Origin of the sequence: Janthinobacterium sp. PSRC1-1, from assembly GCF_049897525.1 — a bacterium.
Lineage (GTDB): Bacteria > Pseudomonadota > Gammaproteobacteria > Burkholderiales > Burkholderiaceae_D > Janthinobacterium > Janthinobacterium tructae.
The window spans coordinates 57,672-170,783 of the sequence record NZ_JAFCWK010000010.1 but is presented as its reverse complement, the minus strand read 5'-3'; the positions used below and the strand labels follow the sequence as shown (position 1 = coordinate 170,783).

The following is a 113,112-nucleotide window of genomic DNA, read 5'->3' as shown; positions in this document are numbered from 1 at the left end:
GATCCATAACTTCTGCTGGAACGTCAATTTCTTCATGCTGTGTCTCCAACTCTCTATAGTGCGGCGAAGGGGCGTGGCCCGCTTCCAGCTCGGCTGGCCAGAATGCGGCGGCGACGGTGCTCTGGCGGCACCGTTCAGACGACTCCAGCATACGCTCGAACGACCGATATTTACAATGCCGGGAAGCAATGATTTTTGCCCGGTGTTGTTAATGGGCTGCGACAATTGATGAGAATTGATGCTGCATTGCGGCAAAAAAGCATGCAGATAGGCATCGGCAAGGCAGGCGGGGGTGACGTGCGTGTGTCAAAATGCACACCGGCCGATACACGACGCACTACGACGAATCACGAAAGAACAGCATGACCAAGAATGAAGCCATGAAACGCATCAACGACCGCCTGGGCAAACCCACCCTGACGGACAAGAACACGCATTTTGCCAGTGTCGCCAGCTATGGCACGGACGAAGGCTGGTGGCTGAAGATCCCCTTCCTGACCTTCAAGCAGGAATTGCACTTCATCCTCAACAATGAGAAAACAAAAAGCTTCCAGCACCTGAAAATCGGCGCCAACCAGATCCTCAGCCCCGGCATGCGGTTCCGCAGCACGGGCGGCGCCGCCGACGCCTTCATGTCGACCTCGGCGCCGAAGCGCCTGGTCGACTTGCTAGACGGCGGCAGCAAGTACAACTTTACAAAACACTTCGTCAACGACTACCGTTACTGATGCGCGGCCGTGCCGCCATCGCCTGGCGGCAGTCGCGGCGGCAGCCAGGCCCTGAGCAAATGCTGCGCGATGTCGAGCGCGTCGTCGCGGCTGGTGCCGAAATGCAGGGGATAGCCCCAGAACTGGCCGAACATGACGGCGAAGGCCTTGCCGGCCAGGCGCTTCGCGGCGCTCGCTTCGACCAGCACCATGCCCTGGATATACGCGCGCAGGGCGGCCTTGTGCCGCTTCATCCACAGTACGGCGCGCTTGCGCTCTTCCTGAGGATGCGCATGCCCCTCTTCGTCCAGGCCCTCTTCGCTGAGGATGACAAACGCCTGCTGGCGCGCCAGCAAGTCCTCGAACTGGGCGAACAAGGCATCGTCGGGGCTGCTGGAGGCGCTGTCGCGGCGCATCCAGACGAGGGGGAAATCGGTGATATCGAGTTGCATGGGAGACTCCTTCAAGGGGTTGCCGTTCCTCCTGGCCTTCATCAGAACACAAGCGGCGGCGGTTACCGTTGAAGCGGGGCTGCGGATGCCCATACGATAGCGTTGGCGGCATGGCGCGTCATTGCATAAAATGGCCACAATATTATTCAATCCAGCCAAAGTCTTCCCATGCCCCATCCCCTCTTGCCCAGCATGCTGATGGCCCACCTGGGCCTGGACGTCGGCGCCTCCATCATCGATTTCGACGTCGATGGCGTGCTGCGTCCCTTGTTGGCCGTGGGCCTGGCCAGCGTGCGCGAGGACGCGGAACAGGCACCGCACCAGCACCGCAAGGGGCAGTTGCTGTATGCCACGCGGGGCGTGATTCATTGCGAGGTGGAAAGCGGTGTGTGGATCGTGCCGCCCCAGTGCGCCGTGTGGATACCGGGCGGCCTGATGCACGCCGCGCAGGGCGTGGGCGAGGCGCAATGCTATTGCCTGTTTGTCGAGCCGGCCATGGCGCCGGCCTTGCCCGCCGTCTGCTGCACCGTGGCCGTCTCGCCCTTGCTGCGCGAACTGATCGCCAAGGCGGCCGGCTTCCCCACCCTGGCCGCGCTGCACGGCGCGCAGGAGCGCCTGGTGGCCACCCTGCTCGATGAGTTGGCCACGGCGCCGGTGGAAGACTTGCATTTGCCGATGCCGCGCGATGCGCGCCTGCGCCGCCTGGCCGCCCTGCTGCTGGCGCAGCCGGCCGACAAAAGCACCCTGGCCGAATGGGCCAGGCGCATCGGCATGAGCGAGCGCAGCATGACTCGCCAGTCACTGGCGGAAATGGGCATGAGCGTGGGCCGCTGGCGTCGGCAATTGCACGTCATCCTGGCCTTGCAACGGCTGGCGCAAGGGCGCAGCGTGAAAGCCGTGGCGCTGGAACTCGGTTATGAAAACACCAGCGGCTTTGTCACCATGTTCCGCAAGGCGGTGGGCAAGCCACCAGCGCGTTATCTGGCGCAACGGGAATCCGGAAGACTATAAAAAAAGGCGGCATCCGCCGCCTTCGTCCTGCATCGTCACCTAAATAATCAAACTTCGCGCGCCAGGGCCAAAAATTCCGTGCGCAGCGCCAGGTTCGGCTGCATCTCGCCCAGCATCGCCGAGGTGATGGTTTCTTCGCCCGGCGTGCGGATGCCGCGGCTTTCCATGCACAGGTGACGGCAGCGTACGACCACGCCCACCGATTTCGGTTCCAGCACTTCCATCAGCGCATTGGCGATCTGCATCGTCATGCGTTCCTGCACTTGCAGGCGCTTGGAGAAGCAATCGACCAGGCGCGTCAGTTTCGACAGGCCAACGATCTTGCCGTTGGGTACATAACCGATGGTGGCCTTGCCAAAGAACGGCGCCAGATGGTGTTCGCAATGGCTGTAGACGGGGATACCGCGCACGACGATCAGCTCGTTATACTGTTCCGCGCCATCTTCAAAGGCTTTCAGCAAGTCCACCGGGTCCTGGCCATAGCCGGACGTCCAGTGCTTCCACGCCTTGGCCACGCGCGCCGGCGTTTCCAGCAAGCCAGGACGCTGCGGGTCTTCGCCAAAGCTGCTGATCAGCCGGCGCCAGTCGTTTTCGGAGAATTCTTCTTGAGACATGCTACACCACCCTAAAATTTACAATTGCCGCCAGTATATAGAAAATGCGGCAAGCTGCCCGGGCAGCCCCCGCTTTACGCCACTGCCGGCGGGCGGTGCGCCCGCACCAGCAACGCCGAAATCGAGACGCTGGAACTCGCTTCCGGCCAGGCATCGCCGGGGCCGAACCAGCGCGCTTCGGCGATCTCGTTCTCGTCCAGACGGATCTCGCCGTCGAGGTAATCGGCCGTAAACGCAATCATCAGCGAATGGGGAAACGGCCAGGACTGGCTCATAAAGTACTGCAAGTTATGCACGCGCAAGCCCACCTCTTCCATCACTTCGCGGTGCACGGCTTCCTCGATCGATTCGCCCGCTTCCAGGAAACCGGCCAGCGGACTGAAGCGCTGCGATGGCGAATGCTTGTGCATGGCCAGCAGCACGGAATCGCCCTTGCGGATCAGCACCATCATGGCCGGTGAAATGCGCGGATACGCCAGCATGCCGCAGGCGGCGCAGGTAAAACAGCGTTCGCCGCGCGTGCGCTGCATGGGCGTGGCGCACACGCCGCAATGGCGATGCGTGCGCGCCCACTCGGCCAGCTGCACCGCGCGGCTGGCCAGGCCCAGAAAGCCATCATCGACGGCATGGAACAGCGAACGCATGCCGTGCCAGGCCAGGGGGCTATCGCCGGGCAGCGCCTCCGCATCGGTCCAGACGGTCTGGCAATAGCGGCCCTGCCACAGGCCCACGGGCTGGGCGCGGCTCAGGTCGATCTCGAGCGCGGCCGCCTCGGCGGCCGTGGGCAGGGTCAGCTCAGGCGACCGCAACAATAAACGCCCACGGTGAAAGACAAACGTCAGCGTCTCAGTGGCGGCCGGGGCCGGTTCGGGTGGGTCGATCAGGGGGACGAAGGCATCGGGAGTCTGCAGCATGCTCGGAAGAAATTTGTAAAGGTTGCTCATCATACTCCCGCTGCCAGACGCTTGCGCGCATAGCAGCGGCGGGGCAGCAAAGCAAGCATTCATGCCCCATGACAGTGTTTTTTTTGCTGCACAACAAATCCGTTGCGTAAATGATACTGATAACGATTCTCATTTACGAAATAGCGCCCAGTTATTACAATACCGCTTATTCCGTCTCCATCGCCAGCCACTTGCCCGCGTGCCCAAGCACAGCGGCGCAGAGCCAGCCAGGAACCACCACCCTGAACTTATCGAGAGAGCAAGATGGCAATCAAGAGCCGCAAACACGCCCCAACCCGTTTCAACCAGCACATCGGCGCCGCCCTGGCCGTGATGCTGCTGCCCGTCGCCGCCCAGGCGGCCGACCCGGCCGGCCAGAGCGCCCCGGCATCGCAGCAAACCCTGAACGAAATCAAGGTCGTGGGCTCCAAGGAAAATGACTTCAAGGCCGAAAAAGCCTCGTCGCCGAAGTACACGGAAGATCTCGTCAACACAGCGCAAACCATCGTCGTGATCAAGAAGGAATTGATCGAACAGCAAGGCGCGCTGACCCTGACGGACGCACTGCGCAACACGCCCGGCGTCGGTACCTTCTTCCTCGGTGAAAACGGCAACACGAACACGGGCGACGCGGTCTACATGCGCGGCTTCGATGCGTCGGGCAGCATCTATGTCGATGGTGTGCGCGACGTGGGCTCCATCTCGCGCGACGTCTTCAACATCGAACAGATCGACGTGCTGAAAGGCCCGGCGGGCACCGACAGCGGCCGCGGTTCGCCGACCGGTTCGATCAACCTGGTCAGCAAGACGGCCACCATGGAAAACAAGTTCAATTCGCTGCTGACGGCGGGCAGCGGCAAGCAGAAACGCGCCACGGCCGACTGGAACCGCATCATCGACGCCGATTCCGGCACGGCTTTCCGCCTGAACCTGATGACGCAGGACAGCGGCAATCCGGCGCGCGACGAAGTCACCAACAAGCGCTGGGCCTTCGCGCCTACCGTCACCTTCGGTATCGGCAAGCCGACGCGCATCACGGCCAGCTACCTGCACGTGGATCAAAATAATGTGCCCGACGGCTTCGTGCCCACCATCGGCCTGCCCGGCTACAGCACGCCGGACAGTATCACGCCGACGAACAAGGTCATCCGCACTTTCCTGAATAGCGCCGCCAAGGTCGATCCGAAGAATTTCTACGGTTCCACCGCGGACCACGACAAGGTCAAGGCCGATATGGCTACCTTGCGCATCGATCATGATTTCTTGCCCAACGTGCAGATTCAGAACACCACGCGCTACGGCAAGACCCAGCAGGATTACCTGCTGACGGCCTTCATGGGCAGCACCGCCAACCTGAAGACGCCGGTGGCTACCGATCCGTCGACCTGGACCCTGGCGCGCTCGCTGCGCACCGTGAAGGATCAGGAAAACACGATTCTGACCAACCAGACCGTGGTCAGCGCGCAATTCGATACGGGCGTGCTCAAGCACTCCGTGGTGGCCGGCGCCGAATTCACCAGCGAAAAGCAGACCAATTACAGCTATGTGCCCGCCAGCCTGGGCACCATGCCGGACGCCAATCTGTACCATCCGGACCCGCGCGCCCCCGTCACAGGCTACCAGCCCGTGCGCAGCGGCGCCTACAGCCAAGGCGAAGTCAACACGCAAAGCGCCTATGTCTTCGACACCGTCAAGTTCGGCGACAAATGGATCTTCAACGGCGGCGTGCGTTTCGATCACTTCAATACCACGTATGACGCCGTCACCCTGCAAACGGCCGTCGCCGCAGGCCAGGTGCAAAAATTGCCGGTGGGCACGCCTATTCCTGTTCACATCACCCTGAACGACACCTTCGCCAACGGCAAGATCTCGGCCCTGTACAAGCCGACGCCGGACAGCAGCGTGTATGCGCTGTGGGCCACCTCGAAGGCGCCGCCGGGTACCAACTTCACGCTGAGCACGGGCGCCAGCAGCGCGCAAAATCCGATCTATGATCCGCAGGAAACCACCACCAAGGAAATCGGCACCAAGTGGGATTTCCTGAAGCAAAAACTGTCGTTCTCGGCCGCCGTCTACCAGACGGACGTGAAAAATGAAGTAGAGCAAGATCCCGTCGACCTGATCTACTATCAGAATGGCAAGAAACGCGTGCAGGGCGTCGAAATCGGCATGGTGGGCGAGATCATGCCGAACTGGCTGGTCAGCGCCGGCTACACGCGCATGAATACCAAGGTCGAGTCGGGCAAGGTCGTCACGGCCAGCGGCATCAATAACCTCAGCTACACGCCAAAACAGGCGTTCACCAGCTGGACTTCGTACACCCTGCCCTTCGGCCTGAAGATCGGCGGCGGCGCGCGTTACGTGGGTGAAATGCTGCGCGGCACCGACGGCGCCGTCGGCACGCCGGCCCGCGTGGATGCCTACTGGGTCTTCGACGCCATGGCAACCTACACCGTCAACAAGAACCTCGACGTGCAGTTGAACGCCTACAACCTGGCCGACAAGACCTATGTGGCGGCCATCAACAAGTCCGGCTTCCGCTACACCCCGGGCCAGCCCCGTTCGTTCAGCCTGACGGCAAATATCAAGTTCTAAACACGCAGCGCGCCATATCAAGCCCCTCTACGGAGGGGCTTTTTTATTGTCCTGATAATCTTGTCTTTTTGCCGCACCACCACCCTGCCGCGACTAGCGTATGAAAAGTCATACAGCGATGGCCCGTCACGTCCAATATTTCGCGCAAGCACGCCAAATTGCGACATCTAAGCAACAAAAAAAGCTTCCTTAAATCAACAACTTAAGAAGTTAGGCCGCAAATTCCCATTTCAGGCATATCCTTTGCTATGTACAGGTTTTGCTGCAAATAATCGCTGGCACGCAAGGGCTTGTTTTTGAGAAATACTGACTCCAAGCTTGAGTTGCTCGCTATCAATAATCCGCTCACAGCGGCGTTTCACCGGAGGAGTCAAAATGAAAAAGAAACGGCCATTAACCCTGTACATCCTGATTGCCATGATCCTCGGCATTGCCGTCGGTTATGGATGCAACACCGCCTTCCCTGATGCCAAGCTCAGCGCTCAGATCGCTGGCAATATTTCCATCGTCACCGACGTCTTCTTGCGCCTGATCAAGATGATCATTGCGCTGCTGGTATTTTCCACCCTGACAGTCGGTATCGCCCACATGGGCGACGGCAAGACGGCGGGCCGCATCGGCTTGAAAGCCATGTGCTGGTTCGTGGTGGCCTCGCTGGTCTCGCTGGCGCTGGGCATGGTGCTGTCGAACCTGATGCAGCTGGGTACCAACCTGGGCCTGCCATTGCCGGACGTACACGCGTCAACCAATTTGAAAACGGCCGCCTTCACCTTGAAAGATTTCTTCACGCACCTGGTGCCGAAGTCGCCGATCGAGGCCATGGCCAACAATGAAATCCTGCAAGTGCTGGTGTTCTCGATCTTCTTCGGCGGCGCACTGGCCGGCCTGGGCGAATCGGGCAAGACCCTGACGGCCGTCGTCGACCAGCTGGCGCAAGTCATGCTGCGCATCACCGGCACCATCATGAACCTGGCCCCGCTGGCCGTGTTCGCCGCCATGGCCTCCGTCATCACCACCCACGGCCTGGGCGTGCTGGTCACGTTCGCCAAGTTCATGGGCGGCTTCTACGTGGGCCTGTTGTGCCTGTGGGCACTGCTGATCGGCGCTGGCTTCGTCGTCATCGGCCCGCGCATCTTCAAGCTCGTCGGCCTGATCCGCGAACCATTCCTGCTGGCATTCTCGACGGCCAGCTCGGAAGCGGCGTATCCAAAACTGCTGACGGCGCTCGACCAGTTCGGCGTGGACCGCAAGATTTCCAGTTTTGTGTTGCCAATGGGCTACTCCTTCAACCTCGACGGTTCGATGATGTACTGCACCTTCGCCGTGCTGTTCATTGCACAAGCCTACGGTATCGACCTGTCGATCGGCACGCAGATCACCATGCTGCTGCTGCTGATGCTGACCTCGAAAGGCATGGCCGGCGTACCGCGCGCCTCGCTGGTGGTGATTGCCGCTACCCTGAACCAGTTCAATATTCCGGAAGCGGGCTTGCTGCTGCTGATGGGCGTCGACCAATTCCTCGACATGGGCCGTTCGGCCACCAACGCGGTCGGCAATGCCGTCGCCACGGCCGTCGTCGCCAAGTGGGAAGGTGGCCTGGCCACCGAGGAAGAAGCCGCCGCGGCCAACGCCGCCAACCAGAACACGGAAAGCCATTGGGGCGAAGCGGATCACGCTAGCAAAGCCTGATAGCGCCATGGCCCGCCACAAGCGGGCCATTTATTTGTTGTCGATGTTGAGTAACAAGCAGTCAGGTAGTGCGATCAGTAGTCATTCCAACTTATTAGAGAGATTTTCATGAAAAAAGTCCTGTTTACCCTGCTGGCCCTTGGCGCAGCTTCCGGCGGTGCGTTGGCGCAATCGAGCGTGACCATGTATGGCGTGGCTGACGCCGGCCTGGTGTTCGACAAGGATGCGGCCGGCGACCGCCTGAACCGCGTCGCTTCCGGCATCGCCTCCGGCTCGCGCATCGGTTTCAAGGGCAAGGAAGACCTCGGTGCTGGCCTGGCCGCCATTTTCGTGCTGGAAAGCGGTTTCAATATCGATACCGGTACCTCGGGCCAGGGCGGTCGGCTGTTCGGCCGCCAGGCATATGTGGGCCTGACCGGCAACGCCGGCGCCGTCACCTTGGGCCGCCAATATACGCCGTACTACCTGGCCCTGCGCGACGTGGCCGATCCGTTTGTCATCGGCCTGGCCGGCACGGCGTCGAACATCATGGCGACGAATTACCGCGTCGATAATATGGTGCAATACAGCACGCCGACCTGGAGCAAGCTGTCGGCCGACCTGGCGTATGGCTTTGGCGAAGTGGCCGGCGACAATGCGAAAAACCGCAGCATGGGCGGCGCCGTGCATTACATCGACGGCCCGCTGAACGTGACCGTGACGCACCACCGCCTGGAAAATCCGCTGGCGATCCTTCATACGCGCAACACCCTGCTGGCCACGCGCTACGACTTTGGCGTGCTGCAAGGCAACTTCGGCTACGCCGACAACCGCGCCTTCGACGACAGCAAGAGCAATGACATCCTCGTCGGCTTCAGCGCCCCGTTCGGCGCCACCAAGCTGGTCGCGTCGTACATCCGCCACAACGACAAGAGCATTGCCAACCGTGACGCCCAGCAGTGGGCCATCGGCGCCTTCTATGCGCTGTCCAAGCGCAGCGACCTGTACACAGGTTACGGCCACATCAGCAACAAGAACGGCGCTCCCTACAAGGTTGGCAATGCCACCGACGATGGCACCGGCACCAGCGGTTTCAATTTAGGTATGCGCCACACGTTCTAAGGACGTCGGCCAAAATCTACTGCGCGGCGCGCTTTGCGGCCGGCGATGCTCACCGTACTAGAGTACGGTTGCGCTTCTCGGCCACAAATCACTGCCGCTCGCTACGATTTTTTCGGACGTCGTGAAGTCCGTGAAATATAGGCGTGAGCCGCCGGATGCACATCCGGCGGCTTTTTTATTTCCGCGATTACTTAAATGCGATACTGTGGGTTCTTGCAAGTTGGCAGCTGATTTTATGAATAGCAGTAACAAACCCTCCCTTTCCTGGCGCCAGCGCCTGGCGCAACGCTCGGGCCGCGAAACGCTGGCCTGGGGCGTGGTGCTGGCAGCGTGCCTGACGACCGTCTGGCTCGTGTATTTCTGGACGGAGCGCATCGCCATCGGCAAGCTGCAGGCGAGTGGCGCGCAGCGCCTCGAGGTGTATGTCAGCAGCCTGGAAAACGCGCTGGAGAAATACGATTTCCTGCCCAAGACGCTGGAACTGAACCGCGACGTGATCCGCCTGCTGCAGCACCCGGAAGACCCGGTGCTGGTCGATACGGTCAACCATTACCTCGAGCAGATGAATGCCCAGGCGAAATCGTCGACCATTTTCATCAGCAACCTCGACGGCAACACGCGGGCCGCCAGCAATTGGCAGCAGCCCGACAGCTTTATTGGCGACAATATCTCGTTCCGCCCCTACGCGCAGGATGCCCTGCGGGGCACGCCGGGGCGCTTTTATGGCGTCGGCACGACGCGGCTCGAGCCCGGCTACTTCTTTGCCCATGGCATCTACCAGAATGGCCACATGCTGGGCCTGGCAACGGTCAAGGTGAACCTGGAAACGCTGGAAAAACGCTGGGTGCAAGGCGCGGACAAGGTCATGCTGGCCGATGAGCACGGCGTGATCTTTCTCAGTTCCATGGCGGACTGGAAATACAAGACCCTGGCGCCGCTGTCGCCCGCCATCGTCGAAGAACTCAACCGCACGCGCCAGTATTACTCGAAGCAGCTCGAAGCCATCCCCTTCGTCTCGGACCGCCAGCTGGGCAATGGCGCACGCGTGATCAGCGTGCGCGAGCAGGAACACGCCGACACGCCACCAAAGATCAGCTCCAGCGTCATGACGCAGATCAAGCTCAAGTCACCGCAAGGCTGGACATTTATCTACCTGTCCGACCTGGCGCAGGCAAAAGCCAGCGCGCGCGCGGCGGCCGCCTTCTCTTGCGTGCTGCTGGGTTTTTTCATGCTGCTGTTCTTTTACCTGCGCCAGCGCCGCGCGGCCGTGGCGCAAAAATTGCGCGCCCGCGAAGACTTGCAGCATGCCTACGACAACCTGGAAGCCATGGTCGAGGAACGCACCTCGGAACTCAATGCCATGACGCAAAGCCTGAGCCAGGAAATCGAGGTGCGCAGCAAGGCTGAGCAAAAACTCCACATCACGCAAAACGAATTGTTCCAGGCCGGCAAGATGGCCGTGCTGGGGCAGATGTCGGCCAGCATCACGCATGAACTCAACCAGCCGCTGACGGCGCTGCGCACCATGTCCGACAATGCCGTCATCCTGCTCGAGCGCGGACGGCTCGACGATGCGCGGCGCAACCTGGCGAAGATCTCGCAAATTGCAGCCAGGATGGGGACCATTACGGGTCAATTGAAGATTTTTGCGCGCAAATCGACCACCAGCCTGACTTCCGTGTCGATACCCACGGCGATCAGCAACGCGCTGTTCCTGGTCGAGCGCCGGCTGCAGGTTGAAAATGTGCGTTTCACCCTGCAATTGCCGCCCGAAGACATCTTCGCCATGTGCGAAAGCAACCGCCTGGAACAGGTGCTGGTGAACCTGTACGCCAACGCGCTCGATGCCATGAATGGCAGCGACGTGCGCAGCCTGCGCGTGTCCGTCGCATGCACGCCCGAGCACGTGCTGATCCATGTGGCCGACACGGGACCGGGCCTGTCGACGGAAGTGTATGAACACCTGTTCGAACCGTTCTTCACGACCAAGCCGCAAGGACTGGGACTGGGCCTGGGCCTGGCCATTTCCGAACAGATCACGCGCCAGTTCGGCGGCGTGCTGCGCGCCGAAAACGCCCCCGGCGGCGGCGCCATCTTCACCATCGAACTACAGATTGCAACGCAGGAGGAAAAACATGTTTGACGGCTTGAAGGTCTTGCTGGTCGAAGACGACCCCACCGTACGCGAAGGCAGCGAGCAGGCACTGCAGCTGGCCGGCCTGGACGTGCTGGCCTTCCACTCGGCCGAGCTGGCCTATAAACTGCTCACGCCCGATTTTCCCGGCATCGTCGTCAGCGATGTGCGCCTGCCGGGCATGAGCGGCCTGGAATTGCTGCAAGCGGTCAAGACGCTCGATGCCAACCTGCCCGTGATCCTCGTCACCGGCCACGGCGACATCACCATGGCCGTGCACGCCATGCGCACGGGCGCCTACGATTTCATCGAGAAGCCCTACTCGTCCGAACAACTGGTCGACGTCATCCTGCGCGCGCTGGAAACGCGGCGACTCACGCTGGAAGTGCACAGCCTGCGCCGCCAGCTCGAGGACGGCGGCGGCATCGAATCACGCCTGCTGGGCAATTCCGTGGCGATGCGCGACATACGGCGCTTGATACTCGACGTTGCCGACGAGCCGGCGGATGTGCTGATCTATGGCGACACGGGCACGGGCAAGGAAATGGTGGCCCGCTGCCTGCACGACTTCAGCCACCGCCGCAAGCATAACTTTGTCGCCGTCAACTGCGGCGCGATTCCCGAAAGCATATTTGAAAGCGAAGTCTTCGGCCACGAACCGGGCGCATTCACGGGCGCGGCCAAGCGGCAGGTGGGCAAGATCGAGCACGCGGACCACGGCACTTTCTTCCTCGACGAAATCGAAAGCCTGCCCCTGTCCCTGCAAGTCAAATTGCTGCGCGTGCTGCAGGAACGCTATATCGAACGGCTCGGCTCCAACGTGCCCACGCCCGTCGACGTGCGCGTCATCGCGGCGGCCAAGCTGGACCTGGAAGACTTGTCGCAGCAGCAGAAATTCCGCAGCGACCTGTACTACCGCCTGAATCTGATCGTGCTGCATTTGCCGCCCTTGCGCGAACGGCGCGAAGACATTCCCATCCTGTTCGAGCACTTCGTGCTGGCCGCGGCCGCCCGCTACAACCGCGCCGCGCCCGTGGTCTCCAGCGCGCAGATGCGCAACCTGATGGCCCACTCCTGGCCCGGCAATGTGCGCGAACTGCGCAATATCGCCGACCGCTTCGTGCTGGGCATCGCCGGCGGCGCTTCGAGCCTGCTGGCGGGCAATCAGGCCAGCCCCCTGTCGCTGGCGGAGCAGGTCAACGGCTTCGAACGCGCGCTGATCGAACAGGAACTACGCGCATATTCCGGCAACGTCAGCGAAGTAAGCACGGTACTCGGCTTGCCGAAACAGACCCTGTATCACAAGATGCAAAAGTACAATCTGGTGGCGGAAGAGTTCAGATAAGCACGCCGACACGGCCCGTGCGCAGCGGCGTCACCCAGTCGGGCCGGCCATTGGCCAGCGCCAGCCGCGCCGCCTGCTCCCAGTCATACGCGACGGCATGGAAGTGCGCCGCCCAGGCTCCATCCGCGCCCTGTTCAACGATGGCATAGCGCGCATGCGGCGTGCCGTTTTCCATCACGTGCGGATAAGCATGATCGTCGTCGTAGGCTTGCAAGCCCACGCTGCCCGGGTTGACGATCAGCCGCCCATCGGCCAGGCGCACCTGGCGCGGCATGTGCGTGTGGCCGCACAGGATCAGGGCCGCGTCGGCCTCGCCCGCGCGTTCGGCCACCTCCTGCGACGTGGCGGCGCGGCTGCCCTGCGGCGTGACGCTGTCGAGAAAATACACGAGGTCGCTTTGCGGCGTGCCATGCACCAGCAGCACATCGTGACGCAAGCGCAAGGTGGCGGGCAGCGCATTGATCCACGCGAGTTGCTCGGGCAACAATTGCGCGCGCGCAAAGGCATCGGACTCGCCCATGCGGGCAGGGTCGCCGAACAATTGCCGCTCGTGGTTGCCGCGGATGGTGGGCAAGCCGAGCCCCATCAGGCGCGCCGCCGTGGCGCGCGGCTGCAGATGGCCCGAGACGATATCGCCCAGATTGACGGTCACGTCGACCCCACGCCGGGCGATGTCGGCCAGCACGGCTTCCAGCGCATCGAGGTTGCCGTGGATATCGGAAATGGCGGCGATTTTCATGCGGTGTCTCCTCTTCTTGCACACCATTCTGCCCGCGTCCTGCGTTGCAGGCAATGCCGGTGTGTATACCAGCTGTTACACACGGTAGGACAAATCCGACGGCCACTTGCGCCGTGCGGCTACGTCATTTAAAAGTAACAATTGCTACCATTTCCTCATTGCACTGTTGCCCAGCGTGGGCCGCCCAAAGCATCGCAACAGTTTCACTTTATTCTGAGGAGTTGTCCCATGGTTGTTACGTCCGTCCCCGCCCGCCTGTCCCCACCACGCCTGCGCCATCTCGCCTTGCGCAGCACCATGATGCTGGGCGTGCTGGGTATGGCCACGACGGCGGCCACGGTGCGCGCCGAGCCATCGCCCACGCTGGACCGTGTCAGCATTTCGGTCGGGGCGTTTTCCGCCGATCCACGCATCAATATCGGCGCCGACACGCAGTTTGGCCGCATCGACGCGCCCGAATCAAAGCCCAGCCATACCACCATCCCGCGCATCAAGGCCGATGTGCTGATCGGCGACCGCCACGGCCTGGCATTCGACTACTACCGCTACGACAAATCCTACACGCCAAGCCTGACGGGCGAGACCATCATCAATGGCCAGCCCGTCACGGGCACGGCCACGGCGAATGCGGATCTGAAGCTGGACCTGGCCAAGCTGGCCTATAAATGGTGGCTGGGCAGCGGCAACGACACCTTCGGCATCGGCCTGGGCGCCGCCTACTACCACGCCGGCCTGAACGGCACGGCCACCGGCGTCGTCAATGGCGAAACGGCCACGGCGCGCGATTCCATCAGCGAGCACGCGTTTGCGCCGCTGCTGGAAGTGGGCTGGCGCCACGCCTTCACGCCGGACTTGCGCATGTATGCGGAAGCGTCGGGCATCAAGAAAAATGGCGGGCGCATCAACGGCCACATCTACGGCGGCAATATCGGCGTGGAATGGTTTCCGTTCAAGAACATCGGTTTCGTGGCCGATTACGGCATCTCGAAAATCAAGCTGCACCGCGACAGCGAACGCGATGCCGACCTGAACATTCGCCTGACGGGACCGTCAGCGTATGTGAAAGTGCGCTTCTAAACCAACTCAGGCCGCCGGTTTCAACAGGTATAGCTGAAACTGCGGCAAGGCCGCATCGTCGTAGGCCTCGACCCTGGCAAACGGCAGGCGCGCAAACGCCTGCCGCCAGAAGGCGCAGGCAGCGGCATCGGTGCGAAACATCGCCACCAGCCACGTCTGCTCGCTGTCCAGCAGCACCCTGCGCACCACTTCCAGCGCCACGCCGCAGCGGCCATCGGCCAGCAGCGCCTCACCGCTCCAGGCGGCATTGTCATAACAGTACAGTTGAAACAGCCGCGCCAGTGCCTCCTCTTCGCCCGGGGCAATGGCGCGCAAGGCGATGATCTTGTGTATGGCATGCATGAAACGCTTTCCTCCGCGGTGGTATCGAACCAGTGCGCGATGGTATCACCGTCACTCATCCCCGCCTGGGGCATTTCATGCCCGTCTTTCCACCTCCGGTCGCAAAAAGATTACTTTTTTCCAATTGCTTATATATTATTGTCTTTAAGTAACATCCGCCATCGCGGTTGACAGAAAACAGGGGCGATCCCCTTGCACAGACCGGCAGACAGGTATCTGCCGGCTTTTTTAGACCCAAGCTCTGGAGAGTGCTGCACATGCTATCGATCAAACAGCTGAACAAAACGTATGCCAATGGCGTCAAGGCCATCAACGATGTCAGCCTGGAGATTCCCAACGGAATGTTCGGCTTGCTGGGACCGAATGGCGCAGGCAAGTCCTCGCTGATGCGTACCATTGCCACTTTGCAAGATCCCGACAGCGGCAGCATCCATTTCGATGGCCTCGATGTGCTCAAGGACAAGGCCGGCTTGCGCCGCCAGTTGGGCTACCTGCCGCAAGATTTCGGCGTCTATCCGAAGGTCAGCGCGGAAACCTTGCTCAACCACTTTGCCGTCTTGAAAGGGTTGACGGAAAAGGGCCCGCGCAAGGAAGCCGTGGAAGCCTTGCTGCAGCAAACCAATCTGTGGGAAGCGCGCAAGCGCAACCTGGGCACGTATTCGGGCGGCATGCGCCAGCGCTTCGGCATCGCCCAGGCCCTGCTGGGCGCACCGCGCCTGGTGATCGTCGATGAGCCCACTGCCGGCCTGGACCCGGACGAACGCAACCGCTTCCTGAACCTGCTGGCGAAGATCGGCGAGCAAGTGGTGGTGATTCTGTCGACGCACATCGTCGACGACGTGACGGACCTGTGCCCGCGCATGGCCATGATCGTCAAGGGACAGGTGCTGGTGCAGGGCGAGCCGCAAGCGGCCATCGACACCCTGCACAACAAGGTCTGGCGCCGCAGTGTCACGACGGACGAACTGGCGCAGTACCAGCAAACCTTGAACGTGCTGTCGACGCGCCTGGTGGGCGGCAAGCCGCAAATCAATGTGTATGCCGACAGCCAGCCCGACAGCGGCTTCGTGCAGATCGCCGCCGATCTGGAAGACGTGTATTTCCTGCACGTGCGCAACGCTGCCCGCCACGGCGCCGCCGCTCCCGCTGCCGCACCGGCCGCCTCGGCCGCCGTGGCAGCGTAAGGGGCCGCCATGTGGAAGGAATTTTTCAAGTTTGACCTCGCCTACCAGCTGAAACAGCCGCTGCTGTGGGTGTTTGCCGTCATCATGGCCCTGATGGCCTTTGGCGCCACCACCAGCGACTCGGTGCAGATCGGCGGCGCCATCGGCAACATCAACCGCAACGCCCCCACGGTGGTGGCGCAGATGCTGGGCATCTTCAGCCTGCTGGCGATGTTTCTCGTCACCGTCTTCATCGCCGGCGCCGTGCTGCGCGACAGCGAAGTGGGCATGGCCGACATGCTGTTCGCCACGCCCATGCGCAAGTGGGACTACCTGTTCGGCCGCTTCGCCGCCGGCTTTGTCGCCTGCCTGGTGATCTTCGTCGCCATTGCCCTGGCCACCATGCTCGGCCCCGTCATGCCCTGGGTCGATGCGCAGCGCGTGGGCGCGTTCTCGCTGCAGGCGTATGCCTGGAGCTTCGCCGTCATCGTCATCCCCAACCTGCTCTTCATCGGCGCCCTGCTGATGCTGCTGGCGGCCACCACGCGTTCGATGTTGCTCGTCTACGTGGGCGTGCTGGGCTTTTTCGTGCTGTGGGCCATGGCCGGGGTGTTTACGCGCGACATCAACAATGAATGGTATGCCGTGCTGCTCGACCCCTTCGGCGTGCGCGCCTTTGGCCGCATGACGCGCTACTTCACGGCCGCCGAGTCGAATGCCAGCCTGCCGCCACTGTCCGGTTTCCTGCTGGCCAACCGCTTGCTGTGGCTGGGCATCACCGTCGTGCTGTTTGCCGCCACCGTGATCCTGTTCAAGCCGCAGCGCACGGGGACGGGCAAGCGCCTGTTCGGCAAGCACAAGGCCGAAACTGTCGCGCCGGCCGTCACCGCGCCGCTGCACCTGCCGCGCAGCGTGCCCACCTTTACGGCCGCGACAGCCTGGCGCCAGTGGTGGCAGATCCTGCGCTTCGATGCCGCCGGCGTGTTCAAGAGCGTGCCCTTCCTCGTCATGCTGCTGTTCGGCGTCATCAACCTGATCGCTGGCTCCAGCGTGGGCAAGAACATGTACGGCACGGCCGTGTATCCGATGACGCATTTGATGCTGCAAAGCATCAACAACAGCTTCAGCTTCCTGTTGATCATCATCGTCACCTTTTATGCGGGTGAGCTGATCTTCAAGGAGCGCCAGGTCAAGATCGCCGACGTCAGCGATGCCATGCCCGTGCCCGGCTGGGTACCGCTGCTGGCCAAGTGCACGGCCCTGGTCGGCGTCATCGCCGGCTTCCTGCTGGTGGGCGTCGTCACGGCCATCGGCTTCCAGCTCTACAAGGGCGGCGCGCCCGTGGAACTGGGCCTGTACCTGCAAGGCACCTTGCTCGCGTCCCTGTTCTTCGTGCTGATGGGCTTGTGCGCCCTCACCTTGCAGGTGTTGTCGAATAACAAGTTCATCGGCTATCTGCTGGTGATCCTGCTGATGGTGGCGCAAGCCGTGCTGGGCATGCTGCACCTGGAACACAACCTGTACGCCTTCGGCGGCACGCCGGCCATCAAGTATTCGGACATGAATGGCTACGGCCACTTCTTGACGGGCTGGGCCTGGTTTGCCCTGTACTGGAGCCTGTTTACCGTGGCCCTCGTCATGCTGGCCCATGCGTTCTGGGTGCGCGGCCTGTCCGCCGGCTGGCGCGCGCGCGCGCGCCTGGCCCGCCAGCGCCTGCAAGGCGGTGCCGGCGCCGCCCTCGCCGTGGTCGTGCTGTGCTGGGCAGGCACGGGCGGCTGGATTTTCTACAACACGAACGTGCTGAACAAGTACGAGACGTCGAACATCGGCATGGACAAGCAGGCCCGCTACGAGAAATTGTACAAACAATACAAGGACTTGCCGCAGCTGAAGATCACCGACGTCCAGGCCAGCGTGGATATTTATCCTGAGCAACGCAAGGTCTTGATCAAGGGCCACTACCTGCTGCAGAACAAGACGCAGCAGCCGCTCGATACCCTGCGCATCCAGCTCAACCCGGACCTGGAAACGCATTGGTTGAACTTGCCTGAGCACAAGCTCGTGCTCGATGACAAGGAACTCGGCTTCAGCATCCTCAAGCTGGCCCGGCCCCTGGCGCCGGGCGCCACCCTGCCGCTGGACTTCACGGTGGCCGTCACGCATCAGGGTTTCACCAACGACGGCGCGCCGGGCCAGGTCAACCTGAACGGCAGTTTCTTCAACAACCAGGCCTTCTTCCCCCACTTCGGCTACGCGAAGGAAATGGAGTTGACGGACCGCAATGAGCGCCGCAAACGTGGCCTGGGCGAACCGCAGCGCATGGCCAAGCTGGAAGACACCTCCGCGTATGGCAATACGGTGCTGGGCGGCGATGCCGACTGGATCCATTTCGACACGACGGTGTCCACCAGCGGCGAGCAGATCGCGCTGGCGCCTGGTTACCTGCAGGCAAGCTGGGAAAAGGATGGCCGCCGCTATTACCGCTACAAGATGGACCAGCCGATGATGCCGTTCTTTGCCTACCTGTCGGCGCGCTGGGAGGTCAAGAAGGGCGACTGGCATGGCGTGCCGATCGAAATTTATTTCGACAAGAAGCATGGCTACAACACGGACCGCATGATTACCTCCGTGCAAAAGTCGCTCGACTATTACACCGCCCAGTTCACGCCCTACCAGCACAAGCAGGTGCGCATTCTGGAATTCCCCGGCTACCAGAGCTTCGCGCAGTCGTTTGCCAATACGATTCCGTATTCGGAAGGCATCGGCTTCATCGCCGACCTGCGCGACAAGGATGACATCGACTACGTGTTCTACGTCACGGCGCATGAAATGGCGCACCAGTGGTGGGGCCACCAGGTGATCGGCGCCAACGTGCAGGGCGCCAGCATGCTGATGGAATCGCTGTCGCAGTACTCGGCGCTGATGGTGATGGAAAAGGAATACGGCCGCGAAAAAATGCGCCGCTTCCTGCGCTATGAACTGGACCGCTACCTGAGCGGACGCGGCGGCGAAGCCATCGAGGAACAGCCGCTGGCGCGCGTGGAAGGACAGCAATACATCCACTACAACAAAGGCAGCCTGGTGTTCTACCGCCTGCGCGACGAGCTCGGCGAGGAAGTCCTGAACCGTGCCCTGAAACGCTATCTGCAGGACAAGGGCTACCAGCAGGCGCCGTTCACCACCACCCTGGAACTGCTGGCCACCATCCGCGCCGAAGCGCCGCAGGACAAGCAGGCGCTGATCACGGACCTGTTCGAGAAGATCGTCTTCTACGACAACCGCGTCACGCAAGCGTCGGCCGTACAGCGCAAGGATGGCCAGTGGGATGTCACCATGCAGTTGCACCTGGCCAAGCTGGAGTCCGACGGCAAGGGCAAGGAAAGCGCGCGCGCCTATGACGAGCCGGTGGAAATCGCCATCTTCGCGCGCGCCCCTGGCGCCAAGGAAAAGGATGAAAAAGTCCTGTTCACGGACAAGCGCAGGGTGTCGGGCAGCGACCCGGTGATCACCATCACCGTGAAGGACAAACCGTTCGAAGTGGGTGTTGATCCGTACAACAAGATGATCGACCGCGTGCCGCGCGATAACCGCAAGGAAGTCACGTTCAATTAAGGCTAGCTTCAGGGCGCTTGATGCTACGCAAACAGGCCACGCCGTCACCGACAGCGTGGCCTGTTTTTTATGCCGTCCGTGTTTTAACGGTACACGAGACCACCATCGATCAGCGGCGCCTGGCCCGTCATGTAGTCCGAGTCCGGCCCCGCCAGGAAGGAGACCAGCCCCGCCACGTCTTCCGGCGTCTCGGCACGTCCCAGCGCGATGCCGTCCACGTATTTCTTGTACGTCGCACCCAGTTCGGCGCCAGTCAGTTCGGCCATGCGCTTGTCGATCTCGACCCACATGTCGGTACCGACAACGCCGGGGCAATACGCGTTGACGGTGATGCCGTCGGCCGCCAGTTCCTTGGCCGCCGCCTGCGTCAGCGCGCGCACGGCAAACTTGGTGGCCGAATACACGCCCAGCAGGGCGAAGCCGTCATGCCCGGCGATGGAACAGGCATTGATGATCTTGCCCTTCTGCTGGCGTTTCTTGAACGTCTTGGCGGCCGCCTGGATGCCCCACAGCGTCCCTTGCACATTGATGCGCATGATGCGGTCGACTTCTTCCGGCGTGACGTCGAGCAAGGGCTGTACTTGCGCGATGCCGGCATTGTTGACGATGATGTCGAAGCGGCCCAATTCTTGTTCGGCAAACGCCACGGCGGCGCTCACCTGATCGAGCTGCGACACGTCGGCAATGAAGGTGACGGCGCGGCGGCCCAGCGCGCGCACTTCGGCGGCGGCCGCGTCCAGCTTGTCCTGGTGCAAATCCACCAGCGCGATATCGGCGCCATCCTTGGCCAGGCGCAAGGCGATGGCCTTGCCGATACCTTGCGCGGCACCCGTGACCAGCGCGACTTTTCCGGAAATACCCATTTGCGTTCCTTTCAGTACAGGGAAAAAGAGCAGCAAAAAACCGGTCCGGCGCAGCGGCGCCCGCGGCCGGTTCCGCAACGTAGAGACGCTTCAGCCTACCTGAAATTGGCATTTTGCCGCAGCTTGAAACGTGCGCAGCCAAAAAAAGTACCTGGATCAAGAAAGGGGGAAAAAACCATCCTCGAACTGGCCATGCGCGCGCTGCCGTACAGGCGCCTGGCAGCCGCTGGCGTAAGATGGGCGGCATTCATCCACGTTGAAAGGAGTGCCCTATGCTGCATCGTCCACTGCCCCTCCGCGCCAGCCTGCTGCTGGCGGCCCTGGTTTTCACCACGCCCGCCTGGAGCGCCGATCCGGTCCACAAGGAAACCGTCGAATTGACGGCAGGCAAGAACGCGCACAGCGTGAAAGGCAAGATCAAGGGCTACGCCACGGCCGAATACACGCTCACTGGCAAGGCTGGCCAGACCCTCAGCGTCAAGCTCAAGACCAATCAGCCATCGAATTACTTCAACATCCGCCAGCCAGGCCAGGACGAAGCCCTGTTCATCGGCTCGACCAGCGGTAACAGTTACCAAGCGAAACTGCCGGCCGATGGCGAGTACACAGTGCAGGTGTATTTGATGCGCAACGCGGCGCGCCGCAATGCGGTGGCCAGCTACAGCCTGGAGATGCGGCTGCGCGATTGAGTCTGCGGCAGCATGACCGCAAGGGGCGCAAAAGATGCGAGAGCACTGCCCCGATCTTATCTGACCGGCTTCGCTGCCTGGCGGCGAGCGGCCACAAGTGATTCAAGCACCATGCCCGCCATCACTGCCAGGACCGGCATGATGGGTTCACGGTAGCGGAATATCACGTAAAACACCATGTGAACGCCGGTGTAGCACGCAAGCGCCAGCCAGAGCAGGGCGACCTGCCGATTTCTCAGCCGTGGAATCAGCAGCGTCCCCATCGCAGCGGCAAGCAGGACCAGGAACTGTATCGCCCACAACAGACGCACCAGCTTTTCTGCCGGCGACTGATCTCCCTTGCCGTCATGGAAGGGTGGCGCCCAGAAGTAAGCCGCTTTCTTCACGGCCAACGTCAGGAACGCTGTTGGATGGGCCTTTATCCAGGAAATCGCTTCCTGTTTCAAAGTCTCGGAGGCCTGGACTTCTCCCGTTTTCCGAAGGGCAGCCCAGGTAGGGCCACGTGGTGTCTCCGAGATGGACACAAACATGCCTGTCGCAGCCGGGTTGTTACCCACATACAGATTGAAGCCGCCATTGGTGTTCAAGACAGGTGCGCCTATCACTTGCATGTTTCTGAGCAGCCATGGGCCAGACATCACCAACGCCACGGACAGCGCGAGCATGGCCATGCTTGCGCGCTGCGCCATCGAGGCGGGAGACAGCAGCAACGCCAATGCAAGGACCGCCAGCAATGACAAGGCAGCATTGCCAGTCAATGCCAACAGACCCAGGAGTGCCCCGCACCCGATTGCCACGCTATGCGAGGGCCGGCGCGCCAATCGCAGTGCGCACCACATGACACCCAGCATCAGGGGCATCATCAAGTTTTCCTTGGCCAGATACATCCCATAGATACCGTTCGGCAGGTATAGCGCCCAGGCGAGTGCGGCGATGAGACGCCCCAACCTGCCTGCGCCGGCTTCCTTGGCCACCAGATAGCACAGGATGATTGCCACCCCTCCCAGGAACATGTTCACCAGGCGAACCGCCAGGAGGTCGTCGCCAAAGAGGAAAAAGACAGGGGCGAGAATAAACAGAGGATAGCCCACGTTGTACATCGCATGGTTGCCCATGCTGTCGACAATGCCGTTCCCGCCAAGCAAGTTAAGCGCCATGCTCCTGTAGGCAAGTTCATCGCCTTCCGGTACATGCTGGAAGCCGGCCATCGCCGCCGCCCTCAGGGCAAAGCCAATGCCTGCGATGATTGCCAGCCACAGCCAATCTCGCTGTTGCTGGGTGTCATGTTTTATCATTCATCAACTCCTTCCCACCAACAACACCCCTGCACAAATCAGCACCACGCCAATCACGCGGGGCAGGCTGACCTGCTCGCCCAGCAGGTAAGCGATGGGCAGGGTGAGCACGAATCCCAGGCCGACCAGGGGATAGGCCTTGCTCACCTCCCATTGCGACAGCACGCCCAGCCAGGCCACCGCTCCCAATCCATACAGGAGGAAGCCCCCCAGGACATATTTGTCCGTGAGGATAGTGATGAGAGTCATGCAGGACTTGGGCTCAGCCATCATCGCCTTCACCGCTGCACCGGACATGCCGGTCTTCAATAAGAACTGCGCCATGACGGAGAGCGCGATGCTCAGGATGGCAATGCAGAACGTTGTCATGGATAGCTACCCAATACGAGGAAATGCGCCCCCAGCATGATGGCCACCATGGCGCAGACGGTCATGCGGCTAGCGTGGTCCTTGAGGGCGTAAATCACCGGGTCATCGTGCATTTCTCCCCGGGAGGTTTTCACCCACAGGCGCGCCAGCCAGTAAATCAATCCCAGGGCAACCAGCCACAGCATCTGCGGGGTGCCATAGCGCCCCTGCGTTTCCGGCGCACTGATGAACAGCCCGAACACCACCACGGCAGAGAGGGCCGCCCCACCCCCCAGGGGCCACAACACCGCCAGGTCGGTCACCCGGTAATCGCGTCCACGCGTGGCTGCCTTGCCATTCTCTTCCAGGGTGACCAGTTCCGCGCAGCGTTTCACCAGGGCGAGGCTGAGAAACATGAAGACCGAGAACGCCAGCAGCCAGGAACTGGTGGCGGCACCAATGGCAACGGAACCGGCCAGGATGCGCAAGGTGTACAGCAGGGACAGCATCAGCACATCGATCAGTACGTATTCCTTGAGCACCCAGCTGTACGCGCTGGTCAGCACGAGGTAAAGCAGGAGCATCAGGAGGAAGGCATGGGACACGCAGAAGCCCAGCACGAGGGCCAGCAGCAACGCCGCCGCCGCCACGACCAGGCCCTTCAGAATCGGCAGGCGGCCACTGGCAAAAGGGCGCAGCCGCTTGCGGGGGTGGGCCCTGTCGCTGTCCAGGTCCCACAGGTCGTTGACCATGTAGGTGGCGGAGGCGGCCAAGGAGAAAGCCAGGAAGGCCACGGCCATGGTGATCAACTTGCCCAGGTCGAGGAAGGAGAATGCCGTCAGCAGGGGGACGAACAGCAACAGGTTCTTTAACCACTGGTGGACCCGCAGGGCTTGCATCCACACGCCAGGCCCGCCGCGCTCACCCGGAAACTCGCGTTCGATCGGGACATGCCGTCGGACGGTGTGGCCCGTACGCCAGGCAACATCGACCAGCACCGCCGCCTTGGCGGCTTGCCAGATGGGGATATCTGCCTTGCTGTCGCCAGCATACACAAAGCATGGCCCGACCTGCTCCTGAATGGCTTGCAGCTTGGCCCTGCCCTTGAGGTTGTGACCGGCTTGCGTCGCCAGCACCTTGTCAAACAGGCCCAGGTGCCTGGCCACGCTGCAGGCAATCGAATGGTGGGCCGCCGTCGCCAGGACAATCATGCGGCCCTTGCGCTTTTCCTCGCGCAGGTAAGCCAGCAGGGACGCACGGTAAGGGAGGTGTTCGCCCGAGATGCTGGCATGCGCCGCAATGGCTTCCTTGAAGCCTGCCCGCCCTCGCATGAGCCAGAACGGCATGCGCAGCAAGTTGAGCGGGGATTGCTTCACCACCTTGACGACGGATTCAAGCAGGGTATCGGTTGGCGTCAGCGTGCCGTCAAGATCGACAACCAGGGGCGCTTTGGTCGAAATAGCCACCATGGTCTCCCTATTCTGGTGTGGCACTGCGGATGAAGTACCGAGAGCAGTCCTTAAATTATAGGGGGAGCCATGATGGCGATCACCAACATAGATCAAGGAAGAGAGCGCTTATCCGCTTGAACTGAAGGCCGGCAGCACCGAAAAGTGACCCCAACATCCAATAAAAACGCCTCGCAAATCAAGGATGTGCGAGGCGTTGTTTACCGCTGAGCAGTATTGCGTCTTAGAACGGAATATCGTCATCCATATCCGAGAAGTTCGGCGCTGGCTTCGGTGCCGGGCGTGGCGCCGGGGCTGGGGCTGGACGCGGGGCTGGCGCCTGGCGCGGGGCCGGGGCGTCGTAACCGCCGCCACCACCACCACCGTAGCTGTCATCGCCACCGCCGGCGTCGCCGCCCATGCCGGAGCGACCGCCCAGCATTTGCATCTGTTCCGCGATGATGTCGGTTGCGTACTTCTCGACGCCGTCCTTGTCCGTGTATTTACGGGTTTGCAGACGGCCTTCGACGTAGACGGACGAGCCTTTTTTCAGGTATTGGCCGACGATTTCCGCCAGGCGGCCGAAGAACGAGATACGGTGCCACTCTGTCAATTCTTTTTGTTCGCCCGTATTGCGGTCCTTCGATTTGTACGAAGTGGCCACGGCGATGTTGGCGATCGCGTCGCCGCTAGGCATGTAGCGGATTTCCGGGTCACGGCCCAGATTGCCGACGATGATGACTTTGTTGACTGATGCCATGAATAACTCCTGATGAACTGCGGCGGGAGCCAAAACTCGCGCGCGTTAGATTTTTTACTAAACGACGATTATAAGCGAGTCGCCGGCGCAATGCGACTTCCGTTTCAGGCACAGGTCTTGCCATGCATTGAACGTTGCACGGTCTAAATTTTTTCTGCTGCGAGAAAAACAGCAAGATTGAATACTGGTATTATATACAGTGTTCAGCCATCTGCACGCATCTGTATCAAACTTTGTCGGGGCACGTTCGCCCGGCGGCGCAATCCGCCCATGGACGCCTCAGGCATGCAGAGCAAAACCCGGCTATAGTTACAGGTTGACCCGTTGTGGCTCCTCATCCGCACCCAGGCACAATGCGCCGGCCGCACCACTCACTGAAAGCAAGGCAATCACATGGAACAGATCCGCATTCGCGGCGCTCGCACGCATAACCTCAAGAATATCAATCTCGATTTGCCGCGCAATAAGCTGATCGTGATTACCGGCCTGTCCGGCTCCGGCAAGTCTTCGCTGGCCTTCGACACCCTGTACGCGGAGGGCCAGCGCCGCTATGTCGAATCGCTGTCGGCGTATGCGCGCCAGTTCCTGCAATTGATGGAAAAGCCGGACGTCGACCTGATCGAGGGCTTATCGCCCGCCATCTCCATCGAACAGAAGGCAACGTCGCACAACCCGCGCTCGACGGTGGGCACCGTGACGGAAATCCACGATTATTTGCGCCTGCTGTACGCGCGTGTCGGCACGCCCTACTGCCCCGACCACCCTGAAAACGCGCTGGCCGCCCAGTCCGTGTCGCAAATGGTCGATGCCGTGCTGGCCATGCCGGAAGACACCAAGCTGATGATACTCGCGCCCGTCGTCGCGAACCGCAAGGGCGAGCATGTCGACCTGTTCGAACAGATGCAGGCGCAGGGCTTCGTGCGCTTTCGCGTACAGAGCGGCACGCATGCGGCCAAGATCTATGAAGTCGATGACCTGCCGAAATTGAAGAAGACGGAAAAACATACGATCGACGTCGTCATCGACCGGGTCAAGGTAAACCAGGAAATCAAGCAGCGCCTGGCGGAAAGTTTCGAGACAGCCCTGCGCCTGGCCGATGGCCGCGCGATTGCCTACGAAATGGATACCGCGCAAGAACATGTGTACTCCAACAAGTTCGCCTGCAATGTGTGTGGCTATTCCCTGCAGGAACTGGAACCGCGTCTGTTTTCGTTCAACAACCCCATGGGCGCCTGCCCCGAATGCGATGGCCTGGGCCACATTGAATTCTTTGACCCGAAACGCATCGTCGCGTTCCCGAACCTGTCGCTGGCGTCGGGCGCCGTCAAGGGCTGGGACCGCCGCAACCAGTTTTACTTCCAGATGCTGTCGAACCTGGCCGCGTATTACGAGTTCGACCTGGACATGCCGTTCGAGCAGCTGGCACTGAATGCCCAGCAAGCCGTACTGTACGGTTCCGGCAAGCAAGTGATTCCGTTTACCTATGTCAATGAACGGGGCCGCACCGTCATCAAGGAACACACGTTTGAAGGCGTGGTCAACAATTTGCAGCGCCGCTACCGCGAGACGGATTCGATGGCCGTCAAGGAAGAACTGGCCAAGTTCATCAATGAAAAATGCTGTCCGTCCTGCGATGGCGCGCGCCTGCGCGTGGAAGCGCGCTTCGTCAAGGTCGGCACCGGCAAGCAGCAGCGCGCCATCTATGAAGTGGCGGCAAAACCGCTGCGCGAGACGCTGGAATTCTTTGAAAAACTGAAACTGACGGGCGCCAAGAAGGAAATCGCCGACCGCGTCGTGAAAGAAATCATTTCGCGTCTGAAGTTCCTCAACAATGTGGGCCTCGACTACCTGTCGCTGGACCGCAGCGCCGACACGCTCTCCGGCGGAGAGGCACAGCGCATCCGCCTCGCGTCGCAAATTGGCTCCGGTTTGACGGGCGTCATGTATGTGCTCGACGAACCGTCGATCGGCTTGCACCAGCGCGATAATGACCGCCTGATCGAAACGCTGAAACACTTGCGCGACATCGGTAACAGCGTGCTGGTGGTTGAGCACGATGAAGACGCCATCCGCACGGCCGACTACATCGTCGACATGGGCATCGGCGCGGGCGTGCACGGCGGCGAAATCATCGCCGAAGGCACCCTGCAAGACATTCTCAAAAACAAGAAATCGCTGACGGCGCAATACCTGAACGGCAAGCTGAAAATCGCCGTACCAAACAAGCGCCATGTCAGCAATCCGGAAAAGCAATTGGTCATTACTGGCGCGACGGGCAACAACCTGAAAAAAGTGTCGCTCAGCTTGCCGGTAGGCTTGATGACGTGCGTGACGGGCGTCTCCGGCTCGGGCAAATCGTCGCTGGTCAACGATACCCTGTATCCGGCGCTGTCGCGCCATCTGTACGGTTCGCAGACGGAACCGGCACCGCACGAATCGATCAGCGGCCTGGAACACTTCGACAAAGTCATTTCCGTCGACCAGGCGCCGATCGGCCGCACGCCGCGCTCGAACCCCGCCACCTACACGGGCTTGTTTACGCCGATCCGCGATCTGTTCGCCACCGTGCCGACCGCCAAGGAACGCGGCTACAGCGCGGGCCGCTTCTCGTTCAACGTCAAGGGCGGCCGCTGTGAAGCGTGCCAGGGCGATGGCGTGATCAAGGTCGAGATGCATTTCTTGCCCGACGTCTACGTGCCGTGCGACGTGTGTCACGGCAAGCGCTACAACCGCGAAACGCTGGAAGTGCACTACAAGGGCAAGAACATCACGGAAGTGCTGGGCATGACGGTGGAAGAGGCGCATGAGTTCTTCAAGCCCGTGCCCTTGATCGCGCGCAAGCTGCAAACCCTGCTCGACGTGGGCCTCGGCTACATCAAGCTGGGCCAGAGCGCCACCACCCTGTCCGGCGGCGAGGCGCAACGCGTCAAACTGTCGCTCGAGTTGTCCAAGCGCGATACGGGCCGCACCCTGTACATCCTCGATGAACCGACGACGGGCTTGCACTTCCACGACATCGACCTGTTGTTGAAAGTCATCCACCGCCTGCGCGACCAGGGTAACACTTTGGTGATCATCGAGCACAACCTGGACGTCATCAAGACGGCCGACTGGCTGGTCGACCTGGGCCCGGAAGGCGGCGCTGGCGGCGGGCAGATCATCGCCACGGGCACGCCGGAAGACGTGGCGCTGAACCCGGCCAGTGTGACGGGTAAATACCTGGGGCCGCTGTTGAAGCAATAAGCTGCAGCACTTGAAAAAATGGCGCGGATTGTCCAGACAATGCGCGCCATTTTTTGTTGCCGCGCAAACGTCAGGGCTTGCTCACCTTGTTGGCTTTGGCAACGCGTTCCAGTTTCGTCTGCAAGTAGGCCCAGGAGCGCTCAAGCGCATCGTGCAACGCCACGCCATCTTCCAGCAGGCGCGGCCCAAGCAGGCACATGCCCCGCAGCATTTCCGGCGACTGGCCGCGTTGGCCATTCCAGGCTTGCGCCGCCATCGCCTGGACTTTGTAGCGCTCGCCAGCCTTCTGGCTCTGCGTGTCGACCGCCTTGCCCTCCGCATCCGTCCACACGGTCTGGAAGAAACGGCCGGCGTCCTCATCGGACCAGACACCGCCTTGCTGCATGTCTGCAAGCATGCCATCGAGCGTCTTGTGATAGCGCGCCTGCTGCTCGCGCATGCGCTCGACATTGCTCTTCAGCTCCGCTTCCAGCGTGACGCCGTACTGCCGGGCATACTCGATACGCTCGCAATCCTGGCCGTGCTCGGCATGGGCGCTGCTACCGAGCAGGCAGGCGGCCACGGTGCCAAGGATGATGATCGTTTTTTGCATGTTTTGAGCAGGCATGACAGCAAATAATTTTCACAGGACAATTATTATAGCGGCAATAAAAAACGGCGCGGATTGCTCATGCAATCCGCGCCGTTTCTCTTTTTGCTAGCACCCCAGTCATTGCCGGCGTGTCATTTATCGCACGCCAGTCTTTGCCGGCGTGTTTCTCCCCCACTACTAACGCTTACTCAGCCAAACGCTTTTCCAGCGCAGCCTTGTGATCTGTCAATTCTTGCGGCAGATGATACGCGAGTTTTTCAAACAGTTCCGTATGCAATTTCAATTCGTCCCGCCACGCCGCCTTGTCGATCGACGTGATGGTGTCGAACTGTTCTTGCGTGAATGGCAAGCCATCCCAGTTCAGGTCGCCATACTGCGGCGTCGTGCCGAACAGGTTTTCCACGCCGCCCGCCGTGCCTTCGATACGTTCGAGCATCCATTTGAGCACGCGCATATTGTCGCCAAAGCCAGGCCAGACGAACTTGCCTGCCTCGTCCGTGCGGAACCAGTTGACGCAGTAGATCTTCGGCAGGGCCGCCGGGTTCACTTTACCCACCTTGACGCCCATGTCTAGCCAATGCTGGAAGTAATCGCTCATGTTATAGCCGATAAATGGCAACATGGCAAATGGATCGCGGCGCACGACGCCCATCTGGCCCACGGCGGCGGCCGTCGTTTCGGAACCCATGGTGGCAGCCATGTAGACGCCTTCGACCCAGTTGCGCGCTTCGGTCACCAGCGGCACGGTGGTCGAGCGGCGGCCGCCGAAGATGAAGGCCGAGATCGGCACGCCGGCCGGATCGTCCCAGGCCGCGTCGATCACCGGATTTTGCGTGGCAGCAACAGTGAAGCGCGCGTTCGGGTGCGCCGCCTTGGTGCCGGACGCTGGCGTCCAGTCCTTGCCCTGCCAGTCGATCAGGTGGCTTGGCGCTTCTTTCGTCAAGCCTTCCCACCAGACGTCGCCGTCGTCCGTCAGCGCCACGTTGGTGAAGATCGTGTTGTCGCGCATGGACGCCATGCAGTTGTAATTGGTTTTTTCGTTGGTGCCCGGCGCCACGCCGAAGTAACCGGCTTCCGGGTTGATCGCGTACAGGCGGCCATCGGCACCGGGTTTGATCCAGGCGATATCGTCGCCGATGGTGGTCACTTTCCAGCCATTAAAACTTGCCGGCGGGATCAGCATGGCGAAGTTGGTCTTGCCGCAAGCCGATGGGAACGCTGCCGCGACGTAATGCTTCTTGCCTTCCGGCGATTCCACACCGAGGATCAGCATGTGTTCGGCCAGCCAGCCCGGGTTGTTGTCGGACGCTTGCGCTTCCTGGTAGCCCATGTTCGAGGCGATGCGCAGGGCGAAGCATTTCTTGCCCAGCAAGGCGTTGCCGCCGTAGCCGGAGCCGAAAGACCAGATTTCACGCGTTTCCGGGAAATGCACGATGTATTTGGTGCTGTTGCACGGCCATTTCACGTCTTGCTGGCCGGCAGCCAGCGGCGCGCCCACGCTGTGCACGCACGGCACGAATTCGCCATCGGTGCCCAGCACGTCGTACACGGCGCGGCCCATGCGGGTCATGACCTTCATGTTGACGGCGACATACGGCGAATCGGACAGTTCCACGCCGATGTGCGCGATGGGCGAGCCCAGCGGACCCATCGAGAAGGGCACGACGTACATGGTACGGCCGCGCATGCAGCCGTCGAACAGGCCGTTCAGGGTGTGGCGCATTTCGCCAGGCTCGGTCCAGTTATTCGTCGGTCCGGCCGCTTCTTTCGTTGCCGAGCAGATATACGTGCGGTCTTCGACGCGGGCCACGTCGCTCGGGTCCGAGCAGGCCAGATAGGAATTCGGGCGCTTTTCGGCATTCAGTTTTTTCATGGTGCCGCTGGCAACCATGTCGGCACACAGGCGCTCGTACTCTTCCTGCGAACCATCGCACCAGTAAATACGTTCCGGCTTGGTCAGCGCGGCAATGTCGGCCACCCAGTTGATCAGTTTCTGTTGTTTAATATAAGCTGGGACGTTGAGTGCGGCGACGCCACCCATGACGGGCTGATTCATATTACCTCCAATACCAATAAAAGAAATTCTGGTCATTCCGGCAAGACAGGCAGCATCGTTGAGAGGTGGCTGCGGCTCACTGCGGGCGGCGTCTTCACGCGGGCAGGGCTCTGGTGTTGTCGTTTACCTGGATCATGCACCCAGGCTGCGGGAACAGTTTGCGCTATAACTATACTCAGGAAGCTTCAAAAGTGCCGGCGATTGTACACCCGCCAATCAGCTATTCTCGCAAAAATGTAGGAGAATAGCTTGACTAATGTAGTAGGCTATTCAGCATTTCCCGTATCCTGTTATTTCCCTACCAAATCCTCACTAAAATCGGCCATCCACCATGAAAATTGCCATACTCGATGATTACCAGGATGCCGTGCGCGGCCTCGATTGCTTCCCATTGCTCGATGGCCACGAGGTCAAAGTGTTCAGCAATACGGCGCGGGGACTGGGCCAGCTGGCCATCCGCCTGGCGCCGTTCGACGCGCTGGTGCTGATCCGCGAACGCAGCAGTTTCAACCGCGCCTTGCTGTCGAAACTGCCGAACCTGAAACTGATGTCGCAAACGGGCAAAGTCAGCGGCCACATCGACGTGGCGGCCGCCACGGAGCTGGGCATCGCCATCGCGGAAGGTGTCGGCTCGCCCACGGCGCCGGCCGAACTGACGTGGGCGCTGATCATGGCGGCGCAGCGCAAGATCGTTCCGTACGCGCAACATTTACAGGAAGGGCTGTGGCAAACGTCCTCCATCGAGCCGGCGCGCAACACGCTCGGCACGGTCTTGAAAGGGCGCACCCTGGCGATCTGGGGCTACGGCAAGATCGGACAATTGATCGCCGGCTATGGCCGCGCCTTCGGCATGACCATTCTCGTGTGGGGCAGCGAAGCGAGCCGCGCGGCGGCCGTGGCGGCCGGCGATACGGCGGCCACGTCACGGGAAGCCTTCTTTGAACAAGCCGACGTATTGAGCCTGCACCTGCGCCTGTCCGAGACGACGCGCGGCCTGGTAACAAGCGACGACCTGGCGCGCATGAAGCCAAACTCGCTGTTCGTCAACACCAGCCGCGCCGAACTGGTGGCCGAGGGTGCGCTGGAAGCGGCGCTGCAGCAGGGGCGCCCGGGCGCGGCCGCGCTGGACGTGTTTACGGATGAGCCCTTGCCGCCAGGCGCGCCATTGCTGCTGCTGCCGAACGTGCTGGCCACGCCACACCTGGGCTACGTCGAGCGTGACAGCTATGAACTGTACTTCCGCTACGCCTTGCAAAACGTCGTCGATTTTACGCAGGGTCAATGCACGCGCCTGCTCAATCCCGAGGTGCTGGCGCATGCGCGGCAAGCGCCTCAGGAGCGCTGAAACCCCTTGAGGAGGTCCGGCTCGCCCGTGATGCGGATGGCGGGCGCGGGCAGCGCGTGCCGGCCGCGCCACAGGCCGGCCCAGCCGGGTGGCCAGGCGATGTCCGGCCCGGCATACGGCGCCACGCCGGCGCGCACGGCCACGACCGGCACGGGCGGCATGTCCTGCAAGGGCTCGCCCGGGGTGCGCTGCATGTCCAGGCTGTACATGTAATTGGGCAACAAGGCGTCGCAAACGCGGCCAAACCACGCGCTATGGTCATCGTCGCGCCCCAGCGCCTGCGCCAGGCCTTGCGGATCGAAACGGGCCAGGGCATCGATCAGCTCGCCGGTGGTGGCGCCAGGCGTATCGCCCCAGCCCATCACGGGGTTGACGTTGTAATCGGCGCCCGAACCGTACCAGCCTTCGCGCCAGGGCCGCTGCATCCAGTCGCGCGGCCCCGTAAACAAATGCCAGCGCCAATGCAGGCCGGACGGCTTGGGCCAGGAATACAGATACAGTTTTTGATAGCCGGCCTGGTGCAGCTCGCACACCATGGCCATCAGACGCGCATGCGGCATGCGGTCGGGCGGCGCGCGGCGAAACAGGATCGCTTCGCCATCGGCAAACTGCACGTCGTCGGTCGACAGGTTCAGGTCCAGGGTGCGCGCTTCGCTGCCGAAACGGGCGGCGATCCAGCCCGTGAGCAAATTGACGGACGTGATGACGCCATAGCCGCGGTGGCGGTGAAAAATGACGGTGCCGGGAGCGAGCGCTTTCATACGGAGTCAGGGTGGCAGGCAAACAAAGAAACCAGTGTACTCACAGATGGCCAAATTTTCCAGATGCGATCCGCAACGGCCCGCAACGGACCCGCCATTCACGCAAGGCACACAATCCACGCTATCATGCGCGTCATTCTCCACTGACATCGTGACCACATCATGACTTTGCGCATACTCGCCACCGGCGGCACTTTCGACAAACACTACAACGAATTGAACGGTACCCTGGGCTTTTCCGACAGTCATTTGCCGGCAGCGATTGCCCGCGCGCGCATGACGGCGCCGGTGGCGCTGGAGCAACTGCCACTGCTCGACTCGCTCGACATGCAGGATGCGGACCGCCAGCGCGTGCTGGCCTCGTGCCGCGCGGCGCACGAAAAAGCCATCGTCATCATCCACGGCACCGACACCATGCGCGAGACGGCGCAAGTGCTGGGCGCGGCGAACCTGCAGCAAACGGTGATTTTGACGGGCGCCATGATTCCCTACGAAATCGACAACTCCGATGCCCTGTTCAACCTGGGCTTTGCCTGCGGCGTGGCGCAAACCTTGCCAGCCGGCGTGTACGTGGCCATGAATGGCCAGATCTTCGCCTGGGACAATGTGCAAAAGAACCGCGCCGCCGGCGTGTTCCAGCCCTTGTAAGCCGATGCCAGGCAGGATACAAAAAGCAGACTGAAAAACGGTCTGACTGAGATCCTGTCACAATTTAACAAGCCCGTTTTCAACGGGCTTTTTTTACGTTTTTCACTTTTCATAAATTCAGCAATACAACAGATTTCATCGAATTATTATAGGTAAAACATCAAATTGCCAATACAATAATTTTATGTTGTAAAAAAACACCATCTATCATTTATAAAAACACCGATATTAATAAATATAAAACTGTGATTTAACAATTGGCTTAAATATTCTTCTGTATCTATAATTTATTGCCAAATCCGACACGGTTGAGGTGCATTTTTTCTTGCTGAGACGACATAATGTTCGCCTCGACAAGTCATAAGTGCATTTATAACAATATTGCGCTAAGTAGTCTTCCACCTCCCACCGACGTGGTTCCGCCTACCGTACACGAGCACCCTGGTCATCTATCCGATGGCTTGAACGGTGCTCGTGTACCGCTTGTCGTTATTAAAACTACTACGGAGTAATTGTTACAATGGCATTTAAAGAAAAAATTGGCGTGCGCAGCGTACGCCTGGCCCTGACCGTCCTGGCAGGTAGCGTCTTGTTCTCTGGCCAATCCATGGCGGACGAAGCAATTCAAAAAGTTGAAATTACCGGTTCGAGCATCAAGCGTATCGCCGTCGAAGGCGCACTGCCAGTGCAGCGCCTGACGCAAGAAGCAATCGCCAAGACGGGCGCCACCACGGTTGCCGACCTGCTCCAGGCCCTGCCCGCCATGCAAGGCTTTACCGTCGGCGCCGCCGCGGCAGGCACCAACTCCGGTGGCCGCACCAGCGCATCGATCCACGATATCGGCGAAGACTACACCCTGGTCCTGCTGAACGGCCGCCGCATCGCGCCACAAGGCTCGGGCACTTCCGTCAACCTGAACGCCATTCCGATGAGCGCCGTTGAACGCGTCGAAGTGCTGACCGACGGCGCCTCGGCCCTGTACGGCTCGGACGCCATCGCCGGCGTGATTAACTTCATTCTGAAGAAGAACCAGCAAGGCGGCTCCCTGGAAGCCACCTACGGCGGTCCGGAAGACAAGGGCGGCAACGCCTGGAACACCAACGTGACCTATGGCTTCGGCGACATCGACGAAGACCGTTTCAACGTCTTGCTGTCGTACCGCCATGACGAGCAATCGAACTTGCGCGCTACCGACCGTACATTCGCCCGTTCGTCGCGTATTCCAGTGAGCTTTAACGGCAAACAATACGTCTACGACAAGACCGCCACGGGTACGGCGCCTGCCAACGCCACCGTGTCCGTCAAAGACAAGTCCGACTACCTCTTCAATCCATATCTGGCGAAGAATAACAATTGTGGCGCCGTGACCAATGCCCCACTGGCAGCCAATCAGCAGGCTTGCGGTTTCGATGGCGGTTCGACGGTTGAAATCGTGCCGGAATCGAAGCGCGACAGCCTGTTTACCCGCGCCAGCTACAAACTCAACGATTCGCTGAACGCGTTTGCCGAAGTCGCCTACTCGCGCTACGACCTGACCGCGCGCATCTCGGCCAATCCCGTGCAAATTCCGATTGGGCTGAACAGCGATCAATACAAGAATTACGTCCAGCGCTACTTGACGAAAGAACAAAACGACAACGTTACTTCCGTCACGGCCAACTACCGCATGAGCGACTGGGGCAATCGCACCACCAACACCATTACCGAGACGAAGCACTTCGTCGTCGGCGTCGAAGGCGAAATTGGCGCGTGGAACATCGATGCGGGCCTGACCTGGTCGCAAAATGCCATCAATGAACACTATATCGGTGGCTATGCGAAAACGGCCGATATGAAGGCCCTGCTGAAGAATCCGGCATTCGACCCGTTCCTGCCGGCAGGCACACCAACGCCGCAAATGCAAGCGCTGATCAACAATTCGCAATTCAACGGCTCGATCCGCACGGCATCGACCACCATGCGCGGCATTGATGCGCACGGTTCCCGCGAACTGTTCACCTTGCCAGGCGGCAAAGCCAACATCGGTATCGGCGCCGACTACCGCGAGTACAACTACGGCCAGACGCCGGACGCAGGTGCAAACACCAGCACCATCTACGGCTTCAACACCTCGCCACGTTACGACCTGAGCCGTTCAACCTACGGCGTCTTCGCCGAATTGCTGGCGCCGATTACCAAAACGGTGGAAGTCAGCCTGGCTGGCCGCTATGACTCCGTATCGGCGATCGACAATGGCGTCATCAACAAGACCATCGGCAAAGATGCCAATGCCAATACCTACAAGGTCACGGCACGCTGGCAGCCAGTGCAGCAACTGTTGCTGCGCGGCTCCTACGGCACGGGCTTCAAGGCCCCGGACATGCTGAGCATTGGTCAGCCTCTGGTCAACAACGGCTTTACCGGTGCTAACTGGAATTGCCCATTCCCAGGCGATGCGCTGTGCCGTGCCCCGAACAGCCAATACAATAAAATGGCTGGTGGTAACGAAAACCTGAAGCCGGAAAAATCGAAACAGTTCACCGTCGGTTTCCGTATCGAACCTAGCTCGGCATTCTCGTTCGGCGCCGATCTGTGGGACGTGAAAATTACCGACGCGGTTTCGGCCGTAAGTGAAGCGCAAGCGTTCAACAACCCAGGCATGTACCGCGACCTGTTCGGCATTTACGTCGAACCGACGACAAACAAGCCGTACTTTGCGTTCAAATCGCTGTCGATGAACATCGGCCAGACGCATAACCGCGGTATCGACTGGGACATGACGGCACGTAAGAAGTTTGATATCGGTAACTTCACGGCTAACCTGAGCGGCACCCATATGCTCAAGGCCGACTACACCGTACCAGGCACCAAGGATCAGTGGACCAACAACATGAACTACTACGGCATTTCCGATGCCGTGACGTTCCGTAACCTGATGAAGCTCAACATGAGCCTGGAATCGGGCAAACTGACCAACACGGTTGTCGTGAGCTACCGTAATGGCTACACCGACGCTTCGGCCGAAGTGGTCAACCTGGCCACCAGTGCAACGGAAAAAATCCGCCTGCACGTGCCTTCGTACACGACGGTTGACTTCCAGGGCCGCTATGCTTACAGCAAAGCGGTGACCTTGCGCGCGGGTATCAAAAACCTGTTCGACCGTGAACCGCCACTGTCGCTGCGCAGCTCGCGTGGTCACCAAGTTGGTTACGATCCACGCTATGCCGATCCAATGATGCGTTCGTTCTACTTCACGGCCCAGTACAAGTTCTAAGTTGACCTCGTCAACCTAGGCTGAGCCGACCAAGGGCCTTGCTAACGCAAGGCCCTTTTTTTCGTCCAAAGATCGCCATGCCAAGCGAGAGACGAAAAAAAAAGGAGCGTCAGCTCCTTTTCCGTACCTGCACAACTGCTTTTATGCAGTTGCTTCACCGCCCAATGCTTCGACCACGTCGGCCATCAGCTTGGCGAGCTCGCCCGTCATCAGCATCAGGTCGCCGTCGAAACGCTCGTCGTCGTTCTTCGTGCTCGATTCCGTTTCCTTGATCACGTCCAGCGGCTTGACGCTCTTGATGGCCAGGGACTCCGTCAGCACGAACGAAATCTTGTCGTTCCACGTCATGGCCAGGCGCGTGCACTGCTTGCCGGCCGCGATGTGGCGGCGCACGTCGTCCGCTTCCAGCGTGTGGCGCACGTAGCGCACGGTGGCCTTGCTTTCGCCCGTGGCGCGCAATTCCGTGTCCATGTCGACCGTGAAGCCGGCAGGCGCATCGTCGGCCTGCAGCCATTCCGTCATCACCGCCACGGGCGAGCGCTGCACGCGCAAGCTTTCCAGTGGCAGTTTGTCCACGGCTTTGAGCAACAGCTTGATGACTTCATCGGCTTTTGCCGGGCTGGCGGCATCGACCACCAGCCAGCCATTGACGGGGTCGATCCACGTCCAGACATTGCTGCGGATGCTGAAGGCGCGCGGCAGCAGCTCGTCGGCCACGCGTTCCTTCAATTCTTTCATGGCCTTTTTACCGGGCGCGAAGCCTTGCGCTTCTTCCATCTCGGCAGCGCGGGCCTTGGCCACCTGGTTGATGACGGTCGCTGGCAACAGTTTCTTTTCCGTGCCCAGCAAGATCAGCATTTGCTTGTTGACCACGTGCACCAGGCCGCCGTTCGGGCGTGGCGTATCCCAGCCCTGGCGCATCAGATCCATGCTGGTCGCCGGCGTAAATTTGTTCGAGGACAAGGCCTCTTCCAGTTGTTCTGGCGTGTAAGCCCATGGTGCGGGCAGGCGGTAAATCTGAAGATTCTTGAACCACATAGTTTTTGTCTTCCGTTTGTTTCAGTAGTGCCAGGGGAACGCCATTCTACACTTTCGACGTGAAAATGCCGTCAAAAGCGCGGTCCGGCGCGGTATGTATCTTGCAGGAAACGCCGCTAGCGTCTGGGAAACAGCTCCGCCTGGGCCGGTACCTGCCGCGTCACCACGGCCGGATCGGACAAGGTCGAGATGCGCACGCCCAGCAGGCGGATTTTCTTTTCAAATGGCACGCGCCGCAAGCAATCGCGGCTGGCGCGCAGGATGGCGGCGGCGTCCGCCGTGGCGCTGGGCAAGGTGATGTCGCGCGTGACGGTGCTGAAATCCTCGAAGCGCAGCTTGATGCCCACCGTGCGCCCCGCCAGCGATTGTTTGTCCAGGTCGCCCGCCACGCGCGTGCACAGGCTTTCCAGCTTTTCCGACAGGGTGGCGCGGTCGCGCACCACCTGCAAATCGCGCTCGAACGTCGTTTCGCGGCTGACGGACTTGGTTTCCCGGCTCGTCTGCACGGGACGCTCATCGATGCCCAGCGCCGCTTGGCGCAGCCAGCCCGTGTACAGGTCGCCGAACTGCGTGCGCAGCATGGTCAGATCGGCGCGCGCCAGCTCGCCGATGGTATTGACACCCAGCGCTTCCAGCTTGGCCGTGGCCTTCGGGCCGATGCCATTGATCTTTTTTGCCGGCAAGGGCCAGACGCGCGTTTCGACATCCTCGGGCGACAAGATGGTGAGTCCGTCGGGCTTTTCCAGGTCGGAACAGATTTTTGCCAGCAATTTGTTGGGCGCCAGGCCGACCGAGCACGACAGGCCCGTCGCCTCGAACACGGCCGCCTTCAGGCGCGCCGCCATGGCCGGCGCCTGCTCGCCGTATTCGGTGAGGTCGACATAGATTTCATCGATGCCGACGTTCTGGATGATGGGGCACAGCTGGGCCACGGCTTGCTTGAAGCGGGCCGAATACTCGCGGTAAGCCTCGAAGTCGGCGGGCAGCAGGATGCTGTCGGGCGCCAGTTTGGCCGCCTTCATGATGCCCATGGCGGAAAACACGCCAAACTTGCGCGCCGCGTAGGTCGATGTGGTGACGACGCCGCGCCCCACGTAGTCGCGCATGCGCGCAAACTGCCGCGTGCCATCTTCCTGCAGCACCGGTTGCTGCAGGCGCCCGCCGCCGATGACGACGGCTTCGCCGCGCAATTCGGGATATTTCAGCAGTTCCACGGAGGCAAAGAAGGCATCCATGTCCAGATGGGCTATCCAGCGGCGGGCGGGTGGCTCGGGAAGTGGGGAGGCAGATGTGGTCAAGGACACCTCGCGGCAGGATACTGTAGTTATATACAGTATCGCTGGAAATGCCTGTGGATGCAAGTTGAAACGCACACGCACCGCAGTTGCTTTTCTCAATGGCAAGATTACAATCCTGACACAACTATTCAAAGGAGTCGCCTTGTCCATTACCCATCACGCTGCGCGCCGCCGGTCCGCCTGGTTATCCATCTTGCCGGCCCTGCTGTTGTCCACCCTGGCGCCATCCGCGCTGGCCGCCGACGCCGCCACCGCCCCCGTGGCCGCCAAGACAGCCTGGCAGGAAACGCGCCACGGCACGCTCGTCACGGACGACTACCGCTGGCTGCAAAAGAAGACCGATCCTGCCGTGATCGACTATCTGAATGCGGAAAACGCCTACACGGCGGCCGTCACGGCCCCGATCCAGCCGCTGGCCGACAAGCTGACGGCGGAAATCAAGGGCCGCATGCAGGAAGTGGACCTGTCCGTGCCTGCGCGCCAGGGTAACTTTTACTATTACACGCGCACGGAAGCGGGCAAACCAATACCCGCTGCACTGCCGCCGCCCTGTCGGCGCACATGGCGCCTACGATGCGCAGGCAGCTGAGGAAATCCTGCTGGACCAGAATCAATTGGCCGAAGGCCACAAATTCTTTGCCGTGCGCGCGTTTGCCATCAGCCCGAATGAGCAATTGCTGGCCTACACCACCGACACGACGGGTTTCCGCCAGTACGAACTGCATGTCAAGGATTTGAAAACGGGCAAGTTGCTGGGCGACACCATGCCGCGCGTCACGTCGCTGGCCTGGGCGGCGGACAACGCCACCCTGATGCTGGCCCAGGAAGACGCCACCACCAAGCGTTCGGACCGCTTGTTCCGCCTGGCCCTGGGCGGCACGCCGCAGCAGGTCTATCACGAGCCGGTGGAACAGTTCGCCATCGGCGTGAGCCGCACGCGCGACCATCGCTACTTTGTGCTCACCGCGCGCAGCACGGATACCAGCGAAGTGCTGCTGTTGCCAACGAACCAGCCGCAAGGCCATTTCCAGAGCGTGCTGAAACGCGAAAAAGGCCACCGCTACGGCATCGAGCACCGCGACGGCCAGCTGTATATCCTGACCAACAAGGACGCAAAGAATTTCCGCGTCGTCAGCGCGCCATTGTCTGCGCCGCAGCCGAAACACTGGAAACCCGTCGTGCCGCACAACAAGGATGCCGTGATCCAGTCCATCGACGTCTTTCAGGGCTACCTGGTGGTGATGGAAAAGGCGCGTGCCCTGAACCGCGCGCGCATCCTTGATTTCACGCACAAGAAGTGGAAGACGGTGCAGTTCGACGACCCCGTCTACCTGGCCACGGCGGCCGGCACGCCGGAGTTTTCCGCCACGCAATTTCGCATGTCCTACCAGTCGCCCGTCACGCCGCCCACCGTCATCGACGTCAGCATGCAAGACGGCAAGCGCACGGTGCTCAAGCAGCAGGAAATCGTCGGCGGCTTCGATGGCAGCCGCTACACCACGCAGCGATTGTGGGTGACGGCGCGCGATGGCGTGCAAGTGCCGTTGTGGATCGTCTACAAGAAAGGCGTAAAGCTCGACGGTTCCGCGCCGCTGCTGCTGTACTCGTACGGCTCGTATGGCATTTCCACGGAAGCGAGTTTTGCCATCAGCCGCATCAGCCTGCTGGAGCGGGGCGTCATCTATGCGCAGGCGCATATCCGCGGCGGCACGGACATGGGCGAAGCGTGGCATGAAGACGGCATGCTGATGAAGAAGAAAAACACCTTCAATGACTTCATCGACAGCGCCGACTATCTGGTGGGCGAAAAATGGACCAGCCCGAACCGCCTGATCATCCAGGGCGGCAGCGCCGGCGGCTTGCTGATGGGCGCCGTCGTCAACATGCGCCCCGAGCTGTTCCACGCCGTGCACGCGGCCGTGCCGTTCGTCGACGTGATGAACACCATGATGGACGCCAGCCTGCCGCTGACGACGGGCGAATACCTGGAATGGGGCGACCCGAACCAGAAGGCGGCCTACGACTACATGCTCAGCTACTCGCCTTACGACAACATTGCGCGCAAGAATTATCCTGCCATGCTGGTGACGACGGGCCTGAACGACAGCCAGGTCATGTACTGGGAACCGGCCAAGTATGTGGCCAAGCTGCGCGCGCATAAAACGGACAGCAATCCATTGCTGCTGAAAACGAATATGGGCGCCGGCCACGGCGGCGCTTCCGGCCGCTACAACGCCATCGCCGAGAATGCGTTCAATATGGCGTGGATGCTCTCCCAATGGAATATCACGGAATAATGTGAAAAAAGCGCTTGCAGAAGGATTTTAGCCATCCTATAATAGCGCCTCTTCCAGACGTGGTGACAAACGTCGGGATGGTTTTCTGAGACAAGCAACGGGTGCTTAGCTCAGTTGGTAGAGCGGCGCCCTTACAAGGCGTAGGTCGGGAGTTCGAGCCTCTCAGCACCCACCAAATCAGAAAACTGTCCAGTGCTTCATGGATCAGCAATACAGATCATACGAGCTTGGAGTGGTAGTTCAGTTGGTTAGAATACCGGCCTGTCACGTCGGGGGTCGCGGGTTCGAGTCCCGTCCGCTCCGCCAATAAAAGAAAAGCCCTTTGGTTCTCTGAACCGAAGGGCTTTTCCCATTTCAGCAGTCAAAAACACGTCATGACTCCCTCGCTTGAACATTTTTGCGCTTTTCAGCAAAAAAACTGCTTTTCGCCCTCAAGAATAGTTGCACAAGCACGAAAGCGCCCCCTATAATAGTGCCTCTTCCAGACGTGGTGACAAACGTCGGGATAGTTTTCTGGGTATGCGGGTGCTTAGCTCAGTTGGTAGAGCGGCGCCCTTACAAGGCGTAGGTCGGGAGTTCGAGCCTCTCAGCACCCACCACCAATACAGAAAATTATCCAGTGCTTCATGGATCGGCAACACAGATCATACGAGCTTGGAGTGGTAGTTCAGTTGGTTAGAATACCGGCCTGTCACGTCGGGGGTCGCGGGTTCGAGTCCCGTCCGCTCCGCCAATAAAAGAAAAGCCCTTTGGTTCTCTGAACCGAAGGGCTTTTCCCATTCTGGGGCCTGACCCCGGCTGTTAGAATCAGCGCTCCTCCTGACTCTGCCGCTCCTGCCTGATGCGCCTGCCACACAGTCTTTCCCCCTACCTCGTCCTGCGCTTGCGCCTGGCCCATCATGCGTTGCTGCAATTTGCCGCCAGCCTGGCCAGTTCCATGGAAATCCTCGTATTCCTGGCCGGTCCTGTCTTGCTGGGTTTACTCAGCGTCATCGCCCTGCCCGGCTTTCTTGCCGTGAGCCTGCCCTGGTCCGCCGCCCTGGGCGTGATCAGCGCGCAAATCCTGCTGACCTGCCTGCCCGCCTGGCTGCTGCGCAAGCGCCTGCTACCGGCGAATACCGCCGCCTGGCTGCGCCAGCTGCCCTTGCCGACGCGTTTGCGCTGGCAAGCCGACGTGGCCGTGGCCGGTGTGCTGATGCTGCCGCTGGGCCTCGCCTATGCCGTCTCGGCCAGCATCTGGCTGCTGCAGTCGCCGCCGTGGCTGCGCCCGGTTGTCGTGCCCGGCATGGCCGCCACCGTCGCGACCTGGCTGCTGGCCTGGCTGCTGACGACGCTGATCGTGGCGCAGCGCCTGCGCGCGCCACGCCCCGCACAAAGCGCGCGCCCGCCCACGATGACGGCCTATGTGCCGCAGCCTCGCCGCTGGCGCAGCGTATTCCTGTGGCGCCAGCTGTTCTGGCTGCCGTTCTGGCGCAACGACAATGTGATCGGCATCCAGCAAAGCGTGCTGCTGGCCACGGCTGGCGCCAGCATGCTGGCCTGGCTGCTGCGCGCACCGCTCGTGCCCGCCCCACTGCTGGGTTTGCTGGCCAGCGCCAGCCTGATCATTGTGACGGACCGCGGCGACAAGGCCGTGCGCGAACAGATCGCCGTGCTGCGTCCATCGCTGAACGCCTGGCCCCTGGCCAGCACGGGCTTGACGCGCCTGGCTTGCGCCGCCAGCCTGCTACCCGCCTTTGCCGTGCTGCTGGCGGGCGCCGTCTTGCTGTACGCCGTCGATCCCGCCGCCTTGCAGCAGCGCGTGACCACGGTCTACGCCCTCACGGCCAGCGCGGCTCTGCTGGCCATCGTCGGCCTGCCCCGCCTGACGGCGCGCGGGCGTGTCGTCCTCGTCGTTTTCTCCATCCTTGCCTTGAGCGCCATCGGAAGCGAATTATGGAATTGAATGCCTCTTCTCCTACCCTGCACATCGAACACCTCGATTTTCACTTCCCCACGCACAGCGTCTTCCAGGGCTGCAATCTGCAATTTGGCCCCGGCATCACCTGGCTGCGCGGCGCGAACGGGGCCGGCAAGACGACCTTGCTGAAGCTGGCGGGCGGCGCCCTGCTGCCCGCGCGCGGCGCCATCCGCCTCAATGACGTCGACAGCGGCTTCATGCCGCTGGCCTACCGCGCGCAAACCTTCTATTGCGGCGGCGACCTGCCCGCCCTGCCCTGGCTGCAAGTGCACGAATTTCTCGACCTGCACCTGGCCCTGTATCCGGGCAGCGACCAGGCCCTGCTGAACGACGAGCTGAGCGCGTTTTCCCTGACGTCCACCTTGCAGCAAAGCATCACCGCCCTGTCCCTGGGCCAGCACAAAAAACTGCAACTGGCGCTGGCCCTGGCCTTGCCCGTGCGGCTGCTGCTGATCGATGAACCGTTCAATGGCCTCGACGCATCCGCCATGGCGTACTTGCGCGCTCGCCTTGCCGATCCCGTTCGCCTCGCGCGCCAGTGCATCGTGCTGACCAGCCACCTGGCGCCGGACGTGCCGCTGGCGGCGACGGTGGAAATATAGACAGGAAATACAACTTTGCAAATCGGCCAAGAAACGCTTACGATGCCGTGCTGCAAAAACCGGCGATCCCGGTGCAGCTACGACAACAACACGGCGCGCTTATTCACCGCGCCGGGCTTATTCCTGGAGATGACTATGTTGAACACCCCCCGCAGCGCTGTGGCGATGCTGTGCGCCGCCCTTGCCGCCTTTGCCACCTCGGCCATTGCCGCCGGTCCCACGGGCACGCCCGCCGACTATGGCAGCAGCGCCCCGCACGCCGCCGCGCAGCGCAGCATCGAGCTGCAGCCCGACACGCGCCACGTCAACGTCACGCGCGGCGAAACCGTCACCATCGCGCGCGCCGGCCAGCGTTTTACCTGGCACGTGCAAACTTTTCACCATCAAACGACATTCGCCCTGAGCGAGATCGCGCCGCAGAACATGCCCGTCGATGGTATTGAAGTCTATGTGGCCGCCAACCCGCTGTACGCAGGCAGCTAAGTTTCCTCTACGCATAAAAAAACCGGAAGGGCCTCGCGGCCGTTCCGGTTTTTCTTGATATGGCGAATAGTTACGCCGTCAGCGCTTCTTTCACTGCGGACTCTTCCACCACTTCCTCGTCATCCGAGCGGATCAGATGGTCAAAGGCGGACAGGGCTGCCTTGGCGCCTTCGCCGGTGGCGATGATGATCTGCTTGTACGGCACCGTGGTGACGTCGCCGGCCGCAAAGACGCCGGGGATCGAGGTCTGGCCGCGGGCATCGACTTCGATTTCGCCGTGGCGCGACAGTGCCACCGTCCCCTTCAGCCATTCCGTGTTCGGCACCAGGCCGATCTGCACGAAGACGCCTTCCAGCTCGACCTTCTTCGACTCGCCGCTGACCCGGTCCGTGTAGCTCAGGCCATTGACGATCTTGCCGTCGCCGTGGATCTCGGTGGTTTGCGCCGAGGTGATCACGGTCACGTTAGGCAGGCTGTGCAGCTTGCGTTGCAGCACCGCATCGGCACGCAATTCCGCGCCGAACTCGATCAGGGTCACGTGCTTTACCAGGCCGGCCAGGTCGATCGCCGCTTCCACACCCGAGTTGCCGCCGCCGATCACGGCCACGCGCTTGCCCTTGAACAAGGGGCCATCGCAGTGCGGGCAGTAGGCGACACCGTGGTTGCGGTATTCCTTCTCGCCCGGCACGTTGATTTCGCGCCAGCGGGCACCGGTGGCCAGGATCACGGTCTTGGCTTTCAGGATAGCGCCATTCGCCGTTTCAATCTCGATCAGCTTGCCTGGCGTCAGCTTGCTGGCGCGCTGGGTGTTCATGATGTCGACGTCATAGGTCTTGACGTGCTGTTCCAGCGCCATGGCAAACTTCGGACCATCGGTTTCCTTGACGGAAATAAAATTCTCGATGGCCATGGTGTCGAGGGTCTGGCCGCCGAAACGCTCGGCCAGCACGCCCGTCTTGATGCCTTTGCGGGCCGCGTAGATGGCCGCTGCCGCGCCGGCAGGACCGCCGCCGACGATCAGCACGTCAAAGACATCTTTCTTGCTCAACGCTGCCGCCTGGCGGGCGCCGGCGTTGGTGTCGAGCTTGGCGAGGATTTCCTCGACATTCGTGCGTCCCTGGCCAAAATGCTGGCCATTCAAGAACATCATCGGCACGGCCATGATCTGGCGCGCTTCCACTTCTTGCGGGAACACGCCGCCATCGATGGTGGTGACCTTGATGCGCGGGTTGATCACCGCCATGGCATTCAAGGCCTGCACCACTTCCGGGCAGTTATGGCAGGAGAGCGAAATAAACGTTTCAAACTCGTAATCGCCGTCGAGGTTGCGGATCTGCTCGATCACGGCGTCGTCGAACTTGATGGTGTGGCCGCCCACTTGCAGCAGCGCCAGCACCAGCGAGGTAAATTCGTGGCCCAGCGGCACACCGGCGAAACGCACGCCGATGTCGGAGCCGGTACGGTTGATGCTGAATGACGGGACCCGTACGCCAGCGTCAAGGCGCTCGACCAGCGTGATCTTGTCGCTCAACAGGACTATCTCCTGGAGCAATTCCTTCATCTCGCGGGCTTTTGCGCTGTCATCGAGAGAAGCGACCAGCTCAAGCGGATACACCACTTTTTCCAGGTAGGATTTCAGTTGGGTTTTGAGGGTGGCATCTAACATGATTTTTTCTTCCTTTACAAATATTTAGGCGAATGCCGGGCCGGACGCCCGGTCCGGCATCGCGGTAACTACTTGTTTGCTACGTGGTGCATCGAAACTTAGATCTTGCCAACCAGGTCCAGCGATGGGGTCAGCGTTGCGGCGCCTTCCGTCCATTTGGCTGGGCACACTTCGCCTGGGTGAGCGGCAACGTATTGAGCTGCCTTCACTTTGCGCAACAGTTCCGATGCGTCACGGCCGATGCCGTTGTCATGCACTTCCAGCACTTTGATGAAGCCGTCTGGATTGATGACGAAGGTACCGCGCAGTGCCATGCCTTCTTCTTCGATCATGACTTCGAAATTGCGCGACAGGGTGCCGGTCGGGTCGCCGATCAGTGCGTATTGCACTTTCTTGATCGCGTCCGAGGTGTCGTGCCATGCTTTGTGCGCGAAATGCGAGTCGGTCGAGATGCCGTAGACATCGACGCCCAGCTTCTGGAACTCGGCGTGGTGATCGGCCAGGTCTTCCAGTTCGGTTGGGCAAACGAAGGTGAAGTCGGCTGGGTAGAACACGAATACCGACCACTTGCCTTTCAGCGACGCTTCCGTCAGGTCGACGAATTTGCCATTGTGGAATGCGGTTGCCTTGAATGGTTTAACTTGGGTATTGATGAGCGACATAATCATTTCCTCTCGTGTGGTGAATCAGTAAGACTCTAGTGTAAGGGGTTTTAACCCATATGCAAAATTGATTGTCACAATAGTTTCAATTAGTTTTAGCTATCGCGGCACCATGGGAACTCCATGATAGGCAGTTCCCACGGGATTGGATAGCGGTGACAGTGGATACCCCTGCCGCCGCCAGGTGTTTAGTTCTTGAGTTCTTCCGGTACCTTGCCGCCGTTTTCGGCCAGCTTGATCATTACCTGGCGGTGCAGCCAGATATTCATGCTGGCCGAATCGTTGGTGTCGCCCGTGAAGTGCAGCTCTTGCGCCAGTTCCTTGCGCGAAGCCAGGCTGCTGTCGAGTTGAAGCAGTTTCATCAGGTCGACGATGGACGTGCGCCAATTGAGTTTTTCCGCGTTCTTGCTGGCCAGGTCAACCAGCACCACTTCCACGTCCACCACCGGCACGGCAACCGCTGGAGCAGCGGCGGCTGCCGGTGCCGCCGCCGCTGGCGCGTCGGTAGCGGCCGCTGGCGTGGCTGCCGGAGCAGCGTCGGACGCATGGTGGAAGATTTTGTTATAGATATTGCTGAAAATGCCCATGAGGTCACCTCGAGTTGAGTGAATGGAAGAAGGATTGCCTGCGCGCCCGGTTCATGACGCGAACCGGTGACAGCTGGAGCCGGGCGCAGGCGCCAGCCTGTCGAGTATAAGCCCGTTCAGGCCGGAGGCCCTGTCCCGCAGGCTTGCGTAAAATCTGGTGGCGGGGCGCGCCGGTTTCAAGGGTGCAAGGGCCGCGCCAGGGCCGGCATGCTGGCATTGATGGGGGAAAGCGCGGGGCGTCAGGGCGCCTGGGCAGGCGCGGCAGGGACCGGGCGGGCAAGGGCGAGGCGATGGCGGCCGCAGCGCTTGCCGATGCCGCATTACGTCAATGCGGGCAATGCCGGGAAGGTGGTGGGCGCGCGATCGCGCCATGCCTTGCGTTAGAACACGACGCCGGCCACCAAAATGATGTTGGCGTACGGACTGCACTCGCCCGTGCGCACGATGGCGCGCGCGCCCTTGCTCAATTGCTTGAACTCGTCGTGCGTCACCTGGCGCGCATCGGGCACAGCCAGGGCCGCCACCTGCGCCGCCATGGCCGGATTATGCTGCGGCAACTCGCTGGCGAGCAGATGGTATTCCACCTGCATTTCGCTCAGCACCGTGTTGACGGTGTCGATGAAGCCGGGGATGCCGCGCGTCAGGGCCAGGTCGATCAGAGGCACGCCCGGCTGCGAGGGCAAGCCCGCGTCGCCGATGACGAGCATGTCGCCATGACCGAGCGATGCGATCATTTGCGACAGCGCAATATTAAGCAGCGGTGTTTTTTTCATCAGAACAGCTCGTGCAAGTGGGGGATCGAGGTTTGCGCACCGGGCTTGGTGACGCTCCAGGCGGCCGCGCGCTGGCCTTGCTGGATCGCTTCGGCCTCGTCCATGCCGGACGCCAGGCCCGCCACGAAGCCGCCGATGAAGGTGTCGCCGGCGGCCGTCGTGTCGACGGCTTGCACCACTTCGGCCGGGAAGGTGAAATCGCCGCCATACAGGGCCGCGTGCACGCCCTTGGAGCCGAGCGTGATGATGACGTTGTCGCTGCCCAGCTTTTGCAGCGCGGCCGCCAGCGCCTGGACGTCCGCGCCCTCCGGGCTGACGCCGGCCAGCATGGCCGCTTCGATTTCATTCGGAATCAGGTAGTCGACCAGTTCCAGCACGCCTGCCGGCAGGCTGGCGGCCGGGGCCGGGTTCAGCACCACGGTCTTGCCCAGCGAACGGGCCAGTTTAATGGCGTGCACGACGGTGGCCATCGGCGTTTCCAGCTGCAGCACGACGATATCGGCCTGCTCGATCAGCTCTTTTGCCGCGTCGATATGCGCGGGGCTCAATAAATCGTTGGCACCGCCGGCGATGACGATGCTGTTCTGGCCGTTGTCGTCCACGAGGATCGAGGCGATGCCGGACGCCACGCCAGGCAAGGTCGTGACGTGGCTGTCGATGATGCCGTCGCCCACCAGCGCCGCGCGCAAGGTCGCGCCGAAGGCGTCGTCGCCCACGCAGCCGACCATGGCCACTTGCTGGGCGCCCGCCACCTTGCCGCTCAGGCGCGCGCAGGCCACGGCCTGGTTGGCGCCCTTGCCGCCAGGAATGGTGCGAAACGCGCCGCCCGTCAGGGTTTCGCCGGGGAGGGGCATGCGCGGCACGCGCAAGACCAGGTCCATATTGATGCTGCCGATAACCACGATCATGATGTCATTCCCATCAGTTCAGTTGCAGGTGAAGAAGTAGGTGCGGAAGAAGGTACTGTGGCGGCGGCGCTGGAGCCGCGCACGTGCAGCTCGGGTGCGATGCTGCGCTGCTGGCGCGGCAAGGCGGGATCGGCGATGCGCGCCAGCAGACAGGCAGCCGTGATATGGCCCAGCTCGCGCGTGTTTTGCGCCACGCTGCTCAAGGCCGGATGCACAAAGCTGGCCAGGTCGATATCGTCGAAGCCGACGACGGCCAGTTCGGCCGGCACGGCAATGCCCCGTTCGGCGGCGGCGCGCAGGGCGCCAAAGGCCATCAAATCATTGCAGCAGAACAAGGCGTCCGGGCGCTGGCCTGGCGGCAGCGCCAGCAAGTCCAGCGCGGCCGCATAACCGCCCGCGCTCGTAAAATCGCCATGCACGCACAGGGCGTCGGCCAGGACCACGCCCGCATCCGCCATGGCGCTGCGCGCACCGGCGATGCGCTCGTTGGAAATGCGCACTTCGCGCGGGCCGGCGATGCAGGCGAGGCGCCGGCGTCCCAGGCCCAGCAGGTGATGCGCGGCGAGGGCACCGCCGGCGCGGTTGTCGACGGCCACGGCATCGATGGACAGGTCGCTGGGCGCGCGGTCGAGCAGTACGGCCGGCACCTTCATCTTGCGCAGCAGTTCGCCATCGCTGTCGGCCAGCGCGGACAGGATCAGGCCGTCGCAGCGTTTGGTCAGCAGCACGTTCAGGTAGTCGCGCTGCTTGACGGGGTCGTCATCGGAATTGCACAAAATCACGCTGTAGCCGGCCGCGTAGCAGCTATCCTCGATGCCGCGCGCCACTTCCGAAAAATACGGATTCGTATTATTCGGAATGATCAGGCCGATGGTGCCCGTGCTGCGGCTGCGCAGGGAGCGCGCCAGCGCGCTGGGCACGTAATGCAACTGCTCCGCCGCCGCCAGCACGGCGCGGCGCGCCGCGTCGCTGACGGGGCGGGTATTGTTGAGGACGTGCGACACGGTGGTAAACGACACCCCCGCCGCCTGCGCCACTTGTTTGATCGTTGCCATGGGCCAGTATTATGAACGCTCGCCGCGGCGGCGGTAAGTGTCGAGCACCACGGCGGCGACGATCACCAGGCCCGTGACGATGCGTTTCACGGGTTCGGACACGCCCACCTGCGCCAGGCCCGCTTCCAGCACGGAAATGATCAACACGCCGATAAACGTGCTGATGACGGAACCGCGCCCGCCCATCAGGCTCGTGCCGCCGATCACGACGGCGGCGATCACTTGCAATTCCATGCCCACGCCGCCGTTCGGGTCGGCCGCTTCCAGGCGCGAGACCTGGAACAGCGCGCCCACGCCGGCCAGAAAACCCATCAGCGCAAACACCAGCACTTTTGACGGTTTCGTATTGATGCCGGACAACCGCACGGCTTCTTCATTCGTGCCGATGCCGATCCAGTGGCGTCCCAGCACCGTGCGCGTGAGCACCAGGTGGCCGATGACGACAATGGCGATCGAGGCGATGAAGGCGGGCGACAGGCCGAAGGCGATCGGCGAGCTGATGCCGTCAACGGCGCTGCCGATGTATTCCGTGCGCGAATTGGTCACCTGATAGGCCAGGCCGCGCGCCATTTCCAGCACGCCCAGGGACACAATGAACGAGGGAATGCGCCAGCCAACGGAAATGAGGCCAGTCGTCGCACCGCACAGGGCGGCGACGAACATGCCTAGCAGGGCCGCGCTCCACACGGGCCAGCCCCAGTGCACGACGGCCAGCGACAGCACGGAAGCGGCCAGCGCCATGACGGAGCCGACGGACAAATCGATGCCGCCGATGATCAGCACGAACGTCATGCCGACGGCCATCACCACCAGGGTCGGGATGTTGTTCGACAGGGTGCTGAGGGTCGCCAAGGTAAAAAAGTTTTCGCTGGCAAACGAGAACAGCACGCACATGGCGAGCAAAGCGCCGATCAGGCCCGCATAGTTTTTCAGGTCGGCCAGGCTGCGCTGCAGATATGAAGGAGAGGAATGGGTGGTCATGGGAATCTTTCCGGCGGATCAGGCCGCAGCTGGAGTGGAAGTGGGGGTCAAATAGCCGGAGAAGGCGGCCGACAGCAGCGCGTCCTGGCTCCAGGCGCCGCGCTCGAAGGTCTCGACGATGCTGCCGGCGCTCATCACGGCGATGCGGTCGCAGATCAGCATCAGCTCGCGCAAGTCGCTCGAGACGATGACGAGGCCCTTGCCCTGGCGCGCCTGTTCAGCCAGCACCTGATAAATATCAAACTTGGCGCCGATATCGATGCCGCGCGTGGGTTCGTCGAACAGCATCACGGGGCAGTCGCGGTACAGCCAGCGGGCGATCACCACCTTTTGCTGGTTGCCGCCGGAGAGCTCGGCCACCGTTTGCGCGCTGTTGCGCGAGCGGATGCCCAGGCGCTCGATGTAATCGTCGGCCACCGTCGCTTCGGCCGCGTCGTTGAGCCAGCCGGCGCCACTGACGGTGTCGAGCGAGGCCAGGGTTGTGTTGACGGCGATGGACTGGCGCAGCAACAAGCCCTGTCCCTTGCGGTCTTCCGTGATCATGGCGATGCCCGCTTGCACGGCTGCCTGCGGCGAGTGCAAGGCGGCGGGTACCTCGCTGTCACCGAGGAAAATTTCACCGGCGTCGGCGCGGTCGGCGCCAAAGATCAGGCGCAGCAATTCCGTGCGGCCCGAGCCGATCAGGCCGGCGATGCCGAGGATTTCACCGGCGCGCAAGTCGAAGGAAGTCGGGTTGACCACCTTGCCGCGCGCCAGTCCGCGCACGCGCAGCAACGGCGCGCCTAAGGTGCGCCCGCTCAGGTCGACGGCGTCATCGGCCGAACGGCCCACCATCAGGCTGACCAGGTCGGCGGCGGAGTGGCCGGCGATGTCGTCGTCGCACACGAGCTGGCCGTCGCGCAGCACGGCGATGCGGTCGGCTACGCGCTTGAGTTCTTCCAGGCGGTGCGAAATATAGATGATGCACACGCCTTCGGCTTTCAGGCGCTCGATTTGCAGAAACAGCAATTCCACTTCGCGGTGCGTCAGCATGGCCGTCGGTTCATCGAGCACCAGCAGGCGGCAGGAACCAATCAAATTGCGCGCGATCTCGATCATTTGCTGGTGGCCGATACCGAGTTCGCCGACCAGGGTCCACGGGTCGAGTCCGCCCAGGCCCACTTGCTCCATCTGCTCGCGCGCGTCGCGTTCGAGGCGCGTACGGTCGATGAAGCCGAAGCGCTGCGGCAAATTTTTCAGGTACAGGTTTTCCGCGATCGACAGGGTGGGAATCAAGTTGAGTTCCTGCATCACCATGCGGATGCCCAGCGCCTCGGCGGCGCCGCGCGAGGCGGGCTGGTAAGGCTTGCCGTCGAGCAGCATGGTGCCCGTCGTGGCTTGCTCCAGGCCGCAGATGATCTTCGACAAGGTGCTTTTGCCGGCGCCGTTTTCGCCCGTCAGCGCCAGCACCTGGCCAGCGGCGAAGCGCAAGCCCACGCCGCCCAGCACGGGGCCGACATAGGACTTGCCGATGTTATCGAGCGTTAACAGGGGAATGGCGGCTGGCGCCGGGGGTATGTCGGTAGGCATGATAAAACTCCGCGGTAGTGGCGGCGGGGCCGGCGCCGCCTGCTCGGTGAGCAAGCGCCGCCGGCCCCGGCGGGATCAAACGATCAGGCGATCAGGACTTGGCGCCCTTGGCGACCAGTTCGACCTTGGTTTCGATGACGCCACCGAGCTCGGCCTGTTTCTTCTTCTGCGCCAGCGCTTTCAGCACGGTCTCGATGCCGAACACGGCTTGCTGCGAACCGAACTGGTCGGCGGTGGCCAGCACGCGGCCATCGGCCAGCATCGGCTTGATGGCGTTGATGTTGTCGTAGCCGACGACCAGCACTTTGCCCGTCTTGCCGGCCGCCTTGATGGCGGACACGGCGCCGATGGCCATGTTGTCGTTACCGCACAGCAAGGCCTTGATATTCGGGTTGGCGTTCAGCATGGCGGCCGCCACCGTGTTGGCGGGAGCGATTTCCCACTGGCCCGACTGCACGCTGACGACTTTCGCACCGGCCGCGTTCATGGCGTCCTGGAAACCCAGGGTACGCTGCTGCGCGTTGTAGGTGGTGGAGACGCCTTCGATGATGCCGACGGGGTCGCCCTTCTTGATCTGCTTGGCCAGATAGTCGCCGACCACCTTGGCGCCCTTGCGGTTGTCCGGACCGACGAACGGCACGGTGATGCCCTTCTCTTTCAGGGCGCCCTCATCGAGCTTGTTGTCGATATTGACGACGATGATGCCTGCGTCGATGGCCTTTTTCAGCACCGGCACCAGCGCTTTCGAATCGGCCGGAGCGATCACCAGCGCGTTGACGCGCGAGACGATCATTTGTTCGACCAGCTTGATCTGGCTCGACGTATCCGTTTCATCCTTGATGCCGTTCGACAGCAAGTCGTACTTGGCGGCATTGGCCTTCTGATGCGCCTTGGCGCCGTTTTCCATGGTCAGGAAAAATTCATTGGCGAGCGACTTCATCACCAATGCGACCTTTGGTTTGGCAGGTGTCTGCGCCATCGCCGGCACGGCGGGCAAGGCACACACCAGGACAGCGGCGGCAATCATTTTCAGGCGAATACGGGATGTCATGAGCGTCTCCAGAGTTGTTGGTCAAGCACGTGTAGAGCATGCTTTTATGGAATTTCATTACGCGCAAACGTTTGCGCGCAGCGAATAGTGCCTCAATGCGCCATATCAGTGCAAGCAAAACTGTATGTGCGGTGCAGCAAAAAGGGAGCGCCCAGAGGGGAACGGGCAGGCCGATGCGATCATCCTGCCGAGGGAAACTGCGCGGCAGTCAGGACGTTGTTGCGGGACGGGCGCTGGCCCACTGCACCGCCAGCACGCTGGCCAGCACCAGCAGCAAGCCCAGCATCGACCAGCCCGTCATGGCCTGGCCCAGCAAGGCCCAGCCCAGCACGACGGCCATCAGGGGACTGAGCAGTCCCAGCGAGGACACGGCCACGGGCGACAGCCTGGCGATGCCGCGGAACCACAGCGCATACGCCAGCAGGGCGCCGGCCAGGCACAGGTAGGCGTAGGCCAGGACTTGCTGCGCGGACAAGGCCGGCAACGGTGCATCGGCCAGCCAGGCGACGGGCGCCAGCATCAGACCGCCGAGCAGCAATTGCCAGCCCGTCAGCGCCAGCACGGGCAAGTCCGGCTTCCAGCGCCGCGTCAAATACGTGCCGGCCGCCATGCAGGCCGTGCCGCCCAGCGCGGCGGCGATGCCGACGGGTTCCCACACCGTGCGCGGCGACAACAACAAGACGCCCATGCCGGCCACGCCCAGCACGCTGGCCCCCAAGGCCAGGCGGGCTGGGCGGCGTCCTTCCACGCCCCAGGCCAGACCCATCACCAGCAGCGGCTGGATGGCCCCCACCACGGCCGCCAGGCCACCCGGCAAGCGGTAGGCGGCGACGAACAGCAGCGCCTGGAACACGCCGATATTCAGTGCGGAAAGAATCAGCACGCGGCCCCAGTCGCGCCGCGCGGGCAGGCGCCGCATCAGCAGCAGCAACAGCAAGCCAGCCGGCAACACGCGGATCATGGCCGCCGTGAAGGGCCGGTCCGGCGGCAGCAGTTCGGACGTGACGATATACGTGGAACCCCAGATCAGGGGCGCCAGCGCCGTGAGCAGAATGTCGCCCCAGGCGGGACGGGCAGAAGAAGAGGTCATGCGACTATCTCGACATTAAGATAAAAGTCCAGTGTGGACGCGGACTATCTTGATGTCAAGACAAATTGACGTGTGCGCCGCTGCCTGGCGGGCGTAAAAAAAACCCGGCATGGCCGGGCTTCGGGGACTGCGCCAGGCGGCAAGCGGCGCCACCCGGCTCGCCGCTTAATCGCGCATGCGCCGCAGGGTTGTCACCCGCATGCCGCCCATGCTGATCTGCGCCGTGCTGCCATCGTCACTGACGATAATGTCCATGGCCGCATCGCCGGCGCCTTCCGGCGTGATCGTCACGGTATTGCCTTTGGTGGTGAAGGTAGCCTTGGTCGAGGTCCCGTTATTGATCACGCTGTCACTTGTAAATTCCAGGACATTGCCCATCGCCGCCTGCCATTTCCCCACCGCCGGGTGGCCGCCAAAGCGGAACGCGCTCTTCAGCTTGTCCAGCATGCCCGCACCCTGCACCGCCGGCGCTTTGCCTATCACACCGGTCATGGCCGCCTGGCTCATCTGCGCTTCGTCGATGACTTGCCATTGCTTGTCGACCAGCGCCAGCGGCAACCGCACTTCCAGGTCGCCGTCCGGCAAGCGTTGCAGGATCAGTGCCCGGTCCGCCGACTTGGCGACCCACGCCGCCTCATCGGTCAATGCCAGGGTGGCCTTGGCCATTGCCACCTGCTGTGCGCCCAGGTCGCGCACCTGATCGTAGCCGCTGACCTTGGCCACTTTCACGCCCTTGGCCACGCACAGCTTGTCGCCGCGCAAGGCCGCCTTGCCCGGAGCGGCCAGCGCGTAGACAAATTGCGATTGCGCAACCCAGCCACCGCTGCTTTGTTCGACGGGAGCGGCGTACAGCCCGCTGCGCACGAGGATATCGAGCCATTGCCGAGTGGAACTGTCGTACGCGGCCACGCGAATTTCTTCCTTCTGGTACGGCAAGTTGGTCAAGCAGAGCAACTTGTCGCGCGCCGCCTCGTCGGCCGTCAGGTGGGCATCGATGGCGCGGCTGAAACTGCTGGCCGAGGCCGCTTCGGGCGCCAGCAGCCACGCCAGGGCGCCACCGGCCACGATGACTGCCGCCAGCACGCCGCCGGCAATCATGACGTGGCGCCGCTGTACGCCGGCGCCGACCGGACTGGCCGGCGCCGGTGCTGCCGCTGCCGCGGCAGGCAAGGTATTGCCGCATTCATCGCAAAAGCGCGCGCCCGGGGCATAGGCCGTGCCGCATTTGGTGCAGAAGTGAGCCATGGTGTGCCTTACTTGAGTTTATGCGCGCATTCGCCGCAGAACACGTCATCGGACGCGACCGGTGCCTTGCAGCTCGGGCATTGCAGGCTGTCTGCCGGCGCAGCGGCTGGCGCTGCCGGGGCGGCTGGAGCGGCTGGGGCCGTCGCCTGCTCGGCCAGGGCGCGCGCACGTTCACGCGCTTCCTCGGCCTTTTTCTTGACCACGGCCAGGCCATCGTTCAGGCTCGCTTCCGAGGCACTGAAATCGACATTGCGCGTGGCGTTCAGGTAAATGATGCACACGCCCTTGGTGAAGATCAGGCCAGGCACAACGGCCGCAGCCGCCATCAGCAAGCCGCCGCCCAGGCCGGCAGCGATGATATAGCCGGAACCGCTGCCGCCACCCAGACCCGAGGCCAGCGCGTACATATTCATCTGGCCGCCCAGACCCAGGATGCCAGCCGACATGCCCGTGGTCAGCGACACGCCCGTGCCCAGCACGCCAAAGATCAGCAGCGCGGTAAACGACGTGATCAGGAACAGCAGCACTTCCAGCAGGATCACCGACACCAGCTTGGTGCGCACGATCAGGTTCAGGCGGGCAATGATCTGGAACACGCTGGCGCCCGACCAGGCGGCAGGGCCGGCCAGCGGCAGCATCACGTAGAACAGCGCAAACACCAGCACGCCCAGCACGATGGCCGACAAGGGGAAGACCACCGCGTACAGCACGGGGCCCAGCACGGGGATCTTGCAGACGAACAAGATGATGGCGATGGCGATCATGGCCGCCAGCACGATCAACAATTCCAGGAAGACGACCGCGATCAGGCGGTGGCTGGTGACCAGCGAGACGAGCACGGCATCAACCAGGCTCATGCCAGGCTGGCCCTGCGCATCGCGCATCAGCAGGATGCCCACGGCGTTGGAACCGTAAAACATCACCAGGAAGGCCATCAAGCCGCCCAGGAAGGCCAGCACGACACTGCTCATGCTGCCGGCGAGCATCGTCAGCACGCCACCGACGAGCACGGCGCCGATGAAGGTCAGGGCCAGCAGGGCAATCGCGCGGAAATTCTTGATGGCGTCGGTCGCTTCGATCAGCGATCCCACGGCGGAGGAAAAGGGAAACGGTTTATGTGCTTCTGTGGAAATGGTCATGTCTAGCCTGGAAGGAGGAAATCGGGATGGGACGGCCTGCCTGGCCGCCCCGTGGTATTTAGTAGGCCAGCGCCAGTTGCAGCTCGCTCGCAGGCGCCTGGCGCTGGACGATCTGCAGTTTGACGTCCTGGCCGCCGACACGCTTGCTGTTCAGGTACAAGGCGGTACGCACGGGGTAAATGCCCTGCGGCACGCCTTCGGGCATGGGAATCGAGAAGCCGCCTTTGTAGGCGCCGCTGCCGTTATTGCTGCTGACCACCTTGCGCACAGTTTTGATCAGGTCGCCATTTGGCTTGTACAGGCTCAATTCTTCTTCCACCAGCGGGTTCGGATCGCGCGTGCCGGCGGCCACTTCGATATACGAATTGGTCTGCGCCTTCTGGCCCGGACGTACGGAGGATGGCGTAAAGGCCGTCTCATACTTCACCAAGGTCGACTGCTCGGGCAGCTTGCCCTTGTTGGCCACCTTGTAGTCGGCCTGCACTTGCTGCGCCGTCTTGACTTGCTGGCTTTGATAATTCAAGGCCACGCAGGCGAGTGCGCCCAGGCTGGCGCCCAGGGCCGCGCCGCGCACGGTATTCGTGCCACCGCCCAGCAAGCCGCCCACGACAGCGCCGATGCCGGCCAGCATGGCCGTATTGCATTCACCGCTGGCCGCTTCCGTGCCTGCGGTGGTGGTGCCGGTGGCGCCAGGGCCACCCGGCGCGGCGCAACCGGCCAGCATCGAGGACACAACCAGCAGCGCTACCATGGGCTTGGCAATTTGTTTCAAGTTTTTCACGTTATTCTCCGGGAGGAACAAAATAGGGGGAAGGCAAGCAGCGCGGCTTACTCGATCTGGATTTGCGACAGCGCCTTGTCTTGCGCGTCTTTCGCCTTGCGCTTGATGTCGAGCGCGTAGCGGTTGCCTTTGTCCATGCGCAACACGGCATTCGCGTTGGCAATGGCACAGTCGTATTTGCGCTGGCTCATGCAGTGGCTCGCTTCCGACAGGCTCTCCGTGATCACGCTTTCCAGCCCGGCAGCCTTGTTGACAGGCGCGGCTGGCGGTGCTGCCTTGACGGGCTTGGCCGGTTTTTCCACGATGGGGGCAGGCGCTGGCGCTGGTGCAGGCTCGGGCGCGGGTGCAGGGCTGGCAACCGGTGCGGGCGCCGGGGTGGGCGCCGCTGGCGTCACGGCAGGCTCGGCCGCCGTGGCGCCATCGAGCGCAGGGTCGCTGATGACCAGCGGCTTCTCGGCGGCAGGCGCAGGTTCCGGCGGCACAGTTGGCGCCGATTCCGGCGCCGCAACAGGCGGCTTGCCTGACAAGAAATAGTAAGCGCCCGCACCGCCGAGCACCACCACCACGGCGACCGCCGCGGCGATCAGCTTGATGCGGTTGCCGCCTGTCGGGATGTCAGCCGGCGTGTCGGGAACACTGTCCGGCACGCGTGCGGGAATGGCTCCCGGTTCCGGTTCCGGTTCCGGCGCAGGTGCGGGCACAGGATCGGCACGGCGCTTTTCCAGCACGGGCGGTGGCGGTGGCGGCGCGACCGGTTCCGGGATGAAAACGGGAACGGGTTCCGGGATAGCTTCGGCGATTACGGCCTCCACTGGTACGGCGACCGGCAGCGGCGGCGGCACCGGCGCCACGGCAAAACTGAACGCGCACTTGGGGCAGAATCTGGCATCAGCCTTGCAATCATGGCCGCACTGGCCACAGGATTTGCCTGGCAGCGGGGTGGCAGCGGTCGCGGCAACGGCAAACGTCGTACCGCAGGAAGAACAGAATTTGGCACCCGGTTTATTCTCGGCCTGGCAGGAAAGGCATTTCAATTGGCATCTCTTTTCATATCAACGCTGACGCCGTACGCCTGTAGCGCTTGCCAGAATGGCAGCTTTGTTGCCGTACGGCTAAATATGCAACGAGTATATTTTCAAACAGCAAGTTGCCACAAGAGAAAATTGTCTTTTGCTCTATTCATTTTTTAAATATTGGTAAAAATCCTGCCGCCAAGGAGGTCTCGCGCACCACCTTGGTGCGCGGAAAGCAAAAAACCCGGCAACGCAGTGTGCGTTGCCGGGTTTTCAGGCCATGCCCGAGGGCCGAAGGTCGCTTACTTGCGCCCGCCGCGTGCCGGCGCGGCATGGCCGCCCTTGGCAGGCGGCTTGCTGCCACGGCCCATCGGCACGGCGGCCGGCTTGGCCTTCGTCTTGATGGTCGACAGGATCGATGGGCGCACCTTCGACTCGACGGCGGTCGCTTTGGGCGCGGCGGCCGTGCCGCCCAGGGCGATGCGATTCTTGCCCGGCGTGACCTTGAACTTGTCCGGCGTGCCGGCGCCATGCGTCTGGCGGCTGCGTTCGCCTGCGGCCAGGCCGCCCGACTCGGACGAGGTCCAGGCAGGAATCAAGTGCTTGTCGCCATTGCCGATCAAGTCGCCACGCCCCATGTTGACCAGCGCTTCGCGCAAAATCGGCCAGTTGGCCGGGTCCTGGTAGCGCAGGAAAGCTTTATGGGTGCGGCGGATCTTGCCGCTGCGCGCCGTTTCCACCACTTCCGAGTCAGCCGTCACCTTGCGCAAAGGATTCTTGCGTGTGTGATACATGGTCGTGGCCATGGCCATCGGCGTGGGCATGAAGGTTTGCACCTGATCCAATTTAAAATTGTTCTTCTTCAGCCACAGGGCCAAATTGAGCATGTCCAGGTCCGTCGTGCCCGGATGGGCCGCGATGAAGTACGGGATCAAATACTGCTTCTTGCCCGCTTCCAGCGAGAAACGGTCGAACATTTCCTTGAACTCGTCATACGCGCCGATGCCGGGCTTCATCATCTTCGACAAAGTGCCCTCTTCCGTGTGCTCGGGCGCGATCTTCAACAAACCGCCGACGTGGTGCGTGACCAGTTCCTTCACGTATTCGGGCGAACGCACGGCCAGGTCATAGCGCAAGCCCGAGCTGATCAGCACTTTCTTGATGCCGGGAATGGCGCGCGCCTTGCGGTACAGGGAAATGAGCTTGCTGTGGTCCGTGCCCAGATTCACGCAGATGGACGGGTACACGCAGGACAGCCGGCGGCACGACACTTCGATCTCTTTGTCCTTGCAGGCGAGGCGGTACATATTCGCCGTCGGGCCACCCATATCGGAAATGGTGCCCGTAAAGCCTTTGGTTTTATCGCGGATATGTTCAATCTCGCGCAAGATCGACGGTTCCGAACGGCTCTGGATGATGCGGCCTTCATGCTCCGTGATCGAACAGAAGGTGCAGCCGCCGAAGCAGCCGCGCATGATGTTGACGGAAAAACGGATCATTTCCCAGGCGGGAATGTGCGCCTTGCCATAGCTCGGGTGCGGCGCGCGCGCGTAATTCATGTCGTACACGCCATCCATCTCGTCCATGGCCAGCGGCAGCGGCGGCGGGTTGAGCCACACGTCGCGTTCGCCGTGCGCCTGCACCATGGCGCGCGCATTGCCGGGATTCGATTCCAGGTGGAACACGCGCGAGGCGTGCGCATACATGACCGGGTCATCCTTGACGACGTCGTAGGCGGGCAGGCGCACGACGGTCTTGTCGTGCTTTTCCTTGGCCATGGCCAGGCGCTCTTCGCGGCTCATGATGCGGATCGGCTTGATGACTTCGGCCGATTTCGAGGCATTTTCCGTGGCGCAGGCGGTCTTGTCTTCCTGCACCATCTCATACGGGCTGTAGTGCGGATCGACCTTGCCGGGCACATCGACGCGGGTGGAATTGTGCACACCCCAGTCGTCGCCGGGCAGCCAGCCGGACGGCACCATGAAGGCCGTGCCGCGCAAGTCGCGGATATCCTTGATGGCTTCGCCGGCAGCCAGGCGGTGCGTCAGGTCGACCAGCGCCCGTTCGGCATTGCCGAAGATCAGCAGATCGGCCTTGGAATCGGGCAAGACGGAACGGCGGACCTTGTCCGACCAATAATCGTAATGGGCGATGCGGCGCAACGACGCTTCGATGCTGCCGATCACCACCGGCACGTCGGGATACGCTTCGCGCGCGCGCTGGGCGTACACGGTGACGGCGCGGTCCGGGCGTTTATTCGGTTCGGCATTCGCCGTGTAGGCGTCGTCGGAGCGGATCTTGCGGTCGGCCGTGTACTGGTTGACCATGGAATCCATGTTGCCGGCCGTAATGCCGTAGTACAAACGCGGCTTGCCGAGGATGCGGAAGGCGTCGGCCGACAGCCAGTCGGGCTGGCTGATGATGCCGACGCGGTAGCCTTGCGCTTCGAGCAGGCGGCCCACCAGGGCCATGCCGAAACTCGGATGGTCGATGTAGGCGTCGCCCGTGACGAGGATGACGTCGCACTGGTCCCAGCCCAGCGCGTCCATCTCGGCACGCGACATCGGCAGGAAAGGCGCCACGGCAGCGCGGGCAGACCGCTTGGGAACGGTCGCAAATAAATTGGTAGGGGAGCTCATAGGGTACGGATTGTACCGGAATTGGCCATTTCCAACCTGACGGCCTGCTTTTTACTGTTGGATTTCAGTACAAAAAACGTTTATTTTTCAACTACTTGGGACAAATGGGGCAGACCCGAGGGGGCAATGCGCCCCAGTGGGGTGCATTGCGATCGCGAAGCGACTGCCCCCGATCAGATACCCATATTCGCTAAAATCTCACCCAACTCCCGCAGCGCCGGCTCCAGTTTCGGGTGCTTGACGGCGAACTTGGCCGACAATTCCTGGCTGCGCTCGGCCAGGCCATATGTGGTCGACTCTTCGTCCTGTTCCTGCGCGGCGCGCTTTTCCAGCAGTTGCTGAATATCACCATTGAGCTTTTGCAGCAAACCATGCGTTTCTTCATCCACAGGATCGCCAGATGCGATGGTCGATTGCAGCTGTTGCAGCGATTCCTTGAGTTTGCTATCCATATCTTTTTCCTGTCAGTCAGTAAATTGCGTGTCCAGAAACAATTGTTCCACCTTGCTCCTGGCCCACGGGGTCTTGCGCAAAAACTTCAGGCTCGACTTGATGCTGGGATCGCTGATGAAGCAATTGATATCGATGTGCTTGCTCAGACCATCCCAGCCGTAATGGCATTGTAGACGCGTCAGGATGGTTTCCAGCGTGAGGCCCTGCAGTTCCTTGCTCATGGCTTTATCTTACTCGTAAAAGTTGGCAGGCACGATTCTGCCATAAATCCTCTTGCCCATCCGCTCCCGCAAGGCACTCACTTGCGCCAGATCAGCTTGCCAATTTCCCAGCCCGTTACATTGAAACTTTTGTTTCTGCAGGAGAAGCAAATGATGCGCGCAGTCATCTGCAAGGGCGATCCCACCAGCCACGGCGGTAAAGTACTGGAAGGCAATCCCAACGTGACTACCAACGGGCGCCAGGTGGCGCAGCGGGGTCACATGACCTTCTGCCCTCAATGCAAGGGCAACTTTCCTATCGCCGAAGGCCTGGATTTTCATACGTATGCCGGCATCGGCACCGCCGTGGATGGCATGCGCACGGCATGCGGCGCCCAGCTGATGGCGACCCAGCATACGATGCAGATCGACGATGCGCCGGCGGCAGCGCCGGCAACAGTAGCGGCCACCATGGCGCCCGCTGCCGCCGCTGGCAACTACAGCGCGGCCTTCCGCGCGCTCGATGAAGAGTCGGGCGCACCGGTGGCGGGCCTGCCGTACCGCATGCTGTTGCCCGATGGACGCACGGTACGCGGCGTGACCGACAGCGACGGCCGCACCGGGACGGTCAGCGGCCACGACCCGGCCAGCGTCCAGTTATTCTGGGAAACCAGCGCACAGACACCGGCGACGGAGCCTGGCGGCGAGCATGACTGAAGCAGCGCCTGCCGCGACAGGCACGCTGACGGCAAGCACTTCGCTGACGACGGTCAATGTCAGCGCCCGGCGCAAGGTGCGCTACGTCTTCGATACGAGCGCGACAAAACGCGACCTTGCGCTGCCGTACCGCGTATCGATCGATGGCAAGGTGCAGGAAGCCGCCCCCAATATGCGCAAGCTGAGCGGCAGCAAGCGCAGCATCGAGTTGCTGGTGGCACCGGGCGCGCGTGTCGCCTTGTTTCTCAACAGCGATGTGCACCCCGATTTCCGGCGTGAACCCGTGTATGCGCTGCAAGTGGGCGAGCATGACGTCGAGGTCGTCATCACGGAACAGCCAGGCCGCATCGGCCATGCGCGCGCCGTGGTGGGCACCTCGGTCACGCGCCAGGCGGGCCAGCCCGGCGAGCGCGCCGTCGATTGCTACAAGGCCCTGCTGACGGGTGACATCTGGATGCAGATTTCGCATCTGTATACGGCGGCGCAAGCCGACGCCATCCTGCCGCCAGAAACCCCGCCCCCCGTGCGCGTCGCCGTGCGCGCCATCTACAGCGGCCTGCCCGCCGCGCAACTGCTGGTCCAGTTCCCCGCCAGCGACGGGGCGCCGGCGCATGCCTTGCGCGTAGCCTTCGCCGATTCCGAGAATGCACGCGCCAACATCACCTACTGCTCCCTGCTCAAGGACGTGCTGCCGCGCACCCACCCGGCCGCCTTCGCCGCGCTACTGAGCGAAGCGCACAAGGCCGGCGTCACCGAAGTGCATGTGACCTCGTGCTGGCGTCCCATGCTCGGTTCAATCGCCCACGGCGCCGGCCTGGGACTCGATATCGTCTACATCGCCAACGCCAGTCAAACAGTGCACATCAACCGCGTCGGACTGACTGGCGCGGGGGGCAGGAATCCGAATATTCGCGCACGGGAAAAGCAGTTATATGACGAGCTCATATTGGCAGAGCAGCAGGCGCGTGCAATTTCTGGCGAACGCATCGCAACGCAAACTGAATCAACACAAAAAGAGAAAATAGAAAAAATTAACAAAGAAAGGCTAGCAAGGGCTAGGTGGAACGACGAACGCAATCTAAATGAACCTAAATTAATGCAGGAACTGCGGCAACAATTACAAAAAAATCCATCAGTTAAACAAGTTTTTGACCCTTGGTACATGGAAGCAGACACCCGTGATCAATCTCCTCAGACCGCCAATGAACAACGTAGCAAAAACGAAACAATTCATGCCGATCATCTTCATCTCACTCTGAATGACCCTCAAATTTTATGAACTATCTATTTCCGCTGATCTTATGCGCCTTGGCCTGCGTAGCCAGCAGCGCAAAAGCCAATACTGTGGAGACAAAACAGCGTCCTTCACGCCAATGGTTCGATAAATCCTGGAGCATACGTTATGTCCTTTTCCTCAATTCCAAAAAACATATGGCGACTGGTATTGCCATCGCCAAAAGCATGAATGCATTAGACGGGAAGCATGAGGAGCCCATGGTATATCTCGAGGCTCAGGAACTCTTCGCCAAAATTATTGCACTTAGGGGATCAGGCTCAGCACCTGTCGCTGCCGTGCTTATCTCGTTTGATCGAAATGGCCGCGTCATGAACAAGGATCCCGTTCTATCGCCATTCATGGGCAAGCTCTCATATATAAACAGTCTGGTTCTGATCCGCACCAGCGATCCGACCAGCAAACCATACGCATTTGCCGATTGGGACCAAGGCATTCCTGGTGATGTCAGCTTTTCGCCGGCCGTGTGCACCACATTGGACTCTCATCGCTACGGTCCTTATTGGCAATCAGACGACTTCCGCGGCAATGTCGGCTGCCGCGAATGGACCGCTCAGCTGTACGACCCCGGGCAACCATATATCGACGTCACCACCTACAGCAAGCGCGGCAACTTCATTGGCGAGCTGGTGGGCTGGTCACGCTTTGAAGACCCGCCCAAACCCGTCATCGGCATGCAGGGCAAGCAGTGGCTATGCCTGCACGAATGCCCGGGCGGCGAACGGCCCGGCGTGATTGCCGACCTGCGCGCCTGGACGCGCAAGCACGGCTATCCCATGCCAGAACGCCCGCCGCGCCAGCCGCTCTATCCTGATTCGGAATACCAGGATGATCTGAACGAATTCTGGAATTACTGAAAGAAAACACGATCACGCAGTCGCGCTAGCTGCAATCTGTGAACATGAGAAAAAACGATGAAAGTCACTTTCTTCTTCCGCGTTCTTGCAGCACTGATCTTTGGAGCCAGCACCACTCACGCAGCATCCTCGACAAAAAAACGTGATCCTTCCAGAGAGTGGCTCGATAACCGCTGGGAAATCCGCTATGTCTTGTTCATGGATGCGCAAAAGTACATGAGGCGGAGTATTCAATTTGCAAAAAAACGTAATGCCTTCGACGGTAAACAATCAGAACCGTATGTTTACCTGAACGCCAAAGAGCTCTTTACGCAATCGACGCAAGTTATCACTTCGAAGACCGCGCATACTGCCACCGTGCTGATCTCGTTTGATCGCAATGGCCGCGTTATAAACAACGATCCTGTATTGTCGCAATATACCGGCAAGATATCTCTCATCCGCAGCCTCGTCCTTACCCGCAACAACGAACCGTATGAGAAGCCTTACAAGATTGCAAATTGGGATCAGGGCATTCCCGGCGACTCATCCTTTTCACCCGCCGTCTGTAGCACTCTCGATGCCTTTCGCTATGAGATTAACTGGAAAAAGGACGACCCTAGCGGCCATGTCGGCTGCCGCGAATGGACCGCCCAGCTGTACGACCCCGGGCAGCCGTATATCGACGTCACCACCTACAGCAAGCGCGGCAACTTCATTGGCGAGCTGGTGGGCTGGTCACGCTTTGAAGACCCGCCCAAACCCGTCATCGGCATGCAGGGCAAGCAGTGGCTATGCCTGCACGAATGCCCGGCCGGCGAGCGGCCCGGCGTGATTGCCGACCTGCGCGCCTGGACGCGCAAGCACGGTTTCCCCATGCCCGAGCGCCCGCCGCGCCAGCCGCTCTATCCTGATTCGGAGTATCAGGATGACCTCAACGAATTCTGGAATTACTGAAGGAAAACACCTCACATCGAGGCAGGCAGGTGTTTGCCGTCCGAATGAAACACTGCGAATCATTGCCTTTACCCAACGATCAATACAATGGAAACATGATGAACCATCGCTTCTTTTGTGCCGTGATTACTTTGATGTACGCGGTTAGCGGCGTTCACGCCTCCCCAGCCACAGTGGAACGTGATCCTTCGCGTGAATGGTTAGACGTTCCTTGGAAGATACGTTATGTGATTTTGATCGATTCGGCCGAAGGCATGAAAGCAGAGATCAAGTCAGCCATCAAATACAATCTCTCGGATGGGAAGAATGGGAAAAACTGGATTTATCTTGATGCCATTGCGCTATTTGCATCCACTGCTAGCAGCATTGCATCAAAGACGGGCTCAATTTCAACGCTCTCTATCTCGTTTGATGAGCATGGCCGTGTGCTCAACACCAATTCTTTTCTGTCCCAGTTCAACGCCAAGCGCTCCATTATTGAAAGTCTGGTCCTGATCCGCACCAACGATCCGACCAGCAAACCATACGCATTTGCCGATTGGAACCAAGGCATTCCTGGTGATGTCAGCTTTTCTCCGGCCGTGTGCACCATCGTTGATTCCCATCGTTACGACACCGGATGGCGATCCAGCGACCCTCGCGGCCATGTCGGCTGCCGCGAATGGACCGCTCAGCTGTACGACCCCGGGCAACCATATATCGACGTCACCACCTACAGCAAGCGCGGCAACTTCATTGGCGAGCTGGTGGGCTGGTCGCGCTTTGAAGACCCGCCCAAACCCGTCATCGGCATGCAGGGCAAGCAGTGGCTATGCCTGCACGAATGCCCGGCCGGCGAACGGCCCGGCGTGATTGCCGACCTGCGCGCCTGGACGCGCAAGCACGGCTATCCCATGCCTGAACGCCCGCCGCGCCAGCCGCTCTATCCTGATTCGGAGTATCAGGATGACCTCAATGAATTCTGGAATCATTGAGGCGCACGCACTTTTCTATTTGGCGTTCAAGCCGCGGCGTTCCAGCAGCGGTTCCACGGTGGCGTCGCGGCCGCGGAAGTCACGGAACAGCTGCAGCGCATCGACGCTGCCGCCGCGCGACAGCAATTTGCTGCGGAACCAGTCGCCATTCTTGCGCGTCAGGCCGCCGTTTTCCTTGAACCAGTTGACCGATTCCGCGTCCAGCTTTTCCGACCACAGGTAGGCGTAATAGGCCGCCGAGTAGCCGCCCGAGAAGCTGTGCGAGAAGTAGCTGGTGCGGTAGCGCGGCGGCACGGGCGCGTAGTCGACACCAGCGTCTTTCAGCGATGCCGCTTCAAAGGCCAGCACGTCCGTCGGGATCTGGCTTGGCGCCAGCTGGTGCCAGCGCTGATCCAGCAGGGCCGCCGACAGGTATTCGGTGGTCATGAAGCCCTGATTGAATTTCTTCGCCGCCGTGACTTTATCGAGCAATTCCTGCGGCATGGCCGCGCCGCTCTGGTAGTGCTTGGCGTAATTTTGCAGCACTTCCGGCCAGACCGACCACATTTCATTGACTTGCGATGGGTACTCGACGAAGTCGCTCGGCACGCTGGTGCCGGCAAAGCGCGGGTATTTCACGTTCGAAAACATGCCGTGCAGCGCATGGCCGAATTCGTGGAACATGGTCGTCACTTCATCGAACGTCAGCAAGGTCGGCTGGCCGGCCGGCGGCTTCGGAATGTTCAACTGGTTGGCGACCACGGGATGCGTGCCCATCAGCATTGACTGCGACACGTATTCATTCATCCACGCGCCGCCATGCTTGTTGCCGCGCGCATAGAAGTCGGCGATGAACAGGGCCAGCGGCTTGCCGTTGGCGTCGAGCACGTCGTAGACGCGCACGTCCGGGTTGTACACCGGTAAATCCTTGCGTTCTTTGAAACTGATGCCGTACAGCTTGTTGGCGGCAAAGAAGACGCCGTTGTTCAGCACGCTGTTGAGTTCCAGATACGGTTTCAGCTCGTTTTCATCAAAATTGAAACGCTGCTTGCGCAGCTTGTCCGTGTAGATGGCCCAGTCGGCCGCTGCCACCTGGAAACCGCCCTTTTCCGCATCGACCACTTGCTGCAGGTCGGCCGCTTCGCGGCGCGCGTTGGCGACGGCCGGTTTGGCCAGTTCCGACAGCAGGGTGTTGACGGCGGTCGTCGTCTTGGCCGTCTGATCTTCCAGCGAATACGCGGCGTAATTGGCGTAACCGAGCAGGGTGGCCCGTTCGGCGCGCAGTTTTGCCAGCTTCAGCACAATGGCGCGGTTGTCGAACTCGCCGCCCTGGCTGCCACGATTCAAGGAAGCATCCATCAAACGCTGGCGTGTCTTGCGATCCGTCAATACAGCCAATGGCGGCTGGCCGCTGGTGTTGACCAGGGCGATGAGGAACTTGCCCGTCAAGCCGCGTTCCTTGGCGGCAGCGGCAGCCGTATCGATATCGCTGTCCGTCATGCCTGCCAGTTCGGCGCGCGTGTCGACGACGATGCTCTTGGCATTCGTTTCCTTCAGCACGTTTTGCGCGAAGGCCGTTTCCAGGCCCGCCTGCTCGGCGTTGTAGGCTTTCAGTTTTTCCTTGTCCGCATCGGACAGCTTGGCGCCGGCGCGCACGAAATCCGTGTGATAGCGTTCCAGCAAGCGCAAGGATTCGGCATCGAGACCCAGCTTGTCGCGCTTGGCGTACAGGGTGTCGATGCGGACGAACAGTTTCGGGTTCAGAGTGATCGCATCGCCATGCGCGGCCAGCTTGGGCGACACATCCACTTCCACCGCTTCGAGCACGCTGTTCGTGTTGGTCGAGGTCATGTTGCTGAAGATGCTTTGCACGCGGTGCAGCAGCTGCCCCGTGCGCTCGAGGGCCACGATGGTGTTCTCGAACGTGGGCGCCTGGCGGTTGTTGGCAATCGCATTGACTTCAGCCAACTGGCGTTTCATGCCTTCGGCAAACGCCGGCGCGTAGTGAGCATCCTTGATCAGGCCGAACTGCGGCATCTGGAATGGCAGCGGGCTGACTTTCAACAGGGGATTCTGGGCGCTGACGGCGGCGGCAGGCGCGGATTTTGCGGTGGTGGCGGCCAGGGCGGATGGAGCGGCGTGGGCCAGCATGACGCTGGCGGCGATGACGAGCAGTTGTGGACGGATCATGACATCTTTCAGGAAGCGCGGGGAAGAACCGCGATCGCGTCGCGGGCCAGTGGCAGATCATAGCAGCCTGTCACACAGGCGTCATCCAACATGGGCGATCCTGTGGTGCATCACGCCAACTGCGCGGTTTACCACGGTTTTCAAACAGAATCGCCAAATAAAAATGGCCGCCCGTTGCCGGGCGGCCATCGATGTTCCGCACCGGCCAGGCCGGTGACGGGGGATTACTTGCCGTTCAAGCCACGGCGTTGCAGCAGCGGCTCGATCTTCGCATCGCGGCCGCGGAAGTTGCGGTAGATGTCGAGCGCATCGGCGCTGCCGCCGCGTGACAGCAACTTGGCTCTGAACCAGTCGCCATTCTTGCGCGTCAGGCCGCCGTTTTCCTTGAACCACTCGACCGTATCGGCATCGAGCTTTTCCGACCACAGATACGCGTAGTAGCCGGCCGAATAGCCGCCCGCGAACGCGTGCGAAAAGTACGTGGTGCGGTAGCGCGGCGGCGCCGGGGCGAAATCGACGCCCGCCTCGCTCAAGGCGGTTTTTTCAAACGCCAGCACGTCGGTGGGGATCTGTGCCGGGGTCAGCTGGTGCCAGCGCTGGTCCAGCAGGGCCGACGCCAGGTATTCCGTGGTTTTATAGCCCTGGTTGAAATTGTCGGCCGCCGTCACTTTGGCCAGCAGCTCGGCCGGGATGGCCGCGCCCGTCTGGTAGTGCTTGGCGTAGTTTTGCAGCACTTCCGGCCACAGCGCCCACATTTCATTGACTTGCGACGGGTACTCGACGAAGTCGCGCGGCACGCTGGTGCCGGCGAAACGCGGGTATTTCACGTTCGAAAACATGCCGTGCAGCGCATGGCCGAATTCGTGGAACATGGTGTTGACTTCGTCAAACGTCATCAGGGTCGGCTGGCCCGCTTCCGGCTTCGGAATGTTGAGGTTATTCGCGATCACCGGCTTGCGGTTCAGCAAGCTCGACTGGCCCACGTAGGCATTCGCCCAGGCGCCGCCGCGCTTGTTGCTGCGCGCGTAAGGGTCCAGGGTGAAGATGGCCAGCTGCGTGCCGTCTTCATTGAAGACGTCGTACACCAGCATGTCGGCCGTGTAGACGGGCAAGTCGGTGCGCTGCTTGAAGGTGAGGCCGTACAACTTGCCAGCGGCAAAGAACACGCCTTTGGTCAATACGCTGTGCATTTCAAAGTACGGTTTCAACTGATTTTCATCGAAGTTGTAGCGTTCGGCGCGCACCTTGTCGCTATAGAAAGCCCAGTCGGCGGCGCCGACCTTGAAGCCGCCTTTGCCTGCATCGATGACCTTCTGGATATCGTCCGCTTCACGCCGCGCATTGACGACGGCCGGCTTCGCCAGTTCGCCCAGCAGAGCGTTCACGGCGGTGGTATCGTGCGCCGTCTGGTCTTCCAGCGAATACGCCGCGTAGTTCGGGTAGCCCATCAGCGCGGCACGTTCGGCGCGCAGTTTTGCCAGTTCCAGCACTTCGGCTGTGTTGTCGAACTCGCCGCCACGGCTGCCGCGCGCTTGCGATGCGGCCATGATGCGTTCGCGCACGGCGCGGTTGGTCAGCAGCGACAGCGGCGCCTGGCCCGTCGTGTTGACGAGGGCGATCACATATTTGCCATCGAGGTCGCGCTTCTTGGCCAGGCCGGCGGCCACTTCGATGGCGGCCGGCGACAGGCCGTCGAGTTCTTCGCGCGTATCGACGACGACGGCCGACGCGTTCAGTTCTTTCAGCACGTTCTGCGCGAACTTGGTCGACAGGGCCGCCAGCTGGCCGTTGTAGGCGCGCAGCTTTTGCTTGTCCGCCGCCGACAGCTTGGCGCCCGCGCGTACAAAATCGGTGTGATAGCGTTCGAGCAAACGCTTCGATTCGGCATCGAGGCCCAGCTTGTCGCGCTTGGCGTACAGGCTGTCGATGCGCTTGAACAACTTGTCGTTGAGCATGACCGCGTCGCTGTGGGCCGCCATTTTCGGCGCCAGCTCGCGTTCCAGGCCCTGGATCGTCTCATTCGTGTTCGAGCCGGACATCACGGAAAACACGGTGCGCACGCGGCTCAGCAGCTGGCCCGAGCGCTCCATGGCGACGATGGTGTTGTCGAACGTGGCCACTTTCGGGTTATTCGCAATCGCGTCGATTTCCGCCAGGTTGGCGGCCATGCCGGCCGTAAAGGCGGGTGCGTAGTCGGCGTCCTGCACCTTGTCGAACGGTGGATAGTGGAACGGCAGGCTGCTCGCTTGCGCGAACGGGTTTGAAGCGGGCAAGGCGGCGGCCGCGGTAGCGGCAGTGGTGGGCACGGTGGTGGCGGCAAAAGCGGCGGCGGCTGGTGCCAGCATCAGGCTGGCGGCGATGACGAGCATTGTAGGACGGGTCATGTCTTCTTTCAAGAAACGCAAGAGAGCCGCGATTGTGTCGCGGGCCAGCCTGAAATAATAACAGCCTGACACACTTGCGTCACCCGCAAAACCGATGGTAGCGATACGTCCATACACGAGAGGTTTTCATGCCCGACTCTCCGGACATGCACGCCGATACGGCAGCTCCCCTGCCCGCAACAATGAAAAATATCAATGCTCAGCTGACCTGTATGACATATAGTATCCATTCGGCAACCGGAGAATCCATGAGCTTTGAGCACCGCAAGACACGCGCCCTGGAATTACTGCAAGCGACAGGTATGATGCGCAGCCATTACGCGCCGCCACTCATCCGCTTGTTATGGAAGGCCGGCGTCCAGATCGCACCGCCGCATTTCCAGTCTTTCCAGTCCGCCGCGCTCCTCACAGGCAGCTGGTTTGGTTTTTTCATGGGCGTGTTCATGGGCCTGTTCGGCTGGTTCCAGGGCGCCGCGACGCGGCACTCTGCCTGGATCGCGGTGGCGGTGGCGGTGGCGTGTGTCGCAGGCCTGCTGTTTGGCATCGCCATGGCCAGCGTCTATGCCCGCGACCGGCGCAAGCACCCGTTGCCGGCATGGACCGCGCTGGACGAGCAACGGTCCCCAGGCAATTCCTTTGATTAATAGTGCGGCGGACGTTCGTTCACCAGTCCGCCGTTTGCCTGCTGCGCCCCGTCGCGCACGTGTTCGCCCAGCTTGTGCAGCATCGCTTCGAGCTGGTCGATGCGCTTGCCCTGCTGGTACACCATCTGGTTCAGCGATTCGACCAGGTCTTCCTGCTGCGCCAGCTTGATTTCGATATCGACGAAACGTGTTTCCATCTGTTCTGCATTGTCCATGGTGCTCTCGATGATTCCTGACTGAAAGCGGCATTCTACCGCCGCAGCGGCGTGAGCCAGCACAAACCTCGTCCATTCCCCATCGGTCAGGTGGCCATTTCTGCCTATTCTTCCCTGATGGCTGAATCAAACCGCTTGACGAATGAGAACAAACGATTACAATGGACGTATCCACTTTGCCTGACCTGATCGACACGCGCAAGACGGCCGAATACCGCCGCTGGGAAGACTCCCTGCACGACGTGGCGGCCGCCGCCATTGACGCGCGCATCAAGCATTTGCAGCACGGCAAAAAGGGCGACTGGCGGCCAGTGGGCGAAGGCGTGTGCGAGCTGCGTTTTTTGCAGACGGGACCCGGCTGGCGCGTGTATTTTCACGAAACGAATCGGGGCACCCTGATCTTGCTGCTGCTGGGTGGCAATAAATCGAGCCAGCAACGCGACATCCGGCAGGCGCAGACGATCCTCAGGGACTTGAAAGCCCGGCAGGCGGCCCTGAAGAAAGCGGCGGCGGCATCCACAGGAGCACGAAAGAAATGAACCAAGACATCCATAGCGACACCTTCGATCTCGACGACCTGGAAGCATTAGGCCTGAGCAAATTTGACCCAACGCAACACCTGACCAGCAAGGCCGCCGTGGCCGCCTACATGAGCGAAATCGTCGCCACCGGCAACGCCGAACTGTTCCAGTCGGCCATGAACGACGTGGTGCGTGCCTATGGCATGGGCAAGGTGGCGGCCCGGGCCGACATCACGCGCGAAGGCGCCTATAAAGCCTTGCGCGAAGGCAGTAAACCGCGCTTTGAAACCATTTTAAAGATGCTCGATGCGCTGGGCATGCAGCTGGCCATCGTGCCAAAAACCACGCCGGACGGCGCCGTGGAAGCCTGAACGCCGCTTACACTTTCGGCGTGGCCAGCAAGGCCTTCATGCGCGCCAGACGTTCTTTCGGCGAAATGATTTCCGACTCGGTCGGCACGGCGTCGCCCACGTCAAGTTGCATTTCCTTGATGAAACGCGACGGGTCGCAATGGACTTGCTCACCGGCCCGCTTGCGCTTCTTGCACCAGGTGACGTGCAAGGTGCGCTGGGCGCGCGTAATGCCCACATACATCAGGCGGCGCTCTTCCTGGATGCGCGCGGCGATGGTTTCGGCCGGCGCGTCGGGGTCGCCCTTGTGCGGCAAGATGCCCTCTTCCACACCGACCAGAAACACGTGCGGGAATTCCAGACCCTTTGACGCGTGCAGGGTGGACATGCGCACGGCGTCCTGCTCTTCGTCCTTGCCTTCGAGCATGGTCATCAGGGCCACCATCTGCGTCAGTTCCAGCACGTTCTTTTCTTCGCCGTCGCGGTCCTTGCCGCCCCTGCCCCGTTCCTTGAGCCAGTTGACGAATTCCAGCACGTTCTGCCACTTGCTTTGCGCTTGCCGTTCCTCGAAGGCATCGTACAGATACGATTCGTAGTGGATTTCCTTCATCATGTCGTCCAGCACTTCGGCCGCGTTGTCGCCGCTGCCGGCCGCGCCGGGACGGCTGGCGCGCGATTCGAGGTCGTTGATGAAGTTGCAGAAGTCGCGCAATGGCCCCAGTTGGCGGTCCGTCAGCTTGGCCTCGATGCCGCCTTTAAAAACGGCTTGGAACAGCGAGCACTGCCACTGGCCCGAGAACGCGCCCAGCACCTCCAGGGTCGACTGGCCCACGCCACGGCGCGGCGTCGTCACGGCGCGAATGAAGGCCGGATCGTCGTCTTCGTTGGCCAGCAGGCGCAGATAACTGATGATGTCCTTGATCTCGGCCTTGTCGAAGAAGCTCTGGCCACCGGAGATCGTGTACGGGATGCGTTCCTTGCGCAGACACTGCTCGATGATGCGCGCCTGGTGGTTGCCCCGGTACAAAATCGCATAATCGGAAAACTTGTTCTTGCGCTCAAAATGGTCGGCCGAGATCATGATGGCCACCTGCTCCGCCTCCTGCTCGTCCGTCTGCATGCCCAGCACCTTGATCGGCTCGCCCAGGCCATGTTCCGACCACAGCGACTTTTCAAACAGTTTCGGGTTGTTGCCGATGACGGCATTGGCCGCGTTGAGCACGCGCATGGTGGAGCGGTAATTCTGCTCCAGTTTGATCACGCGCAAGTCGGGGAAATCCGTCTCCAGCGTCTTCAGGTTTTCCACGGTGGCGCCGCGCCAGGCATAAATGGCCTGGTCGTCGTCGCCCACGGCCGTAAACATCGGCTTCTTGCCGATGCCCGTCACCATCAATTTGACCAGTTCGTACTGGCAGGTGTTCGTGTCCTGGTATTCGTCGACGAGCAGGTAGCGCAGGCGGCGCTGCCACTTGTCGCGCACGGGACCGTTGTTGCGGAACAGTTCCACCGGCAAGCGGATCAAGTCGTCGAAATCGACGGCCTGGTAGGCGGAGAGCGTTGCCACATAGCTGCGGTAGATGCGCGCCGCATTCGCCTCGTCCTCGTCCTTCGCTTGCGCCAGCGCCATGTCCGGGTCGATCAGACCGTTTTTCCACAAGGACATGGCGTTCTGGATGCCACGGATCACCTGTTTATCGGTGGTAATGGCCAAGTCTTGCACGAGGGAAAAACAATCGTCGCTGTCCATGATGGAAAAGCGGTCTTTCAATCCGACGCCATTGGCTTCCTGGCGCAGGATTTTCACGCCCAGCGAGTGGAAGGTCGACACCGTCAACTGCTTGGCCTGGCGTGGTTGCTTCAAGAGCTTGGCGATGCGCTCCTGCATCTCCAGCGCCGCCTTGTTGGTGAAGGTCAGCGCGGCGATGGTGCGCGGGTCATAACCCCGGTCTTCGATCAGATGAGCGATCTTTTGCGTGATCACGCGCGTCTTGCCCGAGCCGGCGCCCGCCAGCACCAGGCAAGGGCCGTCGAGGTAGGTAACCGCTTCGCTTTGGGGCGCATTCAGACCGAACTGTGGTGCTTTGGACATCAGGGTATTTCCGCAGGGAACAGCAGCCCATTGTAACAGCGTCGCGCGCCCCATTTGCACGGCAAGATCTGCGTGAAAAACAGGCAATGGCATTGATATCTCGCCAATTGCCGCCATCTTGGGCCATGCCATGCGTGCGGCGATGTCAGCGCTGGAGTACCATTCCGCCTATATCGCGCGTGCGCGCCCACTTACCGAATGACAGTCCCATGAAATTTGAACACTTGATTGAAATCAACGATCCGCTCAACCCGCTGATCGACACCCTGAGCCTGGAACAAGTCTGGCGCGGCCTGGTCTTGCGCGCCGAGTCGCCCAGGCTGTTCGTGCCGCACCTGGACGAGTGCCAGATCAGCGAGCGCAGCGACGCCGGTTTCGCGCGCAGCCTGCGCTATGGCGAGCTGGTCATCAACGACAGGGTGGTGCTGATCCCGCAACTGCAGGTGCGCTACGAAGTGCCGGCGCAACAGGACATCAGCGCGTCTTCGCTGGTGATGACCATCGAGATGCCCGACGAAGCGAGCCTGTGGGTGCGCTTCCAATACGACGACGGCCACGACGCGGCCACCGATGCTGCCAACGCGCTGTACGACGACTTCCGCCGCTCCGCCTACAAGGAATCCGACATCGACACCGTGCGCATCATGCGCGAGCTGGCGCTCGAAGGGCGGCTCGATGCGGGGCTGCTCAATTAAACACCAGCGCTAAATGCGTGCGCTGCTGCCCCACAGCTGGTCGGGGCGAAACTGCAGCCCCGCCTGCTCCGCGCTGAGCACTTCACGGATGGCGTGCAAGTCGACGCGCGTATCGCGCCGCAGCGGCACGTCCAGGCGCGCGCCACGCGGGCCGATCAGCGATTGCACATGGGGCGTCGTGGCATTCAAGCCCTTGCGCGTGACGACGCCGATTTCCCCATTGAGTAATCTGACGAAGGTGCCGACCGGGTAGATGCCCAGCTCGCGCACCAGCAGCGAGGCCAGCGGCGCATCCAGCGTGGCCTTGTCGGCCATCAGCATTTCACGCAGGGCCACGTTCGGCAGCAAGGGCTGGCGGTAGCTGCGCTTCGAGACGCGCGCGCAATAGCGGTCAGCCAGCATGATCAGGCGCGCGCCGATGCCGATCGCCTCGCCTTGCGTGCCCAGCGGATAGCCGCTGCCATCGATATTTTCATGGTGCTGCAGCACGGCTTGCAGCCAAACGGCGTCCGTGACGCCCGCCGCGCGCAGCAAGTCGACACCGGCTTGCGGATGGGCGCGCAAATAGGCGCGTTCCTGCGCGTCCAGCGGCCCCGCCTTGTGCTGGAAATCCGCATGGCGTTCCAGCATGCCCACATTCATGCTCAGTGCGGCCAGCACCACGCTGCGCACGATGGCATCGTCAAGCTTCAGCGCGCGCGCCAGCAAGGCCGTGATGACGGCCGTGTCGACGCTGTGGCGCACGGCGAAATCGCCCGCGCCCTGGTTGTGCAAGATGCAGGCCAGCGCCACGTCGGCGTCCAGTACCACCGCCTCTTCCACCAGTTGCGCCAGCGCCGCCAAGGATGCGTGGCTGCCCGCCTGCCCGGCCGCGATGACCGGCAAGACGAGGGCCAGCCCCGCCGTGACGAGGTTCAGCATGCGCAGGGCCGACGGCGCTTCCGTGGCCGTGCGCGGCACGTCGGCGCTGGTATCGGCGATGACGCCGCGCGCCAGCAGCAAGGCGATCTGGTTCTCGCTGCTGATGACATGGCCCAGCCTGGCCAGCAAGCTGCCCGTCTCGTCATGCACGTCCCAGGGCAGGGCCACGCCCAGGGCGAGTTCTCCCGCATAAATGCGCCGAATTTTCACATCGTCTCCATCATCGCCTGCACCCGCTTGTTTTTACCATCCTGGCATCAGCGGTATGTACCGATTGAAATGTTTTTTGCTCTTAATCAATATTTCAATGTGGCAGCGATGATCGCGCAATCATGTGCGCTTGTCTACAAAATTGTATAAATATCAAAATTGCATCAGACGCCAGGCGAACAATCGGCGCAGCCGGGCGCGTGTTCCGGGTCTTTGTCCAGGTGCAGCGCCAGCTCGCGCAAGGCCGTGCGCACGCCTTCCTCGATGACGGGGTGGTAAAACGGCATGTCGAGCATGGCCGGCACCGTCAGCTGCGCCTGGCATGCCCAGGCCAGCAGATGGCCCAGGTGTTCCGCCCGAGGGCCGATCAGTTCGGCGCCGAGAAAACGCTTGCTGCCGAACTCCGCATACACGCGCAGCAAGCCCTGGTTTTGCAGCATCACGCGGCTGCGGCCCTGGTTGCCGAACGACACGGCACCAACGGCGAAGCGGCCCGCGTGGCTCACGCACAGTTGCTGGTAGGTGGCGCCCAGGGTGGCGATCTGTGGCTCCGTGAAGGCGATCGTCAACGGCGTGCGGCGCAAGCCCGGTTTGACATCCGGAAAGCGCGCCGCGTTCTCGCCCGCGATGCGGCCCTCGTCGGCCGCCTCGGGCAACAGCGGCAAGGCGTTGTCGGCATCGCCGGCGATGAAGATGGCGCTCTTGCCGCACTGCATGGTGTGCCGGTCATGCAGGGGAATGCCGTGGCGGTCGAGCTCGATTTGCGCCGTGTCCAGGCCGATCTGGTCCACGTTCGGACGGCGGCCGATGGCGGCCAGCAGATACGCGAACTGCTCGGTTTTTTCCTGACCATCGCCATCGCGGCTGGTGAGCACAATGCCGCTGCCATCCGGCGTTTTTGCCACGTGCGCCACGCTGGTCTGGAAGCGGATATCGAGTTCGCGCGCCAGCACGGCATCCGCCTCGCGCAGCACCAGCGGGTCCGTCAGCTGCGCGATCTTTTTGCCGCGCGCAAACACGGTCACGCGCACGCCCAGCCGCGCCAGCGCCTGGCCCAGTTCCAGGCCGATGACGCCGCCGCCGACCACGGCGACCGATGGCGGCAAGTCCGTCCACTCGAACACGGCGTCGCTGGTGATGACCCTGTCGCCCGCCGCCTGCCACTCGGGCGGCACGATGGCCGTGGAACCGGTGGCGATCACCACGCTGGCCGCTTCCACCAGCGTGTGTTCATCGACTTGCAATTTTCCGGGGGAAATAAAACGCGCATGGCCGCGCAGTTTTTCTTCCTCGGGGATGGCGTTGACGCCGTCGAGGACGAAGCCGACAAAGCGGTCGCGCTCGCTGCGCACCCTGGCCATGACTTGCCGGCCATCGATGCGCACGGGGCCAGGATGCACGCCAAACGCCGGCGCGGCAGCCACGGCATGGGCCGCCTCGGCCGCCGCGATCAAGAGCTTGCTGGGCATGCAGCCGACCCTGGCGCAGGTCGTGCCGTACGGCCCGCTTTCGATCATCAGCACGCGCTTGCCCTGCATGCGCGCCGCCTTGTGCGCCGTCATGCCGGCCGTGCCGCCGCCGATCACGGCCACATCCACTTGTATCGTCTTCATGCTGCTATCCATCCATTGAGGTTGCTCACAGCGTTCGATACTACCCGTTTGCCGAAAATAAGGTTTTACTTTGCTGCAATATATGTATTAGTATAACTAATCATTTTCAAAATTTATAAGCTGAGCTAATGGGATCACTCGATTATCGCGCGCTGGCCGTGCTGGACGCCGTGGCCAGCCATGGCAGTTTCGACAAGGCCGCCCTGGCGCTGGGCATCACCCAGTCGGCCGTCTCGCAGCGCATCAAGGCGCTGGAAGACGCCAGCGGGCGCTTGCTGATCATCCGTGGCCAGCCGGCCGTGCCGACGGGCCTGGGCCAGCGCCTGATCGTGCATCACCGCAACGTCAAGCTGATGGAAGCGTCGCTCGACATCGACCTGGGCAACAGCGTCAGCATGCCGGAAATCGCCATCGCCATCGATGCCGACAGCCTGGCCACCTGGTTCCCCGACACTTTATACGCCCTGCTGGCGCCGCCGCGCTGCCAGCTCGACGTGCGCCTGGCCGACAGCGACAGCGCCTTGCAGATGGTGCGCGACGGCTCCGTGTTCGGCTGCGTGGCGGCCGAGTCCGGCACAGCACTGGACGCGGCGGCGGCCACCAGCGTCACGCCGCTGGGCACCCTGCGCTATGTCTGCGTGGCCACGCCCGTGTTTGCGGGCCACTGGTTCGGCGATGGTTTCAGTGCCGAGGCGGTGCAGCTGGCGCCGGCCGTGGTGGGCCAGCACGGCTTGCTGGCGCGTTTTCTTGCTGAACAACTCAATTTGCGCGAAGCGTTTCCACACCACACCTTGCCGGTGGAAGCGGCGCGCCGCGCCTGCGTGCTCGATGGCCTGGCCTACGGCCTGATGCCGCAGCGCCTGGCCGCGCAGGCGCTGGCGACGGAGCGTCTAGTCGATCTGCTGCCGGGCCGCACCCTGAACTTACCGCTGAGCTGGCATGCGTGGACCCTGGACACGCCGTTTACCAAGCTGCTGTCCGAGCAGATCGTCAAGTCGGCGCGCGACTATCTGAACTAATTGAGTGAGTTAACTTAGATATCGAGCGGGTCCACTTCCAGCGACCATTTCACGCGCGACTTCATGGCGCGCAGCTCACTTAACCATTCTTTTAAAAACGCCTGCAGCGCGGGCCGCGAGGGCGATTCCAGCAGCAGCTGGGCGCGGTCCACGTTGTAGACGCGCGTCATGCTCATGGGAATCGGGTCATTGATGGTCACCTGCGGGTGTTCCATGCACTCTTTCGCCGCCTGCAGGAACTCGATGGCCGTGGCCAGCTCGGGCGCCTCGGCGCGCAGCAGGGCCTGGAACAGATACGGCGGCAGCGCCGCCTGCGCCCGCTCTTCCAGCAAGGTCGTGGCGAAATGGTCGTAATCGTGGTTGACGACGGCGTCATACAGCGGATGGCGCGCATAGCGCGTCTGGATCAGCACCTCACTGACGCTGCCGCCTTCCGTCTGCGCGGCGCGCCCGGCCCGGCCCGCCACCTGCATGAGCTGGGCGAACAGCCGTTCGCTGGCCCGGTAATCCTGCGAAAACAGGGCCGTGTCCGGATTCAAAATGCCGACCAGGGTCAGCTTTTTGAAATCGTGCCCCTTGGCCACCATCTGCGTGCCGATCAGGATATCCACTTCGCCCCGGTGCACGCTGTCGAACGCTTCCTGCGCGCTGCCCTTCTTGCGCGTGGAATCGGCATCGATGCGCAGAATCCGCGCCTCGGGAAACAATTGCTGCAAACCCTCTTCCACCCGCTGCGTGCCGCGTCCCAGCGGCTGCAGATCGACGTTGCCGCAGGTGGGGCAATGGCGGGGAATGCGCAGTTCCAGGCTGCAATGGTGGCAGCGCAGCCGGTGTTCCGGCTTGTGCAGCACCATGAACGAGGTGCAGCGCGTGCAATTGCTGATCCAGCCGCACGATTCACAGCAGATGACGGGCGAATAGCCGCGCCGGTTCAAAAACAGCAGCGACTGCTCACCGCGCTCCATGCGCAGTTTCAAGGCGGCGACCAGATGCGAGGTCAGGCCATCTTTCGGCTTGTCGCGCTCCATGTCGAGGATCTTGACGCGTGGCAACACCGCATTCTTGACGGCCCGCTCGCGCAGTTCCAGCTTGCGGTAGCGCCCCGTCTGCGCGTGGTGCCAGCTTTCCAGCGAGGGCGTGGCCGAGCCCAGCACGATAGGAATCTGCAATTGCCAGGCGCGCCACACGGCCAGGTCGCGCGCCGAATAGCGCAAGCCTTCCTGCTGCTTGTAGGAAGGATCGTGTTCCTCGTCGATGACGATCAGTTTGAGTTTCGGCAAGGACGCCAGGATGGCTAATCTCGTGCCGAGCACGATGCGCGCCTGGCCCCGGTGGGCGGCCAGCCAGTGCAGCATGCGTTCGCCTTCGGACAGGCTGCTGTGCAGGGTGGCCAGCATGACGCCGGGAAAGCGCGCGCGGATATTGCCTTCCAGCTGGGGCGTCAGGTTAATTTCCGGCACCAGGATCAGGATTTGCGCATCGTCCTCGCGCGCCAGCACCTGGGCGCAGGCTTGCAGATACACTTCCGTCTTGCCGCTGCCCGTCACGCCGTACAGCAGGGTCGGCTTGAAGCCTTGCGCGCCGCCGATGGCATCGGCCGCTTCCTGCTGGGCGGCATTCAGTGCCGGCATGTTCAGCGGCGTGCCATCGTGCGCATCGGCCAGCTTGGCCAGCTTCTTGATGGCACGGTCCAGTGCCACGGTGGTGAGCACGCGCAGATTCTTCGGCAGACCCGGCAGCGCCACCTCGCCCAGCGGACGCTGGTAGTAATCGGCGGCGAAGGCGGCCAGCGCCAGCCACTGCTCCGACAGCGGCGCCAGCTGGCTGCGCACGGCCAGCACGTCCTTCAATTTCGCGGCGGGCACGTCGGTACTGCTTGAGATGCCGACGATCAGCCCCATCACCTCGCGCCGGCCGAACGGCACCAGCGCCAGTTGCCCCACTTGCGGCAGCGGCACGGCAGCGTCCGCATCCGCCGCCGCGTTCCAGCGGTAGTCGAACAGGGCGTTCAGGGGCGTGTCGAGCGCGATGTTCAGGATGCACGACGTCAAAATGCGCTGCGACATGGGGGTTTGGCCTATCTTCATAAAAAGCGCGCGGCAGGGTCAATCGCGCGGCGGGAGGTCAGGCATCAAGCCAGCGGGCCATGATACTTGTTTCGTCCGCCAAACGCCTAACAGCAGGCAGGACAGCGTGGCATCATGCCTGAAGAAAATTCTGTGGATAACTTTGTGGACAAAGCAAAATTAACTTTCATAAAAATGTGGACAGAAAATTTTGATCGCCGTCAAGAGGGGCACGCAAGAAAAATTAACTATTTAAAATCAATGACTTAAAAATTGATCCCCGGAAGGCGATAAATCCGTGGGGCATTTCCGCCGCTGTGCATAACTGAACCATTTCTGATTTTTTTGTACAGGAATAAGCACCGTTTTGATGCATGCCCTGCGCAAAAATCTCCAGCATAGGCGGCAAAGTTGACAATTGCCGGGCAAGCGTTCGGTTTTACCCGCCGGGCGGCGAAACATTGTTCAATGATTATGCAGTGCAACATGCACTTCAGGTACACCCTGAACATCGACGCTAAGTATCGGTTAACAAAATACTTTTCAGTTTTATCCACAGAATCTGTTGATAACTTTGTGGACAATGAAGGAACAAGGCTGGCCAACGGAAGAATAACCTTATCAATTGCAACAAAGTCCGCCGGGCAAGGCATTTTTTATTTCTTAATAATCAAGCACTTGCAGAGTATCCCCGGGCATGGCTTTTCAACTGCCTCTTATTTCCGCAGCAAAAAAAATTGTGCATAAGTCGGTATTTCTTGCTAAGGCGCAGCAAAGAAAAAGGCAGGCTTTCGCTGGAAAGCCTGCCTCTGTGCCCCTGTGCCAAGGCAATGCGGTGAAATTACTGGCCGCTGCGCATGGCGCGGCTCATGCTGTGCACGGCTTCCACCATGGCTGCCACCGATTCCGGCGGCGTGAACTGGGAAATGCCATGGCCCAGGTTGAACACGTGGCCCGTGCCTGCCGACGGCGCGCCAAAGGCGTTGAGCACTTTCGCCACTTCGGCGCGGATCTGCTCGGGGCTGGCGAACAGGATGGCCGGGTCGAGATTGCCCTGCAAGCCGACTTTATGGCCCACCAGCTGGCGCGCACGCGTCAGGTTGACGGTCCAGTCCAGGCCCACGGCATCGGCGCCGATGTCGGCGATCTGTTCGATCCACTGGCCGCCGCCCTTGGTAAACACGATGGCAGGGATTTTCACGCCATCCTTGTCGCGTTTCAATTGCGCCACCACTTGCTGCATGTAGGCCAGCGAGAATTCCTGGTAGGCGCCATCGGCCAGCGCACCGCCCCACGAGTCGAAAATCATCACGGCTTGCGCGCCGGCATCGATTTGCGCATTCAGGTACTGCGCCACGGACGTGGCGTTGATGGCCAGGATGTGGTGCATCAGGTCCGGGCGGTTGTACAGCATCTTCTTGATGGTATGGAACTCTTTCGAGCCGCCGCCTTCGACCATGTAGCACGCCAGGGTCCACGGGCTGCCGGAAAAACCGATCAGCGGCACGCGGCCATTGAGTTCCGTGCGGATTTGCGTGACGGCCTTGAAAACGTAGTCGAGCGACTCCAGGTCCGGCACTTGCAAGGCCTTCACATCCTGCTCCGTGCGCAGCGGACGCTCGAACTTCGGACCTTCGCCATCGGCGAAATACAGGCCCAGGCCCATCGCGTCCGGCACCGTCAGGATGTCGGAAAACAGGATGGCCGCGTCGAGCGGGAAACGCTCCAAGGGCTGCAAGGTCACTTCGGTGGCGTAATCGGGATTCTTTGCCAGGCCCAGGAAGGAGCCGGCCCGCTCGCGCGTGGCGCGGTATTCGGGCAGGTAGCGGCCCGCCTGGCGCATCAGCCAGACAGGGGTGTGCTCGGTCGGCTGGCGCAACAGGGCGCGCAGGAAAGTATCATTCTGGAGCGGAGCAAATTGTGGCATGGCAGGCAATCGAGCTTGGAGAAGCGGTATTATCGCATCCAATCGCCAGCAAATCATTGATTCAGGTGCCGCTTTGCAGCATTTGCCACGCACAGCGATGACTTTCGTTGTGCCGGCCCTTCCTTTATGATGATGCACGCCGCCGCGCTGCCTGACGCCGCCTGGAGGCCCCCCTTTCCACCACGACACGGAGCCCGCATGACCTCGACCGCATCCAGCACCCCTTATGGCATCTGGCCATCGCCGATCAGCGCGGCCATCGTCGCCGCTGGCGCCTCGCCGCTGACGCAGCTGGCCCTGGGCGGGGCGGATGGCGCCGACGTGTTCTGGCTGGCCGGGCGCGCCAGCGAGGCGGGCCGCAACACCCTGCTGCGCCAGCGCGGCGCGCGCGTCGATGAACTCACGCCGGCGCCGTTCAATGTGCGCACCCGCGTGCATGAATACGGCGGCGGCGCGTATGCCGTGGCCGGCGATACCGTGTATTTTTCGCATTTCGCCGACAATTGCCTGTACCGCGTGGCCGGCGACGCCGCACCCGCAGCGTTGACCACGGGCGGCAACACGCGCCATGCGGACTTCGTCGTCGATGCGGCCCGTGCCCGCCTGATCGCCGTGCGCGAGCAGCATCCGGACGCAGGCCATGCGCATCCGGAAAACTGCCTGGCCGCCGTCGGCTTCGACGGACACGAGACGGTGCTGACGCGCGGCCACGACTTTTATGCGGCGCCGCGCCTGTCGCCGGACGGCAGCCAGCTGGCCTGGATCAGCTGGGACCACCCGCGCCTGCCGTGGCAAGGCACGGAACTGTGGCTGGCCGATGTGCACGCGGACGGCAGCCTGGGGTCGCCACGCCTGATCGCCGGCGGCGCGCGCGAATCGATTTGCCAGCCGGAATGGTCGCCGAATGGCTTGCTGCACTTCGTTTCCGACAGCAGCGGCTGGTGGAATCTGTACCGCCTGCACGGCGCCGACATCGAGGCGCTGTGCCCGATGGAAGCGGAATTTGCCACGCCGCACTGGACCTTTGGCGCCAGCATGTACGGTTTTCTGTCCGACGACGAGATCGTCTGCACGTATATCCAGGCGGGCATCAGCTACCTGGCGCAATTGAGCGTGGCCGAGGCGAAACTGGAGCCGATTCCCCACCCGTACCAGGAAATCCGCGAACTGCGCGTGGGCCCCGGCTTCGTCGCGTTGCTCGGCGGCAGCCCCACCATCGCGCTGGAACTGGCGCGCATCGACCTGTCGAACCACGAACTGGAAGTGCTGGCGCAATCGATCACGCAATTGCCCGCGCTCGACTACCTGTCAGTGCCGCGCAGCTTGAGTTTTCCCAGCAACAATGGCCGCACGGCGTACGCCTTCTTTTATGCGCCGCACAACACCGACGTGCAGGCGCCGGCAGGCACCTTACCACCCGTCATCGTCATCAGCCATGGCGGCCCCACCAGCATGGCCAGCAATACATTGAAACTGGCGACGCAGTACTGGACCAGCCGCGGCATCGGCGTGCTCGACGTCAACTATGGCGGCAGCAGCGGCTTCGGCCGCGAATACCGCGACGCGCTGCGCGGGCAGTGGGGCATCGTCGACGTGGAAGACTGCATCGCCGGCGCGCGCTACCTGGCCGCCAACGGGCTGGCCGACCCCGAGCGCCTGATCGTGCGCGGCGGCAGCGCGGGCGGCCTGACGACCCTGTGCGCATTGACCTTCCACGACGTCTTCAAGGCGGGCGCCAGCTACTACGGCGTGTCCGACCTGAAGGGCCTGGACGACGATTCGCACAAGTTCGAATCGCGCTATACCGATTATCTGATCGCCCCCCAGCCGCAGGCCGAAGCGCTGTACCGCGAGCGCTCGCCCATCCACCACACGGATAAATTGTCGCGCCCGATGATCTTCTTCCAGGGCCTCGATGACAAGGTGGTGCCGCCGCAGCAGTCGCAGCTGATGGTCGACGCCCTGCAGGCGCGCGGCGTGCCCGTCGCGTATGTGCCGCTCGAAGGCGAGGGACACGGCTTCCGCAAGGCGGAAAACATCGTGCGCACCCTGGAGGCGGAACTGTATTTCTACCAGCGCGTGTTCGGCCTGCCCGTGGCGGCCGGCGAACCGCCCGTGCAGATCGCCAATTTGCCCGCATGACCGATCCGCATCTCGACCAGCTCCTGCTTGACGAATTCGCCGCCCTGGAGCAGCACGAACGGATGATCCTGGCCCTGCTGGCCATTGCGGGCGAGCCGGTGGGCAAGCATGCCGTGTATGAACACTTGCAGCGCGCCAATATCGTCGAGCCGGACGGCACGCCGTTTGCCCTGCTCACCGTCACGGGCATGCTGCAGCATTTGACGCGGCACGCGCTGGCGTCCGAGGTGGTGGGACGCGGCTATGCCTGCGAAGCGAAGCTGCGCTGGCCCGCCATGCGCGCAGCCATCGAACACCTGGCGTTCCGCGACCTGTGCCAGGCCATCGAAACCATCAACCCCGTGCGCCGCAACTGGGATGGCTATGTGGAATTGCGCAGCTACCGGCAAGGCGTGGCGCGCCTGCGCATCGCCCTGTTGCGCAATGACGAGGTGCGCCAGGTGGCCGCCATCCTGGCCGCCTGCATGGCGTGCTATGAAGCGCAACAGCTGCATCCGCTGATCGAGATCTTCGGGCGGCCGTTCGAGCCCGAGATGCTGTCTTTCGTCATGCCGCAACTGCAGGATGACATCCTCGCCGTGCTGCTGGGCAACGCCCCGCGCGAGCCGGCCACGGCGCACGCCATCCGCAGCTATGCGCGCGCGCACCACGCGCGCCAGGCGGCGGCCGGCGACCATATCGGCGCCGCCCTGCCGCTGGCCCTGGCCGAAGACGCCCTGCTGTGCGGCGAACTCGACGCCGCCGCGCGCTACCTGGCAGGCCAGCAGGGGCCGCAGGCGCTGTTTGTCGACAGCAGCATCGCCCTGTTGCGCGGCGAACACGCGCACGCCGTGGCGGGCTTCGACACGGCCCTGAAAGGACTGCGCAAGGAGGCGGGCAGGCGCAAGCTGTGCTTTACGGGCATCGGCGGCCACCTGTACGTGCTGGCCCTGCTGCGCGGCAACGACGCCAAGCTGCTGAAAAGCGCGGAAACCTATCTCGATATCGCGCTGCATGCGCAGCCGAACCACGACAGCATCGTCTATCAGCAGTTGAATACCTTGCGCCTGGTGCGTGCCGGCGTCATGCTGGCGGAAAGCATCCCCACGCGCAGCTGGGAAACGGGCTTGCAGGCGCAGCTGTTTCAGGCCTTGCTGTACTACTGGCTGGCGCTACCGCAATTGAGCGAACGCAAGGATCAATTGCGCTTGCTGGTGCAGCAAGCCGATGCGGCCGGCTACGACCTGATCGCCGCGCAGGCGGCCGGCTTGCTGGGCTTGCTGGGCGAGCCGCAGCAGGAGCGCTATGCGACGTCCAAGCGGGCGCAGCACGGCTTGACGGACATGGCGCCGTGGTTCGAGCGCCAGGAAGCGTGGCAGCGCCAGTTGAGCGCGCTGATCAACCTGCAGCAGAACGCGCCCGCCGAAGCCATCGGCAGCGTCTCGCGCCTCGTGTGGCTGGTGGCGTTCGACCCGCGCTTTGGCTTGACGGCCGTGGAAGTGCGCGAGCAGAAACGCGACGCGCGCGGTGGCTGGAGCAAGGGCCGCGCCATGGGCCTCAAACGCCTGGCCGAAGAGGCAGGCGACATCGATTTCCTTACGCCGCAAGATGCCCGCGCGGCGGGCAGCATCGCACCGTTCAAACAATATTATTCATCGGCGCCGCGCTTTGAAATCGAGCTGGACAAGGCCGCCATCTTGCTGGTGGGCCACCCGCTGGTGTTCTGGCTCGACCATCCCGACACGCGCGTGGAACTGATCGCCGGCGCGCCCGAGCTGCTGATCAAGTCGCACGAGGGGCAGCTGTGGCTGGGCATGCAGCCGCCATTACCCGACAACGGCGGCAACGTCGTGGTGCAGCGCGAGACGCCGACGCGCTTGCGCGTGGTGCACATCCTCGACGAGCACCGGCGCATCGGCGCCATCGTGGGCCTGGGCCTGTCCGTGCCCCTGCATGCGGAAAAACAGGTGATGCAGGCGATCGGCGCCATTTCATCGATGGTCACCGTGCAATCGGATATCGGCGGTGGCGCCGGCGACGCGGAAGTCATCACGGCCGACCACCGCCTGCACGTGCACCTGCTGCCGTATCAGCAAGGTTTGAAAATGCAGATTTTAGTGCGCCCCCTGCTCGACAACGGCGCCTATTACGCGCCCGGCAGCGGTGCCGAAAGCGTGTTTGCCGACGTGGCGGGCCGCGCCGTGCAGGCACGGCGCGACCTGAACGGGGAACGCGAAGCGCAGCGCCAGCTGATCGGAAAATGCCTGGTGCTGGAAGAGGCGGAAGAGGAACACGGCGAGTGGCTGCTGGGCCAGCCAGCGCTGGGCCTGCAACTGCTGGTCGAGCTGCAGGCGCTCGATCCCGCTGGCATCGTTCTGGCCTGGCCCGAAGGCGAAACCATGCGCGTGTCGAAACGCATCGACAGCGGCCAGATGCGCCTGAATATCAAGAGCGAAAAAGACTGGTTTGCCGCCAGCGGCGAAGTGCAGATCGATGAAGACAAGGTGATGGACTTGCGCGCCCTGCTCGACTTGATGCAGAACAATAAAAGCCGCTTCGTGGCCCTGGGAGACAACCAGTTCCTGGCCCTCAGCGACGAATTGCACCGCCGCCTGTCGGAACTGGCCGCGTACGGCGAGGCGCATGCCGATGGCGTGCACATCCACCCGCTGGCCGCCTTCGCGCTGGAAGAGCTGGCCAACGATGCGGGCGGCGTGAAGGCCGACAAACTCTGGCGCGAACACTTGCTGCGCCTGCGCGCCCTCGACGATTATCAACCGCAGCTGCCCAGCACCCTGCAGGCGGACTTGCGCGACTACCAGCTGGCCGGCTACCAGTGGCTGGCGCGCCTGGCGCACTGGGGCGTGGGCGCCTGCCTGGCCGACGACATGGGACTCGGCAAGACGCTACAGGCGCTGGCGCTGATCCTGGCGCGCGCGCCGAACGGCCCCACCCTGGTGGTGGCGCCCACGTCCGTGTGCATGAACTGGATCAGCGAAGCGCAGCGTTTTGCGCCCACCTTGAAGGTCAAACTGTTCGGCAGCGGCGACCGCGCCGACATGCTCGATACCTTGCAGCCGTTCGACCTGGTGGTGGCCAGCTATGGCTTGCTGCAGCAGGAAGCGACCCTGTTTGCCGGCGTGCGCTGGCATACCATCGTGCTCGACGAAGCGCAGGCGATCAAGAATGGCGCCACCAAGCGCTCGCAAGCCGTGATGGCCTTGCAAGGGGACTTCCGCATGCTGGCCAGCGGCACGCCGCTGGAGAACCATCTGGGTGAATTATGGAATTTGTTCCGCTTCATCAACCCCGGTTTGCTGGGTACCCTCGACCAGTTTAATTTGCGCTTTGCCGGGCCGATTGAGAAAGATCAGGACAAGCGGGCGGCGGCCGGCGCGCGCTTGCGGCTGCGCCGCCTGATCGCACCATTCATCTTGCGCCGCACGAAGACGCAAGTGCTGTCCGAATTGCCATCGCGCACGGAAATCGTGCTGGAAGTGGAACTGTCGCCGCAGGAAACGGCGCTGTACGAATCGTTGCGCCGCGAAGCGCTGGAAAAGCTGGCCATGGTGGAAGGGCCGGCGTCGAAGAAGGCCATCCAGATCCTGGCGGAAATCATGAAGCTGCGCCGCGCCTGCTGCAATCCGCAACTGGTGGCGCCGGAACTGGGCCTGGCCAGCAGCAAGCTGGCGGCCTTCGCCGAGCTGCTGTCGGGCTTGCTGGAAAACCGCCACAAGGTGCTCGTCTTCAGCCAGTTCGTCGACCACTTGAGCCTGATCCGCCAGCACCTGGAGCGGCATGGCGTCAGTTACCAGTATCTCGACGGCAGCACGCCCATGCAGGAGCGCAAGCGCCGCGTCGATGCCTTCCAGGCGGGAGAAGGCGACGTTTTCCTGATCAGCCTGAAAGCGGGCGGCATGGGCATCAACCTGACGGCGGCCGATTACGTGATCCACATGGATCCGTGGTGGAATCCGGCCGTGGAAGACCAGGCCTCGGACCGCGCCCACCGCATGGGGCAATTGCGTCCCGTCACGATTTACCGCCTGGTGGCGAAACACACGATCGAGGAAGGCATCGTCGAATTGCACCAGCACAAGCGCGACCTGGCCGACAGTTTATTGGAAGGCAGCGACGCGGCTGCGCGCATGTCGGCCAGCGACATGCTGGGCATGCTGCAGGAAGGCTTGAAGCAATGAGATTGAAAAAATGCGCGGCGCCACCGCGTTCCATGCGATGATCGTTTTTCCCTGTTTTTATCCCACGCCATGACCGACTTTATCGCCACCAGCGCCGGCCAGCGCGCCACCTTTTTGTGCGGCAAATCCTGGACCGCCTACGTCAGCACCTTCGTCATTGCCGTGCTGCTGTTCTTTGCCGCCCTGCCGCTGGCCTTCAAGTACAACGCGCGCGCCGCCTTCGTCGTGCTGATCGGCTCGGCCCTGATCGTCGGCTACCGCCTGCTGACCATCCGCAGCTATCAGCTGTACATTGATGAGGCGGGCGTGTGGCTGGCCTCCGGCATCTTGCCGTGGAAAAAGAAACTGATGGGTGTCAAATGGCGCGACATGGATGAAGCCGTCTACGAAACCAATTTCTGGAGCTGGCTGTTCCAGTCCTACACGGTGCGCGTCAGCCAGCGCTACACGCAAGACATCGAAATCCACGCCACCGGCATGGCGCGCGGCAAGGATGCCGTGGCGGCCATCAATGCGCGTCAGCAGGAGCTGCTGCAAGGCAGCGCCATCGTCGTCTAGCGGGGCCGGCTGGCTTGGCAAAAAACTGCGCAAGCGCGGCAATTAATGCTAATCTTTGGCCGCCCTGGCAAGCAAAGCCAACCTTTCAATAGTTGTTTGTTACTTATATTATCAGTTTATTATTTTCTGATGAGGGCAAACAACAAAATATTCAAGAGATAAACTATGCTGACAAGAAATAAAGTTGCGCTCGCCGCATTGATGCTGGCCTTTACCCTGACACCGGCCAGCGCCGCCAAGAAGCCGCAGAAGAACGGCAAGGCCAGTACCAGCAGCAGCAAGAAAAAAACCTTCGCCAAGAAAGCGGCCGTCGTCAGTGCCGCCACGGCAGCCACGGTCGCCGCCGTCGCCAGCGAGAACAGCAGTGACCGCTCCATGAATAACCTGAGCGGCCAGTTCCTCACGGCCCTGTGGCGCCTGGACCCGGAAAGCGCGATTTCGGTCGGCAAGTACGATGGCGCCGCCAACCTGAGCATTCCCGACGCGGCCAACCGCCAGAAGCAACTGGCCTTCATCGAAGAATGGCTGGGCAAATTCGGCAAGCTGAATGCCAGCAAAATGTCGGACAAGCAACGTACCGACCTGGCCTTGCTGACGAATAAACTGCAATCGGACCGCTGGTACCTGACCACCTTCCGCGAATTCGAATGGAATCCCGCCCAGTACAACGTGGCCGGCTCCATCGACTTCATCCTGAACACGGAATACGCGGCGCAGCCGCAGCGCCTGCGCACCCTGCTCAAGCGCATCGCCAGCGTGCCGCAATACTATGCGGCCGCGCGCGCCAGCATCGTCAACCCCACGCGCGAACACACGCAGCTGGCCATCGCCCAGAGCGCCGGCGTGCTCAGCGTGCTTGACGACCTGAACAAGACGGCACAGGCGTCCATCCTGACGCCGCTCGAAAAACAGCTGTACCACGCGCGCATCGCCGCGGCCCGCTCGGCCGTGCAAGGCTATGCCGCCTGGCTGACGGAGCAGGATGCCGCGCTGGCGCAGAACGGCAACGCGCGCTCCTTCCGCATCGGCAAGGACTTGTACGAACAGAAATTTGCCTACGATATCCAGGCCAGCGTGAGCGCCGAGCAGATGTACCAGAAGGCCCTGGCCGCGCGCGAAAAATTGCTTGAGCACATGGATAGCCTGTCCGACGAGCTGTGGGTGAAAACCATGGGCGCCACGGCCAAGCCGGCGGACCGCACTGCCAAGATCGGCATGGTGATCGACAAGCTGTCCAGCAATCACGTGGCGCCCGCCGATTTCGTGCCGGAAATCCGCCGCCAGATCCCGGAACTGCAGGAATGGGTGACCAGCCACAACCTGCTGACGATGGACCCGAAAAAGCCGCTGGTCGTGCGTGAAACGCCCGCTTACCAGCGCGGCGTGGCTGGCGCCAGCATCGAGGCGCCCGGCCCCTACCGTCCGCAGGACCGCACCTATTACAACGTGACGCCGCTCGACGGCGAAACGGCGGAACAAGCGGAAAGCAGCTTGCGCGAGTACAACCACTGGATCTTGCAGATCCTGAACATCCACGAAGCCATCCCTGGCCACTACACGCAGCTCGTGTATGCCAACAAGTCGCCGTCCTTGGTCAAATCGATCTTCGGCAACGGCGCCATGATCGAAGGCTGGGCCGTGTATGGCGAACGCATGATGCTTGAATCGGGCTATGGCAACAATGCGCCGGAAATGTGGCTGATGTATTCGAAGTGGAACTTGCGCAGCGTCACCAACACCATCCTCGACTACAGCGTGCACGTGCAGGGCATGACGCAAGAGCAGGCGCTGGACCTGCTGACGCGCCAGGCCTTCCAGACCAAGCGTGAAGCGACGGAAAAATGGCGCCGCGTGCAGCTGAGCTCGGTTCAGCTGACCAGCTATTTCAGCGGCTACAGCGAAATCATGGACTTGCGCGAACAGCGCAAGCAAGCGCTGGGCAACAAGTTCGTGCTGAAGGATTTCCACGAGCAATTCCTCAGCTACGGCAGCGCGCCCGTGAAAGTCATCAAGGAACTGATGAATTAAGCGGCGCTCGCCGTCCGCTTGCAAAGGGCGCTGCGGCGCCCTTTTTGCATCCGTTTGCGCCGCCGCAAACCGCCAGCGCCGCTGTCCATTACGCTGACGGGAAGGCAGGCGCCACCGCACTCCTCACTGGCAATTGCCGATTTTTCTGCTAGGGTGATAGTCAGGAGCGTCCATGCATATGCCCATCCAGTTCGACACCCTCGATTACGCCAAACGCCTCGCCTCGGCCGGCGTGCCCACGCAGCAAGCGGAAGCCCATGCGGCGGCGCTGGGTGATGTGCTGGGGTCGGCAGTCGTCGTGCATGGCGAACTGGCGGCGCTGGAGCGCAATATGCTGGGAGAAATCAAGCTGGTGGTGCAAAGAGTCGACACCAGGGTAGGGGCCCTTGATGTGAAAATAGATGCGCTGGAACTGAAACTCGACAGCAAAATAGATACACTGGAACAGAAACTTGATAGCCGAACAGATGCACTGGAACTGAAACTCGATAGCCGAATAGATGCACTGGAACAGAAGTTCGATAGCAGAATAGATGCATTTGAACAGAAGTTCGATGCCAGATTCGATCACTCCGAGCAAAAATTCGACGCCCGCCTGGAACGCATGGACTTGCGCCATGGCGCGGACATGAAACACGTCTACTGGATGATGAGCACCCTGATCCTGCTCAACCTGGGCATCCTCAGCAAATTGATGCTGCAGTAAGCACTCACCCCCCCTCTGGCAATAAAAAAGCCGCGGCTCCCGAGAGAGGCCAGCGGCTCGTATCGGCACGCGTTGCGGGCCTTCTAGGACGCTTCTTCCGGCGCCTGGGTGGCCCTGACGAAGATGGGCGCCACCAGCAGGCCCAGCTCGAACAACAGGCACATGGGGATGGCCAGCGAGAACTGGCTGACCACGTCCGGCGGCGTGACGATGGCGGCAATCACGAAGGCGCCGACGATGATGTAGGGACGCACTTCCTTGAGTTTCGCGATAGTAACCAAGCCCATGCGCACGAGGATCACCACCACCACGGGCACTTCGAACGTCGCGCCAAAGGCCAGGCACATCGACATGACGAAATCGAGGTAGTTTTCGATATCGGGCGTCACCGCGATCGATGATGGCGAAAAGTCGCTGATAAAGTGGAAGACGCGGCCAAATACAAAGAAATAGCAGAAGGCCACGCCGGCCATGAACAGCAGCGACGAGGAGATGACCAGCGGCGCGATCAGGCGCTTTTCATGCGTGTACAGGCCGGGGGCGATAAACGCCCACATCTGGTACAGCACCCAGGGCAAGGCGACGATGAAGGCGATCACCAGCGTCACTTTCATCGGCACCAGGAACGGCGAGATGACGCCGGTGGCGATCATTTTCGAGCCGGCCGGCAGCGAGGCGATCATCGGCGCGGCAATAAAATCGTAGATCTGCGAGGGGCCGGGCCAATAGAACAGCACGGCGCAGACGACGGCGATACCGATCGAGGCCTTGACCAGGCGGTTGCGCAGCTCGACCAGATGCGAGATAAAGGTTTCTTCCACCGGGGATTTGCTACTCATGAGTAAAAGGAGGAGGAACTGGCGCGCGGACGGAAGCGCGCCACGCGGGCGGCCGCCGACTGCACGTGCTGCTTGCCGCCATGGCGCTGCTTGTACCAGCCAGGGATGGCGGAATTGCGCACCAGCTTCTTGCGGCGGAATTCGCGCGCCTTGCGGGCCAGGTCATCGTTGGTGGCGCGCAGCATGGCTTCATGCGCATCGTGGTGTCCATCATACGCGCTGGAATCGCCGCGCCAGGCGTTTTCCACCTCGGCCAGGTTGCCGGAGATCGAGTTTTCCACGCCATGCATGGATTTCTCCACGCTTTGCTTGACGGAATGGGCGGCATCCTGCACTTCCTTCTGCAGGTTTTTCAGCTCTTCCATTTCAATTTCGCGCGAGACTTCGGATTTCACCTGGTTCAGGTAGCGTTGCGCGCGGCCATACAAGGTACCGGCCATGCGCGCCACTCTCGGCAACTTTTCAGGGCCGATGACTATCAACGCAACCACGCCGATGATGGCGATTTTAGAGAGACCGAGATCGATCATAAGCGGACAAGGGCTGTTACCGGACGAGGCAAGCGCCCCGCCACGCTATCAGAACTTGCTTTTCTCTTTCGTCTCGACGTCGATGGTGCTTTTGTCGGCCACTTGCGATGGCGCAGCAGGAGGGGTGTTGGCTGCCGGCGCGTCATCGTCGCCCTTGACGCCATCCTTGAAGCCTTTGACGGCCTTGCCGATATCACCGCCGATATTGCCCAGTTTCTTGGTGCCGAAGACCAGCATCACAATGACCAGAACGATCACCCAGTGCCAAATACTCAATGAACCCATCACATTCTCCTTGCGGGACGGTGCCCGAATAGCGTCGACCAATGCCGGTAGTATACACGTGAACCCGGCGCGCAGCGAAATCAGTGTTGACCGCGCCAGGGGCGGGGACCGCCGTACACATGCATGTGCAGGTGATACACCTCTTGCCCGCCGTTCGGGCCGCTGTTGATCATGGTCTTGAAGCCGCCGGCGGGCGTGCCATCGGCCTCATACGTGACGGCGCAGCCGAATTCGGCAGCGAGTTTCGGCGCCAGGCGCAGCAGCTTGCCCAGCATGTCCGTATGGCTGTCGTCGCAGTCGGACAGGCTGGCCACGTGGCGCTTCGGGATCAGCAGCAGGTGCACGGGGGCGGCCGGGTTGATGTCCTTGAAGGCCAGCAAGTCCTCGTCTTCATACACGATGGACGAAGGAATTTGTTTTGCAGCAATCTTGCAGAAAATACAGTTATCCACGCACGCTCCAGTCAGTCAGTGTTTGTCTGTTTCGCCGGCGTCGCGCAATGCATCCTTGCGTGCCGCCTTTTCTTCCAGGCCTGACAAGCCTTCACGGCGCGCCAGCTCGTCGAGCACCTGCTGCGGCGTCAGGTCGAACTGCGCCAGCATCACCAGCGAGTGAAACCACAGGTCGGCGCATTCGTACAGGACCTTCGACGGGTCGTTGTCGCGGCGCGCATCCTTGGCGGCCATCACCGTTTCCGTGGCCTCTTCGCCGATTTTTTTCAAGATGGCATCGTCACCTTTGGCAAACAGGCGCGCGACATACGAGGTGGCGGGGTCGCCGCCGTTGGCCAGCTTGCGCGATTCGATCACGGCGGCCAGGCGCTTTAAAGTTTCACTCATTTGCTCTTGCTTTCCGCGTAAATCGTCTCGGGGTCTTTCAACACGGGGTCGGTGATCTGCCATTCGCCCGTTTTTTCGTCGCCTTCGAACTTCTGGAAGAAACACGAATGGCGGCCCGTATGGCAGGCGATGCCGCCGGCCTGCTCGATTTTCAGCAAGACCACGTCCTCGTCGCAATCGAGGCGGATTTCCAGCACCTTTTGCGTATGGCCCGATTCTTCGCCCTTGTGCCACAGTTTCTTGCGGGAACGGCTCCAGTACACGGCTTCGCCCAGCTCCACCGTGCGCGCCAGCGCGTCGCGGTTCATCCAGGCGAACATCAGCACGTCATTGCTGCCCGCTTCCTGCGCGATCACGGGCACCAGGCCGTGCTCGTCCCATTTGACCTTTTTCAGCCACTTGGCATTGCTTGCTACGATGGTTCCGTTTTGCATGTTCTCTATCCTGGGTACTATTTTGTTTACGCCAGACGCATGGGAATGCCCTGCTGCGCCATGAAACGCTTGGCTTCCTGTACCGTGTGCTGGCCATAGTGGAAGATGCTGGCGGCCAGCACGGCGTCCGCGCGGCCCACCTTGATGCCGTCGACCAGGTCTTGCAAGCCGCCCACGCCGCCCGAGGCGATGACGGGAATGCTGACGGCGTCGGACACGCCGCGCGTCAGGCCCAGGTCAAAGCCCACCTTGGTGCCATCGCGGTCCATGCTGGTGAGCAAGATTTCACCGGCGCCCAGGCTTTCCATCTTTTTGGCCCATGCAAAGGCGTCCAGGCCCGTGGCCGTGCGCCCGCCATGGGTAAACACTTCCCACTTGCCGGGCGACACCTGCTTGGCGTCGATGGCCACGACGATGCATTGCGAGCCGTGCTTTTGCGATGCCTCAAATACCAGTTGGGGATTCGTCACGGCCGAGGTGTTGATGCTGACCTTGTCGGCGCCCGCGTTGAGCAGCCGGCGCACGTCTTCCACCACGCGCACGCCGCCGCCCACGGTCAGCGGAATGAACACTTGCGAGGCGACGGCTTCGATGATGTCGAAGATCAGGCCGCGGTTGTCGCTCGACGCGGTAATGTCGAGGAAAGTGATTTCATCGGCGCCCTGCTCGTCATAACGGCGGGCGATTTCCACCGGGTCGCCGGCGTCGCGCAATTGCGTGAAGTTGACGCCTTTGACGACGCGGCCATTGGTCACGTCGAGGCAGGGGATGATACGTTTTGCAAGCATGATGGGTTCCAGATTGTCGCCAGGCCAGGGAGCGTGTGCGCGCGCCCCGGCCGGGCAGGCTTAAACGGCGGCGTCGGTCAGTTCGTCGGCGCGTTCTTGCGCCTGCGCCAGGTCGATCGTGCCTTCATAGATGGAACGGCCGCAGATCACGCCTTCGATACCTTCGGCCTGGACCGCGCACAGCGCTTCCACGTCGCCGATATTGTGCAGGCCGCCCGAGGCGATGACGGGGATCTTGACGGCTTGCGCCAGCTTGACGGTGGCTTCAATGTTGATGCCGCCCATCATGCCGTCGCGGCCGATGTCCGTGTAGATGATCGATTCGACGCCGTAGGCTTCGAATTTTTTCGCCAGGTCGATCACTTCGTGGCCCGACATCTTGCTCCAGCCATCCGTTGCCACTTTGCCATCCTTGGCATCGAGGCCGACGATGATGTGGCCCGGGAAGGCGCCGCAGGCGTCGTGCAGGAAGCCGGGGCTTTTCACGGCCGCCGTGCCAATGATGACGTAGGTGATGCCGGCGTCGAGATAGCGCTCGATGGTGTCGAGGTCACGGATACCGCCGCCCAGCTGCACGGGGATTTCCTCGATATCGTTTTCCAGTGCGAAATCCTGCACCGCCTTCAGGATGGCTTTGACGGCGCCTTCGTTCTTCGGCTTGCCGGCAAAAGCGCCGTTCAGGTCGACCAGGTGCAGCCGGCGCGCGCCTTGCATCAGCCAATGGCGGGCCATCTCGGCCGGGTCTTCGGAAAATACGGTGGCAAGTTCCATATCGCCTTGTTTCAGGCGTACGCAGTGACCGTCTTTCAGGTCGATGGCGGGAATGAGCAGCATGGTCAGTGTGGTTTAAAGTGAGTGAAGAAGCGAAAAAAAGCTGAAAGGGTCACGTAGGTCACATCAAGGTTGCCAGTGAACAAAGTTCTTGTATAGCTGCAAGCCAGCGGCAGCACTTTTTTCAGGATGAAACTGTGTCGCGAAAATATTATCACGCGCGACGGCGCAAGCGAACGGTGCGCCATAGACAGTCTCGCCCACCGTGTGCGCCGCCTCTTGAGGTTGAGCAAAATAGCTGTGCACAAAGTAGAAATACGCGTTGTCGGCAATGCCATCCCACATCGCATGGGACGCCGTTTGCCGCACTTGGTTCCAGCCCATTTGCGGCACCTTGAAGCGCGAACCGTCTTCCTGCACCTGGCCGTCGAGCTGGAAGCGCACGACTTTGCCTGGCAACAAGCCCAGACCGGCCGCATCGCCCTCTTCGCTGCCGTCGAACAGCATTTGCTCGCCGATGCACACGCCCAGCACGGGCTTGCTGTCGGCGGCGCGCAGCAACGCCTCCAATACGCCCGATTCGCGCAGGCTGCGCATGCAGTCGGGCATGGCGCCCTGGCCCGGCAAGACGATGCGGTCGGCGCTGTCGATATCGGCAGCGAGGCCGGAAATGCGTACGTCCGCTTCCGGCGCCACGGCACGCAGCGCCTGCGCCACCGAGCGCAAGTTGCCCATGCCGTAATCCACCACCACAATTTTATTCATGTTTGATCCCGGAATCTACAGTATAGCGAGAGCGGCGCTTACAGGCTGCCCTTGGTCGATGGAATGATGCCGGCCGCGCGCTCGTCGAGCTCGGCAGCCATGCGCAGCGCGCGGCCAAAGGCCTTGAACACGGTTTCGCACTGATGGTGGGCATTCGTGCCGCGCAGGTTATCGATATGCAAGGTCACGCCCGCATGGTTGACGAAGCCGCGGAAAAATTCCAGCGTCAGGTCGACGTCGAAGCCGGCGATCATGGCGCGCGTAAACGGGATGTGGTATTCGATGCCCGGGCGGCCCGAGAAATCGAGCACCACGCGCGACAGCGCCTCGTCCAGCGGCACATACGCATGGCCGTAGCGGCGGATGCCCTTCTTGTCGCCGATGGCCTTGGCCACGGCCATGCCCAGGGTGATGCCCACGTCTTCCACCGTATGGTGGTTGTCGATATGCACGTCGCCCGTCGCTTCGATATCGAGGTCGATCAAGCCGTGGCGGGCGATCTGGTCCAGCATATGGTCGAGGAAGGGCACGCCGGTGTTGAGCTTTTGCTGGCCCGTGCCGTCCAGGTTGAGGGCGACGCGAACTTGCGTCTCATTGGTGTTGCGCGTGATTTCTGCGGTGCGGTTCATGGGAGGCTCTGGCGATAGGCTAAACGAGGGATGCCTTGAAGGCATCGTAAAAAAGGGAATTCTCTTCCGGGGTGCTGACGCTGATGCGCAGGCAATTGGCCAGCGCAGCATGCATTTTACTCATATTTTTAATTAAAACCCTGCGGGCAAGCAGTTTTGCACAAACATCGTCGGAGTCTGCCACACGAATCAGAAGAAAATTTGCCTTCGAGGGAAACACCGTCACGCCCGGCAGCGCCGCCAGGCGCAGCGCCAGCGCGTCGCGCGCGCTGTTGAGCAGTGCCGCCTGCGCATTCAACACATCGAGGTGCTCGAGCGCGAATTCGGCCGCCGCCTGCGTCAGCACATTGACATTGTACGGCGGACGCACTTTTTCAAACTGCGCCAGCAGGGCCGGCGCGGCCGACATGTAGCCGAGGCGGATGCCGGCCAGGCCCAGTTTCGACACGGTGCGCATCACCACCAGGTTCTCGAATTCGGGCAGGCGGCCCATGAAGCTGTGCTGCGCGAACGGCTCGTACGCTTCGTCGACGACGGCGATGCCCGTGTCGCCCAGCGCCGCCAGGATGCGTTCGATGTCGGCGCCGGCAAACAGGTTGCCCGTCGGGTTGTTCGGATACGCGAGGAAGACCAGCGCCGGGCGGTGCTGTTCGATGGCCGCCAGCATGGCCGGCATGTCCAGGCTGAAGTCCGGGTTCAACGGCACGCCGACGAAATCCATGCCGGCGAACTGCGCCGAGCGCGCATACATGACGAAGGCCGGCACGGGCGCCAGCAGCACGGCGCGCTGGCCCGGCTCCTGATGCGCGCACGCCATGGCCAGGATGGAAATGAGTTCATCGGAGCCGTTGCCCAGCATGACGTCGTAGCCGGCTGGCACGCCCAGATTGGCGCAGATGGCTTTTTGCAGGCTGGCGTACGATGGCGGATAGCGGTTCAGCGCCACGCCGGCCAGGCGCGCGCCCAGTGCCTCGCGCAGCTGCGGCGGCAGCGGATACGGGTTTTCCATCGCATCGAGCTTGATGTAACCGCTGGCATCGGCTACCTGGTAGCTGTTGACGGCGCGCACATCGGAGCGCACGGTGTTGCTGATTAACTGATCGAGGAAAGACATGCTGCAAACACTCCTGATGAAATTAAATGGAGACTAAATGACGACGTCTTCCGGCACGCCGGCGCTGCGCGCCTTGCGGGCCGGTGCTTTTTTCACGGCGGGCGGCTTTTTCACGGCGGGCGGTTTTTTGGCAGCCGCCGGCTTCTTCGCCGCCTTGGCGGCCTTCGGCGCGGGAACAGCCGGTGCGGCCAGCTCCTGCGCCAGTGCCGCCAGGCGCTGTTCGATGATGGCGCAGTAATCGGGGTTCAATTCAAAGCCGACGAAATCGCGCCCGCAGCGTTTCGCCGCCAGGGCCGTGGTGCCGCTGCCCATGAACAAATCGAGCACCACGCCGCCGGGCGGGCACGACGCCTTGAGCATGCGCTCGATGATTTCGAGCGGCTTTTGCGTCGGGTGGTCGGCCCGTTCCGGGTGTTCCTTGTGCAGGCGCGACACGCTCCACAAGTCTTTCGGGTTGTAGCCCACTTCCAGCCATTTGGCGCCGATGAAGATCGAGCGCGAACGGGCTTTCTTGGTGGCCGCGTCGTAGGCGATGCGCACCGCGTCAAGATCGAAGTAGTAATCCTTGCGCTTGACGAAGAAGCCGATGGTGTCGTGCACCGATGAAAAGCTGCGCACGCTGCCGCCCATGGACGGCACGCGGCGGTCCCAGATGATCTCGTTCATCATCGCCATGCGCTGTTTCAGCATGACGAAGATCTCCGGCGAATAGCGCCAGGTCAGAAAGATATACAGGCTGCCGTTGGCTTTCAGCTTGGGCAGCGCCGCATCGATCCACGCCTCCGTCCAGCGCAGGTAGTCGGCCACCGACTGCTGGTCCGAGGCGTTGCCGTAATCCTTGCCCAGGTTGTACGGCGGATCCGTCAGGATCAGGTCCACCGAGCCATCGGGAATGCGCGCCAGCCCCGCCAGCGCATCTTCGCAATAGACCCGGTTGACCCAGTCCGGCCGTTCCGCCAACTTCGTCATGGCTGCGGCTTCAAACGCAGTTCGGCGCTGCGCGCGTGCGCTTGCAAGCCTTCGCCATACGCCAGCGTGGCGGCGACACGGCCCAGGGTTTGCGCGCCCGCTTCACTGACGTGAATGATGGACGAACGCTTCTGGAAGTCGTACACGCCCAGCGGCGACGAAAAGCGCGCCGTGCGCGAGGTTGGCAGCACGTGATTCGGGCCGCAGCAATAGTCGCCCAGCGATTCGGACGAAAAGCGGCCCAGGAACATGGCGCCCGCGTGGCGGATCTGCTCGGCCCACTGCTGCGGGTTTTCCGCCGAGATCTCCAGGTGTTCCGCGGCGATGGAATTGGCGATTTCGCACGCCTCTGCCATGCTGCGCACCTTGATCAAGGCGCCGCGGTCGGCCAGCGAGGTGCTGATGGTGGCCTGGCGCGGCATCGTCGGCAGCAGCCTGGCGATGCTCTCTTCCACCTTGGCGATGTAATCGGCGTCCGGGCACAGCAAAATGGCTTGCGCCAGCTCGTCGTGCTCGGCCTGCGAAAACAGGTCCATGGCGACCCAGTCCGGGTCCGTCGTGCCGTCGCACAGCACCAGGATTTCCGACGGTCCGGCGATCATGTCGATGCCGACGATGCCGAACACGCGGCGCTTGGCGGCAGCCACATAGGCGTTGCCGGGGCCGACGATTTTATCCACGGCGGCGATCGTCTGCGTGCCGTAGGCCAGCGCGCCGACCGCTTGCGCGCCGCCGATGGTGATCACGCGCGTCACGCCGGCAATCGCCGCGGCGGCCAGCACCATCTGGTTTTTCACGCCATCGGGCGTCGGCACCACCATGATGATCTCGCCCACGCCCGCCACATGCGCGGGGATGGCGTTCATCAGCACGGACGACGGATACGCCGCCTTGCCGCCCGGGACGTAGATGCCGACGCGGTCGAGCGGCGTGATCTTCTGGCCCAGCACCGTGCCATCGGGCTCGGTGTAGCTAAAACCGCGCAATTCCTCGCGCTGGCGTTCGTGGAAGGCGCGGATGCGCTGCGCGGCGATCTGCAGCGCTTCGCGCTGGGCCGACGGCAAGCCGTTCAGGGCAGCCTGCAATTCGGCCTGCGAAATATCGAAGGCCGCCATTTCCGCCGCGCCGCCATGCGGAATGCGGTCGAAACGGTTGGTGTATTCCAGCACGGCGGCGTCGCCGCGCGTTTTCACATCGGCCAGGATTTTCGCCACCGACGTTTCAATCGCCGCATCGGTGTCCGCCTCGAACGCCAGCAGCGTATCGAGCGATTGTTGGAAACCATCCTGGCTTGAATCGAGCTTGCGTATCTGTATCGGCATAATCGGCTTTCTGCTACTGAAGGTGTCTAGGCTTGCGAGGCGCGTTCAAACGCCTCGATAATCGGCTGCAAGCGCTCGCGCTTGAGCTTGAGCGCTGCCTGGTTGACCACCAGGCGCGACGAAATTTCCATGATGTGCTCGACCTCGACGAGGTTGTTCGCGCGCAGGGTGCTGCCCGTGCTGACCAGGTCGACGATGGCGTCGGACAGGCCCACCAGAGGCGCCAGTTCCATCGAACCATACAGCTTGATCAGGTCGACGTGCACGCCCTTGGCGGCGAAATGCTCGCGCGCCGTGTGCACGAACTTGGTGGCCACGCGCAATCGTGCGCCCTGGTGCACGGCCTTTTCATAGTCAAAACCGGCCTGCACCGCCACCGACATGCGGCAGGCGGCGATATTCAGGTCGATCGGCTGGTACAGGCCTTCGCCACCGTGTTCCAGCAGCACGTCCTTGCCCGCCACGCCGAAGTCGGCCGCGCCGTACTGCACGTAAGTCGGCACGTCGCTGGCGCGCACGATGATGACGCGCACGTTCGGATCGTTGGTGGCCAAAATCAGCTTGCGCGAGGTCTCCGGGTTTTCCAGCACCTTGATGCCGGCCGCTTCCAGCAGCGGCATGGTGTCCTCAAAAATGCGGCCTTTCGACAGCGCCAGAATCAGCTGGGAGCTGTCACCGTTGTTCGATCCGTTCATGCTCGTTCCTTTTCTTGTTGTTACTTGATGCGCACGATGTTCGCGCCCACGGCCGACAATTTGACTTCCATGCGGTCGTAGCCGCGGTCGAGGTGATAGATGCGGTCGATCAGGGTTTCGCCGTCGGCCGCCAGCGCGGCGATCACCAGTGACGCCGAGGCGCGCAGGTCGGTCGCCATCACGGGCGCGCCGCGCAACTGCTTGACGCCGGCGATGATGGCCGTGTTGCCCTCGATCGTGATATCGGCGCCCAGGCGGTTCATTTCCTGCACGTGCATGAAGCGGTTCTCGAAGATCGTCTCGGTGACACGGCTGGCGCCGTTGGCGATCGTGTTGACGGCCATGAACTGCGCCTGCATGTCGGTCGGGAAGCCCGGGTATTCGGTGGTGCGGAAGCTGACGGGGTTCGGACGGGCCGACATCTCGGCGCGGATCCAGTCGGCGCCGAAGGTCATCGTCAGGCCCATGGCGCGCAGCTTGTCGAGCGCCGCGTCGAGGATATCGGTGCGTACATTGCGCAAGGTGATGTCGCCGCCGGTGGCCGCCACGGCGCACAGGAAGGTACCCGTCTCGATACGGTCGGCGATCACCGCGTGCGAGGCGCCGTGCAAGGCGTCGACGCCCTGGATCACCAGGCGGCTGGTGCCGATGCCGTCGATCTTCGCGCCCATGGCCACCAGCAGGTGCGCCAGGTCGGTCACTTCCGGTTCGCAGGCGGCGTTTTCCAGGATGGTCTCGCCTTCGGCCAGGGTCGCGGCCATCAGCAGATTCTCGGTGCCGGTGACGGTGATCATGTCGGTGACGATGCGCGCGCCTTTGAGCTTGACGCACTTGGCGTAGATGTAGCCCGCCTCGATGCGGATCTCGGCGCCCAGCGCTTCGAGGCCCTTGATGTGCTGGTCGACCGGACGCGAACCGATGGCGCAGCCGCCCGGCAGCGAGACCTTGGCTTCGCCGAAGCGCGCCAGCATGGGGCCGAGCACCAGGATCGAGGCACGCATGGTTTTCACCAGTTCATACGGCGCTTCCAGGGAGTCGATGGCGCTGCCGTTCAAGACCACGCGGTCGCCGTCCTGCTGTACTTTCAGGCCCGTCTGGCCCAGCAGTTTCAACATGGTGGCCACGTCGTGCAGGTGCGGCACGTTCGTCAGGTCCAGGTCGCCCGCGGTCAGCAGGCCCGCGCACAGGATCGGCAGGGCGGCGTTTTTCGCACCGGAGATGGCGATGTCGCCGTTCAGGCGGTTGCCGCCGTTGATGAGGAGTTTGTCCATGTGCTTATCCTTGGAATTCTTCAGGGGTCAGGGTTTTCATCGACAGCGCGTGGATTTCCTCGCGCATGCGGTCGCCCAGCGCCGCATAGACGATCTGGTGGCGGGCGATCAGACGCTTGCCGGCAAACGCGGGCGAAACGATCACCGCCTGGAAGTGCTGGCCATCGCCCTCCACTTCGAGGTGCGTGCATTCGAGGCCGGCCGACAGGTAGCCGTGGATCAGTTCTGGAGTGGTGGTCACGATAAGTCCTTGATATTGAATAAGGTAGTAATGGGATGTGCCGTAATCAATGGCGCAATGCGTGTCGCAATCAGTGACGCAAACGATAGCCGCTTTTCAGCAGGCGGATCGAGGCCAGCGCCAGGATCACGAGGAAGCCGGCGACGATGGAAAGACTGAGCCACGGGCTGACGTCGGACACGCCGAAGAAGCCGTAGCGGAAGCCGTCGATCATGTAGAAGAAAGGGTTCAGGTGCGATACCGTCTGCCAGAACGGCGGCAGTGAATGGATCGAATAGAACACGCCCGACAAAAAGGTGGCCGGCATGATCAAAAAGTTCTGGAAGGCGGCCAGCTGGTCGAATTTCTCGGCCCAGATGCCGGCGATCAGACCCATGGTGCCCAGCATGGCGGCGCCGAGAAACGCGAAGATGACGATCCACAGCGGTGCGACAAACGACAGGTCGGCGAACCAGCAGGTGATGGCAAACACGCCAAAGCCCACGGCCAGGCCGCGCGCGACGGAAGCGAGTACATACGCCGAGAAGATTTCCCAGTGCGATAGGGGCGTCAAGAGCACGAACACCAGGTTGCCCGTGATCTTCGACTGGATCAGCGAGGACGAGGAATTGGCAAACGCGTTTTGCAGCACGCTCATCATCACCAGGCCGGGAATCAGAAAGGCCGTGTAGCTGACGCCGGGGCTCGGCTCGACGCGGCCATCCAACACATGGCCAAACACCAGCAGGTACAGCATCGACGTGAGCACGGGCGCGGCCACGGTTTGCGTCGCCACTTTCCAGAAGCGCAGCGTCTCTTTGTAGACGAGGGTGCGAAATCCTGTCGAAATCATACGGTACCTTTATCCATGATCTGCAAGAAGATATCTTCCAGGTCGGCTTGTTGCAATTGCATTTCATCGATTTCGACGCCCGCTTCGCGCAGGCGGGCGAGGATTTTCTCGACTTCGCTGTATTCGTTGACGCGCAGGCTGAACTTGTTCGGCGCCTGCGGTTCTTCCGGGTGCAGCACCAGGTGCTGCAGATCGGCCGGCAGGCTGCCGTGTTTCAGGTGTACCTGCAGCTGCGAGCCGGCGATGCGGCGGATCAGAGCCGACATGGTGTCGAGCGCCACCACCTTGCCGGTTTTCAGCATGGCGACGCGCTGGCACATGGCTTGCGCCTCTTCCAGGTAGTGGGTGGTCAGCACGACCGTGTGGCCGCCTTCGCGGTTCAGGCGCGAGATGAACTTCCACAGGGTCTGGCGCAGTTCCACATCGACGCCGGCGGTCGGTTCATCGAGCACGATGACGGGCGGCTTGTGCACCAGCGCCTGCGCCACGAGCACGCGACGCTTCATGCCGCCGGACAGCGCGCGCATATTCGTGTCGGCCTTGCCGGTCAGGTCGAGGTTTTCCATGACCTCGTCGATCCACTTGTCGTTGTTCGGCAGGCCAAAGTAACCGGATTGCAAACGCAGGGTTTCGCGCACGGTGAAAAACGGGTCGAACACGAGTTCCTGCGGCACCACGCCCAGGTTGCGGCGCGCATTGCGGAAGTCCTTGACCACATCGTGGCCATGGATCTTGACGGTGCCCGCGTCGGGGCGTATCAGGCCGGCGATGATGGAAATGAGGGTGGTCTTGCCGGCGCCGTTGGGGCCGAGCAGGCCGAAAAATTCGCCTTCCTCGATGGCCAGCGACACGCCGCCCAGCGCCTTGAGCGATTTATAGCTCTTTTCTACATTCGTGATTTGAATTGCGGTCATGTGCTTGTTTCAAGTGTAATGCGTCTGGTGTGATGCGCCAGTTGCCGGGGACATCCAGGCCGGCTGGCCGGTGCAGGGCGCCCCCTTCAGACGAGGGCGGCGCAACAGTCAATTATAGTTGGAAAATTCGTGGAACACTTGGAGATCAATCCGGCGGCGCTGCTGGCCTGCCGGCTTGAAAGCTACTGCTGATGCGGGGAGTGGGACAGGATCAATGATGATGCAGGTCGGACGGGCTGCGTTCGGCATGGCCGTCGGCGCTGCCGCAGTCGTCGGCCGTCAGCGTGCTCGATACAAGCGAGCAGACGCCATACAGCTTGGTGAGGTTTTTCAGGTTGTTCGGCAGGTTTTTCAGTTCCAGCACGCCGCCCGCATCCTGCGCGGCGCGCTGCCACGTCAGCATGACGGAAACGGCAGCCGAATCGACAGCCTTGATGTTGCGCAAGTCAAACTTGGTCTGACCCGAGCGGATGGCATCCAGACCCTGCTCCAATGCCACAGTGGCATTGTGCACGGTCAGGGAAGTCAGGGATTGCAAGGTATCGAGAGAGTCGGGCATGGCGTCGGGCTGCGCTGGTCTGGAGCTGGTTCAGGAGCTATATGATAGCCGATTATTTGGCTTTGGCAGCGGGGCGGCTGGCCAGGGCCTTGTTTTTTGCCTGCAAGGTCTTGATCAGGCCATCGATGCCGCCCTTGCTGATCTCGCTGGCGAAGCTGCTTTTGTACGTTTCCACCAGCCACGCGCCCAGCACGTTGATGTCATAGATCTTCCAGCCGGATGGGGTTTTCGCCACGCGGTAGTTCAGAAGCATGGGTTCGCCGCGCGCCACGTTGACCTGCGAGCGCACTTCCACTTCCGTGTCGCCAGGGTCGGCGCGCAGCGGCTTGAATTCCACGGTCTCGTTCTTGATCTGCGACAGGGCACCCGAATACGTGTAGATCAGCAAGGTGCGAAATTCCGCGGCCAGCTGCTTTTGCTGCTCCGGCGTGGCGTCGCGCCAGAAGCGGCCGGCGGCCAGGGCCGTCATGCGCTGGAAATCCACGTACGGCAAGATCTTGCTTTCCACCAATTCGGTGACGCGCTTGATATCGCCCGCCTGGATCGCCTTGTCGGCCTTGGCCGTCTCGATCACATCCTGGCTGATGCGTTTGACCAACACGTCCGGCGCTTCCGTCGCGGGGGCAGCCTGGGTGGCGGTGGCAAAGGCGATGGTCGCCATCGCCAGCAGTTGTTTCATCAATTTCATGGTTCTACCTTTCGTGGTGTTGCTATGCACCGGCTGGCGTTGATCGCAGCCGTGGTGTTTCTGTCCCGGAGTTTACTCCTGGGGCCTGGCCTCGGCGGCCACGGTATTGCTACCAGATGTTACGAGGTCCGCCGGCGCCACATCGGCCGCAGCGGTCGCTGGTGGGGCTTCCGCAGGGGCCGCCTGGGGTTTCGCATCGTACTCCGGCGCATAATCGCTGCTGTCGTTTTTTGGCACTTTGCGGTCGCGGCGGTCCGTATCGCCATCGAACACCTTGCTTTCGCGCGCCTGCAGGAAGCCGTCGCGGATGAATTCATAACGGTCCAGCGCGGCCGCTTCCATCAGGTTGGTGGCGTCGAGCAGCGCGGCGCGCTTGTCGATGACGCGCGTCACCGTACCGATATTGCGCACCGAGACCGGGTCCTTGTAGCGCCATGGGTCGCCCGTCATATCGAGCGGCAGGGCCACCGTGTCGCGCACGGTCGATGGGCCCAGCAGCGGCAGCATCACGTACGGACCAGGCTGGATGCCATACCAGCCCAGCGTCTGGCCAAAGTCTTCGTTGTGCTTCGGAATACCCGCCTGCGAAGCGAAGTCGATCAGGCCGAAGATGCCGAAAGTCGAGTTCATGCTGACGCGCACGACGTCTTGCAAGCCCGCTTCCCCCTTGCCTTGCAGCAAGTTGTTTACGGCGCTCCACACATCGGACAAGTTGCCGAAAAAGTTGCCCACGCCCGTTTGCACGAACGATGGCGTGACTTTCTTGTAGGCCGTGGCGACCGGCTTCAGGGCCACCTGGTCGACGGTGTCGTTGAACTTGAACATGGCGCGGTTATACCCTTCCAGCGGGTCGCGCGGGTTGGTGCCGGTGGCGCAAGCGCTCACGCTGGCGGCGATGGCCAGGGCCAGGCCGATACGCGCCAGACTGCCTTGGGATTGTTTGGTCGACTCGCTCATTTGCTGTCCTTTCCTTCCGCTGCCTTGCTGTAGATGAACTGATTGATCAGGTCTTCCAGCACTGTGGCCGATTGAGTACGGGCAATCTTGTCGCCCTCTGCCAGGTTCGTCAGATCACCGCCTGCTTCCAGGCCGATATACTGCTCACCCAGCAAACCGGCCGTCAAAATCTTGGCCGAGCTGTCTTTCGGAAATTTGTAGCCATCTTCGATGTCGAGTTTCACCAGCGCCTGGTAGGTCTTGTCGTCAAAGCGGATCTCTGCCACGCGCCCCACCACCACGCCAGCGCCCTTGACAGGCGCCTGCGGCTTGAGGCCGCCAATATTGTCGAACTTGGCCGTAATGGTATACGTCTTGCTGAAAGACAGCGAGCTCATATTGCCGGCCTTGAGCGCCAGAAACATCAACGCCGCCACACCCAGCAAGACGAACAAGCCGACCCAGACATCTATAGATTTACGTTGCATAAACAATCCTAAATAATTTTTACCTGCTGCCGCCTGCGCAACATCCTGCCCAGGCCAGCTTTTGTTGGCTGATCGGCAATTACTTGCTAAACATCAACGCCGTCATCATGAAATCGAGCCACCACACCATCAACGATGAAATCACCACCGTGCGCGTGGTGGCGCCGGAGACGTCTTCCGGTGTCGGCTGTGCCTGATACCCCTGGAACAGCGCGATGAACGTCACCGCGATACCGAAGACCATGCTTTTGACATAGGTACCATTGCCGATATCTTTCCAGACATTCACACCGCCCTGCATCTGCGACCAGAACGAGCCTTCATCGACGCCGATCAGCACGACGCCCACCAGGTAACTGCCGATGACGCCGACGGCCGTGAAGATGCCGCCCAGGATAGGCATGGCGATCACGCCGGCCCAGAAACGGGGCGCCAGCACGCGCTGGATCGGATTGACGGCCATCATTTCCATGGCCGACAATTGCTCGCCCGCCTTCATCAGGCCGATTTCCGCCGTCAGCGAGGTACCGGCGCGGCCGGCGAACAGCAGCGCCGTGACGACCGGACCCAGTTCACGCATCAACGACAACGCCACCAACTGCCCCAGCGATTGCGTCGCGCCAAAGGTGCTCAGCGTGTAATAACCTTGCAAACCGAGCACCATGCCGACGAACAGGCCGGACACGGCGATGATCAGCACCGACCGGCTGCCGATGTAAAACAATTGCTCGATGAGCAAGTGTGGACGGCGCCACAGGCCCCCCGAGGAGGCGATGATGAGGAAGAACGAACGCACGGCAAAGCCGAGGTCTTGTACCGACCGCCGCAACCATGCTCCGATCGCCGCCAGGAAACGCGCGATCATCGGCCGGCTCCCGCGTGCAAGCCCAGGTCGTCGGCCAGCGACTTGCCCGGATAGTGGAACGGTACGGGGCCATCGGCCTCGGCATTGACGAACTGCTTGACGTACGGATGCGTCGACACGGCCATCTGGGCCGGCGTGCCGTGCGCCACGATCTTGCCCGATGATAGAAAATACACATAATCAGCGATGGCGAAACACTCCTTCACGTCGTGCGATACCAGGATAGACGTGGAACCGAGCGCATCGTTCAGATTGCGGATCAAATTGGCCGTCACACCCATGGAAATCGGGTCGAGGCCGGCGAACGGCTCGTCGTACATGATCAGTTCGGGGTCGAGCGCGATGGCACGCGCCAGCGCGACGCGGCGGCCCATGCCGCCCGAGATCTCGGCCGGCTTCAATTGCGCCGCATTGCGCAGCCCCACGGCGTGCAGCTTCATCAGCACCAGGGTGCGGATCAGCTCTTCATTCAGATCCGTGTGTTCACGCAAGGGGAACGCCACGTTCTCGAACGCCGTCAAGTCCGTAAACAGGGCGCCGTGCTGGAACAGCATGCCCATCTTGCGGCGCATTTGATATAACTCGTCGGTTTTGAGCGTATGCACGATCTGGCCGTCGACATTCACGGAACCGGAACCGGGGCGCAGCTGCCCGCCGATCAGGCGCAATACGGTCGTCTTGCCACTGCCGGAGCCACCCATGACGGCCACAACTTTTCCACGTGGGAAATCCATTTGAAGGCCCGATAAAATCGAACGTTCTCCATAGGCAAAGTGTAAATCACGGATCTCAACAAGATTTGGCACGACGAAGCTCACTATTTTAATGGCGTATTGTAGTGCAGAAACGCCAACCTCTGCTGAGACACCCCCTGGCACGGCCCGGGACAGGGGGAGAATACAACACTAATGAATCGAAAGTCAGATATTTTATTGTAAAAAGCGCGAGCCTGCACGTGAGCGCCCCCACAAACGGCGGCATGAGTAAAAGAACAAGGGCCACGACGCATCGCGCGCCGTGGCCCTGGCTTGATCCAGCTCAAATCTTAGCGTGGCAGCAGCGATGCCCCCATCAGGAACTCATCGACGGCACGCGCGCACTGGCGCCCTTCGCGGATGGCCCAGACCACCAGCGACTGGCCACGGCGCATGTCGCCGGCGGCAAACACCTTGGCCACCGAGGTCTGGTAGCAGCCGGCGCCATCCGTTGTCGCCTTGACGTTGCCGCGCGCATCCGTATCGACGCCGAACGCTTGCAGCACCTGCTGCACAGGGGAAACAAAACCCATGGCCAGGAAGACCAGATCGGCCTTCATCTCGAATTCCGAGTTCGGCACTTCGCTCATCTTGCCGTCTTTCCACTCCACGCGGCAGGCGATCAGCTTTTCCACCTTGCCGCCCTTGCCTTCGAAACGCTTGGTGGCCACGGCCCAGTCGCGCTCGCAGCCTTCCTCGTGCGAGGACGAGGTGCGCAGCTTGGTCGGCCAGTACGGCCACACCAGCGGCTTGTTTTCCTGTTCCGGCGGCTGCGGCATCAGTTCGAACTGGGCCACCGAGGCGGCGCCATGGCGGTTCGAGGTGCCCACGCAGTCGGATCCCGTGTCGCCGCCGCCGATCACCACCACATGCTTGCCCGTCGCCTTGATCTGGTCCTTGAGCTTGTCGCCCGCGTTGACCTTGTTTTGCAGCGGCAGGAAATCCATGGCGAAGTGCACGCCTTTCAGTTCGCGGCCCGGCACGGGCAAGTCGCGCGGCTGCTCGGCGCCGCCGGCCATGATGACGGCGTCAAATTCTTTTTCCAGGTCTTCCGGGAAAATGGTTTCCTTGGCCCAGTTGTTCACATGGGCAGGGAAATCCTTGCCGACCAGCACGCTGGTGCGGAACACGACGCCTTCGGCTTCCATCTGTTTCACGCGCAGGTCGATGTGCGATTTTTCCATCTTGAAATCAGGGATGCCATAACGCAGCAGACCACCGACCCGGTCACTCTTTTCAAACACGGTGACGGCATGGCCGGCGCGCGCCAGCTGCTGCGCCGCCGCCAGGCCGGCGGGGCCGGAACCGACGATGGCCACTTTCTTGCCCGTGCTGAAGCTTGCCGGCTGCGGCGTGACCCAGCCGTGCTCCCAGCCCATGTCGATGATCTTGTGTTCGATCGACTTGATGCCGACCGGATCTTCGTGAATGCCCAGGGTGCAGGCCGATTCGCACGGCGCCGGGCAGATGCGGCCCGTAAATTCCGGGAAGTTATTCGTCGAATGCAAGATATCGAGCGCTTCGCGGTAGGCGCCGCGGTACACCAGGTCATTCCAGTCGGGAATGATGTTATTCACGGGACAGCCCGTGGTGCAGAAGGGAATGCCGCAATCCATGCAGCGCGCGCCTTGCACGGTCGCTTGCGCATCCGACAGGTGCAGCACGAATTCCTTGTAGTTCTTCAGGCGCGCGGCAGGCTCCAGATAGTGCTCGTCCTGGCGCTTGAATTCCATGAAGCCGGTAATTTTACCCACGATAGTTCCTTTGTATTTTTAGCTGGCGGGAGCGGCGCGGCCGCTCCCTTCACATTCATCTCGGCTGGCTCAGGCGGCGACGGCTTGTACTTCCATGGCGGCGTCCGCTGCCATTTCAATCAGCGCGCGCTTGTATTCGTTCGGGAAGACTTTCACGAACTTGCCGCGCGCCGCGGCCCAATCGTCGAGCAGGACGCGGGCGCGGGTGCTGCCCGTGTGCTTGAAGTGACGCTCGATCAGGCGCTTGAGGATGACCTCGTCGGCTTCCGGCACGCCGTCGCGGTGCTGCGTATGCCAGGC

At 61.7% G+C, this 113,112-nt stretch carries 102 protein-coding genes, 4 tRNA genes and 2 pseudogenes (2 of these 108 running past the window's edge); 40 read left to right on the top strand and 68 right to left on the bottom strand.

The window, feature by feature from the left end:
- A protein-coding gene (locus tag ACP7DW_RS21155; RefSeq protein ID WP_426056429.1) for a methyl-accepting chemotaxis protein crosses the window boundary here: on the bottom strand, positions 1-36 show its 5' portion. It extends 1,611 nt beyond the left edge of the window; the window shows 36 of its 1,647 coding nt (coding positions 1-36); its start codon is at positions 34-36; the stop codon falls past the left edge of the window.
- 326 nt (positions 37-362) lie between these two features.
- On the opposite strand from ACP7DW_RS21155, the gene ACP7DW_RS21150 reads away from it, so the two are divergent.
- A complete protein-coding gene (locus tag ACP7DW_RS21150; protein WP_426056430.1) occupies positions 363-728 on the top strand; it encodes a hypothetical protein in 366 nt (121 codons plus the stop codon).
- Here the strand turns inward: ACP7DW_RS21150 and ACP7DW_RS21145 are convergent.
- Positions 722-1,159 carry a hypothetical protein gene (locus ACP7DW_RS21145; protein ID WP_426056431.1) on the bottom strand — a complete coding sequence of 146 codons (438 nt, stop codon included), beginning with the start codon at positions 1,157-1,159 and terminating at the stop codon, positions 722-724. The two genes, ACP7DW_RS21150 and ACP7DW_RS21145, sit on opposite strands and share 7 nt — an antisense overlap.
- A 168-nt stretch (positions 1,160-1,327) precedes the next feature.
- Between ACP7DW_RS21145 and ACP7DW_RS21140 the strand changes: the two genes are divergently transcribed.
- The gene (locus ACP7DW_RS21140; protein ID WP_426056432.1) at positions 1,328-2,170 is read left to right on the top strand and encodes an AraC family transcriptional regulator; all 843 of its coding nucleotides are present in this window, start codon (positions 1,328-1,330) and stop codon (positions 2,168-2,170) included.
- Between the two features lie 47 nt (positions 2,171-2,217).
- Here ACP7DW_RS21140 and folE read toward each other — a convergent pair whose 3' ends face one another.
- Together folE and nudC are read right to left on the bottom strand one after the other, a co-directional pair.
- Positions 2,218-2,784 (bottom strand): GTP cyclohydrolase I FolE, encoded by a 567-nt coding sequence (gene folE, locus ACP7DW_RS21135; protein WP_035822985.1) that lies wholly within the window; start codon positions 2,782-2,784, stop codon positions 2,218-2,220.
- Positions 2,785-2,858: 74 nt separating this feature from the next.
- The gene (nudC, locus tag ACP7DW_RS21130) at positions 2,859-3,698 is read right to left on the bottom strand and encodes an NAD(+) diphosphatase (RefSeq protein WP_426056518.1); all 840 of its coding nucleotides are present in this window, start codon (positions 3,696-3,698) and stop codon (positions 2,859-2,861) included.
- A 294-nt stretch (positions 3,699-3,992) separates the two neighbouring features.
- On the opposite strand from nudC, the gene ACP7DW_RS21125 reads away from it, so the two are divergent.
- The 5 genes from ACP7DW_RS21125 (at position 3,993) to ACP7DW_RS21105 (ending at position 12,592) form a co-directional block, all read left to right on the top strand.
- The gene (locus ACP7DW_RS21125) at positions 3,993-6,323 is read left to right on the top strand and encodes a catecholate siderophore receptor Fiu (RefSeq protein WP_426056433.1); all 2,331 of its coding nucleotides are present in this window, start codon (positions 3,993-3,995) and stop codon (positions 6,321-6,323) included.
- Between the two features lie 375 nt (positions 6,324-6,698).
- Complete coding sequence (locus tag ACP7DW_RS21120; protein WP_141171056.1) at positions 6,699-8,012, top strand: dicarboxylate/amino acid:cation symporter; 1,314 nt, start codon at positions 6,699-6,701, stop codon at positions 8,010-8,012.
- Positions 8,013-8,120: 108 nt separating this feature from the next.
- A complete protein-coding gene (locus tag ACP7DW_RS21115; RefSeq protein ID WP_426056434.1) occupies positions 8,121-9,113 on the top strand; it encodes a porin in 993 nt (330 codons plus the stop codon).
- Between the two features lie 235 nt (positions 9,114-9,348).
- Positions 9,349-11,256: a sensor histidine kinase gene (locus ACP7DW_RS21110; RefSeq protein WP_426056435.1), complete on the top strand. Its 1,908-nt coding sequence runs from the start codon at positions 9,349-9,351 to the stop codon at positions 11,254-11,256.
- Positions 11,249-12,592 (top strand): sigma-54-dependent transcriptional regulator, encoded by a 1,344-nt coding sequence (locus ACP7DW_RS21105; RefSeq protein ID WP_426056437.1) that lies wholly within the window; start codon positions 11,249-11,251, stop codon positions 12,590-12,592. The genes ACP7DW_RS21110 and ACP7DW_RS21105 overlap by 8 nt, the downstream gene beginning before the upstream one ends.
- Here ACP7DW_RS21105 and ACP7DW_RS21100 read toward each other — a convergent pair.
- Positions 12,585-13,331: a metallophosphoesterase family protein gene (locus ACP7DW_RS21100; protein WP_426056438.1), complete on the bottom strand. Its 747-nt coding sequence runs from the start codon at positions 13,329-13,331 to the stop codon at positions 12,585-12,587. The genes ACP7DW_RS21105 and ACP7DW_RS21100 overlap by 8 nt on opposite strands.
- A 228-nt stretch (positions 13,332-13,559) precedes the next feature.
- Between ACP7DW_RS21100 and ACP7DW_RS21095 the strand changes: the two genes are divergently transcribed.
- Positions 13,560-14,408, top strand: a complete 849-nt coding sequence (locus ACP7DW_RS21095) for a hypothetical protein (RefSeq protein ID WP_426056439.1) — start codon at positions 13,560-13,562, stop codon at positions 14,406-14,408.
- 6 nt (positions 14,409-14,414) lie between these two features.
- On the opposite strand, the gene ACP7DW_RS21090 is transcribed toward ACP7DW_RS21095, so the two are convergent.
- A complete protein-coding gene (locus tag ACP7DW_RS21090; protein ID WP_426056440.1) occupies positions 14,415-14,750 on the bottom strand; it encodes a hypothetical protein in 336 nt (111 codons plus the stop codon).
- Between the two features lie 257 nt (positions 14,751-15,007).
- On the opposite strand from ACP7DW_RS21090, the gene ACP7DW_RS21085 reads away from it, so the two are divergent.
- Together ACP7DW_RS21085 and ACP7DW_RS21080 are read left to right on the top strand one after the other, a co-directional pair.
- Positions 15,008-15,934, top strand: coding sequence for an ABC transporter ATP-binding protein (locus ACP7DW_RS21085; RefSeq protein ID WP_426056441.1), 927 nt, complete (start codon positions 15,008-15,010; stop codon positions 15,932-15,934).
- Positions 15,935-15,943: 9 nt separating this feature from the next.
- Complete coding sequence (locus tag ACP7DW_RS21080) at positions 15,944-19,525, top strand: M1 family aminopeptidase (RefSeq protein ID WP_426056442.1); 3,582 nt, start codon at positions 15,944-15,946, stop codon at positions 19,523-19,525.
- An 83-nt stretch (positions 19,526-19,608) separates the two neighbouring features.
- On the opposite strand, the gene ACP7DW_RS21075 is transcribed toward ACP7DW_RS21080, so the two are convergent.
- Complete coding sequence (locus tag ACP7DW_RS21075) at positions 19,609-20,388, bottom strand: acetoin reductase (protein ID WP_298400736.1); 780 nt, start codon at positions 20,386-20,388, stop codon at positions 19,609-19,611.
- Positions 20,389-20,660: 272 nt separating this feature from the next.
- On the opposite strand from ACP7DW_RS21075, the gene ACP7DW_RS21070 reads away from it, so the two are divergent.
- Positions 20,661-21,077: a hypothetical protein gene (locus ACP7DW_RS21070; protein WP_426056443.1), complete on the top strand. Its 417-nt coding sequence runs from the start codon at positions 20,661-20,663 to the stop codon at positions 21,075-21,077.
- Between the two features lie 56 nt (positions 21,078-21,133).
- Here the strand turns inward: ACP7DW_RS21070 and ACP7DW_RS21065 are convergent, their stop codons facing one another.
- The 4 genes from ACP7DW_RS21065 to ssb form a co-directional block, all read right to left on the bottom strand.
- A complete protein-coding gene (locus ACP7DW_RS21065) occupies positions 21,134-22,372 on the bottom strand; it encodes a glycosyltransferase family 39 protein (RefSeq protein WP_426056444.1) in 1,239 nt (412 codons plus the stop codon).
- A gap of 3 nt (positions 22,373-22,375) precedes the next feature.
- Positions 22,376-22,741, bottom strand: a complete 366-nt coding sequence (locus tag ACP7DW_RS21060; protein ID WP_426056445.1) for an EamA family transporter — start codon at positions 22,739-22,741, stop codon at positions 22,376-22,378.
- Positions 22,738-24,189, bottom strand: a complete 1,452-nt coding sequence (locus ACP7DW_RS21055) for a UbiA family prenyltransferase (RefSeq protein ID WP_426056446.1) — start codon at positions 24,187-24,189, stop codon at positions 22,738-22,740. Before ACP7DW_RS21055 ends, ACP7DW_RS21060 begins: the two co-directional genes overlap by 4 nt.
- 223 nt (positions 24,190-24,412) lie before the next feature.
- Positions 24,413-24,928, bottom strand: a complete 516-nt coding sequence (gene ssb / locus ACP7DW_RS21050) for a single-stranded DNA-binding protein (protein ID WP_034754418.1) — start codon at positions 24,926-24,928, stop codon at positions 24,413-24,415.
- Between the two features lie 393 nt (positions 24,929-25,321).
- Between ssb and uvrA the strand changes: the two genes are divergently transcribed.
- Complete coding sequence (gene uvrA / locus ACP7DW_RS21045; protein WP_426056447.1) at positions 25,322-28,171, top strand: excinuclease ABC subunit UvrA; 2,850 nt, start codon at positions 25,322-25,324, stop codon at positions 28,169-28,171.
- Between the two features lie 70 nt (positions 28,172-28,241).
- Here uvrA and ACP7DW_RS21040 read toward each other — a convergent pair whose 3' ends face one another.
- Positions 28,242-28,763 (bottom strand): hypothetical protein, encoded by a 522-nt coding sequence (locus ACP7DW_RS21040; protein WP_426056448.1) that lies wholly within the window; start codon positions 28,761-28,763, stop codon positions 28,242-28,244.
- 184 nt (positions 28,764-28,947) lie between these two features.
- Positions 28,948-30,819: a phosphoenolpyruvate carboxykinase (GTP) gene (locus tag ACP7DW_RS21035; protein ID WP_426056449.1), complete on the bottom strand. Its 1,872-nt coding sequence runs from the start codon at positions 30,817-30,819 to the stop codon at positions 28,948-28,950.
- A 331-nt stretch (positions 30,820-31,150) separates the two neighbouring features.
- Between ACP7DW_RS21035 and ACP7DW_RS21030 the strand changes: the two genes are divergently transcribed.
- The gene (locus ACP7DW_RS21030; protein ID WP_426056450.1) at positions 31,151-32,164 is read left to right on the top strand and encodes a D-2-hydroxyacid dehydrogenase family protein; all 1,014 of its coding nucleotides are present in this window, start codon (positions 31,151-31,153) and stop codon (positions 32,162-32,164) included.
- Here ACP7DW_RS21030 and ACP7DW_RS21025 read toward each other — a convergent pair.
- Positions 32,152-32,925 carry an L-asparaginase gene (locus tag ACP7DW_RS21025; RefSeq protein ID WP_426056451.1) on the bottom strand — a complete coding sequence of 258 codons (774 nt, stop codon included), beginning with the start codon at positions 32,923-32,925 and terminating at the stop codon, positions 32,152-32,154. The two genes, ACP7DW_RS21030 and ACP7DW_RS21025, sit on opposite strands and share 13 nt — an antisense overlap.
- 162 nt (positions 32,926-33,087) lie before the next feature.
- Between ACP7DW_RS21025 and ACP7DW_RS21020 the strand changes: the two genes are divergently transcribed.
- On the top strand, positions 33,088-33,573 hold the full coding sequence (locus ACP7DW_RS21020) for an asparaginase domain-containing protein (protein ID WP_034754431.1): 486 nt from the start codon (positions 33,088-33,090) through the stop codon (positions 33,571-33,573).
- Between the two features lie 520 nt (positions 33,574-34,093).
- Complete coding sequence (locus tag ACP7DW_RS21015) at positions 34,094-36,826, top strand: TonB-dependent receptor (RefSeq protein ID WP_426056452.1); 2,733 nt, start codon at positions 34,094-34,096, stop codon at positions 36,824-36,826.
- A gap of 141 nt (positions 36,827-36,967) precedes the next feature.
- Here the strand turns inward: ACP7DW_RS21015 and ACP7DW_RS21010 are convergent, their stop codons facing one another.
- Both ACP7DW_RS21010 and dinB read right to left on the bottom strand, forming a co-directional pair.
- Entirely contained in the window at positions 36,968-37,864 is an 897-nt protein-coding gene (locus tag ACP7DW_RS21010; RefSeq protein ID WP_071075042.1) for a recombination-associated protein RdgC, read from the bottom strand.
- Positions 37,865-37,980: 116 nt separating this feature from the next.
- Positions 37,981-39,162: a DNA polymerase IV gene (dinB, locus tag ACP7DW_RS21005; protein WP_426056453.1), complete on the bottom strand. Its 1,182-nt coding sequence runs from the start codon at positions 39,160-39,162 to the stop codon at positions 37,981-37,983.
- On the opposite strand from dinB, the pseudogene ACP7DW_RS21000 reads away from it, so the two are divergent.
- The 9 genes and pseudogenes from ACP7DW_RS21000 to ACP7DW_RS20960 all read left to right on the top strand — a co-directional run.
- A pseudogene (locus ACP7DW_RS21000) lies at positions 39,098-40,565 on the top strand (hypothetical protein); the annotation flags it as partial. The gene dinB and the pseudogene ACP7DW_RS21000 sit on opposite strands and share 65 nt — an antisense overlap.
- Positions 40,542-41,459 (top strand): prolyl oligopeptidase family serine peptidase, encoded by a 918-nt coding sequence (locus ACP7DW_RS20995; protein ID WP_426085229.1) that lies wholly within the window; start codon positions 40,542-40,544, stop codon positions 41,457-41,459. The pseudogene ACP7DW_RS21000 and the gene ACP7DW_RS20995, both read left to right, overlap by 24 nt.
- Before the next feature lie 99 nt (positions 41,460-41,558).
- Positions 41,559-41,634 (top strand) — tRNA-Val (locus ACP7DW_RS20990).
- Positions 41,635-41,688: 54 nt separating this feature from the next.
- Positions 41,689-41,765: transfer RNA gene (locus ACP7DW_RS20985), tRNA-Asp, on the top strand.
- 217 nt (positions 41,766-41,982) lie between these two features.
- Positions 41,983-42,058: transfer RNA gene (locus ACP7DW_RS20980), tRNA-Val, on the top strand.
- 57 nt (positions 42,059-42,115) lie between these two features.
- Positions 42,116-42,192: transfer RNA gene (locus ACP7DW_RS20975), tRNA-Asp, on the top strand.
- A 108-nt stretch (positions 42,193-42,300) separates the two neighbouring features.
- Entirely contained in the window at positions 42,301-43,404 is a 1,104-nt protein-coding gene (locus ACP7DW_RS20970; RefSeq protein WP_426056454.1) for a hypothetical protein, read from the top strand.
- Positions 43,395-44,021 (top strand): ABC transporter ATP-binding protein, encoded by a 627-nt coding sequence (locus ACP7DW_RS20965; protein ID WP_426056455.1) that lies wholly within the window; start codon positions 43,395-43,397, stop codon positions 44,019-44,021. Before ACP7DW_RS20970 ends, ACP7DW_RS20965 begins: the two co-directional genes overlap by 10 nt.
- 135 nt (positions 44,022-44,156) lie before the next feature.
- Positions 44,157-44,504, top strand: a complete 348-nt coding sequence (locus tag ACP7DW_RS20960) for a CzcE family metal-binding protein (protein WP_426056456.1) — start codon at positions 44,157-44,159, stop codon at positions 44,502-44,504.
- 70 nt (positions 44,505-44,574) lie between these two features.
- Here the strand turns inward: ACP7DW_RS20960 and ahpF are convergent, their stop codons facing one another.
- From ahpF to ACP7DW_RS20870, 18 genes and pseudogenes are all read right to left on the bottom strand, one after another.
- Positions 44,575-46,170 carry an alkyl hydroperoxide reductase subunit F gene (gene ahpF, locus ACP7DW_RS20955; protein ID WP_426056457.1) on the bottom strand — a complete coding sequence of 532 codons (1,596 nt, stop codon included), beginning with the start codon at positions 46,168-46,170 and terminating at the stop codon, positions 44,575-44,577.
- A 98-nt stretch (positions 46,171-46,268) separates the two neighbouring features.
- On the bottom strand, positions 46,269-46,832 hold the full coding sequence (ahpC, locus tag ACP7DW_RS20950) for an alkyl hydroperoxide reductase subunit C (protein WP_034780873.1): 564 nt from the start codon (positions 46,830-46,832) through the stop codon (positions 46,269-46,271).
- Positions 46,833-47,020: 188 nt separating this feature from the next.
- Entirely contained in the window at positions 47,021-47,419 is a 399-nt protein-coding gene (locus ACP7DW_RS20945) for a DUF3597 domain-containing protein (protein ID WP_426056458.1), read from the bottom strand.
- A gap of 380 nt (positions 47,420-47,799) precedes the next feature.
- Positions 47,800-48,192 carry a D-ribose pyranase gene (rbsD, locus tag ACP7DW_RS20940; protein WP_426056459.1) on the bottom strand — a complete coding sequence of 131 codons (393 nt, stop codon included), beginning with the start codon at positions 48,190-48,192 and terminating at the stop codon, positions 47,800-47,802.
- A complete protein-coding gene (gene rbsK / locus ACP7DW_RS20935) occupies positions 48,192-49,100 on the bottom strand; it encodes a ribokinase (RefSeq protein ID WP_426056460.1) in 909 nt (302 codons plus the stop codon). Before rbsK ends, rbsD begins: the two co-directional genes overlap by 1 nt.
- Positions 49,097-50,155 (bottom strand): LacI family DNA-binding transcriptional regulator, encoded by a 1,059-nt coding sequence (locus ACP7DW_RS20930; RefSeq protein WP_426056461.1) that lies wholly within the window; start codon positions 50,153-50,155, stop codon positions 49,097-49,099. The genes rbsK and ACP7DW_RS20930 overlap by 4 nt, the downstream gene beginning before the upstream one ends.
- A gap of 9 nt (positions 50,156-50,164) precedes the next feature.
- Positions 50,165-51,136 (bottom strand): ABC transporter permease, encoded by a 972-nt coding sequence (locus ACP7DW_RS20925; protein ID WP_086137501.1) that lies wholly within the window; start codon positions 51,134-51,136, stop codon positions 50,165-50,167.
- Between the two features lie 18 nt (positions 51,137-51,154).
- Positions 51,155-52,705 (bottom strand): sugar ABC transporter ATP-binding protein, encoded by a 1,551-nt coding sequence (locus ACP7DW_RS20920; protein ID WP_426056462.1) that lies wholly within the window; start codon positions 52,703-52,705, stop codon positions 51,155-51,157.
- Positions 52,706-52,796: 91 nt separating this feature from the next.
- Positions 52,797-53,756 (bottom strand): sugar ABC transporter substrate-binding protein, encoded by a 960-nt coding sequence (locus tag ACP7DW_RS20915; protein ID WP_426056463.1) that lies wholly within the window; start codon positions 53,754-53,756, stop codon positions 52,797-52,799.
- Positions 53,757-53,964: 208 nt separating this feature from the next.
- The gene (locus tag ACP7DW_RS20910; RefSeq protein ID WP_426056464.1) at positions 53,965-54,846 is read right to left on the bottom strand and encodes an EamA family transporter; all 882 of its coding nucleotides are present in this window, start codon (positions 54,844-54,846) and stop codon (positions 53,965-53,967) included.
- A gap of 165 nt (positions 54,847-55,011) precedes the next feature.
- Positions 55,012-56,091 carry a zinc ribbon domain-containing protein gene (locus ACP7DW_RS20905; RefSeq protein WP_426056465.1) on the bottom strand — a complete coding sequence of 360 codons (1,080 nt, stop codon included), beginning with the start codon at positions 56,089-56,091 and terminating at the stop codon, positions 55,012-55,014.
- A gap of 8 nt (positions 56,092-56,099) precedes the next feature.
- On the bottom strand, positions 56,100-57,230 hold the full coding sequence (locus tag ACP7DW_RS20900; RefSeq protein ID WP_426056466.1) for a hypothetical protein: 1,131 nt from the start codon (positions 57,228-57,230) through the stop codon (positions 56,100-56,102).
- Between the two features lie 58 nt (positions 57,231-57,288).
- A complete protein-coding gene (locus ACP7DW_RS20895; RefSeq protein ID WP_099761587.1) occupies positions 57,289-58,011 on the bottom strand; it encodes a hypothetical protein in 723 nt (240 codons plus the stop codon).
- 47 nt (positions 58,012-58,058) lie between these two features.
- A complete protein-coding gene (locus ACP7DW_RS20890) occupies positions 58,059-58,823 on the bottom strand; it encodes a hypothetical protein (protein ID WP_426056522.1) in 765 nt (254 codons plus the stop codon).
- A 114-nt stretch (positions 58,824-58,937) separates the two neighbouring features.
- Positions 58,938-59,045: pseudogene (locus ACP7DW_RS20885) on the bottom strand (zinc-ribbon domain-containing protein); the annotation flags it as partial.
- 281 nt (positions 59,046-59,326) lie between these two features.
- The gene (locus ACP7DW_RS20880; RefSeq protein ID WP_426056520.1) at positions 59,327-61,588 is read right to left on the bottom strand and encodes a YgiQ family radical SAM protein; all 2,262 of its coding nucleotides are present in this window, start codon (positions 61,586-61,588) and stop codon (positions 59,327-59,329) included.
- A gap of 248 nt (positions 61,589-61,836) precedes the next feature.
- Entirely contained in the window at positions 61,837-62,115 is a 279-nt protein-coding gene (locus ACP7DW_RS20875; RefSeq protein ID WP_071075022.1) for a DUF4404 family protein, read from the bottom strand.
- Between the two features lie 12 nt (positions 62,116-62,127).
- Positions 62,128-62,337, bottom strand: a complete 210-nt coding sequence (locus tag ACP7DW_RS20870; RefSeq protein WP_071075021.1) for a VF530 family DNA-binding protein — start codon at positions 62,335-62,337, stop codon at positions 62,128-62,130.
- 150 nt (positions 62,338-62,487) lie between these two features.
- On the opposite strand from ACP7DW_RS20870, the gene ACP7DW_RS20865 reads away from it, so the two are divergent.
- From ACP7DW_RS20865 to ACP7DW_RS20845, 5 genes are all read left to right on the top strand, one after another.
- A complete protein-coding gene (locus ACP7DW_RS20865; protein ID WP_426056467.1) occupies positions 62,488-63,033 on the top strand; it encodes a PAAR domain-containing protein in 546 nt (181 codons plus the stop codon).
- On the top strand, positions 63,026-64,312 hold the full coding sequence (locus ACP7DW_RS20860; RefSeq protein ID WP_426056468.1) for a hypothetical protein: 1,287 nt from the start codon (positions 63,026-63,028) through the stop codon (positions 64,310-64,312). The genes ACP7DW_RS20865 and ACP7DW_RS20860 overlap by 8 nt, the downstream gene beginning before the upstream one ends.
- Entirely contained in the window at positions 64,309-65,184 is an 876-nt protein-coding gene (locus ACP7DW_RS20855) for a hypothetical protein (RefSeq protein ID WP_426056469.1), read from the top strand. The genes ACP7DW_RS20860 and ACP7DW_RS20855 overlap by 4 nt, the downstream gene beginning before the upstream one ends.
- A gap of 57 nt (positions 65,185-65,241) precedes the next feature.
- Positions 65,242-66,120: a hypothetical protein gene (locus ACP7DW_RS20850; protein ID WP_426056470.1), complete on the top strand. Its 879-nt coding sequence runs from the start codon at positions 65,242-65,244 to the stop codon at positions 66,118-66,120.
- Positions 66,121-66,218: 98 nt separating this feature from the next.
- Positions 66,219-67,094 (top strand): hypothetical protein, encoded by an 876-nt coding sequence (locus ACP7DW_RS20845; protein ID WP_426056471.1) that lies wholly within the window; start codon positions 66,219-66,221, stop codon positions 67,092-67,094.
- A gap of 15 nt (positions 67,095-67,109) precedes the next feature.
- On the opposite strand, the gene ACP7DW_RS20840 is transcribed toward ACP7DW_RS20845, so the two are convergent.
- Together ACP7DW_RS20840 and ACP7DW_RS20835 are read right to left on the bottom strand one after the other, a co-directional pair.
- Complete coding sequence (locus tag ACP7DW_RS20840; protein ID WP_426056472.1) at positions 67,110-69,263, bottom strand: M3 family metallopeptidase; 2,154 nt, start codon at positions 69,261-69,263, stop codon at positions 67,110-67,112.
- A 224-nt stretch (positions 69,264-69,487) separates the two neighbouring features.
- Positions 69,488-71,647: a M3 family metallopeptidase gene (locus ACP7DW_RS20835; protein WP_426056473.1), complete on the bottom strand. Its 2,160-nt coding sequence runs from the start codon at positions 71,645-71,647 to the stop codon at positions 69,488-69,490.
- 248 nt (positions 71,648-71,895) lie between these two features.
- Between ACP7DW_RS20835 and ACP7DW_RS20830 the strand changes: the two genes are divergently transcribed.
- Positions 71,896-72,291, top strand: a complete 396-nt coding sequence (locus tag ACP7DW_RS20830; RefSeq protein WP_426056474.1) for a DUF6404 family protein — start codon at positions 71,896-71,898, stop codon at positions 72,289-72,291.
- Here the strand turns inward: ACP7DW_RS20830 and ACP7DW_RS20825 are convergent.
- Positions 72,288-72,506 (bottom strand): SlyX family protein, encoded by a 219-nt coding sequence (locus ACP7DW_RS20825; protein ID WP_070290273.1) that lies wholly within the window; start codon positions 72,504-72,506, stop codon positions 72,288-72,290. The genes ACP7DW_RS20830 and ACP7DW_RS20825 overlap by 4 nt on opposite strands.
- Before the next feature lie 161 nt (positions 72,507-72,667).
- Between ACP7DW_RS20825 and ACP7DW_RS20820 the strand changes: the two genes are divergently transcribed.
- Positions 72,668-73,045 carry a type II toxin-antitoxin system RelE/ParE family toxin gene (locus ACP7DW_RS20820; RefSeq protein WP_426056475.1) on the top strand — a complete coding sequence of 126 codons (378 nt, stop codon included), beginning with the start codon at positions 72,668-72,670 and terminating at the stop codon, positions 73,043-73,045.
- On the top strand, positions 73,042-73,398 hold the full coding sequence (locus ACP7DW_RS20815; RefSeq protein ID WP_131688131.1) for an addiction module antidote protein: 357 nt from the start codon (positions 73,042-73,044) through the stop codon (positions 73,396-73,398). Before ACP7DW_RS20820 ends, ACP7DW_RS20815 begins: the two co-directional genes overlap by 4 nt.
- Positions 73,399-73,405: 7 nt before the next feature.
- On the opposite strand, the gene ACP7DW_RS20810 is transcribed toward ACP7DW_RS20815, so the two are convergent.
- Positions 73,406-75,466 carry a UvrD-helicase domain-containing protein gene (locus ACP7DW_RS20810; protein ID WP_101483210.1) on the bottom strand — a complete coding sequence of 687 codons (2,061 nt, stop codon included), beginning with the start codon at positions 75,464-75,466 and terminating at the stop codon, positions 73,406-73,408.
- Positions 75,467-75,675: 209 nt separating this feature from the next.
- Here ACP7DW_RS20810 and ACP7DW_RS20805 point away from each other — a divergent pair, with 209 nt between their 5' ends.
- Positions 75,676-76,161 (top strand): SRPBCC family protein, encoded by a 486-nt coding sequence (locus ACP7DW_RS20805; RefSeq protein ID WP_071075013.1) that lies wholly within the window; start codon positions 75,676-75,678, stop codon positions 76,159-76,161.
- Between the two features lie 9 nt (positions 76,162-76,170).
- Here ACP7DW_RS20805 and ACP7DW_RS20800 read toward each other — a convergent pair whose 3' ends face one another.
- Together ACP7DW_RS20800 and ACP7DW_RS20795 are read right to left on the bottom strand one after the other, a co-directional pair.
- Positions 76,171-77,292 carry an HD-GYP domain-containing protein gene (locus ACP7DW_RS20800; protein WP_426056476.1) on the bottom strand — a complete coding sequence of 374 codons (1,122 nt, stop codon included), beginning with the start codon at positions 77,290-77,292 and terminating at the stop codon, positions 76,171-76,173.
- 164 nt (positions 77,293-77,456) lie between these two features.
- Positions 77,457-78,905: a dihydrolipoyl dehydrogenase gene (locus ACP7DW_RS20795; RefSeq protein ID WP_426056477.1), complete on the bottom strand. Its 1,449-nt coding sequence runs from the start codon at positions 78,903-78,905 to the stop codon at positions 77,457-77,459.
- Between the two features lie 128 nt (positions 78,906-79,033).
- On the opposite strand from ACP7DW_RS20795, the gene ACP7DW_RS20790 reads away from it, so the two are divergent.
- On the top strand, positions 79,034-79,924 hold the full coding sequence (locus ACP7DW_RS20790; protein ID WP_426056478.1) for an ArgP/LysG family DNA-binding transcriptional regulator: 891 nt from the start codon (positions 79,034-79,036) through the stop codon (positions 79,922-79,924).
- A 14-nt stretch (positions 79,925-79,938) separates the two neighbouring features.
- Here the strand turns inward: ACP7DW_RS20790 and ACP7DW_RS20785 are convergent, their stop codons facing one another.
- Positions 79,939-81,990, bottom strand: a complete 2,052-nt coding sequence (locus tag ACP7DW_RS20785) for a primosomal protein N' (protein ID WP_426056479.1) — start codon at positions 81,988-81,990, stop codon at positions 79,939-79,941.
- 135 nt (positions 81,991-82,125) lie between these two features.
- Between ACP7DW_RS20785 and ACP7DW_RS20780 the strand changes: the two genes are divergently transcribed.
- A complete protein-coding gene (locus ACP7DW_RS20780; protein ID WP_257572239.1) occupies positions 82,126-82,260 on the top strand; it encodes a hypothetical protein in 135 nt (44 codons plus the stop codon).
- A 571-nt stretch (positions 82,261-82,831) separates the two neighbouring features.
- Here the strand turns inward: ACP7DW_RS20780 and hemE are convergent.
- On the bottom strand, positions 82,832-83,917 hold the full coding sequence (gene hemE / locus ACP7DW_RS20775) for a uroporphyrinogen decarboxylase (protein WP_071075009.1): 1,086 nt from the start codon (positions 83,915-83,917) through the stop codon (positions 82,832-82,834).
- A gap of 198 nt (positions 83,918-84,115) precedes the next feature.
- Here hemE and ACP7DW_RS20770 point away from each other — a divergent pair, with 198 nt between their 5' ends.
- From ACP7DW_RS20770 to ACP7DW_RS20750, 5 genes are all read left to right on the top strand, one after another.
- Positions 84,116-86,059: a prolyl oligopeptidase family serine peptidase gene (locus ACP7DW_RS20770; RefSeq protein WP_426056480.1), complete on the top strand. Its 1,944-nt coding sequence runs from the start codon at positions 84,116-84,118 to the stop codon at positions 86,057-86,059.
- Complete coding sequence (locus tag ACP7DW_RS20765; protein WP_426056481.1) at positions 86,056-90,237, top strand: DEAD/DEAH box helicase; 4,182 nt, start codon at positions 86,056-86,058, stop codon at positions 90,235-90,237. The genes ACP7DW_RS20770 and ACP7DW_RS20765 overlap by 4 nt, the downstream gene beginning before the upstream one ends.
- A 69-nt stretch (positions 90,238-90,306) precedes the next feature.
- Entirely contained in the window at positions 90,307-90,795 is a 489-nt protein-coding gene (locus tag ACP7DW_RS20760; RefSeq protein WP_426056482.1) for a hypothetical protein, read from the top strand.
- A gap of 165 nt (positions 90,796-90,960) precedes the next feature.
- Positions 90,961-92,823, top strand: a complete 1,863-nt coding sequence (locus ACP7DW_RS20755) for a DUF885 domain-containing protein (RefSeq protein ID WP_426056483.1) — start codon at positions 90,961-90,963, stop codon at positions 92,821-92,823.
- A gap of 172 nt (positions 92,824-92,995) precedes the next feature.
- Positions 92,996-93,529 carry a hypothetical protein gene (locus tag ACP7DW_RS20750; protein ID WP_426056484.1) on the top strand — a complete coding sequence of 178 codons (534 nt, stop codon included), beginning with the start codon at positions 92,996-92,998 and terminating at the stop codon, positions 93,527-93,529.
- Positions 93,530-93,612: 83 nt separating this feature from the next.
- Here the strand turns inward: ACP7DW_RS20750 and tatC are convergent, their stop codons facing one another.
- The 26 genes from tatC to ACP7DW_RS20620 all read right to left on the bottom strand — a co-directional run.
- Complete coding sequence (gene tatC / locus ACP7DW_RS20745; protein ID WP_141171100.1) at positions 93,613-94,368, bottom strand: twin-arginine translocase subunit TatC; 756 nt, start codon at positions 94,366-94,368, stop codon at positions 93,613-93,615.
- Positions 94,365-94,898 (bottom strand): Sec-independent protein translocase protein TatB, encoded by a 534-nt coding sequence (gene tatB / locus ACP7DW_RS20740; RefSeq protein ID WP_426056485.1) that lies wholly within the window; start codon positions 94,896-94,898, stop codon positions 94,365-94,367. The genes tatC and tatB overlap by 4 nt, the downstream gene beginning before the upstream one ends.
- A gap of 48 nt (positions 94,899-94,946) precedes the next feature.
- Positions 94,947-95,183, bottom strand: coding sequence for a Sec-independent protein translocase subunit TatA (gene tatA / locus ACP7DW_RS20735; RefSeq protein ID WP_071075001.1), 237 nt, complete (start codon positions 95,181-95,183; stop codon positions 94,947-94,949).
- An 80-nt stretch (positions 95,184-95,263) separates the two neighbouring features.
- Positions 95,264-95,635 (bottom strand): histidine triad nucleotide-binding protein, encoded by a 372-nt coding sequence (locus ACP7DW_RS20730; RefSeq protein ID WP_071075000.1) that lies wholly within the window; start codon positions 95,633-95,635, stop codon positions 95,264-95,266.
- 15 nt (positions 95,636-95,650) lie between these two features.
- The gene (locus tag ACP7DW_RS20725; protein WP_092801512.1) at positions 95,651-96,022 is read right to left on the bottom strand and encodes a phosphoribosyl-ATP diphosphatase; all 372 of its coding nucleotides are present in this window, start codon (positions 96,020-96,022) and stop codon (positions 95,651-95,653) included.
- Complete coding sequence (hisI, locus tag ACP7DW_RS20720; protein WP_070219635.1) at positions 96,019-96,456, bottom strand: phosphoribosyl-AMP cyclohydrolase; 438 nt, start codon at positions 96,454-96,456, stop codon at positions 96,019-96,021. Before hisI ends, ACP7DW_RS20725 begins: the two co-directional genes overlap by 4 nt.
- Before the next feature lie 26 nt (positions 96,457-96,482).
- Positions 96,483-97,244, bottom strand: coding sequence for an imidazole glycerol phosphate synthase subunit HisF (gene hisF / locus ACP7DW_RS20715; RefSeq protein WP_096232613.1), 762 nt, complete (start codon positions 97,242-97,244; stop codon positions 96,483-96,485).
- A gap of 60 nt (positions 97,245-97,304) precedes the next feature.
- Complete coding sequence (gene hisA / locus ACP7DW_RS20710) at positions 97,305-98,078, bottom strand: 1-(5-phosphoribosyl)-5-[(5-phosphoribosylamino)methylideneamino]imidazole-4-carboxamide isomerase (RefSeq protein WP_141171104.1); 774 nt, start codon at positions 98,076-98,078, stop codon at positions 97,305-97,307.
- 63 nt (positions 98,079-98,141) lie between these two features.
- Complete coding sequence (gene hisH, locus ACP7DW_RS20705) at positions 98,142-98,780, bottom strand: imidazole glycerol phosphate synthase subunit HisH (protein ID WP_100874907.1); 639 nt, start codon at positions 98,778-98,780, stop codon at positions 98,142-98,144.
- Between the two features lie 38 nt (positions 98,781-98,818).
- Positions 98,819-99,409 (bottom strand): imidazoleglycerol-phosphate dehydratase HisB, encoded by a 591-nt coding sequence (gene hisB, locus ACP7DW_RS20700; RefSeq protein ID WP_010402123.1) that lies wholly within the window; start codon positions 99,407-99,409, stop codon positions 98,819-98,821.
- 19 nt (positions 99,410-99,428) lie between these two features.
- Positions 99,429-100,523, bottom strand: a complete 1,095-nt coding sequence (gene hisC / locus ACP7DW_RS20695; protein ID WP_426056486.1) for a histidinol-phosphate transaminase — start codon at positions 100,521-100,523, stop codon at positions 99,429-99,431.
- A gap of 33 nt (positions 100,524-100,556) precedes the next feature.
- Complete coding sequence (locus ACP7DW_RS20690; RefSeq protein ID WP_426056487.1) at positions 100,557-101,492, bottom strand: DNA-methyltransferase; 936 nt, start codon at positions 101,490-101,492, stop codon at positions 100,557-100,559.
- Positions 101,489-102,814, bottom strand: a complete 1,326-nt coding sequence (hisD, locus tag ACP7DW_RS20685) for a histidinol dehydrogenase (protein ID WP_426056488.1) — start codon at positions 102,812-102,814, stop codon at positions 101,489-101,491. The genes ACP7DW_RS20690 and hisD overlap by 4 nt, the downstream gene beginning before the upstream one ends.
- A gap of 26 nt (positions 102,815-102,840) precedes the next feature.
- A complete protein-coding gene (gene hisG / locus ACP7DW_RS20680) occupies positions 102,841-103,509 on the bottom strand; it encodes an ATP phosphoribosyltransferase (protein ID WP_034753828.1) in 669 nt (222 codons plus the stop codon).
- 20 nt (positions 103,510-103,529) lie between these two features.
- Positions 103,530-104,780, bottom strand: a complete 1,251-nt coding sequence (gene murA, locus ACP7DW_RS20675; protein WP_426056489.1) for a UDP-N-acetylglucosamine 1-carboxyvinyltransferase — start codon at positions 104,778-104,780, stop codon at positions 103,530-103,532.
- 4 nt (positions 104,781-104,784) lie between these two features.
- On the bottom strand, positions 104,785-105,021 hold the full coding sequence (locus ACP7DW_RS20670; RefSeq protein WP_010402134.1) for a BolA family protein: 237 nt from the start codon (positions 105,019-105,021) through the stop codon (positions 104,785-104,787).
- Positions 105,022-105,091: 70 nt separating this feature from the next.
- Positions 105,092-105,853 (bottom strand): ABC transporter permease, encoded by a 762-nt coding sequence (locus ACP7DW_RS20665; protein WP_070290316.1) that lies wholly within the window; start codon positions 105,851-105,853, stop codon positions 105,092-105,094.
- Positions 105,850-106,767: an ABC transporter ATP-binding protein gene (locus ACP7DW_RS20660; RefSeq protein ID WP_298414074.1), complete on the bottom strand. Its 918-nt coding sequence runs from the start codon at positions 106,765-106,767 to the stop codon at positions 105,850-105,852. Before ACP7DW_RS20660 ends, ACP7DW_RS20665 begins: the two co-directional genes overlap by 4 nt.
- 211 nt (positions 106,768-106,978) lie before the next feature.
- The gene (locus ACP7DW_RS20655) at positions 106,979-107,326 is read right to left on the bottom strand and encodes an STAS domain-containing protein (protein WP_141171110.1); all 348 of its coding nucleotides are present in this window, start codon (positions 107,324-107,326) and stop codon (positions 106,979-106,981) included.
- 52 nt (positions 107,327-107,378) lie between these two features.
- Positions 107,379-108,014, bottom strand: a complete 636-nt coding sequence (locus tag ACP7DW_RS20650) for an MlaC/ttg2D family ABC transporter substrate-binding protein (RefSeq protein WP_426056490.1) — start codon at positions 108,012-108,014, stop codon at positions 107,379-107,381.
- A 72-nt stretch (positions 108,015-108,086) separates the two neighbouring features.
- Positions 108,087-108,971: an MlaA family lipoprotein gene (locus ACP7DW_RS20645; RefSeq protein WP_426056491.1), complete on the bottom strand. Its 885-nt coding sequence runs from the start codon at positions 108,969-108,971 to the stop codon at positions 108,087-108,089.
- The gene (gene mlaD / locus ACP7DW_RS20640) at positions 108,968-109,438 is read right to left on the bottom strand and encodes an outer membrane lipid asymmetry maintenance protein MlaD (protein ID WP_096232635.1); all 471 of its coding nucleotides are present in this window, start codon (positions 109,436-109,438) and stop codon (positions 108,968-108,970) included. Before mlaD ends, ACP7DW_RS20645 begins: the two co-directional genes overlap by 4 nt.
- Positions 109,439-109,517: 79 nt before the next feature.
- On the bottom strand, positions 109,518-110,303 hold the full coding sequence (gene mlaE / locus ACP7DW_RS20635) for a lipid asymmetry maintenance ABC transporter permease subunit MlaE (protein WP_141171113.1): 786 nt from the start codon (positions 110,301-110,303) through the stop codon (positions 109,518-109,520).
- Entirely contained in the window at positions 110,300-111,109 is an 810-nt protein-coding gene (locus tag ACP7DW_RS20630; RefSeq protein ID WP_071075123.1) for an ABC transporter ATP-binding protein, read from the bottom strand. Before ACP7DW_RS20630 ends, mlaE begins: the two co-directional genes overlap by 4 nt.
- 239 nt (positions 111,110-111,348) lie before the next feature.
- Positions 111,349-112,812, bottom strand: coding sequence for a glutamate synthase subunit beta (locus ACP7DW_RS20625; RefSeq protein ID WP_070290321.1), 1,464 nt, complete (start codon positions 112,810-112,812; stop codon positions 111,349-111,351).
- Positions 112,813-112,881: 69 nt separating this feature from the next.
- Positions 112,882-113,112: the 3' portion of a glutamate synthase-related protein gene (locus tag ACP7DW_RS20620; RefSeq protein ID WP_426056492.1), read on the bottom strand. It continues 4,470 nt past the right edge of the window; 231 of the gene's 4,701 nt are visible here — the last part of the coding sequence; its start codon lies beyond the right edge, outside the window — the gene reads right to left on this strand; its stop codon occupies positions 112,882-112,884.

What these genes read in the sequence shown, in the direction of transcription:
- ACP7DW_RS21080 (WP_426056442.1), top strand. Translation starts at nt 15,944, where the DNA reads ATGTGGAAGGAATTTTTCAAGTTTGACCTCGCCTACCAGCTGAAACAG.
- ACP7DW_RS20665 (WP_070290316.1), bottom strand. Translation starts at nt 105,853, where the DNA reads ATGATTTCGACAGGATTTCGCACCCTCGTCTACAAAGAGACGCTGCGC.
- hisI (WP_070219635.1), bottom strand. Translation starts at nt 96,456, where the DNA reads ATGCAAAACGGAACCATCGTAGCAAGCAATGCCAAGTGGCTGAAAAAG.
- ACP7DW_RS21060 (WP_426056445.1), bottom strand. Translation starts at nt 22,741, where the DNA reads ATGACAACGTTCTGCATTGCCATCCTGAGCATCGCGCTCTCCGTCATG.
- ahpC (WP_034780873.1), bottom strand. Translation starts at nt 46,832, where the DNA reads ATGTCGCTCATCAATACCCAAGTTAAACCATTCAAGGCAACCGCATTC.
- ACP7DW_RS20920 (WP_426056462.1), bottom strand. Translation starts at nt 52,705, where the DNA reads ATGCCTACCGACATACCCCCGGCGCCAGCCGCCATTCCCCTGTTAACG.
- ACP7DW_RS20645 (WP_426056491.1), bottom strand. Translation starts at nt 108,971, where the DNA reads ATGAGCGAGTCGACCAAACAATCCCAAGGCAGTCTGGCGCGTATCGGC.
- ACP7DW_RS21070 (WP_426056443.1), top strand. Translation starts at nt 20,661, where the DNA reads ATGCTGCATCGTCCACTGCCCCTCCGCGCCAGCCTGCTGCTGGCGGCC.
- ACP7DW_RS20750 (WP_426056484.1), top strand. Translation starts at nt 92,996, where the DNA reads ATGCATATGCCCATCCAGTTCGACACCCTCGATTACGCCAAACGCCTC.
- ACP7DW_RS21115 (WP_426056434.1), top strand. Translation starts at nt 8,121, where the DNA reads ATGAAAAAAGTCCTGTTTACCCTGCTGGCCCTTGGCGCAGCTTCCGGC.
- ACP7DW_RS20770 (WP_426056480.1), top strand. Translation starts at nt 84,116, where the DNA reads ATGACCTCGACCGCATCCAGCACCCCTTATGGCATCTGGCCATCGCCG.
- ACP7DW_RS21120 (WP_141171056.1), top strand. Translation starts at nt 6,699, where the DNA reads ATGAAAAAGAAACGGCCATTAACCCTGTACATCCTGATTGCCATGATC.
- rbsK (WP_426056460.1), bottom strand. Translation starts at nt 49,100, where the DNA reads ATGATCGTGGTTATCGGCAGCATCAATATGGACCTGGTCTTGCGCGTG.
- hisF (WP_096232613.1), bottom strand. Translation starts at nt 97,244, where the DNA reads ATGCTTGCAAAACGTATCATCCCCTGCCTCGACGTGACCAATGGCCGC.
- ACP7DW_RS21105 (WP_426056437.1), top strand. Translation starts at nt 11,249, where the DNA reads ATGTTTGACGGCTTGAAGGTCTTGCTGGTCGAAGACGACCCCACCGTA.
- ACP7DW_RS21035 (WP_426056449.1), bottom strand. Translation starts at nt 30,819, where the DNA reads ATGAATCAGCCCGTCATGGGTGGCGTCGCCGCACTCAACGTCCCAGCT.
- ACP7DW_RS20830 (WP_426056474.1), top strand. Translation starts at nt 71,896, where the DNA reads ATGAGCTTTGAGCACCGCAAGACACGCGCCCTGGAATTACTGCAAGCG.
- ACP7DW_RS20835 (WP_426056473.1), bottom strand. Translation starts at nt 71,647, where the DNA reads ATGACCCGTCCTACAATGCTCGTCATCGCCGCCAGCCTGATGCTGGCA.
- ACP7DW_RS20815 (WP_131688131.1), top strand. Translation starts at nt 73,042, where the DNA reads ATGAACCAAGACATCCATAGCGACACCTTCGATCTCGACGACCTGGAA.
- ACP7DW_RS21110 (WP_426056435.1), top strand. Translation starts at nt 9,349, where the DNA reads ATGAATAGCAGTAACAAACCCTCCCTTTCCTGGCGCCAGCGCCTGGCG.
- ACP7DW_RS20805 (WP_071075013.1), top strand. Translation starts at nt 75,676, where the DNA reads ATGAAATTTGAACACTTGATTGAAATCAACGATCCGCTCAACCCGCTG.
- rbsD (WP_426056459.1), bottom strand. Translation starts at nt 48,192, where the DNA reads ATGAAAAAAACACCGCTGCTTAATATTGCGCTGTCGCAAATGATCGCA.
- ACP7DW_RS20690 (WP_426056487.1), bottom strand. Translation starts at nt 101,492, where the DNA reads ATGACGAAGTTGGCGGAACGGCCGGACTGGGTCAACCGGGTCTATTGC.
- ACP7DW_RS20930 (WP_426056461.1), bottom strand. Translation starts at nt 50,155, where the DNA reads ATGGCAACGATCAAACAAGTGGCGCAGGCGGCGGGGGTGTCGTTTACC.
- ACP7DW_RS20960 (WP_426056456.1), top strand. Translation starts at nt 44,157, where the DNA reads ATGTTGAACACCCCCCGCAGCGCTGTGGCGATGCTGTGCGCCGCCCTT.
- ACP7DW_RS21085 (WP_426056441.1), top strand. Translation starts at nt 15,008, where the DNA reads ATGCTATCGATCAAACAGCTGAACAAAACGTATGCCAATGGCGTCAAG.
- folE (WP_035822985.1), bottom strand. Translation starts at nt 2,784, where the DNA reads ATGTCTCAAGAAGAATTCTCCGAAAACGACTGGCGCCGGCTGATCAGC.
- murA (WP_426056489.1), bottom strand. Translation starts at nt 104,780, where the DNA reads ATGGACAAACTCCTCATCAACGGCGGCAACCGCCTGAACGGCGACATC.
- hisG (WP_034753828.1), bottom strand. Translation starts at nt 103,509, where the DNA reads ATGAACGGATCGAACAACGGTGACAGCTCCCAGCTGATTCTGGCGCTG.
- hisB (WP_010402123.1), bottom strand. Translation starts at nt 99,409, where the DNA reads ATGAACCGCACCGCAGAAATCACGCGCAACACCAATGAGACGCAAGTT.
- ACP7DW_RS21030 (WP_426056450.1), top strand. Translation starts at nt 31,151, where the DNA reads ATGAAAATTGCCATACTCGATGATTACCAGGATGCCGTGCGCGGCCTC.
- mlaD (WP_096232635.1), bottom strand. Translation starts at nt 109,438, where the DNA reads ATGCAACGTAAATCTATAGATGTCTGGGTCGGCTTGTTCGTCTTGCTG.
- ACP7DW_RS21100 (WP_426056438.1), bottom strand. Translation starts at nt 13,331, where the DNA reads ATGAAAATCGCCGCCATTTCCGATATCCACGGCAACCTCGATGCGCTG.
- ACP7DW_RS20780 (WP_257572239.1), top strand. Translation starts at nt 82,126, where the DNA reads ATGCCTGAAGAAAATTCTGTGGATAACTTTGTGGACAAAGCAAAATTA.
- ACP7DW_RS21075 (WP_298400736.1), bottom strand. Translation starts at nt 20,388, where the DNA reads ATGGGTATTTCCGGAAAAGTCGCGCTGGTCACGGGTGCCGCGCAAGGT.
- ACP7DW_RS21010 (WP_071075042.1), bottom strand. Translation starts at nt 37,864, where the DNA reads ATGTGGTTCAAGAATCTTCAGATTTACCGCCTGCCCGCACCATGGGCT.
- ACP7DW_RS21025 (WP_426056451.1), bottom strand. Translation starts at nt 32,925, where the DNA reads ATGAAAGCGCTCGCTCCCGGCACCGTCATTTTTCACCGCCACCGCGGC.
- hisC (WP_426056486.1), bottom strand. Translation starts at nt 100,523, where the DNA reads ATGTCTTTCCTCGATCAGTTAATCAGCAACACCGTGCGCTCCGATGTG.
- ACP7DW_RS20945 (WP_426056458.1), bottom strand. Translation starts at nt 47,419, where the DNA reads ATGGGCATTTTCAGCAATATCTATAACAAAATCTTCCACCATGCGTCC.
- ACP7DW_RS21145 (WP_426056431.1), bottom strand. Translation starts at nt 1,159, where the DNA reads ATGCAACTCGATATCACCGATTTCCCCCTCGTCTGGATGCGCCGCGAC.
- ACP7DW_RS21055 (WP_426056446.1), bottom strand. Translation starts at nt 24,189, where the DNA reads ATGGTGGCTATTTCGACCAAAGCGCCCCTGGTTGTCGATCTTGACGGC.
- ACP7DW_RS20875 (WP_071075022.1), bottom strand. Translation starts at nt 62,115, where the DNA reads ATGGATAGCAAACTCAAGGAATCGCTGCAACAGCTGCAATCGACCATC.
- ACP7DW_RS21040 (WP_426056448.1), bottom strand. Translation starts at nt 28,763, where the DNA reads ATGCAAAAAACGATCATCATCCTTGGCACCGTGGCCGCCTGCCTGCTC.
- ACP7DW_RS20810 (WP_101483210.1), bottom strand. Translation starts at nt 75,466, where the DNA reads ATGTCCAAAGCACCACAGTTCGGTCTGAATGCGCCCCAAAGCGAAGCG.
- ssb (WP_034754418.1), bottom strand. Translation starts at nt 24,928, where the DNA reads ATGGCATCAGTCAACAAAGTCATCATCGTCGGCAATCTGGGCCGTGAC.
- ACP7DW_RS20850 (WP_426056470.1), top strand. Translation starts at nt 65,242, where the DNA reads ATGAAAGTCACTTTCTTCTTCCGCGTTCTTGCAGCACTGATCTTTGGA.
- ACP7DW_RS20915 (WP_426056463.1), bottom strand. Translation starts at nt 53,756, where the DNA reads ATGACATCCCGTATTCGCCTGAAAATGATTGCCGCCGCTGTCCTGGTG.
- ACP7DW_RS20765 (WP_426056481.1), top strand. Translation starts at nt 86,056, where the DNA reads ATGACCGATCCGCATCTCGACCAGCTCCTGCTTGACGAATTCGCCGCC.
- tatB (WP_426056485.1), bottom strand. Translation starts at nt 94,898, where the DNA reads ATGATCGATCTCGGTCTCTCTAAAATCGCCATCATCGGCGTGGTTGCG.
- tatC (WP_141171100.1), bottom strand. Translation starts at nt 94,368, where the DNA reads ATGAGTAGCAAATCCCCGGTGGAAGAAACCTTTATCTCGCATCTGGTC.
- ACP7DW_RS20655 (WP_141171110.1), bottom strand. Translation starts at nt 107,326, where the DNA reads ATGCCCGACTCTCTCGATACCTTGCAATCCCTGACTTCCCTGACCGTG.
- ACP7DW_RS20845 (WP_426056471.1), top strand. Translation starts at nt 66,219, where the DNA reads ATGAACCATCGCTTCTTTTGTGCCGTGATTACTTTGATGTACGCGGTT.
- ahpF (WP_426056457.1), bottom strand. Translation starts at nt 46,170, where the DNA reads ATGTTAGATGCCACCCTCAAAACCCAACTGAAATCCTACCTGGAAAAA.
- ACP7DW_RS20865 (WP_426056467.1), top strand. Translation starts at nt 62,488, where the DNA reads ATGATGCGCGCAGTCATCTGCAAGGGCGATCCCACCAGCCACGGCGGT.
- ACP7DW_RS20650 (WP_426056490.1), bottom strand. Translation starts at nt 108,014, where the DNA reads ATGAAATTGATGAAACAACTGCTGGCGATGGCGACCATCGCCTTTGCC.
- ACP7DW_RS20725 (WP_092801512.1), bottom strand. Translation starts at nt 96,022, where the DNA reads ATGAGTGAAACTTTAAAGCGCCTGGCCGCCGTGATCGAATCGCGCAAG.
- ACP7DW_RS21150 (WP_426056430.1), top strand. Translation starts at nt 363, where the DNA reads ATGACCAAGAATGAAGCCATGAAACGCATCAACGACCGCCTGGGCAAA.
- ACP7DW_RS20790 (WP_426056478.1), top strand. Translation starts at nt 79,034, where the DNA reads ATGGGATCACTCGATTATCGCGCGCTGGCCGTGCTGGACGCCGTGGCC.
- ACP7DW_RS20760 (WP_426056482.1), top strand. Translation starts at nt 90,307, where the DNA reads ATGACCGACTTTATCGCCACCAGCGCCGGCCAGCGCGCCACCTTTTTG.
- ACP7DW_RS21140 (WP_426056432.1), top strand. Translation starts at nt 1,328, where the DNA reads ATGCCCCATCCCCTCTTGCCCAGCATGCTGATGGCCCACCTGGGCCTG.
- ACP7DW_RS20825 (WP_070290273.1), bottom strand. Translation starts at nt 72,506, where the DNA reads ATGGACAATGCAGAACAGATGGAAACACGTTTCGTCGATATCGAAATC.
- ACP7DW_RS20855 (WP_426056469.1), top strand. Translation starts at nt 64,309, where the DNA reads ATGAACTATCTATTTCCGCTGATCTTATGCGCCTTGGCCTGCGTAGCC.
- ACP7DW_RS20900 (WP_426056466.1), bottom strand. Translation starts at nt 57,230, where the DNA reads ATGACCATTTCCACAGAAGCACATAAACCGTTTCCCTTTTCCTCCGCC.
- ACP7DW_RS20860 (WP_426056468.1), top strand. Translation starts at nt 63,026, where the DNA reads ATGACTGAAGCAGCGCCTGCCGCGACAGGCACGCTGACGGCAAGCACT.
- ACP7DW_RS20755 (WP_426056483.1), top strand. Translation starts at nt 90,961, where the DNA reads ATGCTGACAAGAAATAAAGTTGCGCTCGCCGCATTGATGCTGGCCTTT.
- ACP7DW_RS20970 (WP_426056454.1), top strand. Translation starts at nt 42,301, where the DNA reads ATGCGCCTGCCACACAGTCTTTCCCCCTACCTCGTCCTGCGCTTGCGC.
- ACP7DW_RS20880 (WP_426056520.1), bottom strand. Translation starts at nt 61,588, where the DNA reads ATGTCGCGTGCCGAGATGGACGCGCTGGGCTGGGACCAGTGCGACGTC.
- ACP7DW_RS20910 (WP_426056464.1), bottom strand. Translation starts at nt 54,846, where the DNA reads ATGACCTCTTCTTCTGCCCGTCCCGCCTGGGGCGACATTCTGCTCACG.
- ACP7DW_RS20965 (WP_426056455.1), top strand. Translation starts at nt 43,395, where the DNA reads ATGGAATTGAATGCCTCTTCTCCTACCCTGCACATCGAACACCTCGAT.
- hisA (WP_141171104.1), bottom strand. Translation starts at nt 98,078, where the DNA reads ATGCTGCTCATTCCCGCCATCGACCTGAAAGACGGTCACTGCGTACGC.
- ACP7DW_RS20660 (WP_298414074.1), bottom strand. Translation starts at nt 106,767, where the DNA reads ATGACCGCAATTCAAATCACGAATGTAGAAAAGAGCTATAAATCGCTC.
- ACP7DW_RS20925 (WP_086137501.1), bottom strand. Translation starts at nt 51,136, where the DNA reads ATGACCACCCATTCCTCTCCTTCATATCTGCAGCGCAGCCTGGCCGAC.
- ACP7DW_RS21095 (WP_426056439.1), top strand. Translation starts at nt 13,560, where the DNA reads ATGGTTGTTACGTCCGTCCCCGCCCGCCTGTCCCCACCACGCCTGCGC.
- hisD (WP_426056488.1), bottom strand. Translation starts at nt 102,814, where the DNA reads ATGCCGATACAGATACGCAAGCTCGATTCAAGCCAGGATGGTTTCCAA.
- ACP7DW_RS20795 (WP_426056477.1), bottom strand. Translation starts at nt 78,905, where the DNA reads ATGAAGACGATACAAGTGGATGTGGCCGTGATCGGCGGCGGCACGGCC.
- tatA (WP_071075001.1), bottom strand. Translation starts at nt 95,183, where the DNA reads ATGGGTTCATTGAGTATTTGGCACTGGGTGATCGTTCTGGTCATTGTG.
- uvrA (WP_426056447.1), top strand. Translation starts at nt 25,322, where the DNA reads ATGGAACAGATCCGCATTCGCGGCGCTCGCACGCATAACCTCAAGAAT.
- ACP7DW_RS20840 (WP_426056472.1), bottom strand. Translation starts at nt 69,263, where the DNA reads ATGATCCGTCCACAACTGCTCGTCATCGCCGCCAGCGTCATGCTGGCC.
- ACP7DW_RS21065 (WP_426056444.1), bottom strand. Translation starts at nt 22,372, where the DNA reads ATGATAAAACATGACACCCAGCAACAGCGAGATTGGCTGTGGCTGGCA.
- mlaE (WP_141171113.1), bottom strand. Translation starts at nt 110,303, where the DNA reads ATGATCGCGCGTTTCCTGGCGGCGATCGGAGCATGGTTGCGGCGGTCG.
- ACP7DW_RS21090 (WP_426056440.1), bottom strand. Translation starts at nt 14,750, where the DNA reads ATGCATGCCATACACAAGATCATCGCCTTGCGCGCCATTGCCCCGGGC.
- ACP7DW_RS20870 (WP_071075021.1), bottom strand. Translation starts at nt 62,337, where the DNA reads ATGAGCAAGGAACTGCAGGGCCTCACGCTGGAAACCATCCTGACGCGT.
- hemE (WP_071075009.1), bottom strand. Translation starts at nt 83,917, where the DNA reads ATGCCACAATTTGCTCCGCTCCAGAATGATACTTTCCTGCGCGCCCTG.
- ACP7DW_RS20820 (WP_426056475.1), top strand. Translation starts at nt 72,668, where the DNA reads ATGGACGTATCCACTTTGCCTGACCTGATCGACACGCGCAAGACGGCC.
- ACP7DW_RS21015 (WP_426056452.1), top strand. Translation starts at nt 34,094, where the DNA reads ATGGCATTTAAAGAAAAAATTGGCGTGCGCAGCGTACGCCTGGCCCTG.
- hisH (WP_100874907.1), bottom strand. Translation starts at nt 98,780, where the DNA reads ATGAATAAAATTGTGGTGGTGGATTACGGCATGGGCAACTTGCGCTCG.
- ACP7DW_RS20905 (WP_426056465.1), bottom strand. Translation starts at nt 56,091, where the DNA reads ATGGCTCACTTCTGCACCAAATGCGGCACGGCCTATGCCCCGGGCGCG.
- ACP7DW_RS20995 (WP_426085229.1), top strand. Translation starts at nt 40,542, where the DNA reads ATGTCCTACCAGTCGCCCGTCACGCCGCCCACCGTCATCGACGTCAGC.
- ACP7DW_RS21020 (WP_034754431.1), top strand. Translation starts at nt 33,088, where the DNA reads ATGACTTTGCGCATACTCGCCACCGGCGGCACTTTCGACAAACACTAC.
- nudC (WP_426056518.1), bottom strand. Translation starts at nt 3,698, where the DNA reads ATGCTGCAGACTCCCGATGCCTTCGTCCCCCTGATCGACCCACCCGAA.
- ACP7DW_RS20785 (WP_426056479.1), bottom strand. Translation starts at nt 81,990, where the DNA reads ATGTCGCAGCGCATTTTGACGTCGTGCATCCTGAACATCGCGCTCGAC.
- ACP7DW_RS21125 (WP_426056433.1), top strand. Translation starts at nt 3,993, where the DNA reads ATGGCAATCAAGAGCCGCAAACACGCCCCAACCCGTTTCAACCAGCAC.